The sequence below is a fragment of the Enterobacter cloacae complex sp. HYC042_NIDB genome (assembly GCF_056673315.1).
Genome location: NZ_CP109650.1, coordinates 572752 through 686604, shown reverse-complemented (window position 1 = coordinate 686604; position 113853 = coordinate 572752). Strand labels below are relative to the sequence as shown.

Here is a 113853-nt window from a genome sequence, read left to right as displayed (position 1 = left end):
GAAGAAGAAGATGAAATTGTTGTATTCGAAGGGTGTGAACACGCGAAATACGTCGTACTGATGGATCCGCTCGACGGCTCCTCCAACATCGACGTTAACGTTTCTGTCGGTACCATTTTCTCCATCTACCGCCGCGTCACGCCTGTTGGTACGCCGGTAACCGAAGAAGATTTTCTGCAGCCGGGCAGTAACCAGGTTGCGGCCGGTTACGTCGTTTATGGCTCGTCCACCATGCTGGTCTACACCACCGGATGCGGGGTTCACGCCTTTACCTACGATCCGTCGCTGGGCGTCTTCTGCCTGTGCCAGGAACGTATGCGCTTCCCGGAGAAAGGCAGCACTTACTCCATCAACGAAGGCAACTACATCAAGTTCCCGAACGGCGTGAAGAAGTACATCAAATTCTGCCAGGAAGAAGATAAAGCGACCCAGCGCCCTTACACGTCCCGCTACATTGGCTCTCTGGTCGCGGATTTCCACCGTAACCTGCTGAAGGGCGGTATCTACCTCTACCCAAGCACCGCCAGCCACCCGGACGGGAAGCTGCGCCTGCTGTACGAATGCAACCCGATGGCGTTCCTGGCCGAACAGGCGGGCGGCAAGGCGAGCGACGGTAAACAGCGTATTCTGGACATCGTGCCGGAAAGCCTTCACCAGCGTCGTTCGTTCTTCGTTGGCAACAACCATATGGTTGAAGACGTTGAACGTTTTATCCGTGAGTACCCGGACGCGTAATATCTCTCCCGGGGAGCCAGTCTGGCTCCCCAACACATTTATATATTTTACCGTATAAGTGTTTATAAAAATCACGCTTTAATCTTCACCCCTGCTCCTGCATTATTTCCATAACAGTTTGACATTTATTTCCTGGAGCAGAATTGCAATGAAAAATTATTCCCGGGCTAATACCGGCATTGATTTAAATCTTATCCCTGTATTTATTGAAGTCGTCCGCTGCGGCAGTATGGCAAAAGCCTCTTTGCGCCTGGAGATGTCACGTCCTGCGGTGAGCCTGGCGTTGAAGCGTTTTAATCAACTGTTTGATGAGCCGTTATTTTTCCGCAAAGGTTTATATCTCGAGCCGACTGAAAAAGCGTTAGCGTTAACCAGCTCGCTGGAATTATTAATGGGTGATATTCACGATAATATTGCGGCGGTAAATTCCGCGAGAAATAAAGCCCCGGCACAGAACGCACCGGGGCTGGGAAATATTATGCCGCAGTCTGAGCCGTCACTTTAAATGATGACATGGCTTCCATCAGCTGACGCGACTGCTCCTCAAGGAAGCGGGTCGCGGCGGAGGATTGCTGCACCAGCGCCGCATTCTGCTGCGCGGTTTCATCCATCTGGTTCACCGCAATATTCACCTGCTCGATGCCGCGGCTCTGCTCCTGAGACGCGGTGGCAATTTCACGCATCAGTTTGGTCATCCGCAGCACTTCAGTGGCAATCTCATCCATCGTTTCACCCGCCTGCTGGGCCAGCTCGCTGCCCTCGTTAACGTGGGCCTGCGAATCGCCGATCAGAGAGCGAATCTCTTTCGCCGCGTCGGCGCTGCGGCTGGCAAGGTTGCGGACTTCACCCGCGACCACGGCAAACCCGCGCCCCTGCTCGCCCGCGCGCGCCGCTTCCACGGAGGCGTTAAGCGCCAGAATGTTGGTCTGGAAGGCAATACCGTCAATCACGCTCAGGATGTCGGCGATGCGCGCCGAACTGCCGGAGATATCGCGCATTTTTTCAATCACGTAGCAGACCATTTCGCTGCCGTGATCGGCGGTGTCGGAAACAGACTTCGCCAGCTGGTGCGCCTGCTCGGCGTTGTCGGCGTTAAGCTTCACCGTGGCGGTGATCTGCTCCATGCTGGCGGCGGTCTGCTCCAGCGACGTGGCGGTGGATTCGGTGCGCTCGGCAAGATCCCGGTTCCCCGCCGTCAGCTCGCGGCTGCCGGTATCAATTTGCGAGCTGGCATCGCGAACCCGCAGAACCGAGCTCATCAGCGACTGACGCATCTCCTCTATCGCCGCGTTGAGGCGGTTAAACTCCTGGCTCGCCGGGGCATTCAGCGTGTGGGTTAAATCGCCCGCCGCCACGTTCTCCAGCTGAGCAATCGACGCCGAGAGCGGCTTGAGCAGCATATGGCGCAGCGCCAGCCAGGCGAGCGCGATAATGCCCGCCGTCAGCAGCGCAGCGACAATAATCAGGATCAGCACGCGGGTTTTACTCGCCTGCACGGCGCTCACTTCCGCCTGACCTCGCGCTTCGCTCCATTTCTGAAACGCCTGCACGTCGTTATCGAACTGCTTCGCCACCGGAATCAGCGTGTTCTCCAGCAGATCGTAATAGCTGTCTGCGCTCTGGTCATTCAGGGTTTTCAGCATCGGGCCGATCCCCTGCTGGTTATACGTCGCCAGGCTGGCCGCGACTTTGTCGAGGAGCTGCTGCCCCTGTTCGTCAGCCACGCCGCCGTCAATCACGCCTTTTAACGTTTTCCGGGCCAGGGCGACTTCCTGATTGATGTTTTTTACCGCTTTGGCCGCATCGTCCAGCATGCCGATTTCCATCATGCGGACGGCCTGACCCGCCTCATTGCGCGCGCGCAGGATCAGCGTATAGCCGGTGTTCAGCTGCACCATCTGCTCACCCTGAAGGTGATTAATGCGCTGCAGTGAGGAAGAACTCTGTGTGAGGGCATAAATGCCGATGCCGCTGACAATCAGCAGAAGAAGGGTCATAACGGCCAGTAAAGAGAGCAAGCCGGTACGAATCGATAGCGTTTTAAGCATGATATTATTTCCGGTAGCGAGATATTTCTGGGCATAAAAGAAGAGTATCGGCCGCTACCGGAAAATGTTTAGACTTTAAGCAAATTCAGCGTGTTATCGCTCTGTTACCGATGTGTTTACGCGGGTAACAGGCGAGCTTTGACGGTTCTCCCAGAGCACCGTCAGCCCCCGCTGCAGGGCAATAAAAATAAACAGCAGAATGCCAATGGCGATCTTCGTCCACCACGAGCTGAGCGTGCCGTCAAAGTTGATATAGGTTTGTATCAGCCCCTGAATCGCGACGCCGAACAGCGTCCCCAGCACCGTCCCTACCCCGCCGCTGAGCAGCGTGCCGCCGATAACCACAGAAGCAATCGCATCCAGTTCCACGCCGACGCCTGCCAGGGCATAGCCCGCCTGGGTATACACCGAGAAGACAATACCCGCCAGCGTTGCCAGGCCGGTCGAAAGCATATAGATGCGGATGGTGGTGCTGCGGGTTGAGATCCCCATCAGGTTGGCCGACGTGGCGTTGCCGCCAATGGCGTATACCTGATTGCCGAACCGGGTGCGGTGGGCAAGGAAAATGCCAATCACCACCACGCCCAGCATCAGCAGCCCCATCGCGCTCAGGCGACCGCCGCCGGGGATTTTCCACGCCAGGCTGGAGAGCGTGTCATACACCGGATGGTTAATCGGAATCGACTCCTCAGAAACCAGATAACTTACGCCGCGCAGGAAAAACATCCCGGCCAGCGTGATGATAAAGGCCGGAATTTTCAGCGCGTCGATCAGAAGCCCCATAAAGGCGCCAAACGCGCAGCCCATCGCCAGTACCAGCGGAAACGCCACCAGCGGCGAGATGCCCCAGAAGCCGATCGCCTTCGCGAGGAATACCCCCGTGAACGCGATCACCGACCCGACGGAGAGATCGATCCCGCCGGAGAGGATCACAAAGGTCATGCCGACGGCGATAATGCCTAAAAAGGCGTTGTCCGTCAGAATGTTGCAGATCACGCGCGTTGAGGCAAAACCGGGGAACTGCGTGAGGCAGTAGAGATACCCCAGCACAAACACGCCCAGCGTGATCATTAGCGGTAAATTACGTTTTATCATGGCCACGGATCCCCTTAATGATGCTGACAAAGCGCGGCGACTGGACGATCAGCACGCAGAGTACAACTACCGCTTTTACCACCTGGTTGAGTTCCGGCTGGAATCCCGAGAGCAGGATCCCGGTGTTCATACCCTGAATGATCAGCGCGCCGATCACCGAGAGCAGCAGGTTAAAGCGCCCGCCCATCAGCGACCCGCCGCCGATCACCACCGCGAGGATCGCATCCAGTTCCAGCCAGAGCCCGGCGTTATTGGCATCGGCCCCGCGAATATCGGCGGCGACGATGACACCAGCAATGGCGGCGCAGACGCCGCTCAGCACGTAGGTCAGCATCACCATCAGGCGGGTGTTGACCCCGGCGTTGCGCGCGGCGCGAATGTTGATCCCCACCGCCTCAATAAACATGCCGAGTGCCGTTTTGCGGGTGAAGAGCCAAAAGACAACAAGCGTGACCAGGGCAATAATCACTGGCGTCGGGAAGAACAGAAGGTTGCCGCTGCCAAGCCATGCCAGGCTCGGAGAGTTGAAGGTAACAATCTGCCCCGAGGTGATCAGCTGTGCGACCCCGCGCCCGGCCACCATCAGGATCAGCGTAGCGACAAAGGGCTGAATTTTCAGCACCGCCACCAGAATGCCGTTCCATAGTCCGGCCAGCACGCCGGTGCCTAAGGCCGCCAGCAGTACCACCGGCAGGCTGTGACCGGCCACGGTCATTGAGGCTGCCGTGGCCCCGGCGATAGCCATCACCGCGCCGACGGAGAGATCTATTCCGCCGGTGGCGATCACCAGCGTCATTCCAATCGCCAGCAGCGCCACGGGCGCGGCGCGGTTTAAAATATCGATCGGGCTGCCAAACAGGCGGCCATCCTGAACAATAATCTGGAAGAAATGCGGTGCGACAAGGCTATCTACCAACAGCACCACCAGCAGCGCTGCAATTTGCGGCGTGCCGGTTGGCCAGCTAAAGCGGCGCTTTGACTCACCGGTTTGCGAAAGCGAACGGGACATCACGATTCACTCCTTACGCCGCGATGGCATTCATGATTGCCGGAACGGACAGTTTATCCAGCGGGATCTCTGCCACCTGTTTGCGATCGCGCATGATGATGACGCGATCGGCATAGCCCACCAGCTCCTCCAGCTCGGATGAGATAACCAGCAGGGCCAGCCCGTCCGCACAGAGCGTTTCGATAAGCCGGATAATTTCGGCGTGCGCGCCCACGTCGATACCGCGCGTCGGCTCGTCAAGGATCAGGAACTGCGGTTTGGTCAGCAGCCAGCGGGAGAGCAGCACCTTCTGCTGGTTACCGCCGGAGAGAAATTCAATCGGCTGTTCCGCGCTCGGGGTGCGGATGCCGAGCTGGCGGATAAAGCGCTCGGCGATGGCGTTTTGCTCTTTACGAGGGATCGGGCGTAGCCAGCCGCGCTGGGCCTGCAGGGCCAGGATGATATTTTCCCGCACCGAGGCGGCGGCAATGATGCCGTCCGTTTTCCGGTCTTCCGGGCAGAAGCCAACGCCCAGACAGGAGGCCTGATGCGGCGATCGCAGGGTTTGCGGTTTGCCCTTGATCAGCGCGGTGCCGCTGTCGGCAGGCTTGATCCCGAAGATCACCTCGGCGGTTTCGGTTCGGCCCGAGCCTAGCAGGCCCGCCAGCCCGACAATTTCGCCGGGACGCACCTCAAGGTTAAACGGCGATATCACGCCTTTCTTGCCGTAATCGCTGAACGCGGCAACCGGTTTTTCACTCAGCAGCGTGCGGCCCGCGCGCTGGAGCGCGTTGGTTTCCAGCTCGCGGCCCAGCATCATTTTCACCAGCTCGATCTGCGGCAGCTCGCGGGTTTCGCGGCAGCCGACAAAGCTGCCGTTGCGCAGCACCGTAATGCGGTCGCTCACCTCATACACCTGATCGAGGAAGTGCGTGACGAAGATCAGGCTCACGCCCTGATCGCGCAGCTGGCGCATCAGGGTGAAGAGCATCTCCACTTCCTGGGTATCGAGGCTGGCGGTGGGTTCATCGAGGATCAGCACCTTCGCAGAGAGATCGATCGCGCGACAGATGGCGACGATCTGCTGCATCGCCACGGAAAAGCGGTTCAGCGGCTCGCGAACGTCGAGGGAGAAGCCGTAGGACTTCATCAGCTTCGTGGCGCGCGCCTCCATCTCTTTGCGGCGCAGCAGGCCAAAGCGGCGTGGCTCGCGGCCAATAAACAGGTTGTCCGCCACCGACATATTCGGCAGCAGGTTCACTTCCTGGTAAACCGTCCCGATCCCCAGCTGCTGGGCGTGGGCGGTATTTTTTGGCGAAATAGCGTTGCCTTCCAGCCAGATGGTGCCGCGATCGGCGTGATAAACGCCGGTCAGCGATTTAATCAGCGTCGATTTTCCCGCGCCGTTCTCGCCCAGCAGCGCCATGATTTCACCGCGCCGCAGGCTGAAATCAACGCTATCCAGCGCCTTTACGCCGGGGAAGAATTTACTCAAGCCCTCTGTGCGGAGGATTTCCTGGTGTTGTTCAGTTTTCATATTCACGTCCCCGGCACGTTCCCGTAGGCCGGGTAAGCGCAGCGCCACCCGGCAATTTCACTGGATCAGTAGCCCATATTTTTCTTCTTCTCTAACTCTTCTTTCGCTGTATCAGGCAGGTAGAGCGTGGACTTGGTGACGGTCACCTTCTCAGGCATCGTTCCGTCTTTCTTGAATTTCTCCAGCGCGTCGAATGCCGGGCCCGCCATGTTCGGCGTCAGCTCGACGCTGGCATTGGCTTCACCGTCGATCATCGCTTTGTAGATGTCCGGCACGCCGTCGATAGAGCCGGTGAGGATATCTTTGCCCGGCTTCAGGCCCGCTTCTTTAATCGCCTGAATCGCCCCGATCGCCATGTCATCGTTGTGGGCGTAAACCATGCAGATATTCTTGCCGTTGTTTTCAGCCTTGATAAAGCTCTCCATGACCTCTTTACCCTTACTGCGGGTAAAGTCGCCGGACTGGGAGCGGATAATCTTGATGTTTGGCGCTTTGGCAATGGCCTCAGCAAACCCTTTCTTACGGTCGATGGCCACGCTCGCGCCGACGGTGCCCTGCAGTTCAACGACGTTACACGGTTTGCCGTCGACCTGTTTAATCAGCCAGTCGCCAATTAACTGCCCTTCAAGCACGTTATTAGCGGTGACGGTGGTCATATAGAGAGATTTGTCTTTAACATCGATGGAACGGTCGAGCAGGAAGACCGGAATTTCAGCGTCTTTCGCTTCCTTCAGAACCGGTTCCCAGCCGGTCGCCACCACTGGCGCAATAAAGATGGCATCCACGCCCTGGGCGATAAACGAGCGCACGGCTTTGATCTGGTTTTCCTGCTTTTGCTGACCATCGGCGATTTTCAGAGTGATGCCGCGTTTCTGAGCCTCGCTTTTCGCAACGTTGGTTTCCGCCGCACGCCAGCCGGATTCAGAGCCAACTTGCGAAAAACCTACGGTTAAGGGAGCGGCCATCGCCATAGACGACATGGCTGCCGAAACTGCTGTGACAAGAAGTAAGCGCTTCCACATATGAGCGTCCTCGTAGGGGTGTTTATTGTTGGTTAAAAGATGTTCTGCGAAATGACTATAGCCAATGAAATATGTAACGAATTGCGTTACATCACACTTCAGTAAAGTGAATAAAATGTTAATCACAAGTTTGTAATCGCTTTCATTTCACCATTAAAAATGCGGCTGAGTTTATGGATTTTCCTGTCATGGAAACGGTCTGAAAAGTGGGGCTTGCGGGGATAGAAAGCGAAAAGAGGCGGAGACATTCAGCGTGAGTTGGCTATAATACCTGCCACTTGTTTACCATCCATTTTAAAGGACACCGACATGAGCTTACTCAACGTCCCAGCGGGTAAAGAACTGCCAGAAGACATCTACGTTGTTATTGAAATCCCGGCCAACGCAGATCCAATCAAATACGAAATCGACAAAGACACCGGTGCGCTGTTCGTTGACCGTTTCATGTCTACCGCCATGTTCTATCCGTGCAACTACGGCTACATCAACCACACCCTGTCTCTGGACGGTGACCCGGTTGACGTGCTGGTTCCAACGCCATACCCACTGCAGCCTGGCTCCGTCATTCGCTGCCGTCCTGTTGGCGTGCTGAAGATGACTGACGAAGCGGGTGAAGATGCGAAGCTGGTTGCGGTACCGCACACCAAGCTGAGCAAAGAGTACGATCACATTAAAGATGTGAATGACCTGCCAGAGCTGCTGAAAGCGCAGATCGCCCACTTCTTCGAGCACTACAAAGACCTCGAAAAAGGTAAATGGGTTAAGGTTGACGGCTGGGACAACGCAGAAGCGGCGAAAGCAGAAATCATCGCCTCCTTCGAACGCGCTGCTAAGAAGTAATTCTTACTGTCGATTGATGAAAGCCCCGCATACAGGGGCTTTTTTTATCTTTGTTAAAAGCAGCATACATTAGCTTTTAAGATAAATCCCGTTCCCTTTGGCTTTCATGTTAATACAACAAAGACACCCTCTCATTTATGGTGGGAGTGGTTGAATAGGCTGTCAATTAATCACATACTGTCATAATGAGCATTAATCCCCATTGATTACAGGATTCATATGTCATCCATTAACATTGATGTTGCCCGCCCAACTGGAATTTACTTTATTATTGAAAGGCTATATTCCCGCGATGGACTTATGCCTTCCGTTGGGGAAATCAGCCCCTCTTTGACACAGGTACACCGCACTGTCATTCAGCTAAAACGCAAGCAAGATATGTTTATGGATGGTGTTAAGGTTACCCCAAAAGATATTACACTTTGGCAACAGATAAAATATCTTACGGGCTCGAAAGTAACGACCAAAGATACAGATACGTTAGTGTATACGACTGATTTTATCGGCTCTCTTGTTGCCACTACACCTTTAGGCAATATTGAGCATGAAAATATTCCTCGCTTCCTCACGACAGAGTCTATTCACTCCCTTCCTCAGGCGGTGAGCTATGGGCGTGATCCCATCCCACAGGTCCTTCTTTATGGACAATGGTGGTAAAGGAACGCCAACCGCTATTGCAAAATATAATCACAACAATCGTGACCTTGCCATAATCAAAGATCAGCTGGAGGCCAGTAAAACGATGAAGGAACTGCTTTCTAAGGGAGCAAAATTATGAGTAAGAAAATCCATATCGTAAGTCTACTCGTCATTATTATTGCCTCCTTTATCTTTGGCAGAAGTACGTATACTCAATATCTGGCATGGTATTATGGAAGCGATAATTTAATATTCAGCGAAATAAACAGATCCTTACTATCCAGTTTATTTAACGGGCTTTACTTCGCTCTTTCAGCAAGTATTATTTATACGTTACTCACTCTATTAAAAAGAATTCCAGCGAATATTGTCACTTCTTGTCTGCTTCAGTTCTGTATTAACATCGGGCTATATACGCTTTTTGTTGCAGTAGATAGAGGATATAGTAAATTACATACTTTAAGCTCGGGTGCTACTGATATCACCCACAGCTATTTTTTAGGAGCGTTGCTGACGAGCACGCTTCTGACCGTCGCGATCGTGAGCGTTATACATGCTAAGTTTCTTTCTTCAAAGCATAAAGATGGGCTACATAAAGGCGTTTGACTGTTACGGCAAAGACAGCAAATGGCAGTATCTCTGCATCCTGACATTCCAACTTGCCTGGTTTTTGTTTTACTTATGGATCCCTTATCGAAGCGATTATGCGATTTTGCTGTTTTTATTGTTTTTCCTGCCCGTCATATCAAGCAATACGCGATGCATAAACTACTATGGCCGTTCACGCGCCTTGTGTTTTTTATGGCTTATTGCCCCATACATCATGCTGTTCGTTCCTCTTTTTTTAACCCGACGCAGGGATACAGAAGAGAATTGAAACTGAAAAAAACAACGCCACCTCACGGTGGCGTTGTCGTTTTTCAGTACTGGTCTCTGTCTAACCAGTTACCGCTTACAATCCGCGTTAACCCGTCGACCGGACGCTGGTAGACATACATCCACGCGCTTCCGTACGGTGTCTGGATCAACTGGCGAGCGTATTCACCGCCCCTGGTGCGCAAGGCATCAAGTTCGGCAAGTGTAGCATTATCAATACGATAAACTTCACCCTGTACTGTTCCTTCGCCGGGAACCGCGCCTGGATAGTGGCCCAGGCTGTACAACTGGTAGTTCTCGATATTGTAATTCCCCAGTAGCTGGGCATTGGTCATCCAGTGACTGTTGCCTTGCCTGGTTCGTAAACTGCCGTAGACAAATATTCGCATTGCTAAAACTCAAACTGATAGAGCAGATCAAGTGCCTGGTCTACGCCGGACACTGCTTCCAGATATAGCTTAGGCATCAGGCGATAGCGTAACGTGAGTGTTGCCAGTGAGTCAAAGATCCCCACACCATATTTTACCTGCAGACCCGGCAGTACATAGCCGCTGACCACCACCTGCGAGGAGTCACCCACGCCCTGGGTGTCCAGCGCCAGATTGCTTACGCCGAACGTCTCGCCGATTTTACCCACAACCTGCCCACTTTGTGCAACCCCCAGACCGACCAACATTGAGGTCATCGCCGCACTGTCGCTTTGTCCGCTGTCCAGACCTTGTCCGCGCAGCAGATAAGAGAGGGCTTCCTGCTGCGACATCGCCGGGTCGGAGAAGATCTCCGCCTTCGGTTCGTCGGCAGAGCCGGTGACGCGTACGCCAGCAATGACGTCGTTTTCCGTCGCTTCCGGGTTACGAATCGCTTCGATGTTCAACAGCGGTTGATCCGGTGGGCCGGAGAACAGCAGCTCGCCTTTACGGACAATCAGATCCTGACCATAGGCATGGAAACGCCCTTCAGGAATATTGATCTGCCCGTTGAGGCCAAGCCCTTGTTTATCCTGCGCCACTTTCAGGTCGCCCGTGAGCCTCGCCTTCAGCCCAAACGCATCCAACCGCACGTTATTTCCCACGTGCACGATAAGGTTACTATTAATCGGTATACCAGCGCTCTTCTCTTCGGCAGGTTTCAGATTTTCATTGAGCATAACTTCATCACTGGAGACGCCGACCGCGCTTTCCGGCACCTCGTGAACCACGATGCGCGCCCACGGCACGTCCACGCGACCATCCAGGGTGAAGAGGCTTGGCGTCGCCTCAAAGACCACGTCCGGCGAGACGTCCAGGCGCACCATTGGCGGTACGGTGATGCGCACCTTACTGCCTTTCGCGGCAATACGGGCGCGCCAGTTGTCGAGCTGGCTCCAGTCCGCGTCGCCGCTCAGGTTGATTTGCCCCTGCTGAGTTAATACCGAGCCGTTCAGCGTCGAGCTCATGCCGTTGAAGTTCATCGCAATCTGGCTGGGCTGCATATCGAATGGCATAAAGTTACCGTCGATATCCACACCGCTGAGCCGCAGCTGGCCGAACAGCTGAGGGCTTTGCGCGTTGCCCGCCAGGCGCAGGTTGGCATTCACCATGCCCTCGGCTTTTTCCCCGCGGGCGAAGATCGGGTTGACCATCGCCAGGTTGAAGTTACGAATATTGACGTTGCCGCCCAGATTGCGCCGCCCCTGCGGATCGGTAATCTGTATCTGCCCGTCCATCTGGCCGTTGTTGGTCAGACGGATAAGCCACCCCAGCTCTGCACGGTTGTTATGCAGGTCTGCACTCACATTCAGGGTGTCGAAGGCCACCGGCAGCGGCGCGTCGTTGACTTCCTGCGTTACCTTCACGTTGCGCCCGGAAAGCGTGACGCTGCCCTGTGGAAGCCCCTCTTTGGTGGTGTCCCAGGCGACATCGGCTTTCCCGCTGAAGACGCCGCTGGCCTGCGTGGTGTCCGGCATAAACGGTTTCAGCATCGCCAGATCGAAGCGGTTCAGGTTGATCTGCGCGCGCCCTTCCGCCCCCGCATCAATGGTCTGCGGCACGCACAGCTCCGCGTTCGGGTTGGTCCAGCAGTGAGGCCCGATGCTGATCTTCTGCTCGGCGTTGCGGTAGTCCAGCGCAATGGAGCGCGAGAGCGCCAGCGGCCCCACCGGGGTGTTGAAGCGGGTGTTGTCCAGCGTTCCTTTCCAGCGCGTTTCCTTCCGGTCGAAGCTGCCGGTCAGGTGAAGCTGGCCGGAGACGGGCTCGCCCTGCACGCGCAGCTGGAGGTCGTGCTGCTTCTCGTTCCCTTTGGCGTCCAGAGTCACCAGGCTAATGTTCACGTCCGGCTGGGAAATGCGCTCCACGCGCAGGTTCAGGTTGCCGCCGATCTGATCGGTGGATTTCACATCCCCTTCCACGCGGACGCGGGCAACGCTCAGCTCCTGCCAGCGCAGATTGTTGGCGGTGATATCTGCCAGCAGCTGCGGCGCGTCCACGGTGCCGCGCACTTTCACAAGTCCTTTCGCCGTACCGCCCAGACCCGGCAGGGCGTTATCCAGATTTGGCGCGTCGATAGTGGCGTCAAGATTGAGATCTTTTACCCCCAGCTCGCCTTTGATATCCGCCGTGTTGCGGCCCAGCGCCACGTGCAGTCCCGGGATAATCCACTGCAGGTAGCTGTTGCCCTTCACCGAGCCTTCTACGTTCACCTTGTTCTGCTTCACGTTCCCGGTGAGCTTGATTTCCGGCACGTCCATCTGCCACGTGCCGCCGTAGAGGCTGCCGCGGGTTTTGATCAGCCCGTCCAGCTTCGACGGCCAGTCCGGCACCTCTTTGGCGGTGTTAATTCCCGTCAGCTTCAGCTCGCCGCGCCAGCTGATCGCCTGCTGCCAGTCGAGCAGCGCGGTCAGTTCCGTTTTGCCTTCCAGCGCCGCGACGGTCAGCTTGTCGAGGTTAACCTGCTGTTCATTGCCTTTTGCATCCAGCGTGATGGTCGCGGGCGGCACGCCCTGCCCCTTCACCGCAGTGCGGAACGAGAGCGTGTAGTCGGTCATCTTGCCGCTCAGCTTCAGCTTCAGATCGTCGGCCTGATACTGTTTTTCGCCAGTAAACGGCCAGTTAAGCTGCTTGCTGACAACCTCCAGATTGAGCGGCAGCCCGGCTTCCGCCAGCTGGGTTTGCGCGCGCAGGGCCATGTCTACCGGGCCGGAGAGATTCACCCCGATATCCAGCTTCTCGCGCAGCGCCCCGCCCACTTTAACCTTCACTTTTTCGCCCTTCAGCGGGTCGATATTCAGGGCGCTATTGAGGGTGATATCCACCGGCCAGCTGTCGCGCAGCAGGGCGTTGCCTGACGCGTTCACCGAGCCCTGGTTGGTATCGATATCCAGCGCGTCGAGCTTCATGTTGCCGTCAATGCTGCTGACTTTCAGCAGCATGTTAAAGACCGTCAGATCGGTGTCGCCGGTCAGGCGCAGCTGTTCGCCTTTGAACTCCTCAATGTTGAGGTTCAGCGGCAGATGCACGTCGGTCATTTCAGGCAGGACAGGCTTCGAGAAGAGTTCTTTCAGCGTTTCGCCCAGCGGCTTCTCTTCCGGCTGCGGGTTCTGGATCTTCGGTTCGACGATCTCTTCCTGCGCCACGTCCGCCACTTTCGGCAGCGCGATCAGCAACCCTTGCAGCGAGGTTGGCGTCAGGGTGAGGTTTTTCTCCTGCCAGCGCAGGCCGGAGGTGAAGTCCATCACCGAAACGGTAGTGTCGTCGATTTTGATATTGACGTTATCGAGCGCCACCCGATAGAGGGCAATCGGGTATGGCGTGGAGAGATTCAGCGGGCCGCTGTCCTCTTCCTCAACCGGCGCAGACTTCGGCATTTTCTTTGAGTCTATCGCCACGTTGACGTCTTTTAGCGACAGATCGTTCACGCAGAGCTTGCTGTCCCGCAGGCAGCCCAGCTTCACCGCGAGATGGAATTCCCCGGCGTTGACCGCCACGCCCGGCTGCTCGTAGCGGATGTTCTTCAGACGCAGGTCTCGCCAGCCGCCCGTTACCTGACCAATTTCCAGCCCCGGCACCCAACGGTTAGCGGCGTTAAACAGCAGATGCAGCCCGGTCGTCGTTCCCACCAGAAACGCCACCGTACCGAGCAGCAGCACGATAAAAATCAGCACCCCGAGGCTTATTTTCTTCCATAAACTCATAATTCAGGCCCCAGACCGATGTAAAACTGTAATCCGTGTTCATCTTTGTCGCCCACCGGCACGGCGAAGTCGAGCTTGATGGGTCCGACGGGTGACTGCCAGCGTACGCCCACGCCTGCACCGGTTTTGAAATCGCTGCGGCGGATATCGTTCACCGCTTCACCACCGTCAACAAACATGGCACCCCACCACTTGCCGCTGACGTTGTACTGATACTCCAGCGATCCGGTCGCCAGTTTGGATGCCCCGGTCAGCTGGCCTTTTTCGTTTTCAGGTGAGATCGATTTGTACTTATACCCGCGAATGCTGCGGTCGCCCCCGGCGAAGAAGCGCAGGTCCGGCGGAACGCGCTCGAAATCACCCGTCTCAATCCAGCCGAGATTGCCGCGCATCACAAAGCGGTGTTTGTCATACAGCGTGCGGATCCAGACGTTTTGCGCCTGCACCACCGTGAAGTCGACGTCAGAGCCCCACATCGTATTGGAGTAGTCGATAGAGTACCGCTGTGAATCACCCCAGGTTGGCATCAGGCCGCCGCGCGAGCGGGTGCGGCTGATCATCACGCCCGGATAAAGCAGCATAGTGGTGTTGGTGACGTTTGCCTGGGTAAAGTGATCAAGGCTCCAGCGCAGGTTAATGGCGCGCTGCCAGCCGCTGGAGAGATCCCAGAAGCGTGAAACCGCAAGCGTTGTCGAGTCCTGCTCGGTATCGTTCAAATCGGTACGCTTAAAGCCGCCCTGCACCAGGTAATATTGCTCAAGCGGGTTTTTCAGCAGCGGTATTTTATAGCTGAAATCAAGCTGCTGTTCCGGTGCGGAAATGCTGGCGCTGGTGGTCAGGCTGTGGCCGTAGGAGTTCATCCACGGCTTTTTCCAGGAGGTCTTCACGCGCGGACCGACGTCTGTCGAGTAGCCAACACCGGTCTCAATGGTGTTCTCGGTGCGCGGCGAGACAACGCCATGCAGCGGCAACACCTTGGTTTTGCGAGACTTATCAAATTCCGGTGCGACAACCACGGAGTTAAACCAGCCGGTAGCGGAGAGGCGACGGTTCAGCTCCGCCAGATCGCTCGACTGGTAGTAATCGCCTTTTTTAAACGGCACGAGGTTTTGCAGATACTCTTCACGAATTTGCGAACCTTCAAACGTTACATCGCCAAAGCGGTAGCGCTCACCGCTGTCGTAGTCAATATCCCAGAAGGCCTGACGTCGCTCCAGCGCAATGCCCAGCTGGCTTTTATTGAACTGGCTGTCGAAGTAGCCCTTGCGCAGGGAGACGCTCGTCAGCTCTTTTTTGAAGTGGTCGTAGTCACCGTGGTTGAGCACGGTGCCGATTTTCGGCCGCGTGCTGAGCAGGTCCAGGTAGTCGCGGTCGGTACGCGCGCCGCCGCGCAGGATGACGTTCGTGCCGCCAATCAGCACCGGCTCGCCCGGCGAGACGCGGGCAATAAGCACCTGACGCCCCTTCTTTGGCGGCGGGCGGAGATCGAAATCAATGGTGGGTTCGTAATACCCCAGCGCTTTTAGCCCTTCACGGATCGCGTCATCCACGCGCGCGCGAAAACGCCGGTCCGGCGTCACCTCATCGCTCTGGATGGTCGACAGCTGCGCACGCACGTTTTTTTCCAGCGTCCCGGATAACCCCTCAACCTGCAAACGGACATTCGCCGCGCTGGCAACCCCGCTTGTCAGCAATACACTGACTAAACATAACTGGCGGATTTTTGTCACGTTTTCTCCTGAATATCCCTTTTCCACCCTGGAAGCAAATGAAGCGCCGCCGTGCGGCAAAATACGGCCTGGAAGCCAAAAACCCAAATCGTGGGTTGAAAACGGGTGTAACACCCAAATATTTCTTATGATTAAATCTAGTCTCATTCAGCGCATTTATTGTGTTCAATTAAACGCTTCGTGACAACCTTAACCGAAACATCGCACCCCGGGAGGCCCCATCGTGAGTTTATTCGACAAGAAGCATCTGGTTTCACAAGCTGATGCATTACCGGGACGCAACACCCCTATGCCTGTGGCGACCTTACACGCCGTCAATAACCATTCAATGACCAACGTTCCTGATGGAATGGAAATCGCCCTGTTCGCCATGGGCTGCTTCTGGGGCGTTGAGCGCCTCTTCTGGCAGTTGCCCGGCGTTTACAGTACCGCGGCCGGCTACACGGGCGGTTATACGCCGAATCCAACCTACCGCGAAGTCTGCTCCGGCGAAACCGGCCATGCGGAAGCGGTACGCGTGGTATATGACCCGACGGTCATCAGCTACGAACAGCTCCTGCAGGTCTTCTGGGAAAACCACGACCCGGCGCAGGGCATGCGTCAGGGCAACGACCACGGCACACAGTATCGCTCGGCCATTTATCCGCTCACGCCTGAGCAGGACGCCGCTGCGCGCGCCAGCCTTGAGCGGTTCCAGCAGGCCATGCGTGAAGCAGGCGATACGCGCGAGGTGACCACGGAAATCGCCACCGCGAAGCCGTTCTACTATGCCGAGGACGATCATCAGCAGTATCTGCACAAAAACCCGTACGGCTACTGCGGCATCGGGGGCATCGGCGTCTGCCTGCCGCCACAGCTGGCCTGATTATTAACCGTTAAAACGTCACCCGTACCGGACAGCGCACGCTGTCCGGTCTGTTTTATGCCAAAAATGTGACCTCTGGCAGATTTACATCTCTTTACGCTATACTACCGCTGAAATAATCGGCTCAACGCTACGAGCTGACGTTCTACGTGTTTTCACACAAATGGTATCAACTCCCCTTCTGAGGATCTGGCGAGAAGCCGGATAAACTATGTTAAACAGTATTTTAGTAATACTTTGTCTTATTGCCGTCAGTGCATTTTTCTCGATATCTGAGATCTCGCTGGCCGCGTCCCGTAAAATCAAACTGAAGCTGCTTGCCGACGAGGGCAACATCAATGCCACCCGCATCCTGAAAATGCAGGAAAACCCCGGCATGTTCTTCACCGTGGTGCAGATTGGCCTTAACGCGGTCGCCATTCTCGGCGGTATCGTGGGCGATGCGGCCTTTTCTCCAGCGTTTTATAGCCTCTTTGTCAAATACATGTCCGCTGAGCTTGCCGAACAGCTGAGCTTTATTCTCTCCTTCTCGCTGGTAACCGGCCTGTTCATCCTCTTTGCAGACCTGACCCCGAAACGCATCGGTATGATTGCGCCAGAAGCTGTAGCTTTGCGTATCATCAACCCGATGCGCTTCTGTCTGTATGTGTTTCGTCCGCTGGTGTGGTTCTTCAACGGCCTGGCGAACGTGATTTTCCGCATCTTTAAGCTGCCAATGGTGCGTAAAGACGACATCACCTCTGACGACATTTATGCGGTGGTGGAAGCCGGCGCGCTGGCCGGGGTGCTGCGTAAGCAGGAACACGAGCTGATTGAGAACGTATTTGAACTGGAATCCCGTACCGTGCCCTCTTCCATGACGGGCCGCGAAAACATTATCTGGTTCGATTTACATGAAGATGAGCAGAGCCTGAAGAACAAAGTGGCGCAGCATCCTCACTCCAAGTTCCTGGTCTGTAATGAAGATATCGACCACATCATCGGTTACGTCGACTCCAAAGACCTGCTGAACCGCGTGCTGGCAAACCAGAGCCTGGCGCTCAACAGCGGCGTGCAGATCCGCAATACCCTGATTGTGCCGGACACCCTGACGCTCTCCGAAGCGCTGGAAAGTTTCAAAACCGCCGGGGAAGACTTCGCGGTGATCATGAACGAATACGCGCTGGTGGTGGGTATCATCACGCTGAACGACGTGATGACCACGCTGATGGGAGACCTGGTTGGCCAGGGACTGGAAGAGCAGATTGTTCAGCGTGACGATAATTCATGGCTGATCGACGGCGGTACGCCGATTGAAGACGTCATGCGCGTGCTGGATATCGACGAGTTCCCGCAGTCCGGTAACTACGAAACCATCGGCGGCTTTATGATGTTTATGCTGCGTAAAATCCCGAAACGCACCGACTCGGTGAAGTTCTCCGGCTACAAGTTTGAGGTGGTGGATATTGATAACTACCGCATCGACCAGCTGCTGGTGACGCGTATTGACAACAAGCCGACCGTACTGGTGCCGAAGCTGCCGGACGCGGAAGAGAAGGTGTCGGCGTAACGTTCCTGCCCCCACAAACATCAACGGCTCCCATCGGGAGCCGTCTTTTTAACTACCTACTGCATAGCACGTTGGTTAAGCCATCTCAGTTTGCAGACGCATAACCTGACGGTTGACTTCGGACATCACAGACAGGTGCTGTTTGTCCTTCACTTTTGGGACAAGGATCTTGCCCTTATCAAACTCAAAAGCGCCAACATCCTTGATGTACAACCGTCCACGGAACAGGATCTTCACGTACTTCGCCACCTGAAGCGGGTTGTAGCGTTGGAAAATTTTCATTCTTGTATCTCCTGCGAATCATACGCTCTTGCGGTGCCACAATCGGCCCGACTGTCCTGAGCGCAAATTTTGATGCCCAATGACTATAGACCAGAACTACGGTGTTACCCAGTGTGCATAAGTTTATTTACCGTTTGATTACAATTATTCAGAATAATCTTTGCAAAGCGTGAGAGAGAGCAGTATAAGCCGTCGTTTTTTCATGGATATGTGCGTTCACCCGCAAACTGGCACTGGGATTGCGGGAAAACCACATTGATCGCACTTATGATTAAAAGCGTATGACCAAGTGGTCGGATCACCTGCAAACAATAAGGAAACGCCATGACCCTACGTAACATCCTTGCGGCAGCCTGCCTGCTGCTGCCCCTGTGTGCTTCCGCTCACAGCATTGAAAAAGGACAACGTGTACCGCCAGTCGGCATTGCTGACCGGGGAGAATTGATTCTCGACAATGATAAGTTTAGCTATAAAGCCTGGAATAGCGCGCAGCTCGCGGGCAAAGTGAGAGTTGTACAACATATTGCCGGTCGTACATCCGCAAAAGAGAAGAATGCCAACCTCGTGGAGGCGATCAAGGCCGCAAAATTCCCTCATGACCGCTACCAGACCACCACGATTGTGAACACCGATGATGCCATTCCGGGCTCCGGGATGTTTGTGCGCTCAAGCCTTGAGAGCAATAAAAAGCTCTACCCGTGGTCGCAGTTTATCGTTGACAGCAATGGCGTGACGCGTAAGGCCTGGCAGCTTGAGGAAGAGAGCTCCGCGATTGTCGTGCTGGATAAGGACGGTCGCGTGCAGTGGGTGAAAGACGGCGCGTTAACTCAGGAAGAGGTGCAGCAGGTTGTCGCCCTGCTGCACAAACTGCTGGCTCAGTAAAGAGAGACGCGGAAGCCGGGGTTGAGGAATGATTCGCGCGGGGTATAGTCCAGCGGCTTGCCCTGCCAGTCATGGACATGCGCCCCGGCGGCCGCGGCAACGGCATGGCCTGCCGCGGTATCCCAGACGTTGGTTGGCCCAAAGCGCGGATACAGCTGCGCCTGACCTTCCGCCACCAGGCAGAATTTCAGCGACGAGCCAATCGAGGTGGTCTGGTGTTCACCCAGCTGTTGCAGGTATTCCTCCAGCTCGCTGTCGCTGTGCGAGCGGCTAATCACCACCAGCGGTGGACGGGCATCGCGCACCTGGATCTGCTTGCGTACGCCGCACTCCTCCTTCCAGGCCTTCCCTTCTGCGGCGCTGTACATCACCTTCATTACCGGCGCGTAGACCACGCCGAGCACCGCTTTACCCTTCTCAATCAGGGCAATATTGACGGTGAACTCACCGTTGCGCTTGATGAACTCTTTTGTCCCGTCCAGCGGATCGACCAGCCAGTAGCGCTGCCAGTGCTGGCGCTCGTCCCAGCTTTGCGGCGCTTCTTCAGACAGGACGGGGATATCCGGCGTTAAGGTCTGCAGACCTTGCAGGATCACCTTATGCGCCGCGATATCGGCCGCCGTGACCGGGGAGTCGTCCGCCTTGCTGACGACCTCCATCGGTTTAACACCGTCATACACCTGCATGATGGCATCTCCCGCATCCCGTGCGAGCTGACAAATCTTATCTAGCATTTTCCACCTCTTTGTTAACGCAGTGAGGTTAACTCTTTGTTTTAGTTATATCGTAATGTGAATAATTCCGCTATCTGTGAAGCAATTCCGGTTTCAGGTCGCTTTTTTCTGTCAGGATTCACATTTCTGTAAGCAACAAACGATAGATACATACTCTTTTGTGGAACGGATCGAAAAAAGGACTCCTCTGATGATTAAGTTTAGTGCAACGCTTCTGGCGACGCTGATTGCAGCGAGCGTGCAGGCGGCGACGGTAGATCTGCGTATTCTGGAAACGACCGATCTGCACAGCAATATGATGGACTTCGATTACTACAAAGATACCCCTACGGAAAAATTCGGACTGGTACGTACAGCAAGTTTGATCAACGCCGCGCGGGGTGAAGTCAAAAATAGCGTGCTGGTGGACAACGGCGATCTCATTCAGGGCAGCCCGCTTGGCGATTACATGGCGGCGAAAGGTCTGAAGAAAGGCGAGATCCATCCGGTTTATAAAGCGATGAACACGCTGGACTATGCCGTCGGCAACCTGGGCAACCACGAATTCAACTACGGCCTGAAATACCTGCACGATGCGCTTGCCGGCGCGAAGTTCCCGTACGTTAACGCCAATATCATCGACGTTAAGACGCAAAAGCCGCTCTTTACCCCTTACCTGATTAAAGAGAGTGAAGTTGTCGATCGGGACGGTAAAAAGCAGACGCTGAAAATCGGCTATATCGGCTTCGTACCGCCGCAGATCATGACCTGGGATAAAGCCAACCTCGACGGCAAAGTGACCGTTAATGACATTACCGAAACCGCGCGCAAGTACGTGCCGGAAATGCGCGCGAAAGGCGCAGATCTGGTGGTGATTGTCGCCCACTCGGGTCTCTCCGCCGATCCGTATCAGGCCATGGCGGAGAACTCCGTTTATTATCTGAGCGAAGTCCCGGGCGTTGACGCGATCCTGTTCGGCCACGCTCACGCTGTTTTCCCGGGCAAAGATTTTGCCAGCATTAAAGGGGCGGATATCGAGAAAGGGACGCTCAACGGCGTGCCGTCTGTGATGCCGGGCATGTGGGGCGACCACCTTGGCGTGGTGGATCTGGTGCTAAATAACGACAGCGGCAGCTGGAAGGTGACGCAGTCAAAAGCCGAAGCGCGCCCAATTTACGACGCGGCGGCTAAAAAATCCCTGGCAGGTGAAGATAAAAAGCTGGTCGACGTGCTGAAGCACGACCACGACGCCACCCGCGAATTCGTCAGCAAGCCGATCGGCAAATCCGCCGACAACATGTACAGCTACCTGGCGCTGGTGCAGGACGATCCGACCGTTCAGGTGGTCAACATGGCCCAGAAAGCCTATGCCGAACACTTTGTTCAGGGCGATCCGGATCTGGCAAAACTGCCGGTGCTGTCTGCCGCTGCGCCATTCAAAGTGGGCGGACGCAAGAACGACCCGGCAAGCTATGTTGAGGTCGAAAAAGGCCAGCTGACCTTCCGTAACGCCGCCGATCTCTATCTCTACCCGAATACCCTGGTGGTGGTTAAAGCCACGGGGAAAGAGGTGAAGGAGTGGCTGGAGTGCTCCGCCGGGCAGTTTAACCAGATCGACCCGAAGAGCAGTAAACCACAGCCGCTGATTAACTGGGACGGCTTCCGCACGTACAACTTCGACGTGATCGACGGCGTAAATTACCAGATTGACGTCACCCAGCCGGCGAAATATGACGGCGAGTGCCAGGCGATTAACCCGCAGGCCGAACGCATCAAAAACCTGACGTTCAACGGCAAGGCGATCGACCCGAATGCCACCTTCCTGGTGGTAACCAATAACTACCGTGCCTACGGCGGCAAGTTTGCCGGTACGGGAGATAGCCACATCGCTTTTGCGTCACCGGACGAAAACCGCTCGGTGCTGGCGGCGTGGATCGGCGCGGAGTCGAAGAAGGCGGGCGAAATTCACCCGGCGGTGGATAACAACTGGCGTCTTGCGCCAATCCACAGCGATGCGAAACTGGATATCCGCTTTGAAACGTCACCGTCCGATAAGGCAGCCGCGTTTATTAAGGATAAGGCGCAGTATCCGATGAAGAAGGTTGCGACGGATGATATCGGGTTCGCGATTTATCAGGTGGATTTGAGCAGGTAGCGGTGATTGTGCCGGGTAAGGCGAAACCGCCACCCGGCTTTTACGCCGCACGCTCATCCCGATTCGCCATCACCTTCGGCGTATTGACTTCAATCCAGTCCGCCAGCGCGGCGACTTTCTCGCTCACCTCGTTGCCCATCGGTGTCAGGCTATACTCGACGTGCGGCGGCACGACCGGATACGACACGCGATCGACAAACCCGTCCTGCTCCAGCGCCTGAAGCGACAGGGACAGCATCTTTTCGCTCACCCCGCCCATTTTATGGCGCAGCTCGCTAAAACGGTGCGTTCCTCCGCGCAGAGCCAGCAGGATCAGCACGCCCCAGCGGCTGGTAACGTGTTTAAGCACCTCCCGTGAAGGGCACTGTTCCGCGAAGAGATTGCCATCGCGCATTTGCTCGCTGAGCGTTGGGATCGTTTTTTTCATACTTACCTTTTTGTACGTACTTACTAAAAGTTAGCTATGGTGATAGTGTGCCACAACACCAGACAAACACGAAGGAGATTTATCATGATCGCGATTACCGGCGCTACCGGCCAGCTTGGCCAGCACGTTATTGAAGAACTGCTGAAAACCGTTCCAGCAAACCAGATTGTTGCCATTGTTCGTAACCCGGCGAAAGCTGAAGCGTTAAGCAACCAGGGTATTGTGGTTCGTCAGGCGGATTACACCGATAAGGCCGCCTTTACTGCCGCGCTGAGCGGCGTGGAAAAGCTGCTGCTCATCTCCTCCAGCGAAGTGGGCCAGCGCGCGACCCAGCACCAGAACGTGATCAACGCCGCCAAAGCGGCAGGCGTGAAATTTATCGCCTACACCAGCCTGCTGCACGCGGATAAATCACCGTTGGGTCTGCACGTTGAACATGTCGCCACTGAAAAAGCGCTGGCGGCGTCCGGCATTCCTTATGCCCTCCTGCGCAACGGCTGGTACACCGAAAACTACCTGGCGAGCGCGCCGCCTGCGCTGGAACACGGCGTATTCATTGGTGTCGCAGGCGAAGGCAAAATTGCCTCTGCCACCCGCGCAGACTATGCCGCGGCGGCAGCCAAAGTGATCGCTGAAGAGGGTCATGCGGGCAAGGTATACGAACTGGCAGGCGACCACGGCTGGACATTGAGCGAGCTGGCGGCGGAACTGAGCAAGCAGAGCGGTAAACCTGTGGCGTATCAAAACCTGAGCGAAGCGGACTTTGCAGCCGCATTGAAGAGCGTGGGTTTACCCGCTGGGCTGGCGGATATGCTGGCGGACTCCGACGTGGGCGCGTCCAAAGGCGGCCTGTTTGACGACAGCCGTACCCTGAGCAAGCTGATTGGCCGCCCGACTACACCGCTGGCGGAGAGCGTCAAAGCCATTCTGTAATTGTTACGGATTGGTTATTTTTTGTGGCATCCCCTCGGGTCATCTCTGATAATGTAGTGATGACCCATGAGGAGGCTCATCGTGCAAGGCGTACCGGAACAGTTTACTGACGAGAGAGACAGCGCGCGCTTTCGCCATCTGGCGCAGCTGCCGGGCCTTGAACTCTATCACGCGCATATCTCTGACTACGCCTTTGAGCCCCACACCCATGAAGCCTTCGGCATCGGCACCATCGAAACCGGCGCCGAACGCTTTCGCTATCGCGGCACCCAGCATCTCGCACCTGAAAAATCCGTTGTTACCATGAACCCGGACGAGATCCATACCGGGGAGTCCGCGACCGAAGACGGCTGGCGCTACCGGATGGTCTACATCGAACCCGATCTTCTGGAAGAGGTAACCGGCCTGCGCCACTGGTGGTTCAGCGACGTAACCCGTTACGACCCGCAGCGCTCTCAGCAGATCGGCAGGCTAATTTACGGCCTGTGGCATACGGACGATCCGCTGGCGCAAAAAGGCTTATTGCTGGATCTGATCGAGACCTTTCAGCCGCTAGCCCATCACGCGCCGGTGGTTCAGGAAGGCGCACACCGTTTCGAGCGCGTGCGCGAGTATTTGCACGACAACTATATGCACGCCCTGACGCTGGACGAACTGGCGAACGTTGTCTCGCTCAGCCCGTACCATTTCCAGCGCCAGTTCAAAGCCCATTTTCACGTTACGCCGCACCAGATGTTAATGGCCATCCGCCTGTGGCGCGCCAAGGCGTTTCTCACCCACGGTATGCCCGCCGCCGAAGTCGCCGCCGCAACGGGGCTGACCGACCAGTCGCATTTAACCCGCGCGTTTACCCGCCGCTACGGCATTACGCCCGTGCGCTACCAGAAACAGGTCGCCCGGCGCTAATGCGCAATCTCATACAATACGCGCGCGTTTCCCCCTTCTAGACTGAGTGCAGAGTAAATCAATGTGGATGGAAAAATGATTAGCGGCGTGTTGTATGCCCTGCTTGCAGGTCTGATGTGGGGGCTGATCTTTGTCGGCCCTCTTATCGTGCCGGAATACCCGGCGATATTGCAGTCTACCGGACGTTATCTGGCGCTCGGGCTGATTGCCCTTCCTCTGGCATGGCTGGGGCGTACGCGCTTGCGACAGCTCAGCCGTCAGGACTGGGGCACCGCGCTGGCGCTGACCATGATGGGCAATCTCATCTATTACGTCTGCCTGGCAAGCGCCATTCAGCGAACCGGAGCGCCGGTGTCGACCATGATTATCGGCACGCTGCCGGTGGTCATCCCCATCTTCGCGAATCTGCTTTATAGCCATCGGGACGGCAAGCTGGCGTGGTCGAAAATGATACCCGCCCTGGCCTGCACCGCCGTGGGGCTGGTGTGCGTCAATATCGCCGAGCTGCGCCACGGCCTGGCAGACTTCAGCTTATGGCGTTACGGTTCGGGGATTGTTTTAGCGTTCATCTCGGTCGCGTGCTGGGCCTGGTACGCCCTGCGCAATGCGCGCTGGCTGCGGGAGAACCCGGACAAACACCCGATGATGTGGGCAACGGCGCAGGCGCTGGTCACGCTCCCCGTCTCGTTAGTGGGGTATGCCGGCGCATGCCTCTGGCTGGGTCATCAGCAGCCGGAGTTTGCCCAGCCCTTCGGGCCAAGACCCTGGGTCTTTATTGGCTTAATGGTTGCGATTGCGGTGCTGTGCTCCTGGGTGGGCGCGCTGTGCTGGAACATTGCCAGCCAGAAGCTACCGACGGTGATCTTAGGGCCGCTGATTGTGTTCGAAACCCTGGCCGGGCTGCTGTACACCTTCCTGATGCGCCAGAGCGTGCCGCCGCTGTTAACGGCCTGCGGGATCGCGCTGCTGGTGGTGGGGGTGGTGATGGCGGTAAGAGCGAAGCCGGAAAAACCGAGGGTCGTTCCGGCTTCGGAGATGTGAGTAATGCCCAGCGGCGCTACGCTTGCAGGGCCTACAAAACAGTAGGTCTGGTAAGGCGTAGCCGTCACCGGGCAAGCCCTTAAAACGTTTCCCAGTTCGCTTCAGACGCCGTCGCTGCTGGCTGCGCTTTTGGCACATAGGTTTTCACCGGTGCCGCTTTGACCGCCTGATTACGCGTTATTTTGAACACTGCTACCGCTTCGTTCAGGCGTGCGGCCTGATCTTCCAGCGCCGCCGCTGCCGCCGCAGACTCCTCCACCAGCGAGGCGTTCTGCTGGGTCACGCGGTCCATCTCGGCTACCGCCTGACCAACCTGGTCGATACCGCGGCTCTGCTCGTCAGAGGCAGAGGCAATTTCGCCCATGATGTCGGTCACGCGGGTAACCGCGTTAACGATTTCCGCCATCGTCGCGCCCGCTTCGTTCACCAGCTGAGAACCCGCGTTCACACGCTCGCCGGAATCATCGATCAGCGCCTTAATCTCTTTCGCCGCCTGGGCGCTGCGCTGGGCAAGCGTGCGTACTTCTCCTGCAACCACCGCAAAGCCACGGCCCTGCTCGCCCGCACGCGCCGCTTCCACCGCCGCGTTCAGCGCCAGAATGTTGGTCTGGAAGGCAATGCCGTCGATAACGTTAGTAATTTGCGCGATTTTGCTGGAGCTGGTGGCGATCTCGTCCATGGTGCGCACCACGCCTTCCACCACGTTACCGCCCTTCTTCGCGGTTGAGGAGGCATCCAGCGCCAGACGAGACGCCTGACGCGCGTTATCCGCGTTCTGCTTCACAGTGGCGGTCAGCTGTTCCATGCTGGCTGCCGTCTCTTCCAGAGACGCGGCCTGCTGCTCGGTACGGGAAGAGAGGTCGTTGCTGCCCGCCGAGATTTCACCCGCACCGGTATAGATGGTATCTGCGCCTTCACGCACCACGCCCACGGTGTTCGCCAGCGAGGTTTGCATCTCCTGCACGTTGCGCGCCAGGATAGCCATTTCGTTTTTGCCTTCAGCCTGAATCGGCTGGGTTAAATCCCCTGCCGCGATGGCGCGGATATGGTTGATCACCTCTTCCAGCGGCAGGAGCAGTACCCGGCGCATGGCGATCCAGCTGGAGATAATCACCGCAATGACGAGGATCATGACGGCAGAAAGGATCCACAGGATGCGCTTGTAGTCGCTTTCGTTATCCTGAATGCCTTTACTGGTGAGCGCAGCCTGCGCCTCGCGCCACTCGCGATAGACCTTTTGCATTGCCGTCTGCTTCTGTTCGGCATTCTGTTTGAACATATCTTCCAGGTTGCCCTGGCCCAGCAGAACGTTCATTTGCGTCAACGTGGCGGAGTAGATGCGGTACTGCTCTTCCAGCCGATCGGCCAGGTTCTCATCCAGACCCGGGGTATTCGGCAGAGCGTAGTATTTGTCGTAATGGACCTGCGCATTGGCCAGCAGATTTTTCGCGGTGTTAACCAGCTCGTTCAGCTGTCCACCGTTAATCTGAGAGGCCATGCTGCTTTGCAGACGCAGCATCCCGCGGTTTAGCGTGACGCGCGCCTGGTTCAGGCTGATCCAGGCGTCGGTAAATTCCGCCACGTTCTGGCTGGAAAGCTGCGACACGGTGAAGTTGTCTTTATCGTTATTCAGCGCGTTGATAAAGATACCCGCGGAAATCACTTGCATGATGCCGAGCACAAGCAGCACCGAAATAAGAAGAGTAATGACTTTTATACGTTTAAACATGCGTTGCCTTTGTTATATGCAGGTTTGTCTGACGTGTATCTATCGGCACGCGCGGCGGGTTGTTTACTGTTTCTCCACCTTTAAAAACTTTCTAAACCACTTTCCTAAATCCATTCAGAGAGTTAAACGGGACATTTTTTTGTGATCCGCATCGCACTTTACCCCTTCCCTCTAAAGGGTTATAGCGCCGCCTTAAAGATGCATTTAATATGCATCTTGTATTTTTAATGACGAGGTAACTGCTATGGCCTTTCGCGACCAACCCCTCGGCGAGCTGGCGCTCTCCATCCCTCGCGCTTCCGCGCTGTTCCGTAAATACGATATGGATTACTGCTGCGGCGGTAAGCAAACGCTGGCGCGAGCGGCCTCGCGCAAGGAACTGGACGTGGAGGCTATCGAAGCGGAGCTGGCGCTGCTGGCTGAACAGCCTGTTGAAAAAGACTGGCGCACCGCCCCGCTCACGGAAATCATCGACCATATCATCGTGCGTTACCACGACCGCCACCGTGAACAGCTGCCTGAGCTGATCCTGCTGGCAACGAAAGTTGAGCGCGTACATGCCGACAAGCCTTCCGTGCCGCGCGGTCTGGCAAAATACCTGACCATGCTGCATGAAGAGCTTTCCAGCCACATGATGAAAGAAGAGCAGATCCTCTTCCCGATGATTAAACAGGGAATGGGAAGCCAGGCGATGGGACCTATCAGCGTAATGGAAAGCGAGCACGATGACGCGGGCGAACTGCTGGACGTGATCAAACACACCACTAACAACGTCACGCCGCCGCCGGAAGCGTGCACCACCTGGAAAGCGATGTACAACGGCATTAACGAGATGATTGACGACCTGATGGAGCACATCAGCCTTGAGAATAACGTGCTGTTCCCGCGGGCATTGGCGGGGGAATAAAAAAGCCCGGTGGCGCTAGCGCTTACCGGGCCTACAACGTCCTCGAACATAGGCCGGGTAAGCGTCAGCGCCACCCGGCAACATGCTTAACGCATGCCTGCCATACGTTTCTTACCGATAAACAGCCAGCCCAGCCCCAGCGCGATAAACCACAGCGGCGTGACGATCAGCGCCTGACGGGTGTCATCTTCGAGCGTCAGTAGCACCAGCACGAACACGAAGAACGCCATGCACACCCAGCACATCAGCTTGCCCAGCGGCATCTTGTAGATCGACTTCTCATGCAGGTGCGGACGCTGTTTGCGGTACACGAGGTACGAGCACAGGATAATGGTCCAGACGAACATGAACAGGATCGCCGACACCGTGGTGATCATGGTAAACGCGCCAATTACGCTTGGGTTTACGTAGAGCATCACCACGCCACCCAGCAGGCACATGCAGGAGAAGGTCAGCCCTTTCGCCGGTACCGCACGTTTAGAGAGTTTCGCAAAGGCGCTCGGCGCCACGCCCTCCTGCGCCAGACCAAACAGCATACGGCTGGTTGAGAACACGCCGCTGTTCGCAGAAGATGCCGCAGAGGTCAGCACCACGAAGTTAATCAGGCTCGCCGCAGCAGGCAGCCCTACCAGCACGAACAGCTCAACGAACGGGCTCTTGCTGGGCACCACGGAGCTCCACGGCGTCACGGACATAATGATGATCAGCGCGAAGACGTAGAACATGATGATACGCACCGGTATGGAGTTGATGGCGCGCGGCAGGGACTTCTCCGGATCTTTGGTTTCCGCAGCGGTCGTTCCGACAAGCTCAATCCCCACAAACGCGAACACCGCAATCTGGAAGCCCGCAAAGAAGCCGCTGATGCCTTTCGGGAACCAGCCGCCGTCGTTCCACAGATGGGTGAAGGACGCCTGAACGCCCGTTGGCGACTGGAAGTGCGTCAGGACCATCACCAGGCCCACCACAATCAGCCCCACGATAGCGACAATCTTGATCATCGCGAACCAGAACTCCATCTCACCGAACATTTTCACGGTGGCGAGGTTGAGGCTCAGCAGCAGAATAATCACCGCCAGCGAGGCGACCCAGTCCGACAGCCCCGGGAACCAGAACTGCGCGTAAGCGGTAATCGCCACGACGTCCGCCATGCCGGTGACCACCCAGCAGAACCAGTAGGTCCAGCCGGTAAAGTAGCCCGCCCACGGGCCGAGCAGGTCCGACGCGAAGTCGCTGAAGGATTTGTATTCGAGGTTCGAGAGCAGCAATTCACCCATTGCGCGCATCACGAAGAAGAGCATAAAACCGATGATCATATAAACGAAGATGATCGACGGCCCGGCAAGACTGATGGTTTTGCCCGACCCCATAAACAGCCCGGTGCCGATGGCACCGCCGATGGCGATAAGCTGTATATGACGGTTTGTGAGATTGCGCCGTAGCGACTGTTCAGACGTCGCCTCTTCTGCAGCGGCGACTTTGACCTGATCTACCATGTATTTTTTCCTGTTTATGCCTGTCTGTGTTGTTAAGGCTCTTCTGGCCTTTAAAAACGTCAAATAAATGACGGTCCCTTCGTAAGGGTTTTTCGATATTAGGTAAGAATCGGCGGGATGAATACTATGATTTAGATATTATGTTAATAATATGTTGAAAGTGAGTGTCATATCACTCATACAGCGCGAAACAGCTCACAAAAATACACGCAACAGTTTCGTTTGCAAGATAAAATGTTGATTCCGTCGTAACTATGGGTTTTATCACTATTTTCCTCTCCCCGGGGGGAGAGAGGAAATAAGTAAAGTCGATTACAGAATTTCCAGCAGCTCGACTTCAAAGACCAGAGTGCTGAATGGCGGGATGGACGCGCCAGCGCCACGCTCGCCGTAAGCCAGGTTGTGCGGGATGGTCAGTTCCCATTTGGAACCCACTGGCATCAGGGTCAGGGCTTCGATCCAGCCCGCGATAACGCCGTTGACCGGGAACTCAGCCGGTTCGCCGCGCGCCACGGAGCTGTCGAACACGGTACCGTCGATCAGCTTACCGGTGTAGTGCACGCGAACGTGGTCGGTACGCGCCGGGATAGCGCCGTCGCCCTGGTTGATCACGCGGAACTGCAGGCCGGATTCAGTGCTGTTCACGCCTTCGCGCTCGCGGTTCTCTTCCAGATATTTCACGCCTTCGGCTGCCATCTCTTCGAAGCGCGCGCGACGCACGGCGTCAGCACGTTCGTGGATTTCACGCAGCGCACGATGCACAACGTCAACCGGAACGGCAGGCTGTTTGCCTTCCAGCGCATCAGCGATACCCGCCACCAGCGCTTCAGGTAACAGACCTTCCAGGCCGGATTCGCTCAGCTGCTGTCCTACCTGCAAGCCGATACCGTAACTTGCCTGCGCTTCGATAGTGTCAAAAGTCGGGGTGGTCATGGGTTTTCCTTCCATCACATTTAAAGTAGCGGGCAGCATATCAGCCATGCCCTTATGGGTAAAACTTTGTCTGAAGTTAAGGTGACAAACCGCGACGAAACAGAAACAATAGAGACAACCAGGATTAATCCCGAACTGATGTCACGGATGTCCGGTTTGCTACGTCGTTCAGGCAGTTAGCGAACTATACTTCGAAGCACAGGATATAAAAGACGCGGAGCAGGAGGAGAGCCATGCCCGGGCGATTTGAACTGAAACCTACCCTGGCGAAAATCTGGCAGGCGCCGGACAATTTTCGCATTATGGACCCGCTGCCTCCTCTGCACCGCAGGGGGATCATCATTGGTGCGCTGATGGTGATCGTGGGCTTCCTGCTTCCTTCCGGCGGTGATGATGTTGATACCGCGCCGGTCACCCGCAATGCGCAGCTGGATCTTCAGTCGCAAACGCGGCCGCAGCCTGACGCGCAGCCGATGCAGACGCAGCTGGTAACCCCGTCTAACGATCCGGGTCAGGTCGCGCCTGTTGAACCCGAACCCGTTCAGGATGAACAGGAGCAGGCCGCAGCGCCGTCTGAACCGCAAACCCAGCAGCCGACCGGCATTGAGCAGCAGTGGCGTTCCTATCGCGTGGAGCCGGGCAAAACCCTGGCACAGCTTTTCCGCGACCACAACCTGCCGCCGACCGACGTGTATGCCATGGCAAAAGTGGAAGGCGCAGGTAAACCGCTGAGCAACTTACAGAACGGCCAGATGGTGCAGATTCGCCAGAACGCCAGCGGAGTGGTCACCGGGCTGACCATTGATACCGGAAATGGTCAGCAGGTGCTGTTTACCCGCCAGCCGGACGGCAGTTTCATCAGAGCACGTTAATGGCGTATGCCGGGTAAGGCGAAGCCGCCACCCGGCACTTTTGTTCTCAGGCACTCCGTTTATTCACCCACCAGATCCCCGAGCAGACCAGCACCAGCGCAATCGCGTATTTGATATCCAGAATGTTTTCGCCGAGGAAAATGGCGGAAAGCACCGTCCCTGCAACAGGAATGACAAAGTTGAACGGAGCAATCATGCTTACCCGGTTCACTTTCAGCAGCGCGCTCCACAGGGCGAACGCCACCGATGAGAGCAGCGTCAGATACCCCAGCACCGCAACGGCCTTCATGCTGTGCACTTCCAGCGTTCCGCCCGTGGCATAACCTCCCGCAACCAGCGCAGCCCCGCCTATCGCCAGCTGCCAGCCGGTCATCACCGTTGGGTCGACGGTCTGGGAAATACGTTTCCCGTAAAGCGTGGCGGCAGAGAGAATAAAAGCCGCCAGCACCACAAAACCGTCGCCTTTCCAGATAAACTGGAAATCGCTTAACCCACTGTGAAAGTTCACCAGCATCACCCCAGCAAACCCAAGAATACAGCCCAGCGTTTTGTTATAGCTGAGTTTGTCATTGTGGTAGATAAAGTGCGCCAACAGTACGCTGAAGAAAGTCCCGGTGGCGTTCATGATTGAGCCGTTTACCCCCGTCGTGTAGGCCAGTCCTATATAGAAGAAAGTGTACTGAATGGTGGTCTGGGTCAGCCCGAGGATCGTGAGCTGGCCAAACTGCGCGGGCATGAGCCTGCCAATCGGTTTGCGCTGGGCCAGCGCAAAGAGCAGCAGCAAGGCACCGGCAAACAGAAAACGGTATCCGGCAAAAACGACTTTGGACGGAATATCATCGGTCGCGATCTGAAAGAGTTCGTAGCCATTTTTAATGGCCGGGTACGAGCTCCCCCAAAGCAGGCAGCAGAGCGTGGCGCAGGCGTAGGCCACATGTCGACGGGCAAAGACGGGCGTGGGCAGAGCGGTATCCATGACAAATCTCATAAATAAAATTGCGTTTCAATTTATTATCAGAGAATGCGTCAGGAATAGCTACCATACGAGATAAAAAGAGAATTTCCGGTAGCCTTAAAAAAGCAAAACGCCGGCACAAGGCCGGCGCTTCGACGCGAGCAGAGTAAAAAATTACTCAGCTACAACGTTAACAACCAGTTTAGCGAACACTTCGCTGTGAACCTGGAAGTCAACTTCGTGCTCACCAGTGGTACGCAGAACGCCGTTCGGCATGCGAACTTCGCTCTTAGCCACTTTAACGCCTGCTGCAGTAACTGCATCAGCGATATCGCGGGTACCGATGGAACCGAACAGTTTACCTTCGTCGCCAGCTTTGGAAGCGATGGTAACAGTGCCCAGTGCGTTGATTGCTTCAGCGCGAGCGTTAGCAGCCGCCAGAACGTCAGCCAGTTTGGCTTCCAGTTCAGCGCGACGTGCTTCGAAAAACTCTACGTTTTTCTTAGTAGCTGGAACAGCTTTACCCTGTGGAACCAGGAAGTTACGAGCGTAGCCCGCTTTAACGTTAACCTGATCACCCAGGCTGCCCAGGTTTGCTACTTTATCAAGCAGAATAACTTGCATTACCTTATCCTCTTAAAGTCGTATTAATGGACCGTGCCCGATTACTGATGACGATCAGTGTACGGCAGCAGGGACAGGTAGCGAGCGCGTTTGATAGCGCGAGCCAGCTGACGCTGATATTTTGCACGAGTACCGGTGATACGGCTTGGGACAATCTTACCGCTTTCGGTGATGTAGTTTTTCAGCGTTGCGATATCTTTATAGTCGATCTCTTGAACGCCTTCCGCGGTGAAACGGCAGAACTTGCGACGACGGAAATAACGTGCCATATGGCTAGTCTCCAGTATCTATCAAATCAATCTGCTCGGCATGCAGAACCATTTTGCTCAGGCCGTTCTTTGCCTTGTGGCAAGAGATGAACCCCTGAACGATTACTGCGCTACCGACCGTTAAACTGTGAGTAATGGCCTGGTTTTCGTGTCCGCTAATAATAACGGGCATTTGGCACCACGCCTGCCGGTGAAACCCGGCTTCCTCTTGCACAGAACGATGCTCAAGCACGAACTGGCAATGCGGAATTCCTGATGGACTGACCTTTCGAAGGGGAGCCCTGCATACGATGCCGGACAACGCCAGACGGTTGGTCATCAGAAATTACTCTTCAGAATCCCCAGCATCAGAATCATCTGCGGTTTCGTTTGCGAAATCATCGCGACGCTCACGGCGCTCGTCTTTCGCTTTAACCATCGGAGATGCTTCGGTAACTGCGTTTTTGGTACGCATAACCATGCTGCGGATAACGGCATCGTTGAAGCGGAAGGTAGTTTCCAGCTCATCGATCACTTCCTGCGGCGCTTCAACGTTCATCAGAACGTAGTGTGCTTTGTGCAGTTTGTTGATCGGGTAAGCCAGCTGACGGCGGCCCCAGTCTTCCAGACGGTGGATCGTACCTTCTGCACCAGTGATGGCAGCAGAGTAACGCTCGATCATACCCGGAACCTGTTCGCTCTGGTCAGGATGGACCATAAAAACGATTTCGTAATGACGCATCGAATTGCTCCTTACGGATTATTCAGCCTCCTGTCTGGGTCAGCCGAGGCCCGGGGAGGCAAGGAACGTGTTAAAGGTCGGCTGAAAAATTGACGCGTCATAATACTTGCCCCCCCCAGGAAACTCAAGCTGATTGCACAAATAATTCGCACAAAGCGTAAAGCTGGTCTAAGTGGGTGATTTAAAATTAATCGCATCAGGAAGCGTTGTTTTTTTGAACAACTGCATCAGAAATGGTCACGCATCCCCGCCGGAGGAATGATTACACTTTAATCAGAGATCAGCTGAATTAAAGAAGGAGTATTCCCCTCACACAGCACGCAGTCGTGGAGCGCATATCATGAAAAAAATCGCAGTAGCCATAATGGCGGCGCTTTTGCTCAGTGCAAACGCGATGGCAGCCATCAAAATAGACGGCCGGCAGGCCAGAAACATGGATGATGTGCATAGCTTAGGCGTAATCTATATCAATCATAATTTCGCCACTGAAAGCGAAGCAGATCGGGCACTAAATGAAGAGACCGATGCCCAGGGCGCAACCTATTACCACGTGATGTTAACCCGTGAGCCCGGCAGCAACGGCAACATGCACGCCAGTGCAGATATCTACCGGTAACCTTTAACGCTAGCACCAGGAAAGCCAACAACGAGAACATAGCCATAGTTGACGTTGCCCCCTGTCCGGGGGCTTTTTTTGTGAATGGCTCCGGAATACCACCGGTTACAACTGTTTTTCGGTATTCCAGAGCACTTATTCACTTCTGCCCGTAGTAGGCATTCGGGCCGTGCTTGCGCATGAAATGCTTGTTCATCAGGTAATCGTCAATGCCCTGAAGCTGTGGATTAATGTCGCGGGCAATCCACGCCATTTTAGCTACCTCCTCCATCACGACAGCATTATGTACCGCGTCGTGAGCATCTTTACCCCAGGAGAACGGACCGTGCTGATACACCACAATCCCCGGCGTATGCAGCGGTTCAGTTTCACCCAGCGTTTCAATAATCACCTTGCCGGTGTTGCGTTCGTACTCCCCTTCCACTTCAGCCTGCGATAATGCCCGCGTGCAGGGAATGTCGCCGAAGAAGTAGTCCGCATGCGTTGTTCCCAGCGCCGGAATCGCCAGCCCCGCCTGTGCCCAGGCGGTGGCGTGCGTGGAGTGGGTATGCACAACGCCACCCAGCGATGGATAACGCTGGTACAGCGCCAGATGGGTCGCCGTATCAGAAGAAGGACGCCATTTGCCCTCAACGACGTTTCCTTCGAGGTCGACCACCACCATATCGTCCGCTTTCATGATTTCATACGCCACGCCGCTCGGCTTGATCACCACCAGACCTTGTTCACGGTCGATGGCGCTCACGTTGCCCCAGGTGAACGTTACCAGGCCATAGCGCGGCAGATCCATATTGGCCTCAAAGACCTGCTGTTTCAGCTTAAGCATGTTCAGCCTCCAGTAACCCCGCGCGCGCCATACGCTCGCGCACCCAGTCCCGCGCTTTTGCCACTTCCGCAGCCGGATCGTCTGACGTTTCGCTCCACATCTCAATCAGATAAGGCCCGCAATACCCTGTCTGTTTGAGCGTCTCGAAGCACCGTTCGAAATCCACCACCCCGGTGCCGAACGGTACGTTTTTAAACACGCCAGGGCGGGTATCTTTGACGTGCACCGCCACGATATGCCCGATGCCCGCCTGCAGCTCCATCTGCACGTCGTTATCCCAGGCCGACAGATTGCCGATATCCGGATAAAGCTGGAACCAGGGGTTATTCAGATAGTGCGCATAGCCCAGCGCCTTGCTGATGGAGTTCATCAACGGGTAGTCCATGATCTCCATCGCCAGCGTGACCTGCGCGCGGCTTGCCATCTCAACGCTCTCTTTCAGGCCGTCACGGAAACGACGGCGCGTTTCGTCGTTGGCTTCCTGATAGTAAACGTCGTAACCCGCCAGTTGGATCACGCGGATGCCGACATCCTGCGCAAAACGAATGGCTTTGCGCATGATCTCCAGCCCTTCAGCGCGCACGGCATCGTCTTCACTGCCGAGCGGAAAACGGCGGTGGGCGCTCAGACACATGGACGGCACGCGCACGCCGGTTTCGGCAATGGCGCCCACCAGCGCCAGGCGCTGCTCGCGACTCCAGTCCAGGCGAGAAAGGCGCACATCCGTCTCATCCACGGACATTTCGACAAAATCGAAACCCAGCTGTTTTGCCAGCCGTAACCGCTCCAGCCAGCACTCCCCTGCAGGGAGTGCCTTTTCATAGATGCCAAGCGGGACCTGTTTTGACAACATACCCGCTCCTTAACCCCAAAGCTGAGCGATTGAGCGTTTGAACTGACGCGCCGCTTCCACCGGAGATGCCGCGTCGCGAATGCTGCGGCCAGCGATAAAGACGTGAATAGGGATGCCCTGGAACAGCGGCAGATCATCCAGCGCCAGGCCACCGGTGACGGTGACTTTGAAGCCCATATCCGCCAGACGCTTAATCGCGCTGATATCCGCTTCGCCCCACGCCACGCCTGCGGCTTGCGCATCGCGGCTGCGGTGATACACCACCTGCTGGATGCCCGCATCGCGCCACTCCTGCGCCTGCTCCCAGGTCCAGAAGCCGGTCAGTTCAATCTGCACGTCGCCGTTAAACTCTTTTGCCACGTCCAGCGCGCCTTTGGCGGTGTTGATATCCGCACAGCAGATCACGGTGACCCAGTCGGCGTTGGCTTCAAAGCACATGCGGGAAAGGATTTTGCCTGCGTCAGCAATCTTGGCATCCGCCAGCACGATTTTGTGCGGATAGAGCGCTTTCAGGTCACGAACGGCGCGCACGCCTTCGCCCACGCACAGAATGGTCCCTACTTCGATGATATCCACCTCTTCCGCAATCAGACGGGTGGTTTCGTAAGCGTGAGACAGCGTCTGGTTATCCAGCGCAACTTGCAACATTGGTAATGACATGTTCAATTCCTCTTAAACGGCCGCCGCAGTGGCGTTATCAATTAAATCCAGCACTTCCTGCGCGGTGCGGCAGGCGCGTAAACGGTCAAAATTGGCTTCGTCATCAAACAGGTTGACGATCTGCATGATGCCCACCTCCTGGTGGGTGTTGGCATCAACGGCCGCCATGGTGATGAGAATGTCGACCGGGTCGTTATCTTCGTGGTTGAACACCAGCGGCGTTTTCAGGGTCACCAGCGCAAAACCGGTTTTCTTGACGCCCTCTTCCGGGCGGCCGTGCGGCATGGCCAGGCCCGGCGCAATGACGAAATAGGGGCCGTGCTGCGCCACGCCATCCAGAATGGCCTGGTAATAGCGCGGCTCGACAACGTCCGCTTTAACCAGCAGATCCACACTCAGCTTCACCGCTTCCTGCCAGGTGCTGGCGTCGGCCTGTAAAAGGATGGCGTTATTCTCTGCCAGCGAATCACGTAGTTTCATGTGGTGTCCTTACTTCACGTCTTGTGGGAAGTATTCTTTGATCACTTCCAGCAGTTTTGGCCCGAAATCCGCAGGCGACAACATGTTGCGCACGCCTACCACATATTTGTTGCCCGACACGCTAATCTCACCGGCAATATGAGTTGAAGCGATGATGATGTCCGCGCCGTTCAGTTCACTTTTGTATTCACCCACTGCGCAGCTGTTCACCGTGTGGTCGATGTTTGACTGGGTCAAAAATTGGTCCACTTTCATCTTCATGATCATGGAGCTACCTTGCCCATTGCCACACACAGCCAGGATACGTACGGTCATAATCGAAACTCCTTAATGAGCAGACACTTCTGCTGTTTGTTTTTCCGCATCTTCTTCAGCTCGCAGCGAACGGCCAGCGAAGAACATATAAGCCAGAGCAATCAGGATGATGACGGCCATAAAGGCCAGACCGACGGAGGCAAAGCCCTGCATCATCGGCGGTGCCAGAATTGACCAGTCCGCCATGCCCATCCAGGCGCTCATACCGGTGAGCTTGACCGCCCACACGCAACCGAAGATTTCCACCATGCCCATCACCAGGCAGATCTTGAGCGCCGCGCGCCAGCCGCCGAAGTGGTTCGCAAACACGCCAATGGTGGCGTTGGAGAAGAACATCGGGATAAAGCCAGGAATGATCAGGATTGAGGAGCCGCAGCCCACCAGGATGCCCACCGCAATCAGCTGGCCGATGGTGCCCCACATAAAGCCCCAGACGACGGCGTTTGGCGCAAAGCTATAGATAGCCGCGCAGTCAATCGCCAGTACCGCACCAGGGATCAGGCGCTGAGAGATGCCGTTAAAGGCCTCCGACAGCTCGGCGACGAACATACGCACGCCCTGAGTGATGATGAAAATCGCTACCGCGAAGGAGAAACCGGTCTGCAGGATATAGACCGTCCAGTGGGTTTTACCCGCCATCGCCTGCACGACGTCAATGCCGAAAGAGAGCAGAATGGCGCCGAAAAAGAGGGTCATCACAATCGCGGTGGAGACGATGTTGTCGTGGAAGATATTCAACCAGCCAGGCAGTTTGAGGTCTTCGACACTCTCCTCTTTTTTGCCCAGGTACGGCGCAACTTTATAGGCAATCCAGGCGGCAAACTGCTGCTGGTGACCGATGGAGAAACCACAGCCGTCGGTCACGATCTGCGTTGGCTTGTACATCATGTTGGAGGTGATACCCCAGTAGAGCGAGACCAGCACCGCGGTGCAGATAATCGTGGTCCACATTGGGTAACCGAAGATATAGAGAGAAACCGCGATCAGCCCCGCCTGCTGGAACATGATGTGCCCGGTGAGCATGATGGTGCGAATGCCGGTAATGCGGCGCAGGAGCACGTAAATGATGTTCAGCGCCAGCGCGAGTAGCACCGCATATCCCACCCAGCTATAGGCATCACCCATGCGATCGATGGTCGCCATCATTGAGGCGTAGGTATCAGAGATAGCGCCGTTGATGCCATACACTTCCGACATTTTGGCGACGACCGGCTTAAACGTGCTGGTCAGAATGCCTGACCCCGCCTGCAACAGCATGAAACCGATAATGGTTTTGATGGTGCCTTTAATAATCACGCTGACGCTTTTGCGCAGCAGGATGTACCCCAGGCACGTCACGATACCCAGCAACAGCGGGGCGTTGGTCATTACCTGATTAAAGAAAACGGTAAAGACGTTGTAGAGGATCTCCATAACTCTCTCCAGAAATGAGAACACAAGGGGCAATCCCTGTGCGGTTGGTGCCATCACTCTATTAATCACAAATAATCATCACAAGATTGCATTTGATTATTTGTGACGCATCACGCAATTTATTTCCATGCTGTTAGTAATGATTTTCACTACCGCACCACAAAAATAAATTAATCCTTATAATTCATAAAATTAATGTTTAATGCAGGATAATCTAACAAGTAAAGAGTGGAGAGTCCGTGAAGTCGCGCAGATAAAATTCCGCACTTTTACCATTGCAAAGCACGTCAAATAGTGCCAGCATTAATCATAACGAATCATTATGTGATTATTTTTGATTAAACCAGGAGTCAAAACGATGAGTAAAGTGAAAACCATTACCCGTGAATCATGGATTCTGAGCACCTTTCCGGAGTGGGGTAGCTGGCTGAACGAAGAGATCGAGCAGGAACAGGTTGCTCCTGGCACGTTTGCAATGTGGTGGCTGGGCTGCACCGGTATCTGGCTGAAATCTGAAGGCGGCGCCAATATCTGCGTCGATTTCTGGTGCGGCACCGGCAAACAGAGCCACGGTAACCCGCTGATGAAAAAAGGCCACCAGATGCAGCGTATGGCCGGCGTGGAAAAGCTCCAGCCGAACCTGCGCACCACGCCGTTTGTGCTTGATCCTTTTGCCATTCGCCAGATCGATGCCGTGCTTTCTACTCACGATCACAACGACCATATCGACGTGAACGTGGCGGCAGCGGTGATGCAAAACTGCGCGGACGACGTACCGTTTATCGGGCCGCAAACCTGCGTAGATCTCTGGATTGGCTGGGGCGTGCCTAAAGAGCGCTGCATCGTGATGAAGCCTGGCGACGTGGTGAAAATTAAAGACATTGAAATCCACGCGCTGGATGCCTTTGACCGTACCGCGCTGATTACCCTGCCAGCCGACCAGAAGGCTGCTGGGGTACTGCCAGACGGCATGGACGAGCGTGCGGTGAATTACCTGTTCAAGACGCCGGGCGGCTCCCTGTATCACAGCGGTGATTCCCACTACTCTAACTATTACGCGAAGCACGGCAACGAACATCAGATTGACGTGGCGCTGGGCTCGTACGGGGAAAACCCGCGCGGTATTACGGACAAAATGACCAGCGCCGATATGCTGCGCATGGCGGAAGCGCTCAACACCAAAGTAGTGATCCCGTTCCACCACGATATCTGGTCAAACTTCCAGGCCGATCCGCAAGAGATCCGCGTGCTGTGGGAGATGAAAAAAGACCGCCTGAAGTACGGCTTCAAGCCCTTTATCTGGCAGGTAGGCGGCAAGTTCACCTGGCCGCTGGACAAAGACAATCTTGAGTATCACTACCCGCGCGGCTTCGATGATTGCTTCACCATTGAGCCAGATCTCCCGTTCAAATCCTTCCTCTGATTGTGAGGCCACATCGCCAGACCCTGTGTCTGGCGATTTCATATTTATTTTAGTAATTTCACGCTATTTCAAATATCATCTTTTCAAATCAATTCTTATCGGAATAGCTCATGACGGAAGCGCAACGGCATCAAATTTTACTGGAACTCCTGGCGCAAACAGGGTTTATCACCGTCGAGAAAGTGATCGAACGTTTAGGGATCTCCCCCGCCACCGCGCGGCGAGACATCAACAAGCTGGATGTGAGCGGCAAGCTGAAAAAAGTCCGCAACGGCGCAGAAGCCATCAGCCAGCAGCGTCCACGCTGGTCGCCAATGAATATTCATCAGGCGCAGAATCACGATGAAAAAGTACGGATTGCCAGAGCGGCGTCGCAGCTGGTGAACCCCGGTGAGAGCGTCGTCATCAACTGCGGCTCCACGGCGTTTTTGCTGGGCCGTGAAATGTGCGGCAAGCCGGTGCAAATCATTACCAACTATTTACCGCTGGCTAACTACCTGATCGATCAGGAACATGAGAGCGTGGTGATCATGGGCGGCCAGTACAACAAAAGCCAGTCCATCACGCTCAGCCCGCAGGACAGCGAAAACAGTCTCTACGCCGGGCACTGGATGTTTACCAGCGGCAAAGGCCTGACCGCTGACGGCCTGTATAAAACCGATATGCTGACCGCGATGGCGGAACAAAACATGCTCAACGTGGTGGGCAAGCTCGTTGTGCTGGTCGACAGCAGCAAAGTCGGTGAACGCGCAGGCATGCTGTTCAGCCGCGCAGAACAGATCGACATGGTGATCACCGGCAAAGGGGCGAACCCCGAGATCCTCCAGAAGCTGGAAGATCAAGGGGTGAAAGTCCTGCGCGTTTAAAGATGCTTGCGGAAAAACGCCACCGTGGCGTCCAGCGCCGCTGGCGTGATGCGGTGGCGGACGCCTGATTCCCACAAACAGGTCAGATTAGCGTCCAGTCCTTCATTCTTTAACGCCTGCTGCAGGCGGAAGGTTCCATCGGGCGGGACAACATCGTCCGCATCACCGTGCCATAGCAGCAACGGGCGATCGGCCAGGCGCGGCAATGCCTGGGTCACTTCCCACTCTGCCAGCATCGGCGTAATTTCCGTTAAATCCTGAGGGGGGAAAAGCGTCTTCGCCAGCGAGGTAAAATAGCCCGAGCCCATCAGACAGGCAACAGACCGCACGTCAGGATGATGCGTCATAATCCCCAGCGCCGTCATGCCGCCCATCGACGCCCCGGCCACCGCCAGCCGATTATCGGCCACCAGCCCTGCCTCATAGAGCGCATCGCGCAACCCGGCAAACTCGGTCAGGCTGCCGTGCAGAATGTGCCAGAACTGCCCCAGTCGCGCCCGCTCATTGCCCGTAAAGCGCGCGCCGTGGTCAGGCGCATCCGGCATTACCACGCGAAAACCCGCCTGAGCCAGCGCCACTGCAAAATAACTGTAAACCAGTTTCGATGAGGTAAACCCATGATAAAAAACCACAACAGGCAGCGATTTATCACGTTTCCCTGCCGGCACAGCGTGTAAAATTTCATGGTCGCCGAGATGGCGTATTTCAATTTCAATCATTGTCGACCCTGTACGAATGAATGATTCATAATGTTGAGAACTGGATTACGGTTTGACGCTATTTTCATTCGAAAATTACGTCCCAGATAACACTTCGGGAACATTCCCCCAAAACTAAATTCGCAGACAACTACACTATGGCTAACAGGAAACGAGATATGGTTATGCACAGGTTTGCTGCTTTATTGCTGGTGTTTCTGCTCAGCGGCTGTAGCGCACTGCAGGGTACACCGCAACCCGCTCCCCCGGTTGCCGATCATCCGCAGGAGATTCGTCGTAATCAGACGGAAGGATTACAGCGAATGGGCACCGTCTCCGCGCTCGTTCGCGGTTCGCCGGATGACGCAGAAGACGCAATAAAGGCACAAGCCGTCGCTGCCAAAGCAGATTATTACGTCATTATTATGATCGACGAAACCATCATAACGGGACAGTGGTATTCACAAGCCATTTTGTACCGGAAATAATGGTTTACCTTTGAACGACATTTACACTGCTTTGCGTCCATAGACATTTTCCTGTCCACAATAAACTCCATGCCAGCGACAAGGAATGGGAGTTTATTCGCGAAGGATTGCCCGGCGGATACCGGAAATATGTGAAATGGAGCTGACGATGAAACGAACTCTTGCTTTGACCTCTCTGTTGCTCTCTGCAGGCCTGGTGAGCACCACCGCGCAGTCAGCAGAATTCGCCAGTGCGGATTGCGTAACAGGTCTGAATGAAATAGGCCAGATCTCCGTCAATAACATTCCGGGGAGCCCGCAAGACGTTGAACGTATCGTGGCATTAAAGGCCGATGAACAGGGCGCGTCATGGTATCGCATCATCCAGATGCAGGAAGATAACCATATCGACCAGTGGCGGGTACAGGCCATTCTCTACGTATAAATCCTTCCTGATAAAAGCCACTTATTTTTAGTGGCTTTTCGTTTTTGCAAATTTTTTATCTAATTTAAAACCACTCTAAAACAATAAAATAACATTTTGTTACATTAATTCAGTAAACGTAATCTCCGCTCTGCCGTTGAAGAACCATACCTTTTCAATGATGAGCAATTTATGATCAATGTTTTCCGCCGTGCGGGCCTTGGAACAAAGCTGTCGCTGCTGACAGGCGTCAGTGTCGCCACGCTGTTTCTGCTTTTCACTTTCCTGCTCAGCCAAAAAGCCAGCCAGCAGCTTGAAGCCCTCGCGGTAGAAGATCTGCATAATCAGTCCACCGGTATGGTCGACATGGTGCAGATGTTTAATACCAGCCTGAGCGAAGAAGTCGAAAGCTACACCAGACTGTTTACGACATTTCTGCCCCAGCCGTTTAGCGTCGATACTCAGCAGACCCGGACCATAAACGGGCTCGCCGTTCCCCTGCTGAAAGGTGGCGACGCTGAACTCCATGAAAATACAACGTTTTCTGATGATTTTCTGAGCCGTACGGGAGCGATCTCAACGCTGTTTGTTCGCAGCGGTAACGACTTCATTCGCGTTGCCACCTCCCTGCGCAAAGAGAATGGCGATCGCGCTATGGGGACGGTTCTGGACACGAGCAGCCCGGCGTTTGCCTCCGTCACGAAAGGCGAGGTGTACCGCGGCCTGGCGCTCCTGTTTGGCAAGCGCTACATAACCCAGTACCAGCCCGTGAAGAACAGTGAAGGTCAGGTTATCGGGATCATCTTCGTTGGGGTGGATATCACTCACTCCTGGAATGTCATGCGCGAGAAAATCCTCAACCGCCGCCTGGGCGAGAGCGGGCACTTTTTCGTGCTGGACCGCAGCAACGGCAAAACGCGCGGTCAGTATCTGTTCCACGCCAGCGAAGAGGGAAAACTGCCGAAGTGGGATAGCGCCACCCAACAGCAGCTGTTGAGCGATTCCTCAGGCTCGCTGGAACGCGTAAGCGACGACGGTCGCACGCTGAAAATGGCCTATACGCCGCTGCCCGGCTGGAACTGGACCATCGTCGGTGAAGTGGATAAATCAGTCCTGCTCTCAAGCGTTAACGCTATGCGCGACCGTTTCCTGCTGGCCGGCGTAGCGTTGTCTGTCCTCTTCGCGGGCCTGTTTGTGATACTTATTCGCCGGATGCTGACCCGTCCGCTGCGTAACGTGATTGACCTTGCCCGCCAGTATGCCGCGGGCGATCTACGCTCCAGCCTGCCCGTGACCCGCCAGGACGAGGTTGGCCAGCTGGTTGAAGCCATTAACGGTATCGGCGATGGGCTACAAAAAATTGTCCTGCAGGTCCGCGAGGCCGCGGGCGAGATCCATCTGGGCACCAATGCGCTGGCCTCCGATACCGGAGACATCTCCGAGCAGATCAACAAGCAGGCCAGCAGCGTTGAGGAGACCTCCGCCAGCATGGAGCAACTGGCCGCGACCGTGCAGCAAAATGCCGCCAACATGGAGCAAACGCAGCAACTGGTAGGTGAAACCTCGCGCGCGGTTCATCAGGGTGGTGAAACGGTGACCCATGCGGTTGCCACCATGGACGACATTCGCGAAGCGTCAAAACGTATCGAAGACATCACCCGCGTGATCGAGTCCATCGCGTTCCAGACTAATATTCTGGCGCTGAATGCGGCGGTAGAAGCGGCACGCGCAGGCGAGCATGGAAAAGGTTTTGCCGTGGTCGCGCAAGAAGTTCGCGCCCTGGCAGGTCGAAGCGCCAACGCGGTGAAGGAGATTGAACATCTGATTGGCGATACCCTGCGAAAAGTGGGCGAAGGCCACGCGCTGTCTGAACAGACGCGTCTGGCGATGGATTCCATCATCGTTCATATCGACAACATCAGCCAGCTGGTCACGGAGATTAACCACGCGTCACGCGAGCAGTCCGCGGGGATCGGCCAGGTCAATCTTGCCATGACCCACATTGGCGAAGCGTCGCATATCAATGCCGATCGCATCTCACGCAGCGAGCAAACCGCACGCACGCTGCGCGAGAAAGGGTCACACCTTACCCAACTGGTCAGCCTGTTCCAGCTTAAACGCTAGCCAACCCTGCCCGTGGCGCGCAGCAGCAGATCGCTTTGCACCTGCTCATTCATGAGCGTACCGCCACGGGTATCCAGCATCATGCGGCACCACGCCTGCGCCACGGGCGGCGATGCGTGCCGCAGCATCTGGCTGCCGGCCCCCAGCAAAAAGAGCTGCTGAGCGATCTCCCTCCCCTGCGCCTCCTGCGGTTTACGCAGCTTTTGCTGAAGCTGCCGCCAGCTGCGGTCAAAGTGTCTGTCCTGTCCTTTGACCTGGGCAAACTCGTCGGCAAGCAGGTCGTGGATACCTGACTGCTTCGCCAGCACCCGCAGCACGTCCAGGCACATGATATTGCCCGATCCTTCCCAGATGCTATTCACCGGCATCTCGCGATACAGGCGTGGAAGTTCATTCTCCTCGCAGTACCCGACCCCGCCGAGTGCCTCCATCGCCTCCGCCACGAACGGAATGCCCGCTTTGCACACACTGAATTTTGCGGCCGGGGTAAAAAGCCGCGCCCAGGCGGCCTCCTGCGGGTCGGTGCGGTTATCCCACGCTCGTGCCAGACGGAACAACAGCGCCGTGTGTCCCTCCAGCACAAGCGCCATACGGCTTAGCACTTCACGCATTAGCGGCTGATCGATAAGATTTTTGCCGAAGGTCTGACGCTGATGGGCGTGGTACAGCGCCACGGAAAGCGCCCGGCGCATTAGCCCGTGGCTGCCCAGCGCACAGTCGAAGCGCGTCAGCCCGCCCATCTTCAGGATTTGCCGCACGCCTTCTCCCTCTTCACCCAGCAGCCAGCCGGAGGCATCGAGGAACTCCGCCTCGCTGCTGGCGTTCGAGCGGTTGCCGAGCTTGTCTTTCAGACGTTCCAGCCGTACGGCGTTGCGCTGTCCGTCGGGTAAGAAACGCGGGACAAAGAAGCAGGACAAACCGCCTTTCGCCTGCGCCAGCACCAGATGCGCATCGCTCTGCGGCACGGAGAAAAACCACTTGTGGCCCACCAGTCGGTAGCTGCCGTCGCTGCATTTTTCCGCTCTGGTGGTGTTGCTGAGCACGTCCGAGCCGCCCTGCTTTTCCGTCATTCCCATGCCGATCAGCAGGCCGCGCTTTTGCCCACCCGGCGCGAGATGGGGATCGTAACGGTCGCTCATCAGCGGCGTTAACCATTCATGAAACGGTTTGGGCAGCGACTGCTGCAACAGCGGCGTGGCGGCGAAGGTCATGGTCACCGGGCATAACGTCCCCGCTTCTACCTGAGCATGGAGCACGAAGCGCGCGGCCCTGGCGACGAAAGACCCTTTTCGTGCCTCTTCTTCCCATGCCAGATTATGTACCCGGTTAGCGCAGAGCCCCTGCATCAGCAGGTGCCATGCCGGATGAAAGCGAACGTCATCCAGCCGCTCACCCGTGGGGTCGTAGCGTAATAGCTCCGGCGGATTCACGTTCGCCAGCCTGCCCAGCTCCAGCGACTCCGCCGTGCCTAACTGCTGTCCGATGCTGGCAAGAAGATCCATATCCCACTCGGCACCCTCGCGCGCAACCGCGTCGCGCAGGGCGCAGTCAGAGAGGAAAAGGTTGCTGTTAGAGAGTGGGGCTGGTTGATTAAAAACGGTATGGGTCTGCCAGTGCATGCTGTCTCCCTCCTTCAGTGGCAATGAAGGTAAGTATGGACAGACCGTATGAACGCTGCATGGGAGTGAGGTCACACGATGGCGATCCCGCTGATATCATTCGTGAAATAGCTCACAGAACATAAGAATAAACTATTTCATTACTTCGCTTATGTTGAATAATTTATTCTTAACCCGTCTTTGTGAGGATCGTTATGCAACAGGATGCGCACAAGCGAGCATTAATTGCAGGCTCCATTGGTAACTTTATCGAATGGTATGAGTTTGCGGTCTACGGTTTTCTGGCGACCGTGATTGCGAAGAACTTCTTCCAGCTTGAGGGAGAGGCGGGACTGACCAGTCTGATCCTCACCTGGGCCTCGTTTGCCATTGCCTTCTTCTTCCGTCCGCTGGGTGCGGTGGTATTTGGCCGCATTGGTGACAGGATAGGCCGAAAACCGACGCTGATTATTGTGCTGGTGCTAATGACGCTCGCCACCACGGCCATCGGCATCGTGCCCGTCTACGCCAGCATCGGCATTGCTGCGCCGCTGATCGTTACGCTGCTGCGCATCCTGCAGGGCCTGTTCGCGGGCGGCGAGTACGGCGGTGCGGTCTCACTGATGACGGAATTCGCCCCGCGCGGCAGGCGCGGTCTGTACGGCGCGTGGCAGTCCTTTACCGTGGCGCTCGGGCTGTTAGCGGGCGCAGGTATTGTCGCGCTGCTCTCTACCCTCCTCACGCCTGAAGCCCTGCACGACTGGGGCTGGCGCATTCCGTTCTTCCTTGCTCTGCCGATGGGCGTGGTCGCGCTGTGGCTGCGGGTGAGCATGGAAGAGACGCCGAGCTTTGTGCAGCAGAAGGAAAAAGCGGTCATTGCTCAGGCCAGTACTTCCGCCACGCTCAAAACCATCCTGATGGGCATTGGCCGCGTGATGGTCTGGTCCGCGGCGGGGTATACCTACCTCGTGATCATGCCGACCTATCTGCAGTCTGCGCTGCACACCGGGTTTAATCAGGCGCTGCTGATAGCGGTGATTTCTAACATTGGGTTTGCGCTCACCATCATTCCGTCGGGAATGCTGAGCGACAGGATCGGGCGGCGAACGGTGATGATTATGGCCACCGTGCTCCTGCTGATCCTCGCCCTGCCGCTGCTGAAAATTTTGCAGGCGGAGTCCAGTACGATGGCGGTCAAAGCGATTGTGGTGCTGATTGCGGGCGGTCTGGTGGGCATGCTGGCGGGGCCGGGCCCGGCGATGCTGTCTGAGATGTTCCCAACGCGCGTGCGCTATACGGGACTTGGGCTGGCCTATTCGTTATCAAATGCGATTTTTTCGGGCTGTGCGGGGTTAATCATTACCGGGCTGATTAAGCAGACGGGCAACCTGGACATTCCGGCCTATTACGTGATGGCAACGGCGGTGGTGAGTATTTTCGCGCTGATGACGCTCAGGAAGGATGACCATTTACGGTCGTTAGAGGAGTGAGATTGTCACCGTCTGGTGCCCTCACCCCGGCCCTCTCCCACGGGGAGAGGGAGAAAACACTAAAGGCCGTCCTTTGGACGGCCTTGCTGTTTATTCTCCGCGCTGGCGCACCGCTTCAAACAGGCAGATACCCGTTGCAACGGAAACGTTCAGAGACGACACGCTGCCCGCCATCGGGATGCTGATCAGCTCATCGCAGTGCTCGCGGGTCAGGCGACGCATGCCTTCGCCTTCCGCCCCCATCACCAGCGCCAGACGGCCGGTCATTTTGCTCTGATACAGAGTATGATCCGCTTCGCCCGCGGTACCGACGATCCAGATATTCTCTTCCTGCAGCAGACGCATGGTGCGCGCCAGGTTGGTCACGCGGATCAGCGGAACGTTTTCCGCCGCGCCGCAGGCCACTTTCTTCGCCGTCGCGTTCAGTTGGGCAGAGCGATCTTTCGGTACGATCACCGCGTGCACGCCCGCCGCATCCGCGCTGCGCAGGCACGCGCCGAGGTTATGTGGATCGGTGACGCCATCGAGGATCAGGAAGAACGGATTCTCCAGCTCAGCAATCAGATCCGGCAGATCGTTTTCCTGATACTGACGGCCCGGCTTCACGCGGGCAATGATCCCCTGGTGCACCGCGCCTTCGCTTTTCTCATCCAGGAACTGGCGGTTCGCCAGCTGAATCACCACGCCCTGCGCTTCCAGCGCGTGGATCAGCGGCATCAGACGTTTGTCTTCACGACCTTTCAGAATAAACACTTCCTGAAAACGCTCCGGTGCGCGCTCGAGAAGGGCCTGCACCGCATGGATGCCGTAAATCATTTCACTCATTGATGGTTCTCGTAATAAGTATTTCCCCTCTCCCGGTTGGGAGAGGGTCAGGGTGAGGGGAGAATTATTCCGCCTGCTTTTTCTTGGCTGCGCGCTTCGCTTTTGTCGCGGCAGCGATTTTCTGCGTCTTCGCGGAAGGCTTTTTCGCTGAGCGAGCCTCTTTCTTCGCCGCCTTTGGCTTCTGTTTCTTCTCGCCGCGGAACGCGCTGTCCGGCTCGAAGTTTACCTTTTTGCCCGCCTGGCGACGTTTACCGCTCGCTTTGCCGTTTCCGCCTTTTTTCGCCCTTTCACGCTCGGTTTTACCGACGTTACGCGGCGCGCGCTCGCTGGAGATCAGGCTGAAGTCGATTTTACGGTCGTCCATATTCACGGCTTCGACCTTCACTTCCACGCGATCGCCCAGACGGTAGGTCTGGCCGCCTGATTCGCCAATCAGACGCTGGCCGACCTGGTCGAAGCGGTAGTAGTCGTTATCCAGGCTGGAGACGTGCACCAGACCGTCGATAAACAGCTCATCCAGACGAACGAAGAACCCAAAGCCGGTCACGCTGGCAATCACGCCCTTAAAGACGTTGCCCACCTGATCCAGCATAAAGTCACACTTCAGCCAGTCCGCCACGTCGCGCGTCGCTTCATCCGCACGGCGCTCGGTCATGGAACAGTGCTGACCCAGTTGCAGCACTTCGTCCATGGAGTAGTGATAGCCGCCGGTTTCGGTCGTGTTGCCTTTGTGGCCCTGCTCCTGCGCCAGCAGATACTTGATCGCGCGGTGCAGTGACAGATCCGGATAGCGACGGATCGGCGAGGTAAAGTGCGCGTAAGACTGCAGCGCCAGGCCGAAGTGCCCCCGGTTTTCCGGATCGTAAATCGCCTGCTTCATGGAGCGCAGCAGCATCGTCTGCAGCATTTCTGCGTCAGGACGGTCGCTAATGGATTCCAGCAGTTCAGCGTAATCGCGTGGCTCAGGCTTATTACCGCCAGGCAGCTCCAGGCCGAGCTCAGCCAGCACGGAGCGGAACGACGTAATGGCTTCCGTGGTCGGCTTATCGTGAATACGGAACAGCGCAGGCTCTTTGGCTTTCTCAACGAAGCGTGCCGCCGAGATATTCGCCAGAATCATACACTCTTCGATCAGCTTGTGCGCATCGTTACGCTGGGTCTGTTCGATACGCTCAATGCGGCGCTCGGCGTTGAAGATAAACTTCGCTTCTTCGCTCTCAAAGGAGATCCCGCCGCGCTCTTCGCGCGCCTGCTCCAGCGTTTTGTAGAGGTTATGCAGCTCTTCAATGTGTTTAACCAGCGGTGCGTACTGCTCGCGAAGGTCCTGGTCGCCCTGCAGCATATGCCAGACCTTGGTATAGGTCAGACGCGCGTGCGAGCTCATTACCGCTTCGTAGAATTTGTAGCCCGTTAAGCGCCCTTTGGTGGAGATAGTCATCTCACATACCATACAGAGACGGTCAACCTGCGGGTTCAGGGAGCACAGGCCGTTGGAGAGCACTTCCGGCAGCATCGGTACCACCTGCGACGGGAAGTAGACCGAGGTACCGCGGCTGCGCGCTTCGTTATCCAGCGGCGTGTGCGGACGCACGTAATAGCTTACGTCAGCAATGGCCACCCACAGACGCCATCCGCCGCCGCGTTTTTTCTCGCAGTACACGGCATCATCGAAGTCGCGGGCGTCTTCACCATCAATGGTGACCAGCGGCAGGGAGCGGAGATCCACACGGCCCGCTTTGGACTCTTCCGGTACTTCTTCGCGCAGGTTTTCGATCTGCTCTTCGACCGCTTTCGGCCAGACGTACGGAATTTCATGGGTACGCAGCGCCATATCGACGGCCATGCCGGTGCCCATGTTATCGCCCAGCACTTCGACGATTTTACCGACCGCTTTGGTGCGACGGGTCGGACGCTGGGTGAGTTCAACCACCACCACAAAGCCCATACGCGCGCCCATCACCTCTTCAGGTGGGATCAGAATATCGAAGCTCAGACGGCTGTCGTCAGGCACCACGAAGCCTACGCCCGCATCGGTAAAGTAGCGGCCCACAATCTGGCTGGTTTTTGGCACCAGCACGCGAACCACGCGCGCTTCGCGGCGGCCTTTACGGTCTGCACCCAGCGGCTGCGCCAGGATCTGGTCGCCGTGAATGCACATTTTCATCTGTTCGGATGAGAGGTAAAGGTCGTCCTTACGGCCTTCCACGCGCAGGAAGCCAAAGCCATCGCGGTGACCAATGACGGTCCCTTTCAGCAGATCGAGGCGTTCCGGCAGCGCGTAGCACTGGCGGCGGGTAAAGACCAGTTGCCCGTCACGCTCCATCGCGCGCAGGCGGCGGCGAAGGGCTTCAATTTGCTCTTCACCTTCAATATTTAATTCAACGGCAAGTTCTTCACGATTGGCGGGTTTTTCGCGTTTTGTTAAGTGTTCAATGATGAACTCGCGGCTGGGGATAGGATTCGCGTATTTTTCGGCTTCGCGTTCCTGGAAAGGATCTTGTGACATGTCGGTTCCTCCGTTGTCAGCTCCGGTGGAAATTTTCTTCATTCCACCAGCAATAATTTATAAAGCGGTTGATTCTCTTCAACCAAATCGGCCAGCGTGTAGTTATCCAGTTCCTTGAGAAAACTTTGCACGGCCTTAGAAAGCGCCTGTTTCAGGCGGCAAGCGGGCGTAATGTGGCAGAACGCGCTGCTGCAGTTCACCAGAGACAAGGGCTCCAGCTCGCGTACCACATCCCCGATACGAATACTCTGTGCCGGTTTACCAAGACGGATCCCTCCATTCTTCCCGCGGACGGCAGCAACGTATCCGGCACGGCTAAGTTGATTGATTATTTTGACCATATGATTACGGGATACACCGTATACCTCTGTCACTTCAGAGATACTGGTCATCTTCCCTTCGGGTAACGACGCCATGTAAATCAGCGCGCGTAAGCCGTAATCGGTGAAACTTGTTAACTGCACATCAACCTCAGGAAAAAGGGAAAACGCGGTTAAACCGCAGAGATATTCTTTAATGATGATAAACCAGCCAGATAGTTAGCGGCTAATTTATTTGACAGACGGGGCGAAAAAGCGGAGATCCAGGAGCGGTCGCCGGTTGGCGCTACGCTTATCCGGCCTACGGGTCTCCCCGCAGGCCAGCAGTCACGAAGATTATGCGTCGAACGGGTCGCGCAGGATCATCGTTTCAGTACGATCCGGGCCGGTAGAAATAATATCGATCGGCACTTCGGTCAGTTCTTCAATGCGCTTGATGTAATCCAGCGCCGCCTGCGGCAGGCCGCTACGCTCTTTCACACCGAAGGTGGTCTCAGACCAGCCCGGCATAGTTTCGTAGATTGGCTCAATGCCTTCCCAGTCGTCAGCAGCCAGCGGCGTGGTGGTCACTTCGCGGCCATCTGGCATACGGTAGCCTACGCAGATTTTCACTTCTTTCAGGCCGTCCAGCACGTCCAGCTTGGTCAGGCAGAAGCCAGACAGGGAGTTGATCTGCACTGCGCGACGCACGGCAACCGCATCGAGCCAGCCGGTACGACGACGACGACCGGTGGTCGCGCCAAACTCGTTACCCTGCTTGCACAGGAACTCGCCGGTTTCATCAAACAGTTCGGTAGGGAATGGACCCGCACCTACGCGAGTAGAGTACGCTTTGATGATGCCCAGAACGTAATCCACATAACGTGGACCCAGGCCAGAGCCGGTCGCCACGCCACCCGCGGTGGTGTTCGAGGAGGTGACGTACGGATAGGTACCGTGGTCGATGTCCAGCAGCGTACCCTGCGCACCTTCGAACATGACGAAATCGCCACGCTTGCGCGCCTGGTCCAGCAGATCGGACACATCAACAACCATACCGGTCAGAATGTCTGCAATCGCCATGACGTCATCCAGCACTTTCTGGTAGTCAACAGCGTCAGCTTTGTAGAAGTTCACCAGCTGGAAGTTGTGATATTCCATCACTTCTTTCAGTTTTTCAGCGAAGGTCGCTTTGTCGAAGAGGTCACCGACGCGCAGACCGCGACGTGCAACTTTATCTTCGTAAGCCGGGCCGATACCACGACCGGTGGTGCCAATCGCTTTCGCGCCACGCGCTTTTTCACGCGCCACGTCCAGCGCCACGTGATAGTCCAGGATCAGCGGGCAGGCTTCGGAGAGCAGCAGACGCTCACGAACAGGGATACCACGGTCTTCCAGACCTTTCATCTCTTTCATCAGCGCAGCAGGAGACAGCACAACGCCGTTACCGATGATGCTGGTGACGTTTTCGCGAAGAATGCCTGATGGAATAAGATGGAGGACGGTTTTTTCACCGTTGATTACGAGAGTATGGCCTGCGTTGTGACCGCCCTGGTAGCGTACAACATATTTAGCCCGTTCAGTCAGAAGATCGACAATCTTCCCTTTACCTTCGTCACCCCATTGGGTGCCCAGTACGACGACGTTGTTACCCATTTTTTTCAAAATCACCGTTTGCTTAAAAATGGATTCTACCATCGCTTTTTCAGATATACAGCACTTTTTGACCTTAAAATACGCCAATTGCGGCTAGTTTTTGATCAGCCAATCGTTTTCCTCAACATGTAGTAGATAACGATACCGGCAACCACAAGACCACCGCCGAAACGACGCAAAATATTATCCGGTAGCTGGCTCATGGTCGCGATCATACGACGCCATGCGCGCGGATAGAGCATCGGGCCGAGACCTTCCAGCACCAGAACCAGGGCCAGCGCGAGCCAGATCGTTGAATTCATTTTTCATCCTTATAAAAGAAAACCACCGCTCCGTTGGGAGCGGTGGTTTGAATACTCAAACGAGCCTGAGTTTATCGCGTTGCGTTGGTCGGCGTCTTCATATAACGGAAGAAATCGCTGTCCGGGCTGAGCACCATTACATCCTGGTTGCTCTTAAAGCTATTCTCGTAAGCGCGCAGGCTACGGATAAAGGCGTAGAAGTCTGGATCCTGGCTGAATGCATCGGCAAACAGCTTCGCCGCTTCCGCATCGCCTTCACCGCGCAGGATACGGCCCTGACGCTCTGATTCCGCCAGCGTCTTGGTCACTTCATAGTCCGCTGCCGCACGCAGTTTTTCAGCCTCTTCCTGACCCTGGGAGCGATGACGACGGGCAACCGCTTCACGCTCGGCGCGCATACGGTTGTAGATCGCCTCGGACACTTCCGCTGGCAGGTTGATCTGCTTGATACGCACGTCAACCACTTCGATACCCAGCGCCGCCATACTGTTCGGGTTGATCACCGGCACTTTACCGTTGGTTTCAGCCTGAACGCGTTCGGCCGCTTTAGCAATCGCGTCATCCGCTGCTGGCGTTGCCACTTCGTCTTCGGTGCCCGCTGTACCGGAGTTCAGCGCATCGCGCACTTCCAGGGTCAGACGACCGCGGGAGTCGGTCACGATGTCTTTCACATCAAGACGACCAATTTCAGAACGCAGACGGTCAGAGAACTTACGTTTCAGCAGCACTTCTGCCTGAGACACGTCACCGCCGCCCGTTGCCAGGAAGTAACGGCTGAAATCGCTGATGCGCCATTTGATGTAAGAATCAACGATCAGGTCTTTCTTCTCTTTAGTCACGAAACGGTCAGCCTGGTTATCCATGGTCTGGATACGTGCATCGAGCGTTTTCACAGACTGAATGAACGGCACCTTGAAGTGCAGACCCGGCTCGTAAATCACCGGACGTTTGTCGCCATCACGCACGACGCTGCTGAACTGGAACTTGATCCCACGCTCACCCTCTTTCACCACAAAGATCGAGGTATACAGCACGACCAGTACGATGACGATGATCGCAATAACTGACTTACGCATCCTTATTCCCCCTGACGCTGGTAGTCGTTACGCTGCGCGTTAGCACGGCGTTGGTCCATAATGTCACCATCGTTCGAAGAAGGCGTTGTGTTCGCGCTGGAGCTGCCTGATGAGGCTGGCGGCAGACGCAGCAGGTTGTTCGCTCCGCTGGTGTCTTTCGCTGCCGGTGCAGAACCGCCTTTCAGCATCTGATCCAGCGGCAGAACCATCAGGTTTCCGCCTTTGCTGTCGTTAACCAGCACTTTGCGGGTGTGGCTCAGCACTTTTTCCATAGTCTCGATATACAGACGCTCGCGGGTAATTTCCGGGGCGGCTTTGTATTCCGGCAGGATGCGCGCGAAGCGAGCCACTTCACCCTGAGCTTCCAGGATGGTCTGGGTCTTATACGCACGCGCCTCTTCCAGAATACGCTGCGCCTGACCGTTAGCACGCGGCTGAACTTCGTTGGTGTACGCTTCTGCTTCACGGATGTACTGCTGTTCGTTTTCACGGGCAGCAATCGCATCGTCAAACGCGGCCTTCACCTCTTCCGGCGGACGTGCAGCCTGGAAGTTGACGTCCAGCAGGGTGATACCCATGTTGTACGGACGAATCGTCTCTTCCAGCTCGCGCTGGGTATCGCTACGAATAACGGTACGACCTTCGGTCAGGATGCGGTCCATGGTGTATTTGCCGATCACACCACGCAGGGCGCTGTCGGTCGCCTGACGCAGGCTGTCATCGGCACTGGTCACGCTAAACAGATAACGCTCAGGGTCGGTCACGCGGTACTGCACGTTCATCTCGACGCGCACCACGTTCTCGTCAGACGTCAGCATCACGCCGGAGGCGGCCAGTTCACGGACGGACTCCACGTTAACTGCGGTCACGTCATCAATGAAGGTCGGCTTCCAGTTCAGGCCCGGCTCAACCAGATGGCTGAACTTACCGAAACGGGTGACCACGCCGCGTTCTGCTTCTTTAATGGTGTAGAACCCGCTGGCTGCCCAGACGATCACCAGCCCGGCAGCAACGATGCCCACCAGGCGGCCACCTAATTGCGGGCGCGGCCCCTGGCTGGAACTGCCACCCGAGCCAGAACCTTTTCCTCCGCCAAGGCCACCAAGCTTTTTGCTCAGCTTGCGGAAGATATCATCCAGATCCGGCGGCCCCTGCTCGCGACCACCTTTGTTGCCATTTCCCCCAGAGTTGCCGCCTTGATTATTGCTGCTTCCCCACGGGTCGCGGTCTTGTCCGTTATTACCGGGCTGATTCCACGCCATGTATATGCTCCATATTTGTTATGCAAGGGCGAATTTTTCAGGCTTCCCCTTTCTGATCAGACGATATAGTCCGCCAGCGCAGGTTCTTGTTTACAGAGGCGACGCCAGTCAACGATCGGCATACGCACCTGCATCCCCACGCTGCCGTCATCCTCCATCCACTCTTTTTCTATCGCCTGAAGCTGATAAAACCGGCTGCGCAGCCTGCCTTCCTGTGGCGGCAGTCGCAGCGTGTGCTGAGCTACCTCACCGGAAAGACGTTCTGTCAAAGCCTGGAAAAGCAGTGGCACACCGATTCCGGCCTGAGCAGAAAGCCAGACCCGAATCGGTTTGTTCTCTTCATCACGGTCGATACGCGGTTCGAAATCCTCCAGCATATCGATCTTATTCATCACCAACAGGGTGGGAATTTCGTGGGCGTCAATTTCTTCCAGCACCACGTTCACCGCGTCGATGTTCTCCTGCACGCGTACGTCAGCCGCATCAATCACGTGCAGCAGCAGGGTCGCCTGACGCGTCTCCTGCAACGTCGCCTTAAACGCCGCCACCAGATCGTGCGGCAGATGGCGGATAAACCCTACGGTATCCGCCAGCACTGTTTCACCCACGTCTGCAACGTCAATGCGGCGCAGCGTCGGGTCCAGGGTCGCAAACAGCTGGTCTGCGGCATACACCTGGGCCTCGGTTATCTGGTTAAACAGGGTGGATTTACCGGCGTTGGTATAGCCCACCAGCGACACCGTGGGGATGTCGGCTTTGGTTCGCGCCCGACGCCCCTGTTCACGCTGTTTCTCGACACGTTCCAGACGTGAGAGGATCTGGGTAATACGGCCACGCAGCAAACGGCGGTCGGTTTCGAGCTGGGTTTCACCCGGACCGCGCAAACCAATCCCGCCTTTTTGTCTTTCAAGGTGGGTCCAGCCACGCACCAGACGCGTCGCCAGATGGCGCAACTGCGCCAGCTCAACCTGCAGTTTCCCCTCGTGGGTACGGGCACGCTGAGCAAAAATGTCTAAAATCAATCCCGTGCGATCGATAACACGGCATTCGCAGAGAGCTTCCAGGTTGCGCTCCTGGGCTGGAGACAGCGCATGATCAAACAACACGACTGACGCGCCGGTTGCTTTTACGGCATCCGCAATTTCTACTGCTTTACCTTCACCAACAAAATACTTTGGGTGCGGCGCTTTACGGCTACCGGTAATCACCTGCATTGCTTCGACACCGGCGGAAGAGACCAGAGATTCAAACTCCTGGAGGTCTTCCATATCTTTGTCTTGCGAAAAATAGATGTGTACCAGCACCGCCTGCTCACCGGCATCATAACGGTCAAACAAGCGTAAACCTCTCTAAAAAGATCAGCGGGGAACGCAGGATCCCTGGCTCCCCGTGTGGATAACAGCTAAAACCTTATTCGGTCTCGTCGCTGTCCTGCGCAGGAGCAGAAGAACCCTGCGCGTTGCTGCCATGATGGTAGTTACTGCCTGTGCCGCCGCCAGCGTTATTGCTGTGATGAGAGACCGGACGGGACGGAACAACAGTAGAGATAGCGTGCTTGTAGACCATCTGGCTGACCGTGTTTTTCAACAGGATCACGAACTGATCGAAAGACTCAATCTGACCTTGCAGCTTAATACCATTCACCAAATAAATAGAAACTGGAACACGTTCCCGACGCAATGCGTTCAGGAACGGATCTTGTAAAGATTGCCCCTTAGCCATTCTATCTTTTCCTTATATGCTTGTTTTGTACTTAGAACCTTGCGATTCTGAAAAATTGCGCACGATACGTCTCAATTGTACACATTCAGTGGGCGATATCACCAACAACCTCAATCACATCGTTTAACGCCTGTTGCGGTTTTTCACTGTCTAACCAGTGAACCCCCTCCCAACCGCGCAACCAGGTGATCTGGCGCTTCGCTAACTGTCTCGTGGCGCAAACACCTCGATAAACCATTTCATCGTATGAAATCTCACCTTCAAGATACGACCACATCTGGCGGTATCCCACACAACGAACGGAAGGCATATCCGTATGCAAATCTCCACGGGCAAATAGCGCCCGCACTTCTGCTTCAAAATCTGAAGCCAACATCTGATGAAAACGCTGCTCAATTCGTTGATGGAGCAGTTCACGGCTCGCCGGGGCGATGGCGAACTGATGCACCTGATACGGCAGAGCGTCTCCTGACGTTTGCGTCAGTTCCGTTAAAGTTTTACCCGAAATGAAAAAAACTTCCAGTGCCCGGGAAAGCCTTTGCGGATCGTTTGGATGGATTCGCGCCGCCGCAACCGGGTCAATCTCTGCCAGTTGCTTATGCAATGCGTCCCACCCCTGCTCTGCCGCCTGCTGCTCAATCTTTGCTCTGATTTCAGGATCTGCAGAAGGTAAGGGTGACAAACCTTCGAGCAGCGCCTTGAAGTAGAGCATGGTTCCGCCAACCAACAGCGGTATACGCCCCGCCGCCGTTATCTCGGCCATCTCAGCTAAGGCATCCCGGCGGAAATCCGCTGCGGAGTAAGCCTCTGCCGGGTCGAGAATATCCAGCAAACGGTGCGGTGCCGCACGCAGTTCGTCTGCGCCGGGCTTCGCCGTGCCGATGTCCATCCCTCGATAGATGAGGGCGGAATCAACGCTAATCAACTCTACAGGCAAAACTTTACGTAACTCAATGGCTAACGCTGTTTTGCCAGAGGCCGTTGGGCCCATTAAAAAAATTGCCTTTGGCAGGCTCGCCTTGCTTACGTCAGTCATGTTTCAGGGCGGTCATCGCCGTTTTTAAATCAACAGGTTGTAATAACCCACCCGGCGGCGCTTTCACCAGCTGTGGGCAGAGGCGTTCCACCTCCGCCAGCACGGTAATCGCCTGCGCCATACTCCACGGTGAATGTTCGCTGGCCAGATGGCGGGCGATCCACTGCGCGGTGTTGGCAGCCTCCAACGATGTTTGCTGCGCCAGGTAGCCTATCAGTTCAGGAATCAAGTTTTGTAAATTTTGTTGGCGTAAGGGTAAAGGCACTGCGCGAATTGTCACATGTTGTGGTTCGAGCACAATTTCAATGCCCATTTGCGCCAGCTGGGCCTCTGCACGCTGCAATACCCTTGTTTCTTCAGCGGATATTTTCAGGCGAACCGGGATCAATAACGGCTGCGTACAGGCCGCATTTTCCCCTGGCGTCAGTTGCGCCTGCTTGAGCCAGCGTTCGGCAACCGGCAGCGCCAGAAGCAGCAGTTTGCCGTCGCGCTCAAGCAGGGCCATATCCGGTGCGATAATCGTCAGCACCCGGCCAAAACTCTGGCTATGGCCTTCAAGGGAAGGTGTCGCCACCGAAACGTGCTCTTTGCGCTCGACTGCGGGCGTTTCCAGCAGTTTACGGTACAGCGCCCCCTGCTGCTTCTGATAGCCGGGCTGAGCGTTCGGGTAGTTCACGCCCGTCGGACGCGGCGCGGCTCCTGCAGAGGAAAAACGCGGGGCGTCTGGTCCACGCGCGACGGCAGGCTCCGCAAAATGGTTGCGGCCCGCAGCAACACGGTTTTCCGGAATGGGGCGCGGTGCGGAGTCTTCTTTTTCCAGCGGCAGCGTGGGTTCAAGCTGCTGTTGCAGCACGCTCAGCACGCCCTGGTAGATAAAATCATGCACCAGACGCGACTGATGGAAACGTACTTCATGCTTGGCAGGATGGACGTTGACATCCACCTGATGCGGGTCGATCTCCAGATAAAGCACAAAGGCCGGTTGCTGATCGGCCCCGAGCTTGTCTTCGCAGGCCTGGCGAATGGCGTGGTTAATGAGGCGGTCGCGCATCATGCGGCCGTTCACGTAGCAATACTGAATTTCAGAATACGCCGCGCTACTGGCGTTCGGATCGGCCACCCAGCCGCGTAAAGCCAGATCGCCGTGCTGCCACTCGATAGCCAACGCCTGCTCCAGGAACGGCGTCCCGCAGATAGCGCCTAACCGCCGCTCTTTCTGACCACCTTCAGCCACCGCGCGGTACTGGCGCATTACCTTGCCGTTATGGCTGAGGTTGATGGTGACGTCGAAACGGGCGAGCGCAATTCGGCGGATGATCTCGTCGATATGGCCGAACTCGGTTTTTTCGGTACGCATAAACTTGCGGCGGGCGGGAGTATTGTAGAACAGGTCCAGAACTTCCAGCGTAGTACCGACAGGGTGCGCCGCGGGTTTGACCGTGACGTCCATATCCCGCCCTTCAGCGTAGGCCTGCCAGGCTTCCTGCTGTTCAGCGGTGCGGGAGGTCAGCGTTAAACGAGAAACCGAGCTGATACTGGCCAGCGCTTCGCCGCGAAAACCGAGGCTGATAATCGCTTCCAGGTCATCCAGAGAGGCAATTTTACTGGTGGCATGACGCGCCAGCGCCAGCGCCAGCTCCTCTTTTTTGATGCCGCAGCCGTTGTCGCGAATGCGGATAAGCTTTGCGCCGCCGCGTTCGATATCAATATCAATGCGGGTGGCGCCCGCATCGAGGCTATTTTCAACCAGCTCCTTCACCACCGACGCAGGGCGTTCCACCACCTCACCGGCGGCGATTTGGTTCGCGAGCTGCGGCGGCAGAACCTGAATCGGCATGAAATCTCCTTAATTTGTGGCGGTCAACCCACCCGGCTGCGCGGCGCTGGCCGTCTGGGCTGCTCCGCCCTGCGGCGCGGACTGCAGAGGATGCGCCTCAAAATATTTACGTAAACCGTTATAAATCGCTTCGGCAATTTGCTGCTGATAGCTGTCGCTGCCCAGCAGGCGCTCTTCACTGTTATTGCTGATAAAGCCCGTCTCTACCAGAATTGACGGAATATCCGGCGAGCGCAGAACGCCCAGGCTCGCATGTTCAGGGCGGCGCTTATGCAATGCCCCGATGCCCTGCAACTGGTTCAATACGTTAGTGGCGACATCATACCCGACGCGCTGAGAATGACCGAACTGTAAATCCAGCACCGCCTGGCTGAGGTATGGGTCAGACTGGCTGTTTGCCAGCACATCACCCGCACCGCCTAACAGTTCAGACTGTTTCTCATGCTCTTCCAGCCAGTTGGCCATTTCGCTGTTTGCCCGGCGGTTCGACAGGACCCATACCGAGGCGCCCGTCGCGTTACGGTTCGGTGCGGCATCCGCGTGAATGGAGACCAGGAAATTGGCGTTTTGCTTACGCGCCACGTCTGAGCGGCCCATCACAGAGATAAAATAGTCGCCGTCGCGGGTTAGTACGCCTTTAAACATCGGATCATCGTTTAACAGCGTCCGCAGCTTGCGGGCCACCGCAATAGTAACATTTTTCTCTCGCGTGCCGCCTGGGCCAATCGCTCCAGGATCCTGTCCACCGTGCCCGGCATCAATGGCGATAATCACTTTGTCACCGCTGACCGTACGCTGTGCGCTGACCGCCGGACGCGTTACCGTGTTACTGCTGGTTGCCGCGGTGATGCGATCGTTCTGCGATTTAAACGGATTACGCGCAGGTTCCGATGGGCGAGGCGTATACACCGGCTCTTCCACGCGTTTCGCGACAACCGGTGGCGGCGGAGGCGGCGGAACATCGGCATTGATGGTGAAGACCACCGTATAGTTCGCCCCGTTTTGCTGCTTCACCGCCTTCGTTTTGCCCTTTTCGGTCAGATCGACCACCAGGCGCAGCGACTGGCTGTCCTGAGGGGTACCCGAGCGGATACTTTTCACCAGGTTGTTACCGCTGAACCGCAGCGGTAATCCCTGGATCACGCCTGTCTGTTTGATATCCAGCGCCACGCTGTGGCTGTCTGGCTGTGAAAACGCGTATTCAGGGTCGCCCATAAAGCTGAACGTAATCCGCGCCTGGCTTTCGCCGTTTGACACCTGAATATCCGAAAGGCTTGCCGCCCCGGCCTGCGCGCACAGCAGCACCGTCGCAGCCAACACCCAACCTTTAACGCGACTAATCATCCCGTCATCCCTACTCTTAACCGGCGAGACGCGCCAGTAAGGAACACCCTGATGAGGAAACCGCACTGATGCGAGCCTCACGCCCTTGAGCCTGGTAATCTAAGTGAATTTCGACATCCGGGTCAGGCAGCACACCCGCACCTTGTTGCGGCCACTCCACCAGGCAGATGGCGTCGTTGGCAAAATAATCACGGATCCCCATAAATTCCAGCTCCTCAGGATCCGCAAGGCGGTATAAATCAAAGTGGTACACCATAAGATTGTCGAGGGTGTACGGCTCGACCAGCGTGTAGGTAGGGCTTTTCACGTTCCCGTTATGCCCTAACGCCTGCAAAAAACCCCGGCTGAAGGTGGTTTTACCCGCACCTAAATCGCCATACAGATAAATGACGGTTGCCCCCTGACAGGCCTGCGCCACGCGCTTGCCGAGATCTAAAGTGGCTTGTTCATCAGGTAAAGGAATCGCTCGATTAGTCATTTTCTACGTCAATCACATCCGGGTTAACAACACGCCGCAGCGTGCAAAAGAGATCGGTGGCCAGCATACCGCGTGTCCCCTCCCGCGCAGCAAGCCTGTCAGCTGCCGCGCCGTGGGCCACGCAGCCCGCACAGGCTGCATCATAAAGGGGAAGTTTCTGTCCAAGCAATGCGCCGATGATGCCTGAAAGCACATCGCCCATACCGCCGCTCGCCATGCCCGCATTTCCGGCATCAATAATGCCCTGCGTCTCGTCACTGGCGACAACGGTGCCTGCCCCTTTCAAAACGGCAACACCTCCGTAACGTTTTACCAGACGCTGAGCAGAAAGTAAGCGATCGCTTTCAATTTCTGCCACGCTGCAGTTAAGCAGGCGCGCGGCTTCGCCGGGGTGTGGCGTCAGAATGCGATTGTGACGCTTATCCGGATTTATTGCCAGAAGGTTAAGCGCGTCGGCATCCCACAGCATCGGTTTACGAAAATTCTCGACCTTTTGCAGGGCCTGTTTACCCCATGTCTGTTGCCCAAGCCCGGGACCAATAACCACCACATCCGCCCATTCGAGGCTTTCTTCCAGCGTCTGGGGCGTAAGCTCATGGACCATCAGTTCCGGTCGGGCTGTGATGATTGGCGCAATATTTTCAATGCGAGTGAGTACTCGCACTAACCCGGCACCGCTGCGAAGTGCCGCCTCACCGGTCATGCGAACCGCTCCTGCCGTACCGCGATCGCCACCAATAATCACCAGCCTGCCGTTGTCGCCCTTGTGAGACGTTGCGCGGCGCGGCGGAAGCCACTCTTTTAGCTGCGAGGAATCAAAGCGCGACAGGAGCGTTTCCTGTCCAACGAGCCAGCTCTCCAGCCCCAGCGCGTTATGGTGCAATACGCCGACCACATCCCGCGCTTTTCCGGTTAACAGGCCCGGCTTCAGGGCGATAAAGGTCACGGTGTGCGCAGCCTGAATAACGGCGCCAGGCGTCGCACCGGTCTGCGCGATCAGGCCCGACGGAATATCCAGCGCGACTACCGGCGCAGAGTACCCGTTAGCGTGTTCAATAAGCGCGGCAATGTTTTCGCGAGGCGCGCTGCGTAGCCCGGTCCCCAGCAGACCATCAACAATCAGATCAACATCTTCCGGCCAGACGATATCAGGAGCATGAATCACGCCGCCTGCGTTCAGCCATGCCTCCCGCGCCGCGCAGGCCTCTTCCGGCAGGGGCTTATCACTCTCCAGCGCCAGCAGGGTAACGCGGAGACCGGCAGCAACGGCAAGACGCGCAACGACGTAACCGTCGCCGCCGTTATTGCCGTGCCCGCACAAAATCAGCCAGTGAGTGGACTGCGGGTACGCGCTGCGGGCAACGTTAAACGCCGCCTCTCCCGCGCGCTGCATCAGTTCATAAAGGGTAATGCCGAGACTGTCTGCGGCCTCTTTTTCGGCGCGCCGGAGGTCATCCGCATGCCAGATGGAATGTGGTATACTTGCGGGGTTTTTCTTCACCGTATGGTCCGTCATGTCACAGCCCCTCGATCTCAATGAATTAGCGCAAAAAATAAAACAGTGGGGTGCTGAGCTTGGCTTCCAGAAGGTAGGCATTACCGATACCGACCTCTCTGCCAGCGAGCCAAAACTGCAGGCCTGGCTGGACAAACAATACCACGGCGAAATGGAGTGGATGGCGCGTCACGGCATGATGCGCGCCCGTCCACATGAACTTTTACCGGGTACACTACGCGTCATCAGCGTGCGCATGAACTACCTGCCTGCCAACGCGGCCTTTGCGCGCACGCTAAAAAATCCCTCCCTGGGTTACGTCAGCCGGTACGCTCTGGGGCGTGATTACCATAAGCTTCTGCGTAACCGCTTAAAAAAACTCGGGGAAACCATTCAGCAGCACTGTGATTCGCTGAATTTTAGACCCTTTGTCGATTCCGCGCCTGTTCTTGAGCGCCCGATCGCCGAAAAAGCCGGACTTGGCTGGACAGGTAAGCACTCACTTATCCTGAGCCGCGACGCCGGATCGTTCTTCTTCCTCGGTGAGCTGCTGATAGATTTACCCCTGCCGGTAGACGGCCCGGTGGAGGAAGGCTGTGGCCGCTGCGTGGCCTGCATGACCATCTGCCCGACGGGCGCCATCGTTGAGCCTTACACCGTTGATGCCCGCCGCTGCATCTCCTATCTCACGATAGAGCTTGAAGGGGCGATCCCGGAAGAATTCCGACCGCTTATCGGCAACCGGATCTACGGCTGCGACGACTGCCAGCTGATTTGCCCGTGGAACCGCTATTCACAGCTGACGGACGAAGAGGACTTCAGCCCGCGTAAAGCGCTGCATGCGCCACAGCTTATTGAGCTGTTCGCCTGGACCGAAGCCTGGTTCCTGAAGGTGACGGAAGGTTCCGCTATTCGGCGTATCGGCCACCTGCGCTGGCTGCGAAACGTGGCCGTCGCGCTGGGCAATGCCCCGTGGGATGAAGCGAATATTCAGGCGCTCGAAAGCCGTAGAGGTGAGCACCCACTTCTTGATGAACACATAGAATGGGCGATTGCGCAGCAAATCGAGAAGCGAAATGCCTGCGTGGTCGAGGTGCAGCTTCCTAAGAAACAGCGGCTGGTTAGGGTGATTGAAAAAGGGCTTACGCGGGATGCGTGATATATTCACAGCCTGTGTATAAAAATAAAAACTCAAGCGCCATCTGGACTTGAGAAGAGGTCAAGTGATCTCAATAACATTTTGAAATGAAATTTTATCCAATTAATACAGTGCCTTGGAAAGATATTATTCACCCTGCTAACTTTCTGTACGGTTTGGGTAAAGCGAGAATTCTGTGGATAACTCTGTTTACAAGAGTATTTCAGATGCAATAGAAAACGTCCCCAGCGCGTCTTTTCGCTGTGGATATTTTAGAGATGAAGAAGAATTTGGAGCGGGAAACGAGACTCGAACTCGCGACCCCGACCTTGGCAAGGTCGTGCTCTACCAACTGAGCTATTCCCGCTTGGGTGGTCCGTGCTTTAGAAGCACTTTCAAATTTTGGAGCGGGAAACGAGACTCGAACTCGCGACCCCGACCTTGGCAAGGTCGTGCTCTACCAACTGAGCTATTCCCGCTTGGGCAGTCTGTGCTGTGGAAGCACCTTCAAATTTTGGAGCGGGAAACGAGACTCGAACTCGCGACCCCGACCTTGGCAAGGTCGTGCTCTACCAACTGAGCTATTCCCGCAAATCTGTACTGCTTTTGTTGCTGTCGTAACGTGTAATTCTCTGTCGTTACGGGAGGCGCATTATACGAGAAATCCTTTTAGCTGCAACCCCCCTTAAAGTGATTTTTTCGAAATTCAGTTCAAGTGCTTATTTAATCGGCAAGCTGAACAATTTAACGACAAAAACCCGGCCACGCAAGGTGCCGGATCTCAAAATCACAGCTTAATAAAGTTTTCGCGGTAGTACGCGAGTTCCGCCACAGACTCGCGGATATCGTCCATCGCCTGGTGCGTACCCTGTTTTTTAAAGCCGTCCAAAATTTCAGGTTTCCAGCGGCGCGCCAGTTCTTTCAGGGTGCTCACGTCCAGATAGCGGTAATGGAAGTAAGACTCCAGCTCCGGCATGTACTTGAAGAGGAAACGGCGATCCTGACCGATGCTGTTCCCGCAGATCGGCGATTTACCCGCTGGTACCCACTGCTTCAGAAATTCGAGCGTCGCCAGTTCCGCCTCGCGATCGCCCAGCGTGCTCGCCTTCACGCGCTCGACAAGACCGCTGCCGGTGTGGGTACGCACGTTCCACTCATCCATCAGCGCAAGCTGGTCGTCGGACTGATGCACCGCAATCGTTGGCCCTTCGGCAAGGATATTCAGGTTGGCATCGGTCACCAGAGTTGCAATCTCAATAATGCGATCGCGCTCGGGATCCAGCCCGGTCATTTCGAGATCGATCCAAATCAGGTTGTTTTCATCCGCGCTCATGTTATTTTCCACCCTTCTCGCATAACCGGCAGTAGCAGGTTAACTAGTATTAATTAGAGTGTATCATAGAGGTTTTGCCCCTTACGGGCGACCAGGAGCCAGTGCGATTGAGTAAAAATAAACTCTCCAAAGGGCAGCAGCGCCGCGTGAATGCCAATCATCAGCGCCGTCTTAAAACCACTTCGGAGAAGGTCGATTACGACGACAACCTGTTTGGCGAACCAACGGAAGGCGTAGTTATCAGCCGTTTCGGTATGCACGCCGACGTGGAATCCGCCGATGGCGAAATCCACCGCTGTAACATTCGCCGGACCATTCGTTCTCTGGTGACCGGCGACCGCGTCGTCTGGCGACCGGGTAAAGAGGCGGCAGAGGGCGTTACGGTAAAAGGTATCGTTGAAGCGGTCCATGAGCGTACGTCCGTGTTAACCCGTCCCGATTTTTACGACGGGGTGAAGCCGATTGCCGCCAACATTAACCAGATTGTCATCGTATCGGCGATTTTGCCCGAACTTTCGCTCAATATTATCGACCGATACCTTGTCGCCTGTGAAACGCTGCAGGTTGAACCGATTATCGTGCTGAACAAAATCGATCTGCTGGATGACGAAGGGATGGCTTTCGTTAATGAGCAGATGGATATCTACCGCAAGATTGGCTACCGCGTTCTGATGGTGTCCAGCTACACCAAAGACGGACTGAAACCGCTGGAAGAGGCGCTTACCGATCGCATCAGCATCTTTGCGGGTCAGTCCGGCGTGGGGAAATCGAGCCTGCTAAACAACCTTCTCGGCCTCCAGCAGGAAATCCTCACTAACGATGTGTCTGACGTCTCGGGTCTGGGCCAACACACCACCACCGCATCACGCCTGTATCACTTCCCGCACGGCGGCGATGTGATCGACTCACCGGGCGTGCGTGAATTCGGTTTATGGCATCTTGAGCCGGAACAAATCTTTAATGGATTTGTCGAATTCCATGATTATTTAGGCGCTTGCAAATACCGCGACTGCAAACACGATAACGATCCAGGCTGCGCTATCCGCGAAGCGGTTGAGAAAGGTGAAATCGCGGAGACCCGCTTCGAGAATTACCACCGCATTCTTGAGAGCATGGATCAGGTAAAAACGCGTAAAAACTTTTCTGATTCTGATAACTGACAACTAAGCTAAGCATCGCTAAAATCGTCCCCTTTTTTCAGGTTCCGGCGGCTTACTGCCGGATCAGGAACGACAAAACAATGGCCTGGAGGCTACCTTGTTAAACGCATTTAAACTTTCGCTTCAATACATTCTGCCAAAACTGTGGCTCACTCGCCTGGCGGGCTGGGGCGCAAGCAAACGCGCGGGCTGGCTGACCAAACTGGTCATCGACCTTTTCGTTAAGTATTACAAGGTCGACATGAAAGAAGCGCAGAAGCCGGACACCGCCAGCTACCGCACGTTCAACGAGTTTTTCGTGCGCCCGCTGCGCGACGAAGTGCGCCCGCTGAACACCGACCCTAACGTCCTGGTGATGCCAGCAGACGGCGTGATCAGCCAGTTGGGTAACATCGAAGACGACAAAATCCTGCAGGCGAAAGGCCATAACTACAGCCTGGAAGCGCTGCTGGCGGGCAATTACCTGATGGCGGACCTGTTCCGCAACGGCACCTTTGCCACCACCTATCTGTCACCGCGCGACTACCACCGCGTACACATGCCGTGTAACGGTATCCTGCGTGAGATGATCTACGTGCCGGGCGATCTGTTCTCCGTGAACCACCTGACCGCGCAAAACGTACCGAACCTGTTTGCCCGTAACGAACGCGTCATCTGCCTGTTCGATACTGAGTTCGGCCCTATGGCGCAGATTCTGGTGGGCGCGACCATTGTCGGCAGCATCGAAACCGTCTGGGCTGGCACCATTACCCCGCCGCGTGAAGGCGTGATCAAGCGCTGGACGTGGCCTGCCGGTGAAGAAGAAGGTTCTGTCGCCCTGCTGAAAGGCCAGGAAATGGGTCGCTTCAAGCTGGGCTCTACCGTCATCAACCTGTTTGCGCCGGGCAAAGTGAAGCTGGCTGAGCAGCTCGAAAGCCTGTCGGTCACCAAACTGGGTCAGCCGCTGGCGGTCTCTACCGAAACCTTCGTGACGCCGGATGCAGAACCTGCTCCGCTGCCGCAAGAAGAGATCGACGCCGAGCACGACGCCAGCCCGCTGGTTGACGACAAAAAAGACGAAGGCTAACAAAAGAAGGATCGCTGACGTGCGCCCGATTATCGTTCTACTGATGGCCTGGTGCCTCAGCATGGGGGCGTACGCAGCGACAGCCCCCGACGCCAAACAGATAACCCAGGAGCTGGAGCAGGCGAAAGCGGCTAAACCCGCTCAGCCAGAGACCGTTGAGTCACTCCAGTCCGCACTGAACGCGCTTGAAGAGCGGAAAGGCTCGCTTGAGCGCGCTCAGCAGTATCAGCAGGTTATCGACAACTTCCCTAAACTCTCGCAAACGCTGCGCGCGCAACTCGCTAATCTGCGCGATGAGCCGCGCGAAGTGCCGGAAGGCATGACCACCGACGCCCTGAACCAGGAAATCCTGCAGGTCAGCAGCCAGCTCCTGGAAAAGAGCCGCCAGGCTCAGCAGGAGCAGGAGCGAGCGCGTGAAATTGCCGACTCCCTCAGCCAGCTTCCGCAGCAGCAAACCGACGCCCGCCGCCAGCTTAACGACGTTGAGCGCCGCGTGGGTACGCAAAGCGGCAACACGCCGCAGGCTCAGGCGCAAAATCTGGGTCTGCAGGCGGAATCTGCCCGTCTGAAGGCCCTTGTGGATGAGCTGGAGCTGGCGCAGCTTTCCGCCAACAACCGCCAGGAGCTGGCGCGGATGCGCTCTGAACTCGCTCAGAAGCAGAGCGAGCAGCTGGATGCGTACCTTCAGGCCCTGCGTAATTTGCTTAACAGCCAGCGCCAGCGCGAAGCCGAGCGAGCGCTTGAAAGCACCGAGCTGCTGGCGGAAAACAGCGCCAATCTGCCGGAAGGTATCGTCGATCAGTTTAAGGTCAACCGCGAGCTTTCTGCCGCCCTGAATCAGCAGGCGCAGCGTATGGATCTGGTTGCCTCCCAGCAGCGTCAGGCGACGAATCAAACCCTGCAGGTGCGCCAGGCGCTCAACACCCTGCGCGAGCAGTCCCAGTGGCTCGGGTCATCAAACCTGCTGGGCGAAGCGTTACGCGCCCAGGTCGCGCGCCTGCCGGAAATGCCGAAACCGCAGCAGCTGGATACCGAGATGGCCCAGCTGCGCGTGCAGCGACTGCACTTTGAAGATCTTCTCAATAAGCAGCCGCAAATACGCCAGATCCGTCAGTCTGACGGACAACCTCTGACCAGCGAGCAAAACCGTATTCTGGAAGCCCAGCTGCGCACCCAGCGCGAACTGCTGAACTCCCTGCTGCAGGGCGGGGATACGCTGATTCTGGAACTGACTAAGCTCAAGGTCTCTAACAGCCAGCTGGAAGACGCGCTGAAAGAGGTGAACGAGGCTACGCACCGTTATCTCTTCTGGACATCCGACGTACGTCCAATGACCTTCTCGTGGCCAATTGAGATTGTTCAGGATCTGCGCCGCCTGATTTCCCTCGACACCTTCAGCCAGCTCGGACAGGCCAGCGTGATGATGCTGACCAGTAAAGAGACGATTTTCCCGCTGCTTGGCGCGTTGGTTCTGGTGGGCTTCAGCATTTATTCGCGCAGACATTTCACCCGCTTCCTGGAGCGTTCCAGCGCGCGGGTGGGGAAAGTCACTCAGGATCACTTCTGGCTGACGCTGCGCACCGTGTTCTGGTCGATTCTCGTCGCCTCTCCGCTACCGGTGCTGTGGATGACGCTTGGCTATGGCCTGCGGGAAGCCTGGCCCTATCCGCTCGCGGTCGCCATTGGCGATGGCGTCACCGCCACGGTACCGTTGCTGTGGGTGGTGATGATTTGCGCGACGTTCGCGCGGCCTAACGGCCTGTTCATCGCCCACTTTGGCTGGCCTCGTAACCGCGTGGCGCGCGCCATGCGCTATTACCTGATGAGCATCGGGCTGATTGTGCCGCTGATTATGGCGCTGATCATGTTTGATAATCTCAACGACCGGGAATTCTCAGGCTCGCTGGGCCGCCTCTGCTTTATGCTGATCTGCGGCGCGCTGGCCATCGTCACGCTCAGCCTGAAACGCGCGGGGATACCGCTCTATCTGGATAAATCCGGCAGCGGCGACAACATGTTCAACCGGCTGCTCTGGAACCTGCTGCTGAGCGCTCCTCTGATTGCGATGCTGGCAGCGGCGGTAGGTTACCTGGCAACCTCGCAGGCGCTGCTGGCGCGACTGGAAACGTCGGTGGCGATCTGGTTCCTGCTGCTGGTGGTGTATCACGTGATCCGGCGCGGGATGCTGATCCAGCGCCGCCGTCTGGCCTTTGACCGCGCCAAGCATCGCAGGGCAGAGATCCTCGCTCAGCGTGCCCGTGGCGAGGAAGAGCCAACCCATGTCAACAGCACGGAAGGCACGATGGATGCGGACGAGGTCGAACTGGATCTGGATGCCATCAGTACCCAGTCTCTGCGCCTGGTGCGCTCCCTCCTGATGCTGATTGCCCTTCTGTCGGTGATCTTCCTGTGGTCGGAAATTCACTCCGCGTTTGGCTTCCTGGAGAACATCTCTCTGTGGGACGTGACGTCCACGGTGCAGGGCGTTGAAAGCCTGGAGCCGATCACCTTAGGCGCGGTGCTGATTGCCATCCTGGTGCTGATCATCACCACCCAACTGGTGCGTAACTTCCCGGCTCTGCTGGAGCTGGCGCTGCTGCAGCATCTGGATTTAACCCCCGGCACGGGATACGCCATTACGACCATTACGAAATACCTGATACTGCTGTTTGGCGGAATGGTCGGGTTCTCAATGATTGGTATTGAGTGGTCTAAACTGCAGTGGCTGGTGGCCGCGCTGACGTTTGGCCTTGGCTTTGGCATGCAGGAGATTTTCGCTAACTTTGTATCCGGCCTGATCATCCTGTTTGAAAAGCCGATTCGCATTGGCGATACGGTGACGATCCGCGATCTGACCGGGAGCGTAACGAAGATCAACACCCGCGCCACCACGATCAGCGACTGGGACCGTAAAGAGATCATCGTGCCGAACAAGGCATTTATTACCGAGCAGTTTATCAACTGGTCCCTGTCGGACTCCGTTACGCGCGTGGTGCTGACGGTACCGGCGCCGTCGGATGCCAACAGTGAAGAGGTCACGCAGATCCTCTACACCGCCGCTGAACGCTGTACGCTGGTGCTCGATAACCCTGCGCCGGAAGTATTCCTGGTTGATTTACAGCAGGGGATCCAGATTTTCGAGTTGCGTATCTACGCCGCCGAAATGGGGCACCGCATGCCGCTGCGCCATGAGATCCACCAGTTGATTCTGGCGGGCTTCCGCGAGCATGGTATTGATATGCCGTTCCCACCGTTCCAGATGCGTCTGGAAAGCATGGACGGACGCAAGATGGGTAAAACGCTCACGTCGGCGGCAAGATCGCGCCCGGCGGGAAGTCTGTAATCGTTCTCCCCTCCCTTTCGGGAGGGGCATTTTACCGCTACGCCACTTCCGTGACGTACGCCATTGAGCGCCGGCGGTAATTCTCATAAATCCCCATCGCCAGCAGCGAGAAGAAGACTGGCCCACCAACCATCCACAGCGCGCTGTTCCAGTCGTTCGCCTCAACTATGGGCTGAATAACGGTAAAGATGTTGGCAAACGCCACGACCAGCACCACCACCGTGGTCGCCAGCAGCGTTGCCGCGCGGGTTTTGAAGATCACAAACGGACGCTCAAGATCCCGCTTCGCCTTAAAGAACGGGAACGCCAGCGTCAGGAACAGGTACGGCAACGTCATCGACACGTTCGCCATCAGGGTCAGCTTGTTATAGAACGCAGACGCGGTATCACCGCCAAATGACACCAGCAGAATGAACACGCACACCAGCAGACACTGCATCCACATGGCGTTGGCAGGCATGCCTGCGGTATTGAGCTGCGTCATGCGTGCCGGCCACAGCGCTTTTGGCGTACCCTGGATGATTGCTTTCAGCGGCGAATAGATTAGCGTGAAGAACGCGCCGGTATAGGCAAGGAACATCGACAGGCCGGTAATGCGCGCAAACCAGATCCCCATGGTGGCCGATGCTTCCGGCGTCAGGTGCATGGCGTTACCCAGCGTCATTCCCAGGCTTTTCATCAGCACGTAGGTGATGTTCCCGAGGTTAGTGGTATTGTTACTCAACACCTGCTGCCAGTTAGTGCTAACGCCCCAGAGGAAAATCGCCAGCGAATAGCCGATGGAAATCACGATGGCGGCAAAAATAATCCCTTTGGCAAAGTTTTTTCCGGGTTCTCGGTCTTATCGACCAGCCCACCTACCGCTTCAATACCGCCGTAGGCAAAAATGGCAAATACCACGAAGGAGAGCATGGCCAGCCCGGACTGATAGCCCGGATTAGGCGATGAAACGAAGTTCACCTCCTGCGCGAAGTGTCCGCCGTTCAGGCACAGAATGGCGATACTCACCAGCAGCAGCACCAGATTCAGGCACATCACGGAAATACCGCCAACGGCGGTGATACGGGCAATTTTGTTGATGCCTTTTGACGCCACCAGCGTCACCACCACCATCCAGCACACCGCCAGAATCCCGACCACCTGCGTGGAGCTCAGCCCGGCTAAAGACCAGACCTGCGTTTTATCCGCACCGAAAAGAAACGTGGAGAAGGGCACCCAGACTTTGGCCGCCGTGCTGACCATCCAGACGACGTAGGAGGAGAACCACATAAACGTGCCGATAAACGCGTAGCGCGGGCCGATGCTATTGTTCATCCATGAATAGATACCGCCCTCTTCTTTCCGGTAAGCCGAGCCCATCTCCGCCATCATCAGCGCAAACGGGATAAAGAAGAACAGAGCAGAAACGATATAAAACGGCGTCGCGCTGTAGCCCATCAGATAGAAAGCCGACGGGCTGTTGGCAAAGCCAAAAACTGACGTAAAAATCATCAGAATGAGCCCGGTGAGGGTCATCTTTTTGAGTGACTGGGACATATAACCATCCGAAGAGGAATTAAACTGCGCGGATGGTAGCAGATGACCAGACTAATATTGTGGCTATACGAGGCAATTTAAGAAAAAGACCCGTGTACAGAGAAAATGGTAGTTTTTAATGTTGCGGAGAAGAAATGGAAAGGAATATTGCCACAGATACTATATGCCGGGTAAGCGACAGCGCCACCCGGCCATGCTTTAGGCGCGATCGACCGTAAAGGCAATCACATCGCCCAGCTGCTCGGCGCCCAGCGCCAGCATGACCAGACGATCCACGCCCAGCGCCACGCCGGAGCAATCCGGCAGACCGGCTTTTAATGCTTCCAGCAAGTTAACATCAATCGGCTGCTGCGGCAGACCGCGTGCGGCGCGCTTACGGTTGTCCTGCTCGAAACGCTGCTGCTGTTCGCGCGCGTCGGTCAGTTCGTGGAAGCCGTTCGCCAGCTCAATACCTTTGTAATAGACCTCAAAACGTTCCGCCACGCGGTGGTCTTCGGTGCTAATCTGCGCCAGTGACGCCTGGCTTGCCGGGAAGTGATAGACAAACGTCGGGCGATCTTTGCCAATCTGCGGTTCCACGCCGAAGGTGAACAGTAGCTGCAGCAGCGTGTCGCGATCCTCTTCGGTATCCGCCACGTTGCTCAGATCCAGTTTTGCCGCCACTTCACGCAGCTGAGCTTTGTCCGCCGACAGCGGATCGATTTCCAGATGGCGCTGGAAGGCCTGTTGATAGGAGAGCGTTTCGGCTTCTGAGCAGTCCAGTACCTGCTGCAGCAGATCGTCCACCTCATTCATCAGGCGGTACATATCATAGTGCGGGCGGTACCACTCCAGCATGGTGAATTCCGGGTTGTGGTGACGCCCCATCTCTTCATTACGGAAGCTGCGGCACAGCTGATACACCGGACCACACCCCGCCGCCAGCAGGCGCTTCATGTGATATTCCGGGCTGGTCATCAGATACAGATTCATGCCCTGGGAGTGGCCTGGGCCAACAAAACGGGTTTCAAACGGGACCAGATGAATATCCGTTACCGTTGCCTGACTCATGCACGGGGTTTCCACCTCCAGGACGCCGCGGTCGGCAAAGAAACGGCGGATCTCCGTCATAATTGCGGCGCGTTTTAACAGATTTGGGATGGATGCGCTCGGCTGCCAGGTGGCCGTTTCGCTCATGAGTTTTTCTCCGATTTCAGACAAGGGCACGAAGTCTACTCGTTAGCAGTGGCAGAGACAAATTTTGCGCAGTAAAAACGCGTATTTCATTTATGTGGATTATTCTGTGATGCATTTCATCAATCACGATGATAAATCACCGCACAGAACAGCAAAAAAATCGAACACGTCAAATTTCCCTCACATCTACGCGGTTATACTGTTATACCCATAAAGGAGCAGTGGAATCGCTTCCGCAATCGCCCGTTCGGGCAGGTGAACTTCCTTTAGTGCATCGCATTGCGGGAAAACAAAAATCTGGAGGAATGTCGTGCAAACTTTTCAAGCCGATCTTGCCGTAATAGGCGCTGGCGGGGCTGGATTACGCGCTGCAATTGCTGCGGCACAAGCCAACCCGAACGCTAAAATCGCATTGATTTCAAAAGTCTATCCGATGCGCAGCCACACGGTGGCAGCAGAAGGAGGATCCGCCGCCGTCGCGCAGGATCATGACAGCTTCGAATACCATTTCCACGACACGGTTGCAGGGGGCGACTGGCTTTGCGAGCAGGATGTCGTTGACTACTTCGTGCACCATTGCCCAACGGAGATGACCCAACTGGAACAATGGGGATGCCCGTGGAGCCGCCGTCCGGACGGCAGCGTCAACGTCCGCCGCTTCGGTGGCATGAAGATCGAACGTACCTGGTTCGCCGCCGATAAGACCGGCTTCCACATGCTGCACACCCTCTTCCAGACCTCCCTTCAGTTCCCACAAATTCAGCGCTTCGATGAACATTTTGTCCTCGACATTCTGGTCGACGACGGTCATGCACGTGGCCTGGTGGCGATGAATATGATGGAAGGCACGCTCGTCCAGATCCGCGCCAATGCGGTGGTGATGGCAACGGGCGGTGCGGGTCGCGTCTATCGCTACAACACCAACGGCGGCATCGTCACCGGCGACGGGATGGGCATGGCGCTGAGCCACGGCGTGCCGCTGCGCGATATGGAGTTTGTGCAGTATCACCCAACCGGCCTGCCGGGCTCCGGCATTTTGATGACGGAAGGCTGCCGCGGTGAAGGCGGTATTCTGGTCAACAAAAACGGCTACCGTTATCTGCAGGATTACGGCATGGGCCCGGAAACCCCGCTCGGCGAGCCGAAGAACAAATACATGGAGCTCGGCCCGCGCGACAAAGTTTCTCAGGCCTTCTGGCACGAGTGGCGCAAGGGCAACACCATCTCAACGCCGCGCGGCGACGTGGTCTATCTCGACCTGCGTCACCTGGGCGAGAAGAAACTGCTGGAGCGTCTGCCGTTTATCTGCGAACTGGCAAAAGCCTACGTGGGCGTCGACCCGGTGAAAGAGCCGATACCGGTACGCCCAACCGCGCACTACACCATGGGCGGGATTGAAACCGACCAGCAGTGTGAAACCCGCATTAAAGGGCTTTTCGCGGTGGGCGAGTGTTCCTCCGTCGGCCTGCACGGCGCCAACCGTCTGGGCTCTAACTCGCTGGCAGAGCTGGTCGTCTTTGGCCGCATGGCGGGCGAGCGCGCCATGGAGCGTGCGGCGACCGCAGGCGAAGCAAACGGTGCGGCGCTGGATGCGCAGGTCACAGACGTTGAAAAACGCCTGAAGGATCTGGTGAACCAGGAAGGTAACGAGAACTGGTCGAAGATCCGCGACGAGATGGGCCTGTCGATGGAAGAAGGCTGCGGTATCTACCGTACGCCGGAACTGATGCAGAAAACCGTCGACAAGCTGGCGGAGCTTCAGGAGCGCTTCAAGCGCGTGCGCATCACTGATACCTCCAGCGTCTTCAACACCGACCTGCTCTATACCATTGAGCTTGGCCACGGCCTGAACGTCGCGGAATGTATGGCGCACTCTGCGCTGGCGCGTAAAGAGTCTCGCGGCGCCCACCAGCGTCTGGACGAAGGCTGCACCGAACGTGACGACGTCAATTTCCTGAAACACACTCTCGCCTGGCGCGATGCGGATGGCACCACGCGTCTGGACTACAGCGACGTGAAAATCACCACGCTGCCACCGGCTAAACGCGTGTATGGCGCAGAAGCAGAAGCCGCCGAGAAGAAGGAGAAGGCGAATGGCTGAGATGCAAAAATTGAAAGTTGAAGTGGTGCGCTACAACCCGGAAGTGGATACCGCCCCCCACAGCGCTTTCTACGAAGTGCCTTATGACGAGCAAACCTCCCTCCTGGATGCGCTCGGCTATATCAAAGACAACCTGGCGCCGGACCTGAGCTACCGCTGGTCCTGCCGCATGGCGATCTGCGGCTCCTGCGGCATGATGGTCAACAAGGTGCCGAAGCTGGCCTGTAAAACCTTCCTGCGTGACTACACCAAAGGCATTAAGGTTGAAGCACTGGGCAACTTCCCGATTGAGCGCGATCTGGTGGTCGATATGACCCACTTTATCGAAAGCCTGGAAGCGATTAAGCCGTACATCATCGGCAACCCGCGCACGCCGGACCAGGGTCCGAACACCCAGACGCCGGCGCAGATGGCGAAATACCATCAGTTCTCCGGCTGCATCAACTGCGGCCTGTGTTACGCCGCCTGTCCTCAGTTTGGCCTGAACCCGGAGTTCATCGGCCCGGCCGCCATTACCCTGGCGCACCGCTATAACGAAGACAGCCGCGACCACGGCAAAAAAGAACGTATGGCGCAGCTAAACGGCCAGAACGGCGTCTGGACCTGTACGTTTGTGGGCTACTGCTCCGAAGTCTGTCCGAAGCACGTCGACCCGGCCGCCGCAATTCAGCAGGGTAAAGTGGAAAGCTCGAAAGACTTTCTTATCGCTACCCTGAAACCACGCTAAGGAGTGCATGATGACGACTAAACGCAAAGCCTACGTGCGGCCTGTGCCGTCCACCTGGTGGAAAAACCTGCCGTTTTATCGCTTCTATATGCTGCGTGAAGGCACGGCGGTACCGGCGGTCTGGTTCAGCCTTGAGTTAATGTATGGCGTTTTTGCCCTTAAACACGGGCCGGAAACCTGGGCGAACTTTGTCGGTTTCCTGCAAAACCCAATCATCGTGGTTCTGAACCTGATCGCGCTCGCGGCGGCGCTACTTCATACCAAAACCTGGTTTGAACTGGCGCCAAAAGCGGCAAACATCATCATTAAAGACGAAAAAATGGGGCCGGAGCCAGTCATTAAAGGGCTATGGGCAGTGACGATCCTGGTCACTGTTGTCATTCTGTTTGTCGCACTGTTCTGGTAAGGAGACTACTGTGATCAATCCAAATCCAAAACGTTCAGACGAGCCGGTCTTCTGGGGCCTGTTTGGCGCAGGCGGCATGTGGAGTGCCATCATCGCCCCGGTGATCATCCTGCTGGTCGGCATTATGCTGCCGCTGGGGCTGTTTCCGGGCGATGCGCTGAGCTACGAGCGCGTGCTGGCGTTTGCGAGCAGCTTTATTGGCCGCGTGTTCATCTTCCTGATGATCGTCCTGCCGCTGTGGTGCGGCCTGCACCGCATTCACCATGCGATGCATGACCTGAAAATCCATGTGCCGAGCGGTAAATGGGTGTTCTACGGGCTGGCAACCATCCTGACCGTGGTGACGCTGATTGCCGTGGTCACTATCTGACGCTTCTGGCCCGCCATCCGGCGGGCCTTTTATTTCTGCATCTTTCCCACCAGCCACAGGGCAAATTCACGCATTGCGGACGTTTCAGCCCGCGACTGCAGTCTCGTTAACCAGTAACTGCCCAGATCAATTTGCGTTGTAAACGGCTGCACGATGCGCTCGCTGTTCAGCAAATGGGTAAACATATCGACAGGCGCAATGGCAATGCCCATACCTGCCTGTGCGGCTTCCAGCATGGTGACAGACGAATCAAACACCATCACCCGGTGCGTTGGCGACGGAGGATGCTCGCCTGCCGCCTGCATCCACGCCGACCATTCGTCGCGTCGGTAAGAGCGCAGCAGGGTAAACTTCAGGATGTCGGCCGGAGACTGGAGCACGGCGGCGATTTCGGGCGAGCAAAGCGGCGCCAGCGGCGCAGGGCACAGGAATTGCGCCTCGGTGCCGTGCCACGCCCCACCGCCGTAGCGGATCGTATAATCAAGCCCTTCAGCAGCCGGATCGACGCGGTTGTTATGGGTGGAAAGGTGAAGATCGATATGCGGATAACAGCGGCGAAAGTCCGCGAGATGAGAGAACAGGATACCCGTGGCGAAAGTCCCTACTACCCCAATTTTTAGCTTCTCCTGAGCGCGCTGGCTGGCAAAGCGATCCAGCATTCCGGCGATACGATCGAATGAATCATTCAGCACCGGCAGCAGATTTTCACCCTCGGTTGTCAGCATCAGGCCGCGCGAGACGCGGACAAACAGCTGGCAATTCAGATGCTGCTCCAGCGCCTTAACGTGCTGGCTGATGGCGGAATGGGTGACGTTCAGCTCTATCGCGGCATGCGTAAAACTGAGGTGCCGGGCGGCCGCTTCGAAGGCGCGAAGCGAATTAAGCGGAAGATAGCTGCGGGTCATTGTTCCATCCGTTAGAAAAATTAACAGCTCATGCTAAATTTAACCGTTTGTCAGCCATAGTCAAATCCAACAGACTACAGCGGTCTGCCGGGCCCGGACACTCCCTTGACCTGCTATTATGGAAGATAATTGATGATGAAAAAATTCCTTTGCTGCGCCCTGCTGCTCAGCACATCCTGCTCTGTACTCGCCGCGCCGATGTCGGAAAAACAGCTGGCTGACGTGGTAGAACGTAACGTTACGCCCCTGATGAAAGCGCAGGGTATTCCAGGCATGGCGGTGGCCGTGATTTATCAGGGCCAGCCACACTACTTTACCTTTGGAAAGGCCGATATCGCGGCGAACAAACCCGTCACCCCGCAAACCCTGTTCGAGCTGGGCTCTATAAGTAAAACCTTCACCGGCGTGCTGGGGGGCGATGCTATTGCCCGCGGCGAAATTTCGCTGGGCGATCCGGTAACCAAATATTGGCCTGATCTGACCGGCAAGCAGTGGCAAGGGATTCGCATGCTGGATCTGGCAACCTACACCGCCGGTGGCCTGCCTTTACAGGTGCCCGATGAGGTTACAGATAACGCTTCCCTGCTGCGCTTCTATCAAAACTGGCAGCCTCAGTGGAAGCCGGGCACAACGCGTCTTTACGCCAACTCCAGCATCGGTCTTTTTGGCGCGCTGGCGGTCAAACCTTCCGGCATGAGCTATGAGCAGGCCATGACGACGCGGGTCTTTAAGCCGCTCAAGCTGGATCATACCTGGATTAACGTTCCGAAAGCGGAGGAGACGCATTACGCCTGGGGATATCGTGACGGTAAAGCGGTCCACGTTTCACCGGGCATGCTGGATGCAGAGGCATATGGCGTGAAAACCAACGTGCAGGATATGGCGAGCTGGGTGATGGCCAATATGGCCCCTGACGCACTGCAGGATACGTCCCTGAAGCAAGGCATTACGCTGGCGCAGTCTCGCTACTGGCGCGTGGGTGCCATGTATCAGGGGTTAGGTTGGGAGATGCTTAACTGGCCGGTCGATGCCAAAACCGTCGTCGGAGGCAGTGATAACAAGGTGGCGCTGGCACCGTTGCCTGCGAGAGAAGTGAATCCACCCGTTCCCCCGGTTAAGGCCTCATGGGTGCACAAAACGGGCTCCACCGGCGGGTTTGGCAGCTACGTGGCCTTTATTCCTGAAAAGCAGCTCGGCATTGTGATGCTGGCGAATAAAAGCTATCCGAACCCGGCGCGAGTTGAGGCGGCATACCGTATCCTCGACGCGCTGCAGTAAAACATTGCCGGGTAGCGCTGCGCTTACCCGGCGAAACACACCGCACAAAAAGCACATTTTCCTTGCCGTCATCTACACTTAACAAAAAACAGTAAGGAAACTCCTATGCGCATTTTGCCTGTTATCGCCGCGGTGACAGCCGCGTTTTTAGTGGTGGCCTGCAGTTCCCCTACCCCACCTCCTGGCGTTACCGTCGTCACGCCTTTTGATGCACAACGCTTCCTTGGAACATGGTATGAAATCGCGCGCCTCGACCATCGGTTTGAGCAGGGCTTAGAGAAGGTTACTGCTAATTACAGCCCAATGGATGATGGCGGTATTCAGGTGATCAACCGGGGCTATAATCCCGATCGGGAGATGTGGCAGCAGTCGGTCGGGAAAGCCTACTTCACTGGCGACCCGCGACGGGCCGCGCTCAAAGTCTCTTTCTTCGGCCCGTTTTATGGCGGCTATAACGTAATAGCACTCGACAGAGAGTACCGTCACGCGCTGGTCTGCGGGCCGGATCGCGACTATCTGTGGATACTTTCCCGCACGCCAACTATTTCGTCAGAAATGAAACAGCAGATGCTGGACGTCGCGACCCGACAGGGGTTTGATGTGTCGAAACTTATTTGGGTAAAACAGCCCCGTTAATGGGTACTGAGCTTCAGCCCAATGATACCGGCAACAATCAGAGCGAGGCTGGCAATGCGCGCCAGGCTCGCTGACTCACCCAGCAGCAGAATGCCGGTAATGGCCGCGCCTACGGCACCGATCCCCGTCCAGACGGCATAGGCAGTTCCCACGGGCAGAGAACGCATTGCCCACGATAGCAGAACAATGCTCACGATCATCGCCGTAACGGTAATAACGCTGGGCGTCAGGCGGGTAAATCCGTGGGTGTACTTGAGACCAATCGCCCATACCACTTCGAGCAGACCAGCAATAAAGAGAATAATCCAGGACATCTCGGGCTCCTTAACTTAAAAACAGTTGGGGCCGTCCCCGATGAAGGAAGCGCTTACGGGTCGTCCCGCAAGGCAGATAACACCCCATATTTTGGTTAGCGTGTGATTTTTTTTCAATCATTTTCTGATGAACGCGTTAAGCCCAGAAATAGCCGCAGTATGGCACGGAGTTCAGGCATTTATAGCTCATCGGACTTCTCTATGATGATGTGCTTTCTGATGGCAGGAAGCCAAACCACTAGCCGACTGCGAATAAAATATGTTCAAGATTCTTTTGATTGACCGTTGTCACTTCACCCGCACCGGGTTTGAAGCATGGCTCAATCATTCCGGTTTGTTCCCAGGGCACTACGTTGTGACCGGGCTGAACAATCTATTCCTCGCCAGGGAGCACATTCTGCAATGGAAACCTGAGCTGGTCATCGCTGACCTGTATGGTTTCAGGCAGGATATTCACCATTTCCAGCAACTCTCTTCTTTGCTGAATGCCAGCGAAAAATTACCTTTTATTATGCTGCAATCGGAAGAGGACAAGGACCTGGCGACCTGGCTCGGGAACTTCCCGGTCTGGTCTTCGCTAATAAAAAATGCCCCTCTTGAGGAAATCGCGACGGTTATCAATGACGCGTTAATTTCGCGCGCAAGCACGTACCGCCCGACGGTGGCCGCCCCCTTGCTGACACGACAGGAGGAGAAAGTGTTGACGTTATGGATGGACGGCGCGAGCAACCAAAAGATAGCCGCTCACCTGAGCATTAACGGAAAAACGGTTTATACCTATAAACGCAATATCCGCATGAAGCTGCATATGGATACACGCTTTTCACCGTTTTTATCCCTGCAGGAAGCAGAGAATTGACGGTACGGTGAAACTCACGTGCCGTACCGTCCATGCTTCATTAGTTCTGAGCTTTAGTTGCTGCACCAGAAATCGCGTTACCACCGTCGGAGATATCTTCCCCTACGCCGCGGGTGGTATTACATGCAGTCAACACGGAGGAAAGCACGAGGACAGAAAAGATCGCTGCAATTGTTTTCTTAACCATAATATCTTCCTTTTATAGCCAAAGTTGTTTTGTGTATAGCAACTTAAGAATAGACAAGATCCCGCCGATTGACGGAAAAGGAAGCAATTTTAGGAAAATTAGACGGACTTAGCTGGCTGCGTGAGAAATGATATGACCGAGGTCCTGGATATCTTCCCCCATGCCACGGGCAGTGTTACAGCCGGAAAGCAGTACGCTGGAGAGCGCTAACAGAAGCAGAATTTTAACGGTACGTTTCATCATCCCTGCCTGCAAAAATCAGGCGCAGCGGGCGCTGCGCCTTGAATCATGACGTAAATTACTTCACGCGGGATACGTATTCGCCGGAGCGAGTATCCACTTTGATCACTTCACCGATCTGTACGAACAGCGGTACTTTCACCACAGCGCCGGTGGAGAGCGTTGCTGGCTTGCCGCCAGTACCCGCGGTGTCACCTTTCAGACCTGGATCGGTTTCAACGATTTCCAGCTCAACAAAGTTTGGTGGGGTAACGGCGATAGGCTGGCCGTTCCACAGGGTCACGATGCACTCAGCCTGATCCAGCAGCCACTTCGCGTTATCGCCAATAGCTTTCGCGTCAGCAGACAGCTGCTCGAAGGTTTCGTTGTTCATGAAGTGCCAGAACTCACCGTCGTTGTACAGGTAAGTCAGGTTCATATCGACAACATCTGCGCCTTCAGCGGAGTCAGTAGATTTGAAGGTTTTCTCAACACGGGTGCCGGTCAGCAGGCGGCGCAGCTTAACGCGTGCGAATGCCTGACCTTTACCTGGTTTAACGAATTCGCTGGCTTCAACCGCGTACGGTTCGCCGTCCATCATGATTTTAAGACCAGCACGAAAATCGTTGCTATAGTACGTTGCCATAAGGCCCTCTAAATTTGTTAACTGGTAGCTAAGCCACAAAATGGCGCATATTGTAACCCTAAACACCCCATCCAGAGAAGATTGGTTATCGCAACTTGCCGATGTAATCACCAGTCCTGATGAATTGCTGCGTCTTTTAGACCTCGATCAGCATCCGGAGTTGCTTGCTGGCCGTGAGGCAAAGCGACTTTTCGCCCTGCGTGTTCCCCGCGCGTTTGTTGCGCGCATGGAAAAAGGCAACCCTGACGATCCTTTATTAAAACAAACTCTTACGTCGCAGGATGAGTTTATTACAGCGCCGGGCTACAGCACCGATCCGCTGGAAGAGCAAAACAGCGTGGTGCCGGGTTTACTGCACAAATATCTCAATCGCGCCCTGCTGCTGGTAAAAGGCGGCTGTGCGGTAAATTGTCGTTACTGCTTCCGTCGGCACTTCCCGTATGCCGAAAACCAGGGAAATAAGCGCAACTGGCAGGTTGCGCTGGACTATATCGCCGCCCATCCAGAGCTGGATGAGATTATTTTTTCCGGCGGTGACCCGCTGATGGCAAAAGATCATGAACTGGACTGGCTTTTGACGCAGCTTGAAGCCATCCCGCACATCAAACGTCTGCGCATTCACAGCCGTTTACCGATTGTCATTCCGGCACGTATCACTGACGGCCTGGTTGCACGCCTGGAGCAGTCACGTCTACAGGTGCTGCTGGTAAACCATATCAACCACGCAAACGAGATCGACGATGAATTTCGCGCGGCGATGGCGCGTCTGCGTAAGGCGGGCGTGACGCTGCTCAACCAGAGCGTATTGTTGCACGGCGTGAACGACAGCGCCCGGGTGCTGGCCGATCTCAGCAATGCCTTGTTTGACGCAGGCGTGATGCCCTATTACCTGCACGTGCTGGATCGCGTGCAGGGCGCGGCGCATTTCATGGTGACGGATGAGGAAGCCCGACAGATTATGCGCGAGCTGTTAACGCTGGTTTCAGGTTATATGGTGCCGAAGCTGGCACGCGAGATTGGCGGAGAGCCGAGTAAGACGCCGCTGGATTTGCAACTGCGGCAGCGCTAAAAGGCAGGTGGCGCTACGCTTACCTGCCCTACGAGGTGGGGCGCAGCGCCATCAGCAAGTAAACTCAGTTCGGGCACTTATAGACCTGGCCGCTCATCTGGCTGGCCGTTGGCACGAAGCTGGAGAGCATTCCTTGCGTCGGGCTGCTCACGCCGTAAATCACGTTCCCCCCCATTGCAGCAGCCTGGTTACGCAGTGCATTCGCCGCGCCGCGCATAGAGCCACCTTCTTCACCGTGCTGACCCGACATCCAGTTACTTTGTTCACCGGTGGCCGTGCCTAACAGCTGGCATTCGCTGCCTGGCTTATCTTCCACAAAGCGAACGCCCTGGCCCGCTGCCGACAGTTCATTGCTGGAGCTACAACCCGCCAGCAGCAACGCTGCTCCTACGATCCCTGCACAGACTTTTACGCGCATGTTATTCCTCGTTTTCAATAAGCTGGACAGTAATTGTCCGTGTGTAAATCTTATACCTAAAAGATGACTAAAAGAAAAATCCCCGCGCATTTCTGCGAGCCGGATTCCGTACATCACTCCTCCGACATCTTAAATGAATTCTGATAATGCCCTTTGGGATATCGTGTTTTAGCCCTCGATCGTTTTTAGTGTTGCGACGTACAACTTTTGTACGCGATTAAAACAGGGGGTTTCATGAGTGCATCATCCTCAGGAGAGGAAAAGGTAACATGGGTGGGCTATCTGGCGTTTGTGCTCACCATCGTATTTTTCTCAGGCTTTTTCGCCAAAAGTACCGAATGGTGGCGCGTGCTGGATTTTACCGTCCTAAACGGCAGCTTCGGTCCGGTGAACGGCGCGCTCACGTTTCGCGGTGAGGGCGGCACGGGGGCGAAAGACGGTTTCTTATTTGCCCTTGAACTGGCGCCTTCGGTCATTTTATCGCTCGGGATCATTGCCGTCACCGAGGGGCTGGGCGGGCTGCGTGCCGCGCAACAGCTGATGACGCCCATTTTGCGCCCACTGCTTGGCGTACCGGGCGTCTGCTCTCTGGCCCTCATCGCCAACCTGCAAAATACCGATGCCGCAGCAGGGATGACCAAAGAGTTGACCGACGAAGGGGCTATTACCGATCGCGAGCGCGCCATTTTCGCCACCTTCCAGACCAGCGGTAGCGCCATCATTACCAACTATTTTTCTTCCGGCGCCGCACTCTTCACGTTTATTACCGTCCCGGTAATCACGCCGCTGGCCGTCATACTGATGTTTAAATTTGTTGGCGCGAACCTCCTGCGTCTGTGGATCGCTCACATGGAAGATCGTCGTATTCAGGAGGAAAAAAATGATCGCCCAGCCGCGTAAAAATATCATGGACATGTTTATCGATGGCGCCCGCCGAGGCTTTACCATCGCCACCACCAGCCTGCTGCCGAACGTGGTTATGGCGTTTGTCATCATTCAGGCGCTCAAGGTGACCGGCCTGCTGGATATTGTTGGCAATATTTGCGAGCCGATTATGGCACTGTGGGGGCTTCCGGGCGCGGCGGCAACGGTCCTGCTGGCCTCGGTGATGAGTATGGGCGGCGGCGTGGGGGTTTGCGCCAGCCTGGTGGCTGCCGGCACGCTCAACGGCCACGATGCCACCGTTCTGCTGCCCGCCATCTATCTGATGGGCAATCCGGTGCAAAACACCGGCCGCTGCCTGGGCACCGCAGGCGTTAACCCGAAGTATTATCCACACATCATTACCGTCTGCGTCATTAACGCCCTGCTCTCAATGTGGGTAATGCAGCTACTCTTCTGAGGAGATAAAAATGGATTTTTCAGTGCTGGAACCCCATCTTTTCCGCAATGTGCACCTTTACGCGCCGGAGGATCGGGGACGTTGCGATCTGCTGATCGCCGGGGGAAAAATCGTCGCGATTGAAAAAACGGATCGCGCAGCAATGCGGCTTAACTGTCCTGAAACCGATCTCGCCGGGGCGGTGGTTTGCCCGGGCTTTATCGATCAGCACGTACACCTGATCGGCGGCGGCGGTGAAGCCGGTCCGCACACCCGGACGCCGGAGGTACGGTTGTCCGCGCTGGTGGCGGCGGGCATCACCTCCGTTGTTGGCCTGCTGGGTACCGACGGCGTGACCCGCCATCCCGAATCTCTGCTGGCAAAAACGCGGGCGCTTGAGCATGAAGGGATCAGCGCGTGGATGCTGACAGGCGCATACGGGCTGCCTTCTCCGACGATTACCGGCAGCATCGAAAAGGATGTGGCGCTGATTGATAAAATCATCGGCGTGAAATGCGCGATTTCCGACCATCGCTCTTCCGCACCAGCGGATGACCAGCTCGCGAATATGGCCGCCCAGTCGCGCGTCGGCGGGCTGCTGGGCGCCAAAGCGGGCATATCCGTGTTTCACCTCGGCAACAGCCCGAAGCTGCTGGAGCCCCTGCTTAACATCCTGAAAAACGCCGACGTGCCACGCACGAAGCTGCTGCCAACCCACGTTAACCGCGACCAGGCGCTGTTCCTCGCCGCGCTGGATTATGCACGTGATGGGGGCTATATCGACATCACCACCAGCATCAGTGAGCCCATTGATGCCGCCACCGCCATCGCGACGGCCCGTGAAGCGCAGGTGCCGTTTAACCGGCTTACGCTCAGCTCGGACGGTAACGGCAGCCAACCGAATTTTGACGCGAACGGTAATCTGGTGGGCATTGGCGTAGCCGGGTTCGAATCTCTGCCTCAGACGCTGCAGCAACTGGTCAGCCGGTATCACCTGCCGCTGGAGGAGGCGCTTCTGCCGTTTACGCGTAACGTAGCGGAGTTTCTCGGGCTGGAGCATAAGGGGCGGCTCGCGCCCGGATGCGATGCCGATTTCCTGGTGCTGACGGATGACCTGAAGATCCGCGAGGTCTGGGCGAAAGGCCGCCAGATGGTGCGCGAAGGCGCAGCATGCGTGAAGGGAACATTTGAGTAGCGGCAATAAAAAACCCCGGACATTTCTGCCCGGGGTTCGTTCTGAGAGGTTCAGAACAACATGATTACATCATGCCGCCCATTCCACCCATGCCGCCCATACCAGCAGCACCTAAGTCAGGCGCGTCACCTTTTGGCAGGTCGGTTACCATGCACTCGGTCGTGATCATCAGGCCAGCTACAGATGCCGCGTACTGCAGAGCAGAACGGGTCACTTTAGTTGGGTCCAGGATACCGAAGTCGATCATGTTGCCGTATTCTTCAGTTGCCGCGTTGTAACCGTAGTTACCTTCACCCGCTTTCACGTTGTTCGCAACCACAGATGGCTCTTCACCGGCGTTGGAAACGATCTGACGCAGAGGAGCTTCCATTGCGCGCAGCGCAACTTTGATACCCACGTTCTGGTCTTCGTTCTGAGCGGTCAGGCCAGCCAGCTTAGCGGCTACACGTACCAGCGCGACACCACCACCAGCAACTACGCCTTCTTCTACCGCAGCACGGGTCGCGTGCAGGGCATCGTCAACGCGTGCTTTCTTCTCTTTCATTTCAACTTCGGTCGCCGCACCAACTTTGATTACCGCAACGCCGCCAGCCAGTTTCGCTACGCGCTCCTGCAGTTTTTCACGGTCGTAATCAGAAGTGGCTTCTTCGATCTGCTTACGGATCTGACCAACACGGCCCTGAATAGCGGCTTCTTCACCCACACCGTCGATGATGGTGGTGGTGTCTTTGTTGATCACAACGCGTTTCGCCTGACCCAGGTCTTCCAGGGTCGCTTTTTCCAGCTCCATACCGATCTCTTCGGAGATCACGGTACCACCGGTCAGGGTTGCGATATCCTGCAGCATTGCTTTACGGCGATCGCCGAAGCCAGGTGCTTTAACCGCAGCCACTTTCACGATGCCGCGCATGGTGTTAACCACCAGGGTCGCCAGCGCTTCGCCTTCAACATCTTCAGCGATGATAACCAGCGGCTTGCCTGCTTTCGCAACGGCTTCCAGCACTGGCAGCATTTCGCGGATGTTGGAGATCTTTTTGTCAGCCAGAAGGATGAACGGGCTTTCCAGCTCAACAGCGCCAGTTTCTGGCTTGTTGATGAAGTATGGGGACAGGTAACCGCGGTCGAACTGCATACCTTCAACCACGTCCAGTTCGTCTTCCAGACCGGTACCGTCTTCAACGGTGATCACGCCTTCTTTACCGACTTTATCCATCGCTTCAGCGATCAGTTTACCTACGGTTTCGTCGGAGTTAGCGGAGATAGTACCAACCTGAGCAATGGCTTTAGAGTCAGAGCACGGTACGGACAGCGCTTTCAGTTCTTCAACAGCGGATGCGACAGCTTTGTCGATACCACGTTTCAGATCCATTGGGTTCATGCCCGCAGCAACGGCTTTCAGGCCTTCAGTGATGATAGCCTGCGCCAGTACGGTCGCGGTGGTGGTACCGTCGCCTGCAGCGTCGTTCGCTTTAGAGGCAACTTCTTTCACCATCTGCGCGCCCATGTTTTCGAACTTGTCTTCCAGCTCGATTTCACGTGCAACGGAAACACCATCTTTGGTGATGGTTGGCGCGCCGAAGGATTTATCCAGCACTACGTTACGGCCTTTCGGGCCCAGGGTCACTTTAACTGCATCTGCCAGTACGTTTACGCCGCGGAGCATTTTTACACGAGCGTCGTTACCGAATTTTACGTCTTTAGCTGCCATGTTCTTATTTCCTCAAATTCTCGTGCGTAAATTACGCTTCAACAATTGCCAGAATGTCGCTCTCGGACATGATCAACACTTCTTCATTGTCGATCTTCTCGGATTTCACGCCGTAGCCATCGTTGAAAATTACGATGTCACCAACTTTAACGTCCAGCGGCTGCACAGTTCCGTTTTCCAGGATGCGGCCCTTACCGACAGCGATGATTTCGCCACGCGTTGATTTGGCTGCTGCAGAACCGGTCAGAACGATGCCGCCAGCAGACTTGGTTTCAACTTCTTTACGTTTGACGATCACACGATCATGTAACGGACGAATACTCATTGATAGCTCTCCTTTGAGAAAGTCATTATCAGTTATGGATGACGCCGGCCCGCATGCGGTTTTCCGACTAGTGCCCTGAGAGATGGGGATAGCTTTTTCCCCCTTCAAGGGGGAATCGAAAAAAAATTTGCGAAAGTGTTACCATCCACTCTCTTTTGATGGTGGCAGGGCAAGGTAAATGAGTGGACTCAGGCAGGAGCTGGGGCTGGCGCAGGGCGTTGGCCTGCTTTCAACCTCCTTGTTAGGTACCGGCGTGTTTGCCGTACCGGCACTGGCGGCGCTGGTCGCCGGAAATAACAGTCTTTGGGCATGGCCGGTGCTGATCCTGCTGGTGTTCCCGGTGGCGATTGTGTTTGCCATACTCGGGCGGCACTTCCCCAGCGCGGGCGGCGTGGCGCATTTTGTCGGCATGGCGTTTGGTCCGCGCATGGAGCGCGTAACCGGCTGGCTGTTTTTGTCGGTAATACCCGTTGGCCTTCCGGCAGCCCTGCATATCGCCACCGGCTTTGGACAGGCGCTGTTTGGCTGGCACGACGAGCAACTGCTGCTGGCTGAGTTGGGTACGCTGGCGATCGTCTGGTGGGTGGGCTCGCGCGGAGCCAATTCAAGCGCGAATCTGCAAACGCTGGTTGCAGCGTTGATCGTCGTGCTGATCGTCGCCATCTGGTTTGCGGGTAACATTACCGTAGCAGATATCCCCTTCCCTGCGATAAACGATATCGACCATTCACAGCTTTTCGCTGCGTTATCCGTCATGTTCTGGTGTTTTGTTGGCCTTGAAGCGTTCGCTCACCTGGCATCCGAGTTTAAACAGCCCGAGCGTGATTTTCCCCGCGCTCTAATGATTGGTTTACTGCTGGCGGGCACCGTATATTGGGCCTGTACCGTGCTGGTGCTGCACTTCAAAGCGTTCGGCGAAGATAAAGCCGCCGCCGCATCGCTACCGGGTATCGTGGTTAAACTTTTCGGCGTGAAGGCGCTATGGGTGGCCTGTGTGATTGGCTATCTCGCCTGCTTTGCCAGCCTCAACATTTATATCCAGAGCTTCGCCCGTCTGGTGTGGTCACAGGCGCGCTACAAACCTGAGAGCCGCCTCGCGCGGTTGTCTAAACGTCAACTCCCGATGAATGCGCTGAATGCGGTGCTGGGCTGCTGCGTCCTGAGCTCGCTGGGTATTTATCTTCTCGACATCAACCTCGATGCTCTAATTATCTACGCCAACGGTATTTTCATCATGATCTACCTGCTGTGCATGCTGGCGGGCTGTCGTCTGCTGAAAGGTCGCTATAAAGCACTGGCGGTCGTCGGGGGCGTGCTGTGCCTGCTGTTATTGGCGATGGTGGGATGGAAGAGTGCGTACGCCATCGTCATGCTGGCGGGGCTGTGGGCGTTTTTACCGAAGCGGAAAAATCCGTAGGCCCGGTAAGCGAAGCCACCGGGCAAAAAAATTATCGATCGTCTTTATGGTCTAAACGGTCGCGCTGTTCATCCTTGCGCTGATACTCCCCTTCGAAGGTATCGCCTGGCCCTGTGCTGAACCCGCCGCCCGGCATGCGGCTGAAGCGCAGGTGCGGCAGCAGCTTCATGGTCAGGTGCTTCTGCACCGGCGGCAACAGCAACAGCAGGCCGAGGAAGTCGGTGAAGAACCCCGGCAGGATCAGCAGCAGGCCAGCAATAATCAGCGACACGCTTTTGATCATCTCTTCAGCCGGGCTTTCGCCTGCGGCCATCTTCTGCTGCATTATCAGGAAATTTTTGAAACCCTGATTACGCACCAGCGACATGCCGATGACGGAGGTGAAGATCACCAGAATCAGCGTCAGCAGGACGCCCAGCACGTGAGCTACCTGAATGAAAATAGAAATCTCAATGTAAACATAGAGAAAGAAAGCAATAAACGGTATCCAGCGCACTGGCATCTCCTGTGTGGCAGGTGCCATCTGGCCCCTGTCTGAATGTGTTCGCGTCACGCGTCTGTAAGAGATGGAGACGGTTAGCCAAAATTCAATCGGTTTGCACGGATATTTTTTTCGGAAATATTAAAGCGGTGACACATTTCACAGATTAATAATTATCATGGAATCGGGTCGATAATAAGTGATCCAGCTTACGGCAATTCGCTATCATCAGCATATGATCTCGAACATCTGGCCGATTGAGGGAATAATCGTCGGTCAGAAAATATTCAAAACCACATATATGTTGTGTGTTTAGTACAATCCATCGGCAGCTTGAAAAGAAGGTTCACATGTTAAACAACATTCGTATCGAAGAAGACTTGTTGGGTACCAGGGAAGTTCCAGCGGATGCCTACTATGGTGTTCACACTCTGAGAGCGATTGAAAACTTCTACATCAGCAACAGCAAAATCAGCGATATCCCTGAGTTTGTCCGTGGCATGGTGATGGTGAAGAAAGCCGCAGCGCTGGCGAACAAAGAGCTGCAAACCATTCCTAAAAGCGCGGCAAATGCGATTATCGCTGCCTGCGATGAAGTGCTGAACAACGGCAAATGCATGGACCAGTTCCCGGTTGACGTCTATCAGGGCGGCGCGGGTACCTCCGTCAACATGAATACCAACGAAGTACTGGCAAACATCGGCCTTGAGCTGATGGGCCACCAGAAAGGTGAATACCAGTACCTCAACCCGAACGACCACGTTAACAAATGCCAGTCCACCAACGACGCCTACCCAACCGGCTTCCGTATCGCGGTGTATGCCTCCGTGGTCAAACTGGTCGACGCGATCAACCAACTGGGCGATGGCTTCCAGCGTAAGGCCGTTGAGTTCCAGGACATTCTGAAAATGGGCCGTACCCAGCTGCAGGACGCGGTGCCAATGACCCTCGGTCAGGAATTCCACGCGTTTAACGTGCTGCTTAACGAAGAGACCAAAAACCTGCTGCGCACCTCCGAGCTGCTGCTGGAAGTGAACCTGGGCGCCACCGCCATCGGTACGCGTCTGAACACCCCGGATGGCTATCAGCAGCTGGCAGTTCAGAAGCTGGCGGAAGTGTCTAACCTGCCTGTGGTGCCTGCGGAAGACCTGATTGAAGCCACATCCGACTGCGGCGCGTACGTAATGGTACACAGCGCCCTGAAACGTCTGGCGGTGAAACTGTCCAAAATCTGTAATGACCTGCGCCTGCTCTCCTCCGGCCCGCGCGCTGGCCTGAACGAAATCAACCTGCCAGAGTTGCAGGCGGGTTCTTCCATTATGCCAGCCAAAGTTAACCCGGTAGTGCCAGAAGTGGTGAACCAGGTTTGCTTCAAGGTGATTGGTAACGACACCACCGTGACCATGGCCTCCGAAGCCGGTCAGCTGCAGCTGAACGTGATGGAGCCGGTGATTGGCCAGGCGATGTTTGAATCCATTCACATCCTGACTAATGCCTGCTACAACCTGCTGGAAAAATGCATTAACGGCATCACCGCGAATAAAGAAGTCTGTGAAGGCTATGTTTATAACTCCATCGGGATCGTTACTTACCTCAACCCGTTCATCGGCCACCACAACGGTGACATCGTTGGTAAGATTTGCGCCGAAACCGGTAAGAGCGTGCGTGAAGTCGTGCTGGAGCGTGGACTGTTGACCGAAGCCGAGCTGGACGATATCTTCTCGGCCCAGAACCTGATGCATCCGGCATATAAAGCGAAACGATATACCGATGAAAGCGAACAGTAACAGTTCAGGCTAGGCTTCCGAAAGGCACGTCACTTGTGACGTGCCTTTTTTCTTTTTAGGCGTTACCTAAATACAACAATTCAATATCAACTTGTTAATAAGCAAGGCAGGTCTTTATGTTTGGAGCAGAACTCGTCATCGTCCTGTTGGCGATTTATTTGGGCGCGCGGCTCGGGGGTATCGGCATTGGTTTTGCCGGCGGTCTCGGGGTGCTCGTGCTTACCCTTATCTTTCAGATTAAACCCGGCGCAATCCCTTTTGACGTTATCGAAATCATCATGGCGGTTATTGCCGCTATTGCGGCCATGCAGGTGGCGGGCGGTATGGACTACCTGGTGAGCCTGGCGGAGCGCATGCTGCGCCGCCATCCGAAATACATCACCTTCCTTGCCCCGCTGGTGACCTGGTTTATGACCATTCTCGCGGGAACCGGCCACACGGCGTTCTCCACGCTGCCGGTGATCACCGAGGTGGCAAAAGAACAGGGGATCCGCCCGTCTCGTCCGCTTTCTATTGCCGTGGTGGCGTCGCAGATTGCGATCACCGCGTCGCCAATCTCAGCCGCCGTAGTCTTCTTCGCGGGTATCCTTGAGCCGATGGGCGTGAGCTACCTGACGCTGCTGGCGATCTGTATTCCAGTCACGCTGATTGCGGTGATGATTACCGCAGTGCTGTGTAACTTCCTGGGTGCCGAGCTGAAAGACGATCCGGTTTACCAGGAGCGTCTGGCAAAAGGTGAAGTGAGCCTGCGCGGTAGCCAGGTATTCGAGCTGAAGCCGCACGCGAAACGCTCCGTGCTGCTGTTCCTGATCGGTATCGTCGCCGTGATGTTCTACGCGACCGCCATCAGCGACACCGTGGGGCTGATCCAGAACCCGGTGCTGCCACGTAACGAAGCGATTGTGGTATTCATGCTGACCATCGCCACGCTGATTAGCATCACCTGTAAAATTGACACCAGCGAAGTGCTGAACGCCAGCACCTTCAAATCCGGTATGAGCGCCTGCGTGTGCGTACTGGGCGTGGCGTGGCTCGGTGACACCTTCGTGAAAGCGCACATCAGCGACATCCAGACCGTTGCCGGCGACCTGCTGCACAACTACCCGTGGCTGCTGGCGGTGGTACTGTTCTTTGCCGCGACGCTGCTTTACTCTCAGGCTGCCACCACCAAAGCGCTGATGCCTGCGGCACTGATGCTGGGCGTGACGCCGCTGACGGCGATTGCCTCTTTTGCGGCGGTTTCTGCGCTGTTCGTTCTGCCCACCTACCCAACCCTGCTGGCCGCGGTTGAGATGGACGATACCGGCTCAACCCGCATCGGTAAGTACGTGTTTAACCACGCGTTCCTGATCCCGGGCGTGGTGGCGATTACGCTTTGCGTCGTCCTCGGCTTTATCATTGGCGGCATTGTGCTGTAAACGGTTAGCCGTTGTAAAAATAGTTAAAATCGGGCCGCTCTGCGGCCCGTTTCATTAATGACCAATCGCATGGCGTGATATAGTGAAGACTTTCGTGATGAGGAGGTCGACTTGTGAACACGCCTGATGCTGTTGTCGTACTGTGTACCGCCCCTGATGAAGCCTCTGCCCAGGATCTCGCCGCCAAAGCGCTGGCCGAAAAACTGGCAGCCTGCGTCACGCTGCTCCCCGGCGCGACCTCCCTTTATTACTGGGAAGGCAAGCTGGAGCAGGAGTATGAAGTCCAGATGTTGCTCAAAACCAATCTGGCGAATCAGCAGGCGCTCCTTGACTGCCTCAAGTCTCATCATCCTTATCAAACCCCGGAGCTGCTGGCGCTGCCAGTGGTCCACGGCGATAACGACTATCTCTCATGGCTCAACGCTTCTTTACGCTGATCCTGCTGCTGTGCAGCACGTCAGTATTTGCCGGTTTGTTTGACGCGCCCGGCCGTTCGAACTTTATTCCCGCCGACCAGGCGTTCATTTTCGACTTTCAGCAAAACCAGCACGATCTCAATCTGACCTGGCAGGTGAAAGAGGGTTACTACCTCTACCGCAAGCAGGTCAGCATCACGCCAGCAAAGGCTAACGTTGGCGCATTGCAGATGCCCGCTGGCGAATGGCATGAGGACGAGTTCTACGGTAAAAGTGAAATTTATCGCCAGCGCTTAAGCGTGCCCGTCACGGTGAATCAGGCGGATAAAGATGCCACGCTGACGGTTACGTATCAGGGCTGTGCCGACGCGGGCTTCTGCTACCCTCCTGAAACGAAGGTCGTTCCGCTTACTGAAGTTAAAGCGGCTGCCTCCCCTCTCACCTCAGGCGAGAGGGACAGGGTGAGGGATGAAGGCGAAGCCAAAGCTGCTTCCGATCTGCCGTTCTCAGCACTTTGGGCCTTACTGATTGGTATCGGCATTGCCTTTACCCCTTGTGTCCTGCCGATGTACCCGCTTATCTCCGGGATTGTACTGGGCGGCAAACAGCGCCTTTCTACCGCCCGGGCGCTGCTCCTGGCCTTTATTTATGTGCAGGGCATGGCGCTCACCTATACCGCGCTCGGCCTCGTGGTCGCCGCGGCCGGACTGCAGTTCCAGGCAGCGCTTCAGCACCCTTACGTGCTAATCGGCCTGTCAGCCGTATTTATTCTGCTGGCGCTGTCGATGTTTGGCCTGTTCACGCTTCAGCTGCCCTCTTCGCTGCAAACCCGCTTAACGCTGATGAGCAATCGCCAGCAGGGTGGCTCTGCGGGCGGCGTGTTCGCAATGGGCGCCATCGCCGGGTTGATTTGTTCCCCCTGCACTACAGCACCGCTGAGCGCTATCCTGCTGTACATTGCCCAGAGCGGTAATATGTGGCTCGGCGGGGGTACGCTGTATCTTTACGCGCTGGGGATGGGGCTGCCGCTGATTCTGGTGACGGTGTTTGGCAACCGCCTGCTGCCAAAGAGCGGCCCGTGGATGGAGACGGTGAAAACCGCGTTCGGCTTTGTCATCCTGGCGCTCCCGGTGTTCCTGCTGGAGCGCATCATGGGTGACGCGTGGGGTTTGCGCCTGTGGGCCATGCTCGGCGTGGCGTTCTTCTCCTGGGCGTTTATCGTCAGCCTGGGGGCAAAAAAAGCGTGGATGCGTCTGGTGCAAATTCTCCTGCTCGCCGCCGCGTTGGTGAGCGTGCGCCCGCTTCAGGATTGGGCGTTCGGCTCGCCTGTGGGCCAGACGCAGGCACATTTAAACTTTATACACGTTAAGAACGTCGATGAGCTCAACAGCGCGCTGGCGCAGGCAAAAGGCAAACCGGTGATGCTCGACCTCTATGCCGACTGGTGTGTTGCCTGCAAAGAGTTTGAAAAATACACCTTTAGCGATCCTCAGGTGCAAAATGCCCTGAAAGAGACGGTACTCCTTCAGGCAAACGTCACAGCCAACAATGCGCAGGATAAGGCCCTGCTTAAACACCTTACCGTACTCGGGCTGCCAACCATTCTGTTCTTCAATGAGCAGGGCGAAGAGCTGCCAGAACAGCGTGTAACCGGGTTTATGGACGCAACGGCATTCAGCGCGCATTTGCGCAATCGCCAACCGTAAACAACACTTTAGACGGGACATACCGTTGGGAATAGCGGAGGAGATAACCGTGCAACGCGAAGACGTACTGGGACAAGCCCTGCAACTACTTGAGATTCAAGGGATCGCCAGCACCACGCTTGAGATGGTAGCCGACCGTATCGATTACCCTCTGGATGAGCTTAAGCGCTTCTGGCCGGATAAAGAGGCGCTGCTTTATGATGCCCTACGCTATCTTAGCCAGCAGGTGGATATCTGGCGCAGGCAGCTAATGTTGAATGAAGAGCTGACCGCTGAGCAAAAACTGTTAGCGCGCTACACCGCCCTGACAGAGTGCGTCAGCAACAATCGTTATCCAGGCTGCCTGTTTATTGCTGCCTGTACGTTTTATCCCGATCCTGGCCATCCAATACACCAGCTGGCGGATCAGCAAAAACGTGCGGCGCATGACTTCACCCACGAACTGCTGACAACGCTTGAAGTGGATGACCCGGCAATGGTCGCTAAGCAGATGGAGCTCGTACTGGAGGGTTGTCTGAGCCGCATGCTGGTGAACCGTAGCCAGGCCGATGTGGATACGGCGCACCGCCTTGCGGAAGACATTCTGCGCTTTGCCCAGTGTCGTATGGGCGGGGCGTTAACCTAGACCAGCATGCCCGCCCAGGCGGAGACGAGCAGACATAGCGCCATCAGGCGCTGAAACCGCACCATCGCCACGGTGGTGCGAAACACCCGGTTTACCGCCTTCCCCAGCCACGCCCAGCACATCAGGCACATCACAGAAATCAATAAGAACCATAGCGCCATCAGCGCAATATCTCTTAACGGATGAATGCTCGCGGGAGCAAAAAGACTCACTACTGCCAGCGCCATCATCCACGTTTTCGGATTCACCATCTGCAGCAGCGCTGCGGCTTGCGCGGTGAAGCGATGAGGCGTCTTCTCAGAGAGATTCGCCGCAGGCGCCCGATACAGTTGCCAGCTCATCCAGGTTAGCCACAGCACGCCCGCCCAACTCATTGCCTGGCGTATCAGAGGAAACTGACGCAGCACCTCCCCGGCGCCGGCACCCGATATCAGCACAATCAGACTCGCCGTAATACATCCCCCCAAAATGGCGGGAATGGTATTTTTCACACCAAAGTGCTGGCTGTTAGTGAGAACGAGGATATTCGTCGGGCCGGGCGTTATCGACGCGACAAAGGCAAACAGCAGATAAGGCATCAGACTCACAGATGGCTCCTTTTTTATTAGAGCCATTACTGTGCCGCTATTTTCTGGAAACGTCTGGAAGGTTTGTGCACAACCGGCGGTAGTGGGCAGGGGAAATGCGGTATGCACGCTGGAACCAGCGTCCCAGATGGCTTTGGTCGGCAAAACCGAGCGCTGTAGCCACATTAACAGGCTGTTCGCCGTGCGCCAGCAGCTGTCGCGCCTTTGCCAGACGCAGCTGAATAAGCCAGGCGTGCGGTGCCAGGTTGAACTCGCGCTTAAAGCAGCGCGTCAGCGTAAAGCGATCCGTGCCCGTCTCGCGCGCAAGGTCTGACAACCCCACGTTCTCGCCGATATGCGCATAAAGATAGTCGCGTGCGCGGTGCGCCACGGCAGCGCTCTGTAGCTGCGACGGGAGTTTCTTACGCCAGTGGCAATGGGAGGTGATCTGAGAGAGCAGCTTATCCATTGTACTCTGCTGAACAATTTTCATCTCATCGCTATGCAACGCGTTAAATGTCTCGCCGATAGAACGGACCAGCTGAGGTTCTCGCGTTAGCGTTTGAGCAAAGTGAAGCGAGTAGCGATCCGGCGTGGCCTCATATAATCCACGGAGGGTACGCGTCAGCCACTGCTCGTCAAGATAGAAGGTGAGATAGGTAAAGCCTCCTTCCACAGGCGCGTCGCCGTCGTGAATTTCGCCCGGCTCCAGTAAGAACGCATCACCAGGATGGCTGCGGTGGCGTTCGCGACGACAGTGGAACTGCTGGGTGCCTGAAAGGGTAATCCCGACCAGATAACTATCGTGCCAGTGGGGATCGAAGGCATGGCCTTCGAAGTGCGCTTTAATCGTTTCAATGCCGGTATCCGCATGCTGACGGAGCTCAAGCCAGTCGTTTGCCATACTGCCCTCCTGTTGTCATCAGCATTGCCGCACGGCCCGGTATTGTCTGGAAGATTTGTGCATTTTCACGGTGAAAACGTACAGATTGCCGCAAACTTAAGCAGTTGAACAGCTTTTCCTGAAATAATGTTGACGATAAGGCGCGATTGCGGTTTAATGCGCTCCGTTGCCCGGATAGCTCAGTCGGTAGAGCAGGGGATTGAAAATCCCCGTGTCCTTGGTTCGATTCCGAGTCCGGGCACCACTATTTAAAGAACCCAGCCTATGGCTGGGTTTTTGCTTTTCTGCGTTTATCAAAACCTTACCTTATTTATACCCCTCTATTTCTTCCCGGGAAGATCGTGCGGTTAGCATTTCCCGGTGGCGCTGCGCTTACCGGGCCTGCAAAACCTATAGCCGGATAAGGCGAAGCCGCCACCCGGTATTTTCCGGTGCACAAAGCAAAAAACCCCGCACCTTACGGTACGGGGTTCTTCTTAATTGATGCCTGGCAGTTCCCTACTCTCACATGGGGAGACCCCACACTACCATCGGCGCTACGGCGTTTCACTTCTGAGTTCGGCATGGGGTCAGGTGGGACCACCGCGCTAAAGCCGCCAGGCAAATTCTGTTAATCTGTATCAGGCTGAAAATCTGTCTCTCACCGCCAAAACAGCTTCGGCGTTGTAAGGTTAAGCCTCACGGTTCATTAGTACCGGTTAGCTCAACGCATCGCTGCGCTTACACACCCGGCCTATCAACGTCGTCGTCTTCAACGTTCCTTCAGGAGACTTATAGTCTCAGGGAGAACTCATCTCGGGGCAAGTTTCGTGCTTAGATGCTTTCAGCACTTATCTCTTCCGCATTTAGCTACCGGGCAGTGCCATTGGCATGACAACCCGAACACCAGTGATGCGTCCACTCCGGTCCTCTCGTACTAGGAGCAGCCCCCCTCAATTCTCCAGCGCCCACGGCAGATAGGGACCGAACTGTCTCACGACGTTCTAAACCCAGCTCGCGTACCACTTTAAATGGCGAACAGCCATACCCTTGGGACCTACTTCAGCCCCAGGATGTGATGAGCCGACATCGAGGTGCCAAACACCGCCGTCGATATGAACTCTTGGGCGGTATCAGCCTGTTATCCCCGGAGTACCTTTTATCCGTTGAGCGATGGCCCTTCCATTCAGAACCACCGGATCACTATGACCTGCTTTCGCACCTGCTCGAGCCGTCACTCTCGCAGTCAAGCTAGCTTATGCCATTGCACTAACCTCCTGATGTCCGACCAGGATTAGCTAACCTTCGTGCTCCTCCGTTACTCTTTGGGAGGAGACCGCCCCAGTCAAACTACCCACCAGACACTGTCCGCAACCCGGATTACGGGTCCACGTTAGAACACCAGCCATTAAAGGGTGGTATTTCAAGGACGGCTCCACGCAGACTGGCGTCCACGCTTCAAAGCCTCCCACCTATCCTACACATCAAGGACCAGTGTTCAGTGTCAAGCTATAGTAAAGGTTCACGGGGTCTTTCCGTCTTGCCGCGGGTACACTGCATCTTCACAGCGAGTTCAATTTCACTGAGTCTCGGGTGGAGACAGCCTGGCCATCATTACGCCATTCGTGCAGGTCGGAACTTACCCGACAAGGAATTTCGCTACCTTAGGACCGTTATAGTTACGGCCGCCGTTTACCGGGGCTTCGATCAAGAGCTTCGCGTTGCCGCTAACCCCATCAATTAACCTTCCGGCACCGGGCAGGCGTCACACCGTATACGTCCACTTTCGTGTTTGCACAGTGCTGTGTTTTTAATAAACAGTTGCAGCCAGCTGCTATCTTCGACTGATTTCAGCTCCGTCCGCAGGGACTTCACCTACATATCAGCGTGCCTTCTCCCGAAGTTACGGCACCATTTTGCCTAGTTCCTTCACCCGAGTTCTCTCAAGCGCCTTGGTATTCTCTACCTGACCACCTGTGTCGGTTTGGGGTACGATTTCGTGTTACCTGATGCTTAGAGGCTTTTCCTGGAAGCAGGGCATTTATCACTTCAGCACCGTAGTGCCTCGTCATCACGCCTCAGTGTTAAAGTGAACCGGATTTGCCTGGAACACACACCTACACGCTTAAACCGGGACAACCGTCGCCCGGCTGACATAGCCTTCTCCGTCCCCCCTTCGCAGTAACACCAAGTACAGGAATATTAACCTGTTTCCCATCGACTACGCCTTTCGGCCTCGCCTTAGGGGTCGACTCACCCTGCCCCGATTAACGTTGGACAGGAACCCTTGGTCTTCCGGCGAGCGGGCTTTTCACCCGCTTTATCGTTACTTATGTCAGCATTCGCACTTCTGATACCTCCAGCATGCCTCACAGCACACCTTCGACGGCTTACAGAACGCTCCCCTACCCAACAACACATAGTGTCGCTGCCGCAGCTTCGGTGCATGGTTTAGCCCCGTTACATCTTCCGCGCAGGCCGACTCGACCAGTGAGCTATTACGCTTTCTTTAAATGATGGCTGCTTCTAAGCCAACATCCTGGCTGTCTGTGCCTTCCCACATCGTTTCCCACTTAACCATGACTTTGGGACCTTAGCTGGCGGTCTGGGTTGTTTCCCTCTTCACGACGGACGTTAGCACCCGCCGTGTGTCTCCCGTGATAACATTCTTCGGTATTCGTAGTTTGCATCGGGTTGGTAAGCCGGGATGGCCCCCTAGCCGAAACAGTGCTCTACCCCCGAAGATGAATTCACGAGGCGCTACCTAAATAGCTTTCGGGGAGAACCAGCTATCTCCCGGTTTGATTGGCCTTTCACCCCCAGCCACAGGTCATCCGCTAATTTTTCAACATTAGTCGGTTCGGTCCTCCAGTTAGTGTTACCCAACCTTCAACCTGCCCATGGCTAGATCACCGGGTTTCGGGTCTATACCCTGCAACTTAACGCCCAGTTAAGACTCGGTTTCCCTGCGGCTCCCCTATACGGTTAACCTTGCTACAGAATATAAGTCGCTGACCCATTATACAAAAGGTACGCAGTCACACCACGAAGGTGCTCCCACTGCTTGTACGTACACGGTTTCAGGTTCTTTTTCACTCCCCTCGCCGGGGTTCTTTTCGCCTTTCCCTCACGGTACTGGTTCACTATCGGTCAGTCAGGAGTATTTAGCCTTGGAGGATGGTCCCCCCATATTCAGACAGGATACCACGTGTCCCGCCCTACTCTTCGAGTTCACAACCTGTGTGCTTTCGTGTACGGGACTGTCACCCTGTACCGTGCGACTTTCCAGACGCTTCCACTAACACACAAGCTGATTCAGACTCCGGGCTGCTCCCCGTTCGCTCGCCGCTACTGGGGGAATCTCGGTTGATTTCTTTTCCTCGGGGTACTTAGATGTTTCAGTTCCCCCGGTTCGCCTCGTTAACCTATGTATTCAGTTAACGATAGTGTGTCGAAACACACTGGGTTTCCCCATTCGGACATCGACGGGTCAAAGGTTCATATCACCTCGCCGTCGCTTTTCGCAGATTAGCACGTCCTTCATCGCCTCTGACTGCCAGGGCATCCACCGTGTACGCTTAGTCGCTTAACCTCACAACCCGAAGATGTTTCACTTCTGATTGCGAAAATTTGAGAGACTCGAACACACCTTAAAGATGTGTCGTTTCAATTTTCAGCTTGATCCAGATTTTTAAAGAGCAAATATCTCAAACATGACTCGCAAGTCAGTTTTGAGATATGACGGCAGGTGACTTTCACTCACGAACCAGCAAGTGGCGTCCCCTAGGGGATTCGAACCCCTGTTACCGCCGTGAAAGGGCGGTGTCCTGGGCCTCTAGACGAAGGGGACACTGAAGTCTCAATCGCAAGACGCCTTGCTTTTTACTTTTCATCAGACAATCTGTGTGAGCACTACAAAGGCAGGTTCTTTAAGGTAAGGAGGTGATCCAACCGCAGGTTCCCCTACGGTTACCTTGTTACGACTTCACCCCAGTCATGAATCACAAAGTGGTAAGCGCCCTCCCGAAGGTTAAGCTACCTACTTCTTTTGCAACCCACTCCCATGGTGTGACGGGCGGTGTGTACAAGGCCCGGGAACGTATTCACCGTGGCATTCTGATCCACGATTACTAGCGATTCCGACTTCATGGAGTCGAGTTGCAGACTCCAATCCGGACTACGACGCACTTTATGAGGTCCGCTTGCTCTCGCGAGGTCGCTTCTCTTTGTATGCGCCATTGTAGCACGTGTGTAGCCCTACTCGTAAGGGCCATGATGACTTGACGTCATCCCCACCTTCCTCCAGTTTATCACTGGCAGTCTCCTTTGAGTTCCCGGCCTAACCGCTGGCAACAAAGGATAAGGGTTGCGCTCGTTGCGGGACTTAACCCAACATTTCACAACACGAGCTGACGACAGCCATGCAGCACCTGTCTCAGAGTTCCCGAAGGCACCAAAGCATCTCTGCTAAGTTCTCTGGATGTCAAGAGTAGGTAAGGTTCTTCGCGTTGCATCGAATTAAACCACATGCTCCACCGCTTGTGCGGGCCCCCGTCAATTCATTTGAGTTTTAACCTTGCGGCCGTACTCCCCAGGCGGTCGACTTAACGCGTTAGCTCCGGAAGCCACGCCTCAAGGGCACAACCTCCAAGTCGACATCGTTTACGGCGTGGACTACCAGGGTATCTAATCCTGTTTGCTCCCCACGCTTTCGCACCTGAGCGTCAGTCTTTGTCCAGGGGGCCGCCTTCGCCACCGGTATTCCTCCAGATCTCTACGCATTTCACCGCTACACCTGGAATTCTACCCCCCTCTACAAGACTCTAGCCTGCCAGTTTCGAATGCAGTTCCCAGGTTGAGCCCGGGGATTTCACATCCGACTTGACAGACCGCCTGCGTGCGCTTTACGCCCAGTAATTCCGATTAACGCTTGCACCCTCCGTATTACCGCGGCTGCTGGCACGGAGTTAGCCGGTGCTTCTTCTGCGGGTAACGTCAATTGCTGAGGTTATTAACCTCAGCACCTTCCTCCCCGCTGAAAGTACTTTACAACCCGAAGGCCTTCTTCATACACGCGGCATGGCTGCATCAGGCTTGCGCCCATTGTGCAATATTCCCCACTGCTGCCTCCCGTAGGAGTCTGGACCGTGTCTCAGTTCCAGTGTGGCTGGTCATCCTCTCAGACCAGCTAGGGATCGTCGCCTAGGTGAGCCGTTACCCCACCTACTAGCTAATCCCATCTGGGCACATCTGATGGCAAGAGGCCCGAAGGTCCCCCTCTTTGGTCTTGCGACGTTATGCGGTATTAGCTACCGTTTCCAGTAGTTATCCCCCTCCATCAGGCAGTTTCCCAGACATTACTCACCCGTCCGCCACTCGTCACCCGAGAGCAAGCTCTCTGTGCTACCGTTCGACTTGCATGTGTTAGGCCTGCCGCCAGCGTTCAATCTGAGCCATGATCAAACTCTTCAATTTAAGTTTGATGCTCGTGAATTAAACTTCGTAATGAATTACGTATGTTCACTCAGAGACTTGGTATTCATTTATTGTCCGAAGACATTAAGAATCCATGTCACTTTGAGTGCCCACACAGATTGTCTGATAAATTGTTAAAGAGCAGTTGCAACGCGGCTTTCAGCTCACCGTTGCGAGGTGGCGTATATTACGCTTTCCTCTTTCAGAGTCAACCCGTTATTTCAGGATTTTTTCTCTTCAACCGACCGGGTTAACTGTGAAGTGATTCACATCCGCCGTGTCGATGGAGGCGCATTATAGGGAGTTCTCCGCAGCCCGCAACAGAAAAGTTGCAAAAAAATGACTGACTGCTGCATTCCCCAGCAAAACCCCGCTTTATACCCTTTTACGCACAGACTTATCCACAATTACAGCAAGATCCTGATGCGATCCTGCGAACTGAAAGAGAAGATCAACTATACTAGCGGCAAATATTCTTCTCCGCAGAGCTCCCCCTGATGAATACACAACGCCTGCCTCGCGACTGGCGCCTCCCTACGGCCGGATTGATGCTGCTGACCATCCTCTTCGCCGCTTTTACGCTGCATACGCACTGGAACGCCTTTATCCAGTGGTGCCTTGCCACGCAGATTACGCTGCACCGTTATCTGGTGATGTATCTCCTGCAGCTTAATAACAACCAGTACAGCGGTGGATTATGGCTCTTAACAGGCGCTTTCTTTTATGGCGTCCTTCACGCCATCGGGCCGGGGCACGGGAAGTTCATCGTGACAACCTACCTGAGCACAAATAAGGAGAGCGAACTGGCCGCACGCACCGTTCCCTTTCTTGGCAGCCTGATGCAGGGCGTCAGCGCCATTCTGTTTGTCTTTATTCTGGCAGTAGGATTTAACCTCGCGTCAGGGGATATCAGCACCAGCCGCTGGTATGTCGAGAAGATAAGCGCCGTGCTGATTGGCGCGTTTGGTGCTTTCATCATTTACCAGGCGCTGAAAAGCCTGCGGCCTCAAAGAATGAGGATCTCAGCCATCACTCCCCTTCATCAGCACGATGAACACTGTGGCTGTGGTCATCACGGCGTGGGCGCAGATCTGACACAAGGTGACTGGAAAACGCGTCTGGGCGTCATTCTGGCGATTGGCGCACGTCCGTGCAGCGGTGCGATCATGATTCTGATGTTTTCGAACGCGCTGGGCATTGTCACCTGGGGAATGGCGGCCGTTATGACCATGTCTTTAGGAACGGCACTCTCTATTATGGGGCTATCACTGGCGGTTCGTTATGCCCGTGAACGCACGGTGGCATGGTTCGGGGGAGATAGCGCGTTCAGATGGCTGGTGCCGGCAGTTAAAATTGCCGGAGGTATCATCCTGATCCTGTTCGCGACCGTCCTGTTCCTGACCGTCATCCCCATTAGCGCCAACGGCGACTACATCGCCGCCGGATGCTAATAAAAGAAAACCCGCCGTTGGCGGGTTTCTTTATTACTCGTTAATGCGTGGATGTTGATCAACAAGACGGGAGCGTTTCTTCTGCAGCTCTTCAATCTCTGCGTCGATATCCTCAATTTTTTGCTCAACGTTATCGTAGTGCTCGCGCAGGATTTCTTTCGCTTCCTGAATATCAGATGCCGCAGGCGTCGCCCCTTTCAGAGGACGGTTCGCCGTCTCCTTCATGTTCAGGCCGGTCGCCAGGCCGACTACCGCAATAACCATCAGGTAGTAGGCTGGCATCATCAGGTTCTGCGTGCTTTCCACCAGAGAGGCGGCAAGCGTAGGCGTCAGGCCGGCAATCAGAACGGAGATGTTGAACGCCGCCGCCAGCGCACTATAACGAATGTGCGTCGGGAACATCGCAGGTAATGTGGATGCCATCACCCCGATAAAGCAGTTCAGGATCACCGCCAGCATCAGCAGACCCGCGAAAATCAGACCCAGCACGTTACTGTTGATCAGAATAAACGCCGGGATCGCCAGCGCGAACAGCGCTACGCTACCCAGGATGATAAACGGTCGACGGCCAAAGCGGTCGCTCAGCAGACCCATAATCGGCTGTACAAACAGCATACCCACCATGATGGCGATAATAATCAGCACGCCGTGATCTTCCGAGTAGTGCAGGTTATGCGACAGATAGCTCGGCATGTAGGTCAGCAGCATGTAGTAAGTGACGTTGGTGGAAATCACCAGACCAATACAGGTCAGCAGGCTGCGCCAGTGCTTTGTCGCGATCTCTTTAAAGGACACTTTCGGGCCGTCCTGCAGCCCTTCGCGGTCGCCCTGCTCCAGTTTCTCAACGTGCTGCTGGAACGCAGGTGTCTCTTCCAGCGCATGTCGCAGGTAAAGACCGATAATACCCAGCGGGAGCGCGATAAAGAACGGGATACGCCAGCCCCAGTCGAGGAAGTTCTCCTCACCGACCACGGTTGAAATCAGAACCACGACGCCCGCGCCCATCACGAACCCGGCAATCGAACCGAAGTCCAGCCAGCTGCCCATAAAGCCGCGCTTACGGTCAGGAGAATACTCCGCGACGAAGATCGACGCCCCGGTATACTCGCCCCCGACGGAGAAGCCCTGCGCCATCTTACAGAGCAACAGCAGAATAGGTGCCCAGATGCCGATCGTGGCATAGGAGGGTATTAGGCCGATACAGAACGTACTGATCGACATAATGACAATGGTGATAGCGAGTATTTTCTGGCGACCGTATTTGTCACCGAGCATACCGAAGAACAGACCACCCAGCGGGCGGATCAGGAAAGGAACGGAGAATGTACCCAGCGCGGCAATCATCTGCAGGCTAGGGTCAGCACCGGGGAAGAACACTTTACCTAATGCATAGGCAACAAAGCCGTAGACACCGAAATCGAACCATTCCATCGCATTACCGAGCGAGGCGGCGGTGATCGCTTTACGCAGTTTAGCGTCATCAATAATGGTGACGTCGCGAAGCGTAATGGGTTTAACCTTTTTCCTTCTTAGCATAGCTTTCCTCGTAGACTTAGCCCTGTCCGTTCCACAGCCAACTCGCAATCTGTGAACCCGAGATCCGCTCCGTGCGAACCTCCATCTTCAAGCGTAGCAGGTTTACTTACATTGACGTTTACCGTCGATACAACCGAACCTGTTGACGCCTGTCTGGGCAGTTAATGACCTTTTTACCCTACCAGCGTTTATATTTGTGATCAACTTCACACATATATTTATACTGCGTCAGGTGAAGACAGTTTTTGTCAACTACCGCAAATAAGTACTTTCTCAACCTTCCAGAGCCCTCATTTTCGCCCTCATCCTTTTTCTTTTCCCAACAGAATAAAAAGCCATATTTTTTACAAGAGATTTACATAAATTTTCAGCTCTCACAACGCGCCGTAAAGTTTACATTCAATATGTGATGAAGATAACTAAAACACCGTTTTATTTTCATTGAATCAATATTCCATCGATCGCATGATAATTCCTGAAACATAGCGACGCATGTTTTCTGACGAGAGGAAACGAGAGCGCTAACTGAATTTCGGTGCAGGGTTATCACAAACCAATCATCAAGAGCACCCTTCATCAAATTGAATTTATTGATTTTTTTATTCGCACCTGCCGCTCACCATGAGAGGCGAAATTGTGAGGGTTAGAGATGAAGATTAAAGCCACGATAGAACGCATACCGGGTGGTATGATGCTGGTGCCGCTGGTACTCGGTGCTATTCTGAATACATTAGCACCTGAAACCGGGGCTTATTTTGGTGGTTTCACAAAGGGGATGATTACGGGTACCGTTCCCATCCTGGCGGTCTGGTTCTTTTGTATCGGCGCATCCATTAATTTGCGGGCAACCGGTACCGTATTACGCAAATCCGGAACGCTGGTGATAACCAAAATAGCGGTTGCCTGGGTGGTCGCAATGATATGCGCGATGTTCATTCCTGAAAATGGAATTCAGACCGGTTTCTTCGCCGGGTTATCCGTCCTGGCGATTGTCTCGGCGATGGACATGACCAACGGCGGGCTGTATGCCAGCCTGATGAACCAGTACGGAACGAAAGAGGAGTCCGGCGCGTTTGTTTTGATGTCTCTGGAGTCCGGCCCGCTCATGACGATGCTGATCCTGGGGTCCGCTGGCCTGGCTTCTTTTGAGCCCCATCATTTTGTCGGCGCGATCCTGCCATTCCTGATCGGCTTCGCGCTGGGCAATCTGGATCACGATCTGCGTGATTTCTTCAGCAAAGCCACGCCGGTGCTGATCCCATTCTTTGGCTTTGCGCTGGGTAATACCATCAACCTGAACGTGATTCTGGATACGGGACTGCTGGGGATTGTGCTGGGTGTCGCGGTTATCATCATCACCGGTATTCCGCTGATCATTGCTGACCGCGTAATCGGGGGAGGAAACGGCACGGCGGGCGTCGCCGCCTCTTCAGCCGCAGGCGCTGCCGTTGCAAACCCGGTGATTATCGCCCAGATTAACCCGGCCTTCGAACCGGTGGCCGCGTCCGCAACGGCACTGGTTGCCGCCAGCGTGATTGTCACCGCAATCCTGGTGCCCATCATCACGGCGCTATACGCGAAACGCTACGGAAATGTGCAAGAGATCCCGCCTGAACCGAAACCGATAGAAATGAATCACTAACACACCGCGCCAGCCATCCTCTCTCCCCTGGGGGGAGAGGGTCAGGATGAGGGGTTCAACCAAAAATCTCTTCCACCATCGCATCCACCAGCCGTTTTGCCGAACACAGCCTCGGCATACCCAGCGCGACGGTCTGCCAGTTTTGCGTCACTGACCAACTCACCGGGTGTATATCCGCCTGACACCAGTCGCCCAGCCAGCCCAGCATGTCTTTGTGATCGATTAAACCCGCCGAAGCGGGTGTGGTCAGCCATTGATGATAGAAATGGCGCGTTGTGGGAGACGCATTAATGCCCTGCGCGAGGTAGTTGGCGGCCATGCTGCGTAAATTATCCTTGAGCATGGCCGACACATCGTTGTTCGCCAGACGGCAGGCATCGCCAAATGCTCCCCAACGCAGCTCTTCCAGAACAATGAAGCAGCGCCCGGCCAAAGACCAGCCATCATAGTGACCGGCTCGCCAGCGGGTGAAAATTTGTTCACTGTGCTCGCCCGCCTGTACCGTCAGTCCACGCTGGGTCAGCGCCTTTTCTTTATAGGCGGCACGTTGGGTAAAATGAGAGGAGAGCTCCGCATACTGTTCAAGCAGGCCGGGAGATGGCTGAGCGCGCAGGTGAGCCTGCTGGCACAGTGCAGTCAGTTTATCGGCCATCAGCGTCAGCGCAAGATGGCCTGGATCCAACATGCCGGCGAGTTTTTCCGCCAGCCCCAGGCGCAGGGCCGCGTTCTCGTTAAGCATTCCCGCCATCGCCCAGGGCCGTAGCCGGGTATGCGTCATGATCTCCTGAGTCAAACGTTCGCGAAACTGCAGCTGCTGCGGCCCCAGATGGGGATGGCGCGCCGCGTCCACGCCCTGCACAAGATCGACCATAAACCTGGGATGAATACACTCCAGCGTCCGCCCGGGACCGTCCAGTAGCTGTGTTGTCATGGTTGCTCTGCTGCGAATAGAGTTTGAATGTCATCGCGTAACAGTCGGGTATCTTCCTGAATCCACGTCGCAGTTGTAATGCTTTGCTTCAACAGCTGGCTGAGCGCTCGGGTTGAATGCTCATTTTGTTGACGCACTGCGAGGCTATCACGCAAGCTTTCCTGTAACCCGGTCAGGCATAACGAAAATTCTGCAAAGAACGTCGCCATTCCGGCCGTAACAGAGACATCGACCTGCGCGGACAAAGCTTTACGTATTTGTTCACAAAACTGATCAATATGTTGCTTAAATTTGTCATGCAGTTGCGCAATGTCGATAACATAGTGCGTGCGCGTGACCACGTACTCATCCCAGCCCCAGCCCGGATTATTGAGCCAACGCGAAACGGTTTCACGCATACTGCTCCCGGCGGAAAGTTGACCTGCCGGGCGGTTATCCTGTGCAATGGCATCGTTAAACAGTGCCCGCGTATTGAAGTCAAGCTGGTTTGCCTGAAAAGCGGGGAAGCTGATCCGCGCCCGGAAGCCGGCATGGCTCAGATGCTCTTTTATACGCGTTTCAATGGGGCGGATAGCGTCATTCAGCGAGCGCGCCAGCGTAGATTCCAGCTGATCGAAGCGTAACGCCAGCTCCCGGGCGATTTTTGTCTGCGCATCCAGCATGATGAGTTCACAGGAGGAGCGAATTTTACTCAGGACGATCTGCGCCTGACCTTCATCATCCAGAACCAGCGGTTCCCGCTCTTGCAGTTTGTCACTGCGGCGATTCAGCCGCTCAACGCCTGCCAAATCAAGAATATTTTGAGGGCTGAAAACATGGCCCACTGCCTGGTGAAGCGCCGATTTTTCGGCCTCCATAAAGTCCGCGGTCGCGTTCAGCGCCTGGTCAACTTCATGTTTCACCTCATCGCTCACCGCGCTCTGGCGCGTCTGCAGCAGCGCCATATCCTCTTCAAGACGCGCGATGTTCAGTTCCAGCCCCTCAAAGGCCACCGTCAGCCCCTGATAGCGGAAGTCGAGATACTCCCGGGCATTTTGCGCGTAGTTGAGCAGCTTATGCGAGGCCGAGCGCAGCGCGAATAGCGAGGCATTGGCATAGGCGGCGTAAATCAGTTTGCGTATCGGCTGTTCAAACAGCGAATCTTCCCAGAGCAAATCGGCTGCGTGACGGATATGGTTTATATCGTCCAGGTCCGCCGAACGCCAGCGGCGTCCGAGTGCGGCTTCGGCAAAATCCTGCACCCAGGGCTGCTCCTGATGATCCGGCAGGCGTCCACGGGCATTCATCTCGTTGCGGGCGCGGTTTGCCAGATACGCCCACATAGAGGAAACAGGGTAGATCTGGCCAGGCGAAATAGTGCCTTTCATTAAGGTACCGGAGATCATCGCCCTGACCTGCTCTTCATCGTCGCTATTGCGATCCTTCTGGTCGAATTTATTCACCAGCGCATACAGAGGCACTGATTTCCCCGCAACCGAAATAGCCTGACGAACCTCTTCATCAGAAATAGATTTAAGCTGGGTATAATCCATCACCGCCAGCACCGCCGACGCGCGGGCTAGCTGTTCGCTAAGCATTTTTTGCAGATGCGGTTGTCCGGCCTCATTGGGGCCGGGGGTATCGAGCAGTGTCAGTTGCCCGAGGTGCGCATCCAGACCCGCAAGATGCACGAACTCCACTTCAATCACCGGAATATGTTCGATGGCCGCGTATTCAGAGAACGGAAACGCCACGCCCAGCGCCTGGGAGAGCCTCACCAGGTCATTGAGACTTTTCAGGCAATGAAATATTGGCTGCGCCCCGAGATGATGCTTTTCAAAGGCCTCGCCTTTCTCAATACGCTCCAGCAGCGTATTCATGTCCTTATCAATTTCCAGTTGCAGAGCCAGCTTGCCGCGATCGTAATCGCCAAGCTTTTTCTGCAGCAGGTGAATCAAATCATCAATAGGAGAGACATGTGAGAAGTGGAGCACCGGCTCTTTCTGACCTGGCGTATGACGGATCAGCGTAGGCAGCGCCGTCATTGGGCGGTTGCGGTTCGGCAACACTTCGGTACCCACAATGGCATTAATGGTGGTCGATTTCCCCGCTTTCATCGTGCCAACGATAGCCAGAACCATTTCCAGACGTGTTATTTTGCGTAATTCATTATTCAGCGTTGCCAGCTGCGCTTCGACGCCTCGCGCACTAAAATGCAAAGGCAGCACGTTGTTCTTTTCACCTGTAATAGCAGCCGTCGTGCTCTCCAGCTTCGCTGTCGGCATTGATTTCAGGGTATCGAGATTTTGCAGGGCAAGCTGTAACAAACGCTCAGCTTCCTGACTTAATTCAAAAATGGTCTGTGTGTGCATGATAAAAGCCTTTCCTTAACGCAAATTTATTACTTTTATTAAGCCACTTGTATTAATTATGATGTTCAGGCTTATATGATCACGTGTGGAAAACATGTTCACCAAAATATAACTAATTGAAGATAATCAGAAATAAATGGCTATCCCTGCATGGCGTGTAAAGCTCTCCTCAAGGCCTGAAAGCCAAAAGATAAAAAGCCTGGCCCATTTTAAGAAGCTTCAGGATATATCATCATTATTTACCCACCTAAAAAGAGAGGGATAGGCCGCCAACATAAGAAATGCATGGCAGTAAAGTTCGAAGATAAATAACAATGCGTTGCTTCACCTTATCCGAAATGAAGGTGCGTAGCAATTTGCCGCAATAAAATATTCGATATATTTAGCGACTTCTCTTTCCACCGTGTTAATGACGTTAGCATCGCTTAGCTGACTGACAGTAAGTGTCACTCGCAACACATTTTCTGCGTTTTTTAAATTCACAATAGCACCGACAAAAGTGTGGATTTGCGTTATACTTGCCGCCTTTTTCGGCACTCTGCCGTCATTTAGCTGGCACTTTCCAGCGCGTTAACACTTTTGAGGATACCGACATGCAACTCCCACACTGCCCAAAATGCAATTCTGAATACACATACGAAGATAATGGCATGTTCATCTGCCCGGAATGTGCACACGAATGGAATGATGCCGAGCCAGCGCAGGACGCTGATGCGCTGATCGTCAAAGATGCCAACGGTAATCTGCTGGCGGATGGCGACAGCGTCACCGTGGTGAAAGATCTTAAGGTGAAAGGCAGCTCTTCCATGCTTAAGATCGGCACCAAAGTGAAGAATATCCGTCTGGTGGAAGGCGATCATAATATCGATTGCAAAATTGACGGCTTCGGTCCGATGAAACTGAAATCTGAGTTCGTGAAAAAGAACTGATTTAACCCGCCCGGTAGCGCTTCGCTTACCGGGCTTTCGGGAACTACACTTAACGGGCTTTTCTTACGTGAGGTACAGATTATGCCGTTAAGTCCCTACATCTCTTTTGCCGGCAACTGTGCAGAGGCTACCGCCTTCTATCAGCAGGCCGTCGGCGCAGAACTCCTCTATAAAATCACCTTCGGCGAAATGCCAAAAAGCGATAACAGCGAAGAAGGCTGTCCGTCCGGCATGCAGTTTCCGGATTCGGCTATCGCTCACTCCAACGTTCGCATTGCGGGCAGCGATATCATGATGAGCGACGGGCTGCCGCCGGGCAGCAGCGCACAGTACGCGGGCTTCACGCTGGTGCTCGACACGCAGGATGTGTCAGAAGGCAAGCGCTGGTTCGACAACCTTGCCGATGGCGGGAATATCGACATGGCCTGGCAGGAAACCTTCTGGGCGCACGGCTTCGGTAAGGTCACCGACAAGTACGGCGTGCCGTGGATGATTAACGTCGTTAAGCAGCAGCACTAATTTTCGGGCGGTAGGCGGTCTGCCTCCGCCTGTCATCAAACTCCCCTCAACTCTTCAAACTCCCGCAACCTGCACTTAACCCAAATGTCATATTGATGCGCCAGCATGAGGCCACATTTATCGTGAGGCCCAGCACATGCACACTGTCATCCGCGTCGAGAAACTGAGCAAGACCTTCAATCACAACAAGGCGCTGCATGCCGTTGATCTGACCGTCCAGCAGGGCGAAATGGTGGCGCTGCTGGGGCCGTCCGGT

At 55.6% G+C, this 113853-nt stretch carries 105 protein-coding genes, 5 tRNA genes, 3 rRNA genes and 1 pseudogene (2 of these 114 cut by a window edge); 49 read left to right on the top strand and 65 right to left on the bottom strand.

Translation table 11 applies throughout. The features are described from left to right. Positions 1–735, top strand: partial view of a class 1 fructose-bisphosphatase gene (gene fbp / locus OKF39_RS03300; protein ID WP_028015293.1) — the 3' portion only. Its footprint begins 264 nt before the window's first position; the window shows 735 of its 999 coding nt (coding positions 265–999); its start codon lies beyond the left edge, outside the window; its stop codon occupies positions 733–735. 148 nt (positions 736–883) lie between these two features. Then, entirely contained in the window at positions 884–1240 is a 357-nt protein-coding gene (locus tag OKF39_RS03295; protein ID WP_048958953.1) for a helix-turn-helix domain-containing protein, read from the top strand. Here OKF39_RS03295 and OKF39_RS03290 read toward each other — a convergent pair. The 5 genes from OKF39_RS03290 to ytfQ all read right to left on the bottom strand — a co-directional run bounded on the left by OKF39_RS03290 (position 1212) and on the right by ytfQ (position 7425). Beyond that, positions 1212–2783, bottom strand: coding sequence for a methyl-accepting chemotaxis protein (locus OKF39_RS03290; RefSeq protein ID WP_479983467.1), 1572 nt, complete (start codon positions 2781–2783; stop codon positions 1212–1214). The two genes, OKF39_RS03295 and OKF39_RS03290, sit on opposite strands and share 29 nt — an antisense overlap. A 93-nt stretch (positions 2784–2876) precedes the next feature. Further along, entirely contained in the window at positions 2877–3878 is a 1002-nt protein-coding gene (yjfF, locus tag OKF39_RS03285) for a galactofuranose ABC transporter, permease protein YjfF (protein WP_023293434.1), read from the bottom strand. Next, entirely contained in the window at positions 3865–4890 is a 1026-nt protein-coding gene (gene ytfT / locus OKF39_RS03280; protein ID WP_162196517.1) for a galactofuranose ABC transporter, ATP-binding protein YtfT, read from the bottom strand. The genes yjfF and ytfT overlap by 14 nt, the downstream gene beginning before the upstream one ends. Positions 4891–4900: 10 nt before the next feature. Further along, positions 4901–6403: a galactofuranose ABC transporter, ATP-binding protein YtfR gene (ytfR, locus tag OKF39_RS03275; RefSeq protein ID WP_028015289.1), complete on the bottom strand. Its 1503-nt coding sequence runs from the start codon at positions 6401–6403 to the stop codon at positions 4901–4903. A 65-nt stretch (positions 6404–6468) separates the two neighbouring features. Beyond that, the gene (ytfQ, locus tag OKF39_RS03270) at positions 6469–7425 is read right to left on the bottom strand and encodes a galactofuranose ABC transporter substrate-binding protein YtfQ (RefSeq protein WP_021240696.1); all 957 of its coding nucleotides are present in this window, start codon (positions 7423–7425) and stop codon (positions 6469–6471) included. A 309-nt stretch (positions 7426–7734) separates the two neighbouring features. Between ytfQ and ppa the strand changes: the two genes are divergently transcribed. The 4 genes from ppa (at position 7735) to OKF39_RS03250 (ending at position 9510) form a co-directional block, all read left to right on the top strand. After that, entirely contained in the window at positions 7735–8265 is a 531-nt protein-coding gene (gene ppa, locus OKF39_RS03265; RefSeq protein ID WP_041911466.1) for an inorganic diphosphatase, read from the top strand. 219 nt (positions 8266–8484) lie between these two features. Next, positions 8485–8922, top strand: coding sequence for a hypothetical protein (locus tag OKF39_RS03260; RefSeq protein WP_479983466.1), 438 nt, complete (start codon positions 8485–8487; stop codon positions 8920–8922). Continuing rightward, entirely contained in the window at positions 8906–9043 is a 138-nt protein-coding gene (locus tag OKF39_RS03255) for a hypothetical protein (protein ID WP_479983465.1), read from the top strand. Before OKF39_RS03260 ends, OKF39_RS03255 begins: the two co-directional genes overlap by 17 nt. After that, entirely contained in the window at positions 9040–9510 is a 471-nt protein-coding gene (locus OKF39_RS03250; RefSeq protein WP_248218951.1) for a hypothetical protein, read from the top strand. Before OKF39_RS03255 ends, OKF39_RS03250 begins: the two co-directional genes overlap by 4 nt. Before the next feature lie 314 nt (positions 9511–9824). Here the strand turns inward: OKF39_RS03250 and OKF39_RS03245 are convergent, their stop codons facing one another. Genes OKF39_RS03245 through tamA form a run of 3 tightly spaced genes read right to left on the bottom strand, consistent with a single transcriptional unit; the run spans position 9825 to position 15678 of the window. Further along, complete coding sequence (locus OKF39_RS03245; RefSeq protein ID WP_008501424.1) at positions 9825–10169, bottom strand: gamma-glutamylcyclotransferase family protein; 345 nt, start codon at positions 10167–10169, stop codon at positions 9825–9827. Positions 10170–10171: 2 nt separating this feature from the next. Beyond that, positions 10172–13948, bottom strand: coding sequence for an autotransporter assembly complex protein TamB (gene tamB, locus OKF39_RS03240; protein ID WP_479983464.1), 3777 nt, complete (start codon positions 13946–13948; stop codon positions 10172–10174). After that, positions 13945–15678, bottom strand: a complete 1734-nt coding sequence (gene tamA, locus OKF39_RS03235) for an autotransporter assembly complex protein TamA (protein ID WP_045259622.1) — start codon at positions 15676–15678, stop codon at positions 13945–13947. The genes tamB and tamA overlap by 4 nt, the downstream gene beginning before the upstream one ends. A gap of 223 nt (positions 15679–15901) precedes the next feature. Here tamA and msrA point away from each other — a divergent pair, with 223 nt between their 5' ends. Both msrA and paeA read left to right on the top strand, forming a co-directional pair. After that, positions 15902–16543 (top strand): peptide-methionine (S)-S-oxide reductase MsrA, encoded by a 642-nt coding sequence (msrA, locus tag OKF39_RS03230; RefSeq protein ID WP_028015284.1) that lies wholly within the window; start codon positions 15902–15904, stop codon positions 16541–16543. 211 nt (positions 16544–16754) lie between these two features. Next, positions 16755–18092 (top strand): polyamine export protein PaeA, encoded by a 1338-nt coding sequence (paeA, locus tag OKF39_RS03225; protein WP_028015283.1) that lies wholly within the window; start codon positions 16755–16757, stop codon positions 18090–18092. A 75-nt stretch (positions 18093–18167) separates the two neighbouring features. Here the strand turns inward: paeA and OKF39_RS03220 are convergent, their stop codons facing one another. After that, positions 18168–18374 (bottom strand): DUF1107 domain-containing protein, encoded by a 207-nt coding sequence (locus tag OKF39_RS03220; protein ID WP_008501430.1) that lies wholly within the window; start codon positions 18372–18374, stop codon positions 18168–18170. A 324-nt stretch (positions 18375–18698) separates the two neighbouring features. On the opposite strand from OKF39_RS03220, the gene OKF39_RS03215 reads away from it, so the two are divergent. Continuing rightward, positions 18699–19256 (top strand): YtfJ family protein, encoded by a 558-nt coding sequence (locus tag OKF39_RS03215; protein WP_479983463.1) that lies wholly within the window; start codon positions 18699–18701, stop codon positions 19254–19256. On the opposite strand, the gene cysQ is transcribed toward OKF39_RS03215, so the two are convergent. Continuing rightward, the gene (cysQ, locus tag OKF39_RS03210; protein WP_126345995.1) at positions 19250–19990 is read right to left on the bottom strand and encodes a 3'(2'),5'-bisphosphate nucleotidase CysQ; all 741 of its coding nucleotides are present in this window, start codon (positions 19988–19990) and stop codon (positions 19250–19252) included. The genes OKF39_RS03215 and cysQ overlap by 7 nt on opposite strands. Positions 19991–20180: 190 nt before the next feature. On the opposite strand from cysQ, the gene OKF39_RS03205 reads away from it, so the two are divergent. Next, positions 20181–22124, top strand: a complete 1944-nt coding sequence (locus OKF39_RS03205) for a bifunctional 2',3'-cyclic-nucleotide 2'-phosphodiesterase/3'-nucleotidase (RefSeq protein WP_136486784.1) — start codon at positions 20181–20183, stop codon at positions 22122–22124. 40 nt (positions 22125–22164) lie between these two features. Here OKF39_RS03205 and OKF39_RS03200 read toward each other — a convergent pair whose 3' ends face one another. Continuing rightward, complete coding sequence (locus OKF39_RS03200) at positions 22165–22551, bottom strand: winged helix-turn-helix transcriptional regulator (RefSeq protein WP_479983462.1); 387 nt, start codon at positions 22549–22551, stop codon at positions 22165–22167. A gap of 84 nt (positions 22552–22635) precedes the next feature. Between OKF39_RS03200 and OKF39_RS03195 the strand changes: the two genes are divergently transcribed. The 3 genes from OKF39_RS03195 (at position 22636) to OKF39_RS03185 (ending at position 25431) form a co-directional block, all read left to right on the top strand. Continuing rightward, positions 22636–23484: an SDR family oxidoreductase gene (locus tag OKF39_RS03195; protein ID WP_479983461.1), complete on the top strand. Its 849-nt coding sequence runs from the start codon at positions 22636–22638 to the stop codon at positions 23482–23484. A gap of 81 nt (positions 23485–23565) precedes the next feature. Continuing rightward, positions 23566–24390: an AraC family transcriptional regulator gene (locus OKF39_RS03190; RefSeq protein WP_028015277.1), complete on the top strand. Its 825-nt coding sequence runs from the start codon at positions 23566–23568 to the stop codon at positions 24388–24390. A 75-nt stretch (positions 24391–24465) separates the two neighbouring features. Beyond that, on the top strand, positions 24466–25431 hold the full coding sequence (locus tag OKF39_RS03185; protein ID WP_041911471.1) for a DMT family transporter: 966 nt from the start codon (positions 24466–24468) through the stop codon (positions 25429–25431). Between the two features lie 79 nt (positions 25432–25510). On the opposite strand, the gene OKF39_RS03180 is transcribed toward OKF39_RS03185, so the two are convergent. Then, entirely contained in the window at positions 25511–27160 is a 1650-nt protein-coding gene (locus OKF39_RS03180) for a methyl-accepting chemotaxis protein (protein WP_045259627.1), read from the bottom strand. 244 nt (positions 27161–27404) lie between these two features. Between OKF39_RS03180 and ytfE the strand changes: the two genes are divergently transcribed. Then, positions 27405–28067 (top strand): iron-sulfur cluster repair protein YtfE, encoded by a 663-nt coding sequence (gene ytfE / locus OKF39_RS03175; protein ID WP_479983460.1) that lies wholly within the window; start codon positions 27405–27407, stop codon positions 28065–28067. A gap of 86 nt (positions 28068–28153) precedes the next feature. Here ytfE and cycA read toward each other — a convergent pair whose 3' ends face one another. Both cycA and bamJ read right to left on the bottom strand, forming a co-directional pair. Then, entirely contained in the window at positions 28154–29563 is a 1410-nt protein-coding gene (cycA, locus tag OKF39_RS03170) for a D-serine/D-alanine/glycine transporter (protein ID WP_041911474.1), read from the bottom strand. A gap of 312 nt (positions 29564–29875) precedes the next feature. Beyond that, positions 29876–30496, bottom strand: coding sequence for a BamJ family beta-barrel-assembly machinery protein (gene bamJ / locus OKF39_RS03165; protein ID WP_008502892.1), 621 nt, complete (start codon positions 30494–30496; stop codon positions 29876–29878). Between the two features lie 233 nt (positions 30497–30729). Between bamJ and OKF39_RS03160 the strand changes: the two genes are divergently transcribed. Next, positions 30730–31368, top strand: a complete 639-nt coding sequence (locus OKF39_RS03160; RefSeq protein ID WP_028015272.1) for an OapA family protein — start codon at positions 30730–30732, stop codon at positions 31366–31368. Positions 31369–31414: 46 nt separating this feature from the next. On the opposite strand, the gene OKF39_RS03155 is transcribed toward OKF39_RS03160, so the two are convergent. From OKF39_RS03155 to rpsF, 5 genes are all read right to left on the bottom strand, one after another. Then, positions 31415–32344, bottom strand: coding sequence for a DMT family transporter (locus OKF39_RS03155; RefSeq protein WP_479983459.1), 930 nt, complete (start codon positions 32342–32344; stop codon positions 31415–31417). A gap of 153 nt (positions 32345–32497) precedes the next feature. Next, positions 32498–32947, bottom strand: a complete 450-nt coding sequence (rplI, locus tag OKF39_RS03150) for a 50S ribosomal protein L9 (protein ID WP_006810372.1) — start codon at positions 32945–32947, stop codon at positions 32498–32500. 41 nt (positions 32948–32988) lie between these two features. Beyond that, positions 32989–33216 carry a 30S ribosomal protein S18 gene (gene rpsR / locus OKF39_RS03145; RefSeq protein ID WP_000135199.1) on the bottom strand — a complete coding sequence of 76 codons (228 nt, stop codon included), beginning with the start codon at positions 33214–33216 and terminating at the stop codon, positions 32989–32991. Positions 33217–33220: 4 nt separating this feature from the next. After that, complete coding sequence (gene priB / locus OKF39_RS03140; RefSeq protein WP_028015270.1) at positions 33221–33535, bottom strand: primosomal replication protein N; 315 nt, start codon at positions 33533–33535, stop codon at positions 33221–33223. A gap of 6 nt (positions 33536–33541) precedes the next feature. Beyond that, the gene (gene rpsF / locus OKF39_RS03135; RefSeq protein WP_014068637.1) at positions 33542–33937 is read right to left on the bottom strand and encodes a 30S ribosomal protein S6; all 396 of its coding nucleotides are present in this window, start codon (positions 33935–33937) and stop codon (positions 33542–33544) included. A gap of 340 nt (positions 33938–34277) precedes the next feature. Here rpsF and yjfY point away from each other — a divergent pair, with 340 nt between their 5' ends. Continuing rightward, the gene (gene yjfY, locus OKF39_RS03130) at positions 34278–34553 is read left to right on the top strand and encodes a DUF1471 family protein YjfY (RefSeq protein ID WP_041911476.1); all 276 of its coding nucleotides are present in this window, start codon (positions 34278–34280) and stop codon (positions 34551–34553) included. A 139-nt stretch (positions 34554–34692) separates the two neighbouring features. Here the strand turns inward: yjfY and OKF39_RS03125 are convergent, their stop codons facing one another. From OKF39_RS03125 to ulaA, 6 genes are read right to left on the bottom strand one after another with little or no spacing between them, the layout of a single operon-like run. Then, on the bottom strand, positions 34693–35379 hold the full coding sequence (locus OKF39_RS03125; protein ID WP_232948697.1) for an L-ribulose-5-phosphate 4-epimerase: 687 nt from the start codon (positions 35377–35379) through the stop codon (positions 34693–34695). After that, positions 35372–36232, bottom strand: a complete 861-nt coding sequence (locus OKF39_RS03120; protein WP_063154916.1) for an L-ribulose-5-phosphate 3-epimerase — start codon at positions 36230–36232, stop codon at positions 35372–35374. The genes OKF39_RS03125 and OKF39_RS03120 overlap by 8 nt, the downstream gene beginning before the upstream one ends. A gap of 9 nt (positions 36233–36241) precedes the next feature. Next, complete coding sequence (gene ulaD, locus OKF39_RS03115) at positions 36242–36892, bottom strand: 3-keto-L-gulonate-6-phosphate decarboxylase UlaD (RefSeq protein WP_479983458.1); 651 nt, start codon at positions 36890–36892, stop codon at positions 36242–36244. 12 nt (positions 36893–36904) lie between these two features. After that, the gene (gene ulaC, locus OKF39_RS03110; RefSeq protein ID WP_045259633.1) at positions 36905–37372 is read right to left on the bottom strand and encodes a PTS ascorbate transporter subunit IIA; all 468 of its coding nucleotides are present in this window, start codon (positions 37370–37372) and stop codon (positions 36905–36907) included. Positions 37373–37381: 9 nt separating this feature from the next. Continuing rightward, complete coding sequence (ulaB, locus tag OKF39_RS03105; RefSeq protein WP_045141837.1) at positions 37382–37687, bottom strand: PTS ascorbate transporter subunit IIB; 306 nt, start codon at positions 37685–37687, stop codon at positions 37382–37384. Positions 37688–37699: 12 nt separating this feature from the next. After that, positions 37700–39100: a PTS ascorbate transporter subunit IIC gene (gene ulaA, locus OKF39_RS03100; protein WP_028015265.1), complete on the bottom strand. Its 1401-nt coding sequence runs from the start codon at positions 39098–39100 to the stop codon at positions 37700–37702. Positions 39101–39458: 358 nt separating this feature from the next. Between ulaA and ulaG the strand changes: the two genes are divergently transcribed. Both ulaG and ulaR read left to right on the top strand, forming a co-directional pair. Continuing rightward, positions 39459–40523, top strand: a complete 1065-nt coding sequence (gene ulaG, locus OKF39_RS03095) for an L-ascorbate 6-phosphate lactonase (RefSeq protein ID WP_006810379.1) — start codon at positions 39459–39461, stop codon at positions 40521–40523. A gap of 110 nt (positions 40524–40633) precedes the next feature. Next, complete coding sequence (gene ulaR / locus OKF39_RS03090; protein WP_479983457.1) at positions 40634–41389, top strand: HTH-type transcriptional regulator UlaR; 756 nt, start codon at positions 40634–40636, stop codon at positions 41387–41389. Here ulaR and yjfP read toward each other — a convergent pair. After that, positions 41386–42108, bottom strand: coding sequence for an esterase (gene yjfP, locus OKF39_RS03085; protein ID WP_333022411.1), 723 nt, complete (start codon positions 42106–42108; stop codon positions 41386–41388). The genes ulaR and yjfP overlap by 4 nt on opposite strands. A gap of 137 nt (positions 42109–42245) precedes the next feature. On the opposite strand from yjfP, the gene bsmA reads away from it, so the two are divergent. The 3 genes from bsmA to OKF39_RS03070 all read left to right on the top strand — a co-directional run bounded on the left by bsmA (position 42246) and on the right by OKF39_RS03070 (position 45102). Then, a complete protein-coding gene (gene bsmA, locus OKF39_RS03080) occupies positions 42246–42575 on the top strand; it encodes a biofilm peroxide resistance protein BsmA (protein ID WP_028015263.1) in 330 nt (109 codons plus the stop codon). A 136-nt stretch (positions 42576–42711) separates the two neighbouring features. Beyond that, positions 42712–42999, top strand: coding sequence for a DUF1471 family protease activator YjfN (gene yjfN / locus OKF39_RS03075; RefSeq protein WP_032644956.1), 288 nt, complete (start codon positions 42712–42714; stop codon positions 42997–42999). A 171-nt stretch (positions 43000–43170) separates the two neighbouring features. After that, a complete protein-coding gene (locus tag OKF39_RS03070) occupies positions 43171–45102 on the top strand; it encodes a methyl-accepting chemotaxis protein (RefSeq protein ID WP_047366979.1) in 1932 nt (643 codons plus the stop codon). On the opposite strand, the gene OKF39_RS03065 is transcribed toward OKF39_RS03070, so the two are convergent. After that, positions 45099–46721 (bottom strand): isovaleryl-CoA dehydrogenase, encoded by a 1623-nt coding sequence (locus OKF39_RS03065; protein WP_041911485.1) that lies wholly within the window; start codon positions 46719–46721, stop codon positions 45099–45101. The genes OKF39_RS03070 and OKF39_RS03065 overlap by 4 nt on opposite strands. Before the next feature lie 194 nt (positions 46722–46915). Here OKF39_RS03065 and OKF39_RS03060 point away from each other — a divergent pair, with 194 nt between their 5' ends. Further along, positions 46916–48190, top strand: coding sequence for an MFS transporter (locus OKF39_RS03060; RefSeq protein WP_479983456.1), 1275 nt, complete (start codon positions 46916–46918; stop codon positions 48188–48190). 90 nt (positions 48191–48280) lie between these two features. Here OKF39_RS03060 and rlmB read toward each other — a convergent pair whose 3' ends face one another. The 14 genes from rlmB to nnr all read right to left on the bottom strand — a co-directional run bounded on the left by rlmB (position 48281) and on the right by nnr (position 64049). Next, positions 48281–49015, bottom strand: coding sequence for a 23S rRNA (guanosine(2251)-2'-O)-methyltransferase RlmB (gene rlmB, locus OKF39_RS03055; protein WP_028015258.1), 735 nt, complete (start codon positions 49013–49015; stop codon positions 48281–48283). A gap of 64 nt (positions 49016–49079) precedes the next feature. Beyond that, a complete protein-coding gene (gene rnr / locus OKF39_RS03050) occupies positions 49080–51521 on the bottom strand; it encodes a ribonuclease R (protein WP_047364108.1) in 2442 nt (813 codons plus the stop codon). 38 nt (positions 51522–51559) lie between these two features. Then, positions 51560–51985 (bottom strand): nitric oxide-sensing transcriptional repressor NsrR, encoded by a 426-nt coding sequence (nsrR, locus tag OKF39_RS03045; protein WP_028015256.1) that lies wholly within the window; start codon positions 51983–51985, stop codon positions 51560–51562. A 192-nt stretch (positions 51986–52177) separates the two neighbouring features. After that, positions 52178–53476 carry an adenylosuccinate synthase gene (locus OKF39_RS03040; RefSeq protein WP_006178975.1) on the bottom strand — a complete coding sequence of 433 codons (1299 nt, stop codon included), beginning with the start codon at positions 53474–53476 and terminating at the stop codon, positions 52178–52180. A 104-nt stretch (positions 53477–53580) separates the two neighbouring features. Continuing rightward, a complete protein-coding gene (locus OKF39_RS03035; protein ID WP_003855996.1) occupies positions 53581–53778 on the bottom strand; it encodes a DUF2065 domain-containing protein in 198 nt (65 codons plus the stop codon). A 71-nt stretch (positions 53779–53849) separates the two neighbouring features. Beyond that, positions 53850–54854 (bottom strand): protease modulator HflC, encoded by a 1005-nt coding sequence (hflC, locus tag OKF39_RS03030; protein ID WP_028015255.1) that lies wholly within the window; start codon positions 54852–54854, stop codon positions 53850–53852. A gap of 2 nt (positions 54855–54856) precedes the next feature. After that, a complete protein-coding gene (gene hflK / locus OKF39_RS03025; protein WP_028015254.1) occupies positions 54857–56116 on the bottom strand; it encodes an FtsH protease activity modulator HflK in 1260 nt (419 codons plus the stop codon). 56 nt (positions 56117–56172) lie between these two features. After that, entirely contained in the window at positions 56173–57453 is a 1281-nt protein-coding gene (gene hflX / locus OKF39_RS03020; protein ID WP_023331851.1) for a ribosome rescue GTPase HflX, read from the bottom strand. Between the two features lie 73 nt (positions 57454–57526). After that, complete coding sequence (hfq, locus tag OKF39_RS03015) at positions 57527–57838, bottom strand: RNA chaperone Hfq (protein ID WP_013095287.1); 312 nt, start codon at positions 57836–57838, stop codon at positions 57527–57529. Between the two features lie 85 nt (positions 57839–57923). Continuing rightward, the gene (gene miaA / locus OKF39_RS03010) at positions 57924–58874 is read right to left on the bottom strand and encodes a tRNA (adenosine(37)-N6)-dimethylallyltransferase MiaA (RefSeq protein ID WP_028015253.1); all 951 of its coding nucleotides are present in this window, start codon (positions 58872–58874) and stop codon (positions 57924–57926) included. Then, positions 58867–60711 carry a DNA mismatch repair endonuclease MutL gene (gene mutL / locus OKF39_RS03005; RefSeq protein WP_479983455.1) on the bottom strand — a complete coding sequence of 615 codons (1845 nt, stop codon included), beginning with the start codon at positions 60709–60711 and terminating at the stop codon, positions 58867–58869. The genes miaA and mutL overlap by 8 nt, the downstream gene beginning before the upstream one ends. Before the next feature lie 9 nt (positions 60712–60720). Next, entirely contained in the window at positions 60721–62055 is a 1335-nt protein-coding gene (gene amiB, locus OKF39_RS03000) for an N-acetylmuramoyl-L-alanine amidase AmiB (protein WP_479983454.1), read from the bottom strand. A gap of 16 nt (positions 62056–62071) precedes the next feature. Next, the gene (tsaE, locus tag OKF39_RS02995; RefSeq protein WP_028015250.1) at positions 62072–62533 is read right to left on the bottom strand and encodes a tRNA (adenosine(37)-N6)-threonylcarbamoyltransferase complex ATPase subunit type 1 TsaE; all 462 of its coding nucleotides are present in this window, start codon (positions 62531–62533) and stop codon (positions 62072–62074) included. After that, complete coding sequence (gene nnr / locus OKF39_RS02990) at positions 62526–64049, bottom strand: bifunctional ADP-dependent NAD(P)H-hydrate dehydratase/NAD(P)H-hydrate epimerase (RefSeq protein WP_248038562.1); 1524 nt, start codon at positions 64047–64049, stop codon at positions 62526–62528. Before nnr ends, tsaE begins: the two co-directional genes overlap by 8 nt. On the opposite strand from nnr, the gene queG reads away from it, so the two are divergent. Then, complete coding sequence (queG, locus tag OKF39_RS02985; RefSeq protein WP_028015248.1) at positions 64048–65187, top strand: tRNA epoxyqueuosine(34) reductase QueG; 1140 nt, start codon at positions 64048–64050, stop codon at positions 65185–65187. The two genes, nnr and queG, sit on opposite strands and share 2 nt — an antisense overlap. A 270-nt stretch (positions 65188–65457) precedes the next feature. Here queG and OKF39_RS02980 read toward each other — a convergent pair. The 4 genes from OKF39_RS02980 to orn all read right to left on the bottom strand — a co-directional run bounded on the left by OKF39_RS02980 (position 65458) and on the right by orn (position 66499). Then, a tRNA-Gly gene (locus tag OKF39_RS02980) sits at positions 65458–65533 on the bottom strand. Between the two features lie 36 nt (positions 65534–65569). Then, a tRNA-Gly gene (locus tag OKF39_RS02975) sits at positions 65570–65645 on the bottom strand. A 36-nt stretch (positions 65646–65681) separates the two neighbouring features. Then, a tRNA-Gly gene (locus OKF39_RS02970) sits at positions 65682–65757 on the bottom strand. A 196-nt stretch (positions 65758–65953) separates the two neighbouring features. Next, a complete protein-coding gene (orn, locus tag OKF39_RS02965; RefSeq protein WP_028015247.1) occupies positions 65954–66499 on the bottom strand; it encodes an oligoribonuclease in 546 nt (181 codons plus the stop codon). A gap of 107 nt (positions 66500–66606) precedes the next feature. Between orn and rsgA the strand changes: the two genes are divergently transcribed. The 3 genes from rsgA to mscM all read left to right on the top strand — a co-directional run bounded on the left by rsgA (position 66607) and on the right by mscM (position 72068). After that, a complete protein-coding gene (rsgA, locus tag OKF39_RS02960; protein WP_032644955.1) occupies positions 66607–67659 on the top strand; it encodes a small ribosomal subunit biogenesis GTPase RsgA in 1053 nt (350 codons plus the stop codon). A 97-nt stretch (positions 67660–67756) separates the two neighbouring features. Then, entirely contained in the window at positions 67757–68725 is a 969-nt protein-coding gene (gene asd / locus OKF39_RS02955; RefSeq protein WP_028015245.1) for an archaetidylserine decarboxylase, read from the top strand. A gap of 19 nt (positions 68726–68744) precedes the next feature. Further along, entirely contained in the window at positions 68745–72068 is a 3324-nt protein-coding gene (gene mscM / locus OKF39_RS02950) for a miniconductance mechanosensitive channel MscM (RefSeq protein ID WP_193360245.1), read from the top strand. A 37-nt stretch (positions 72069–72105) separates the two neighbouring features. Here mscM and yjeM read toward each other — a convergent pair. Together yjeM and epmA are read right to left on the bottom strand one after the other, a co-directional pair. Continuing rightward, a pseudogene (gene yjeM, locus OKF39_RS02945) lies at positions 72106–73604 on the bottom strand (glutamate/gamma-aminobutyrate family transporter YjeM). Positions 73605–73802: 198 nt separating this feature from the next. Beyond that, positions 73803–74780: an elongation factor P--(R)-beta-lysine ligase gene (gene epmA / locus OKF39_RS02940; protein ID WP_041911493.1), complete on the bottom strand. Its 978-nt coding sequence runs from the start codon at positions 74778–74780 to the stop codon at positions 73803–73805. Between the two features lie 310 nt (positions 74781–75090). Between epmA and frdA the strand changes: the two genes are divergently transcribed. From frdA to frdD, 4 genes are read left to right on the top strand one after another with little or no spacing between them, the layout of a single operon-like run. After that, complete coding sequence (gene frdA, locus OKF39_RS02935; protein WP_028015241.1) at positions 75091–76881, top strand: fumarate reductase (quinol) flavoprotein subunit; 1791 nt, start codon at positions 75091–75093, stop codon at positions 76879–76881. Continuing rightward, positions 76874–77608: a succinate dehydrogenase/fumarate reductase iron-sulfur subunit gene (locus OKF39_RS02930; protein WP_041911494.1), complete on the top strand. Its 735-nt coding sequence runs from the start codon at positions 76874–76876 to the stop codon at positions 77606–77608. The genes frdA and OKF39_RS02930 overlap by 8 nt, the downstream gene beginning before the upstream one ends. 10 nt (positions 77609–77618) lie before the next feature. Then, complete coding sequence (gene frdC / locus OKF39_RS02925) at positions 77619–78014, top strand: fumarate reductase subunit FrdC (RefSeq protein ID WP_028015239.1); 396 nt, start codon at positions 77619–77621, stop codon at positions 78012–78014. A 10-nt stretch (positions 78015–78024) separates the two neighbouring features. Continuing rightward, positions 78025–78384 (top strand): fumarate reductase subunit FrdD, encoded by a 360-nt coding sequence (frdD, locus tag OKF39_RS02920; protein WP_000609653.1) that lies wholly within the window; start codon positions 78025–78027, stop codon positions 78382–78384. A 29-nt stretch (positions 78385–78413) separates the two neighbouring features. On the opposite strand, the gene ampR is transcribed toward frdD, so the two are convergent. Continuing rightward, positions 78414–79289 (bottom strand): LysR family transcriptional regulator AmpR, encoded by an 876-nt coding sequence (ampR, locus tag OKF39_RS02915; protein ID WP_153656813.1) that lies wholly within the window; start codon positions 79287–79289, stop codon positions 78414–78416. A gap of 132 nt (positions 79290–79421) precedes the next feature. Between ampR and blaACT the strand changes: the two genes are divergently transcribed. Together blaACT and OKF39_RS02905 are read left to right on the top strand one after the other, a co-directional pair. Then, positions 79422–80567 (top strand): ACT family cephalosporin-hydrolyzing class C beta-lactamase, encoded by a 1146-nt coding sequence (gene blaACT / locus OKF39_RS02910; protein WP_224066186.1) that lies wholly within the window; start codon positions 79422–79424, stop codon positions 80565–80567. A gap of 105 nt (positions 80568–80672) precedes the next feature. Next, on the top strand, positions 80673–81203 hold the full coding sequence (locus OKF39_RS02905; RefSeq protein WP_028015236.1) for a lipocalin family protein: 531 nt from the start codon (positions 80673–80675) through the stop codon (positions 81201–81203). On the opposite strand, the gene sugE is transcribed toward OKF39_RS02905, so the two are convergent. Continuing rightward, positions 81200–81517 (bottom strand): quaternary ammonium compound efflux SMR transporter SugE, encoded by a 318-nt coding sequence (sugE, locus tag OKF39_RS02900; protein ID WP_006178944.1) that lies wholly within the window; start codon positions 81515–81517, stop codon positions 81200–81202. The two genes, OKF39_RS02905 and sugE, sit on opposite strands and share 4 nt — an antisense overlap. 259 nt (positions 81518–81776) lie before the next feature. Here sugE and OKF39_RS02895 point away from each other — a divergent pair, with 259 nt between their 5' ends. Next, positions 81777–82376: a helix-turn-helix transcriptional regulator gene (locus OKF39_RS02895; RefSeq protein WP_479983453.1), complete on the top strand. Its 600-nt coding sequence runs from the start codon at positions 81777–81779 to the stop codon at positions 82374–82376. Between the two features lie 40 nt (positions 82377–82416). Here the strand turns inward: OKF39_RS02895 and ecnB are convergent, their stop codons facing one another. From ecnB to efp, 3 genes are all read right to left on the bottom strand, one after another. Continuing rightward, on the bottom strand, positions 82417–82563 hold the full coding sequence (ecnB, locus tag OKF39_RS02890; RefSeq protein ID WP_003855942.1) for a lipoprotein toxin entericidin B: 147 nt from the start codon (positions 82561–82563) through the stop codon (positions 82417–82419). A gap of 108 nt (positions 82564–82671) precedes the next feature. Further along, complete coding sequence (locus OKF39_RS02885; protein ID WP_028015234.1) at positions 82672–82803, bottom strand: entericidin A/B family lipoprotein; 132 nt, start codon at positions 82801–82803, stop codon at positions 82672–82674. A 58-nt stretch (positions 82804–82861) separates the two neighbouring features. Further along, on the bottom strand, positions 82862–83428 hold the full coding sequence (gene efp, locus OKF39_RS02880; protein WP_003855940.1) for an elongation factor P: 567 nt from the start codon (positions 83426–83428) through the stop codon (positions 82862–82864). 40 nt (positions 83429–83468) lie between these two features. Here efp and epmB point away from each other — a divergent pair, with 40 nt between their 5' ends. Beyond that, on the top strand, positions 83469–84497 hold the full coding sequence (epmB, locus tag OKF39_RS02875; protein WP_479983452.1) for an EF-P beta-lysylation protein EpmB: 1029 nt from the start codon (positions 83469–83471) through the stop codon (positions 84495–84497). Between the two features lie 64 nt (positions 84498–84561). Here the strand turns inward: epmB and OKF39_RS02870 are convergent, their stop codons facing one another. After that, positions 84562–84915 carry a DUF4156 domain-containing protein gene (locus OKF39_RS02870; protein WP_014882205.1) on the bottom strand — a complete coding sequence of 118 codons (354 nt, stop codon included), beginning with the start codon at positions 84913–84915 and terminating at the stop codon, positions 84562–84564. 234 nt (positions 84916–85149) lie between these two features. Here OKF39_RS02870 and OKF39_RS02865 point away from each other — a divergent pair, with 234 nt between their 5' ends. From OKF39_RS02865 to iadA, 3 genes are read left to right on the top strand one after another with little or no spacing between them, the layout of a single operon-like run. Beyond that, complete coding sequence (locus OKF39_RS02865) at positions 85150–85815, top strand: nucleoside recognition domain-containing protein (protein ID WP_045261285.1); 666 nt, start codon at positions 85150–85152, stop codon at positions 85813–85815. Beyond that, entirely contained in the window at positions 85796–86257 is a 462-nt protein-coding gene (locus tag OKF39_RS02860; RefSeq protein ID WP_028015231.1) for a YjiG family protein, read from the top strand. The genes OKF39_RS02865 and OKF39_RS02860 overlap by 20 nt, the downstream gene beginning before the upstream one ends. A 10-nt stretch (positions 86258–86267) precedes the next feature. Continuing rightward, on the top strand, positions 86268–87431 hold the full coding sequence (iadA, locus tag OKF39_RS02855) for a beta-aspartyl-peptidase (RefSeq protein ID WP_045261286.1): 1164 nt from the start codon (positions 86268–86270) through the stop codon (positions 87429–87431). 64 nt (positions 87432–87495) lie between these two features. Here iadA and groL read toward each other — a convergent pair whose 3' ends face one another. Together groL and OKF39_RS02845 are read right to left on the bottom strand one after the other, a co-directional pair. Beyond that, complete coding sequence (groL, locus tag OKF39_RS02850; protein ID WP_023310114.1) at positions 87496–89139, bottom strand: chaperonin GroEL; 1644 nt, start codon at positions 89137–89139, stop codon at positions 87496–87498. Positions 89140–89170: 31 nt separating this feature from the next. Then, entirely contained in the window at positions 89171–89464 is a 294-nt protein-coding gene (locus tag OKF39_RS02845) for a co-chaperone GroES (RefSeq protein WP_003855929.1), read from the bottom strand. A gap of 178 nt (positions 89465–89642) precedes the next feature. On the opposite strand from OKF39_RS02845, the gene yjeH reads away from it, so the two are divergent. Then, the gene (gene yjeH, locus OKF39_RS02840; protein ID WP_479983451.1) at positions 89643–90881 is read left to right on the top strand and encodes an L-methionine/branched-chain amino acid transporter; all 1239 of its coding nucleotides are present in this window, start codon (positions 89643–89645) and stop codon (positions 90879–90881) included. Positions 90882–90912: 31 nt separating this feature from the next. Here yjeH and OKF39_RS02835 read toward each other — a convergent pair whose 3' ends face one another. Beyond that, positions 90913–91377, bottom strand: coding sequence for an FxsA family protein (locus tag OKF39_RS02835; RefSeq protein WP_028015228.1), 465 nt, complete (start codon positions 91375–91377; stop codon positions 90913–90915). Positions 91378–91712: 335 nt separating this feature from the next. On the opposite strand from OKF39_RS02835, the gene aspA reads away from it, so the two are divergent. From aspA to OKF39_RS02810, 5 genes are all read left to right on the top strand, one after another. Next, the gene (aspA, locus tag OKF39_RS02830) at positions 91713–93149 is read left to right on the top strand and encodes an aspartate ammonia-lyase (protein ID WP_003855923.1); all 1437 of its coding nucleotides are present in this window, start codon (positions 91713–91715) and stop codon (positions 93147–93149) included. A 116-nt stretch (positions 93150–93265) separates the two neighbouring features. Next, positions 93266–94567, top strand: coding sequence for an anaerobic C4-dicarboxylate transporter (locus OKF39_RS02825; protein WP_008502949.1), 1302 nt, complete (start codon positions 93266–93268; stop codon positions 94565–94567). Between the two features lie 113 nt (positions 94568–94680). Beyond that, positions 94681–95004, top strand: coding sequence for a divalent cation tolerance protein CutA (gene cutA, locus OKF39_RS02820; RefSeq protein ID WP_479983450.1), 324 nt, complete (start codon positions 94681–94683; stop codon positions 95002–95004). Beyond that, positions 94980–96689, top strand: a complete 1710-nt coding sequence (locus OKF39_RS02815; protein WP_479983449.1) for a protein-disulfide reductase DsbD — start codon at positions 94980–94982, stop codon at positions 96687–96689. The genes cutA and OKF39_RS02815 overlap by 25 nt, the downstream gene beginning before the upstream one ends. Before the next feature lie 49 nt (positions 96690–96738). Further along, positions 96739–97314 carry a transcriptional regulator gene (locus OKF39_RS02810; RefSeq protein ID WP_028015225.1) on the top strand — a complete coding sequence of 192 codons (576 nt, stop codon included), beginning with the start codon at positions 96739–96741 and terminating at the stop codon, positions 97312–97314. On the opposite strand, the gene OKF39_RS02805 is transcribed toward OKF39_RS02810, so the two are convergent. Then, positions 97311–97901: a LysE family translocator gene (locus OKF39_RS02805; protein ID WP_045261289.1), complete on the bottom strand. Its 591-nt coding sequence runs from the start codon at positions 97899–97901 to the stop codon at positions 97311–97313. The genes OKF39_RS02810 and OKF39_RS02805 overlap by 4 nt on opposite strands. Positions 97902–97938: 37 nt before the next feature. Further along, entirely contained in the window at positions 97939–98784 is an 846-nt protein-coding gene (locus OKF39_RS02800) for an AraC family transcriptional regulator (protein WP_041911503.1), read from the bottom strand. Positions 98785–98952: 168 nt separating this feature from the next. On the opposite strand from OKF39_RS02800, the gene OKF39_RS02795 reads away from it, so the two are divergent. Further along, positions 98953–99028, top strand: a tRNA-Phe gene (locus OKF39_RS02795). A gap of 241 nt (positions 99029–99269) precedes the next feature. On the opposite strand, the gene rrf is transcribed toward OKF39_RS02795, so the two are convergent. The 4 genes from rrf to OKF39_RS02775 all read right to left on the bottom strand — a co-directional run bounded on the left by rrf (position 99270) and on the right by OKF39_RS02775 (position 104238). Continuing rightward, positions 99270–99385, bottom strand: a 5S ribosomal RNA gene (gene rrf, locus OKF39_RS02790). A 66-nt stretch (positions 99386–99451) separates the two neighbouring features. Then, a 23S ribosomal RNA gene (locus tag OKF39_RS02785) occupies positions 99452–102355 on the bottom strand. A gap of 182 nt (positions 102356–102537) precedes the next feature. Then, positions 102538–102613 (bottom strand) — tRNA-Glu (locus OKF39_RS02780). 85 nt (positions 102614–102698) lie between these two features. Continuing rightward, positions 102699–104238 (bottom strand): 16S ribosomal RNA (locus OKF39_RS02775). Together the 16S, 23S and 5S rRNA genes with 1 tRNA gene alongside form the textbook arrangement of a ribosomal RNA operon. A 497-nt stretch (positions 104239–104735) precedes the next feature. Here OKF39_RS02775 and OKF39_RS02770 point away from each other — a divergent pair. Further along, on the top strand, positions 104736–105689 hold the full coding sequence (locus OKF39_RS02770) for a nickel/cobalt transporter (RefSeq protein ID WP_048958890.1): 954 nt from the start codon (positions 104736–104738) through the stop codon (positions 105687–105689). A 33-nt stretch (positions 105690–105722) separates the two neighbouring features. Here OKF39_RS02770 and proP read toward each other — a convergent pair whose 3' ends face one another. Beyond that, positions 105723–107225 carry a glycine betaine/L-proline transporter ProP gene (gene proP, locus OKF39_RS02765; protein ID WP_479983448.1) on the bottom strand — a complete coding sequence of 501 codons (1503 nt, stop codon included), beginning with the start codon at positions 107223–107225 and terminating at the stop codon, positions 105723–105725. Between the two features lie 649 nt (positions 107226–107874). On the opposite strand from proP, the gene kdgT reads away from it, so the two are divergent. Beyond that, positions 107875–108867, top strand: a complete 993-nt coding sequence (kdgT, locus tag OKF39_RS02760) for a 2-keto-3-deoxygluconate transporter (RefSeq protein WP_028015220.1) — start codon at positions 107875–107877, stop codon at positions 108865–108867. Between the two features lie 55 nt (positions 108868–108922). Here the strand turns inward: kdgT and OKF39_RS02755 are convergent, their stop codons facing one another. After that, positions 108923–109798 carry a diguanylate cyclase regulator RdcB family protein gene (locus OKF39_RS02755; protein ID WP_028015219.1) on the bottom strand — a complete coding sequence of 292 codons (876 nt, stop codon included), beginning with the start codon at positions 109796–109798 and terminating at the stop codon, positions 108923–108925. Continuing rightward, positions 109795–112149 (bottom strand): clamp-binding protein CrfC, encoded by a 2355-nt coding sequence (gene crfC / locus OKF39_RS02750; RefSeq protein ID WP_479983447.1) that lies wholly within the window; start codon positions 112147–112149, stop codon positions 109795–109797. The genes OKF39_RS02755 and crfC overlap by 4 nt, the downstream gene beginning before the upstream one ends. A gap of 593 nt (positions 112150–112742) precedes the next feature. Between crfC and OKF39_RS02745 the strand changes: the two genes are divergently transcribed. The 3 genes from OKF39_RS02745 to phnC form a co-directional block, all read left to right on the top strand. Further along, positions 112743–113078: a zinc ribbon domain-containing protein YjdM gene (locus tag OKF39_RS02745; protein WP_047366881.1), complete on the top strand. Its 336-nt coding sequence runs from the start codon at positions 112743–112745 to the stop codon at positions 113076–113078. A gap of 81 nt (positions 113079–113159) precedes the next feature. After that, a complete protein-coding gene (gene yjdN, locus OKF39_RS02740) occupies positions 113160–113597 on the top strand; it encodes a VOC family metalloprotein YjdN (RefSeq protein WP_028015216.1) in 438 nt (145 codons plus the stop codon). 136 nt (positions 113598–113733) lie between these two features. After that, positions 113734–113853, top strand: the beginning of a protein-coding gene (phnC, locus tag OKF39_RS02735; protein ID WP_479983446.1) for a phosphonate ABC transporter ATP-binding protein. Its footprint extends 669 nt past the window's final position; the window shows 120 of its 789 coding nt (coding positions 1–120); the start codon lies at positions 113734–113736; its stop codon lies beyond the right edge, outside the window.

What these genes read in the sequence shown, in the direction of transcription:
- hfq (WP_013095287.1), bottom strand. Translation starts at nt 57,838, where the DNA reads ATGGCTAAGGGGCAATCTTTACAAGATCCGTTCCTGAACGCATTGCGT.
- OKF39_RS03195 (WP_479983461.1), top strand. Translation starts at nt 22,636, where the DNA reads ATGATCGCGATTACCGGCGCTACCGGCCAGCTTGGCCAGCACGTTATT.
- OKF39_RS03185 (WP_041911471.1), top strand. Translation starts at nt 24,466, where the DNA reads ATGATTAGCGGCGTGTTGTATGCCCTGCTTGCAGGTCTGATGTGGGGG.
- rlmB (WP_028015258.1), bottom strand. Translation starts at nt 49,015, where the DNA reads ATGAGTGAAATGATTTACGGCATCCATGCGGTGCAGGCCCTTCTCGAG.
- OKF39_RS03120 (WP_063154916.1), bottom strand. Translation starts at nt 36,232, where the DNA reads ATGTTGTCAAAACAGGTCCCGCTTGGCATCTATGAAAAGGCACTCCCT.
- OKF39_RS03125 (WP_232948697.1), bottom strand. Translation starts at nt 35,379, where the DNA reads ATGCTTAAGCTGAAACAGCAGGTCTTTGAGGCCAATATGGATCTGCCG.
- ulaB (WP_045141837.1), bottom strand. Translation starts at nt 37,687, where the DNA reads ATGACCGTACGTATCCTGGCTGTGTGTGGCAATGGGCAAGGTAGCTCC.
- OKF39_RS03160 (WP_028015272.1), top strand. Translation starts at nt 30,730, where the DNA reads ATGCCCGGGCGATTTGAACTGAAACCTACCCTGGCGAAAATCTGGCAG.
- ytfE (WP_479983460.1), top strand. Translation starts at nt 27,405, where the DNA reads ATGGCCTTTCGCGACCAACCCCTCGGCGAGCTGGCGCTCTCCATCCCT.
- OKF39_RS03070 (WP_047366979.1), top strand. Translation starts at nt 43,171, where the DNA reads ATGATCAATGTTTTCCGCCGTGCGGGCCTTGGAACAAAGCTGTCGCTG.
- yjfP (WP_333022411.1), bottom strand. Translation starts at nt 42,108, where the DNA reads ATGATTGAAATTGAAATACGCCATCTCGGCGACCATGAAATTTTACAC.
- OKF39_RS02800 (WP_041911503.1), bottom strand. Translation starts at nt 98,784, where the DNA reads ATGGCAAACGACTGGCTTGAGCTCCGTCAGCATGCGGATACCGGCATT.
- ampR (WP_153656813.1), bottom strand. Translation starts at nt 79,289, where the DNA reads ATGACCCGCAGCTATCTTCCGCTTAATTCGCTTCGCGCCTTCGAAGCG.
- OKF39_RS02825 (WP_008502949.1), top strand. Translation starts at nt 93,266, where the DNA reads ATGTTTGGAGCAGAACTCGTCATCGTCCTGTTGGCGATTTATTTGGGC.
- miaA (WP_028015253.1), bottom strand. Translation starts at nt 58,874, where the DNA reads ATGACTGACGTAAGCAAGGCGAGCCTGCCAAAGGCAATTTTTTTAATG.
- mutL (WP_479983455.1), bottom strand. Translation starts at nt 60,711, where the DNA reads ATGCCGATTCAGGTTCTGCCGCCGCAGCTCGCGAACCAAATCGCCGCC.
- ytfQ (WP_021240696.1), bottom strand. Translation starts at nt 7,425, where the DNA reads ATGTGGAAGCGCTTACTTCTTGTCACAGCAGTTTCGGCAGCCATGTCG.
- sugE (WP_006178944.1), bottom strand. Translation starts at nt 81,517, where the DNA reads ATGTCCTGGATTATTCTCTTTATTGCTGGTCTGCTCGAAGTGGTATGG.
- aspA (WP_003855923.1), top strand. Translation starts at nt 91,713, where the DNA reads ATGTTAAACAACATTCGTATCGAAGAAGACTTGTTGGGTACCAGGGAA.
- OKF39_RS03200 (WP_479983462.1), bottom strand. Translation starts at nt 22,551, where the DNA reads ATGAAAAAAACGATCCCAACGCTCAGCGAGCAAATGCGCGATGGCAAT.
- OKF39_RS03205 (WP_136486784.1), top strand. Translation starts at nt 20,181, where the DNA reads ATGATTAAGTTTAGTGCAACGCTTCTGGCGACGCTGATTGCAGCGAGC.
- iadA (WP_045261286.1), top strand. Translation starts at nt 86,268, where the DNA reads ATGGATTTTTCAGTGCTGGAACCCCATCTTTTCCGCAATGTGCACCTT.
- OKF39_RS03060 (WP_479983456.1), top strand. Translation starts at nt 46,916, where the DNA reads ATGCAACAGGATGCGCACAAGCGAGCATTAATTGCAGGCTCCATTGGT.
- frdC (WP_028015239.1), top strand. Translation starts at nt 77,619, where the DNA reads ATGACGACTAAACGCAAAGCCTACGTGCGGCCTGTGCCGTCCACCTGG.
- tamB (WP_479983464.1), bottom strand. Translation starts at nt 13,948, where the DNA reads ATGAGTTTATGGAAGAAAATAAGCCTCGGGGTGCTGATTTTTATCGTG.
- OKF39_RS02870 (WP_014882205.1), bottom strand. Translation starts at nt 84,915, where the DNA reads ATGCGCGTAAAAGTCTGTGCAGGGATCGTAGGAGCAGCGTTGCTGCTG.
- yjfF (WP_023293434.1), bottom strand. Translation starts at nt 3,878, where the DNA reads ATGATAAAACGTAATTTACCGCTAATGATCACGCTGGGCGTGTTTGTG.
- paeA (WP_028015283.1), top strand. Translation starts at nt 16,755, where the DNA reads ATGTTAAACAGTATTTTAGTAATACTTTGTCTTATTGCCGTCAGTGCA.
- OKF39_RS03215 (WP_479983463.1), top strand. Translation starts at nt 18,699, where the DNA reads ATGACCCTACGTAACATCCTTGCGGCAGCCTGCCTGCTGCTGCCCCTG.
- epmB (WP_479983452.1), top strand. Translation starts at nt 83,469, where the DNA reads ATGGCGCATATTGTAACCCTAAACACCCCATCCAGAGAAGATTGGTTA.
- tsaE (WP_028015250.1), bottom strand. Translation starts at nt 62,533, where the DNA reads ATGACTAATCGAGCGATTCCTTTACCTGATGAACAAGCCACTTTAGAT.
- ulaD (WP_479983458.1), bottom strand. Translation starts at nt 36,892, where the DNA reads ATGTCATTACCAATGTTGCAAGTTGCGCTGGATAACCAGACGCTGTCT.
- hflK (WP_028015254.1), bottom strand. Translation starts at nt 56,116, where the DNA reads ATGGCGTGGAATCAGCCCGGTAATAACGGACAAGACCGCGACCCGTGG.
- bsmA (WP_028015263.1), top strand. Translation starts at nt 42,246, where the DNA reads ATGGCTAACAGGAAACGAGATATGGTTATGCACAGGTTTGCTGCTTTA.
- crfC (WP_479983447.1), bottom strand. Translation starts at nt 112,149, where the DNA reads ATGCACACACAGACCATTTTTGAATTAAGTCAGGAAGCTGAGCGTTTG.
- rnr (WP_047364108.1), bottom strand. Translation starts at nt 51,521, where the DNA reads ATGTCACAAGATCCTTTCCAGGAACGCGAAGCCGAAAAATACGCGAAT.
- proP (WP_479983448.1), bottom strand. Translation starts at nt 107,225, where the DNA reads ATGCTAAGAAGGAAAAAGGTTAAACCCATTACGCTTCGCGACGTCACC.
- kdgT (WP_028015220.1), top strand. Translation starts at nt 107,875, where the DNA reads ATGAAGATTAAAGCCACGATAGAACGCATACCGGGTGGTATGATGCTG.
- blaACT (WP_224066186.1), top strand. Translation starts at nt 79,422, where the DNA reads ATGATGAAAAAATTCCTTTGCTGCGCCCTGCTGCTCAGCACATCCTGC.
- ytfR (WP_028015289.1), bottom strand. Translation starts at nt 6,403, where the DNA reads ATGAAAACTGAACAACACCAGGAAATCCTCCGCACAGAGGGCTTGAGT.
- epmA (WP_041911493.1), bottom strand. Translation starts at nt 74,780, where the DNA reads ATGAGCGAAACGGCCACCTGGCAGCCGAGCGCATCCATCCCAAATCTG.
- OKF39_RS02755 (WP_028015219.1), bottom strand. Translation starts at nt 109,798, where the DNA reads ATGACAACACAGCTACTGGACGGTCCCGGGCGGACGCTGGAGTGTATT.
- hflC (WP_028015255.1), bottom strand. Translation starts at nt 54,854, where the DNA reads ATGCGTAAGTCAGTTATTGCGATCATCGTCATCGTACTGGTCGTGCTG.
- OKF39_RS02845 (WP_003855929.1), bottom strand. Translation starts at nt 89,464, where the DNA reads ATGAGTATTCGTCCGTTACATGATCGTGTGATCGTCAAACGTAAAGAA.
- nnr (WP_248038562.1), bottom strand. Translation starts at nt 64,049, where the DNA reads ATGACGGACCATACGGTGAAGAAAAACCCCGCAAGTATACCACATTCC.
- efp (WP_003855940.1), bottom strand. Translation starts at nt 83,428, where the DNA reads ATGGCAACGTACTATAGCAACGATTTTCGTGCTGGTCTTAAAATCATG.
- ulaA (WP_028015265.1), bottom strand. Translation starts at nt 39,100, where the DNA reads ATGGAGATCCTCTACAACGTCTTTACCGTTTTCTTTAATCAGGTAATG.
- OKF39_RS03260 (WP_479983466.1), top strand. Translation starts at nt 8,485, where the DNA reads ATGTCATCCATTAACATTGATGTTGCCCGCCCAACTGGAATTTACTTT.
- yjdN (WP_028015216.1), top strand. Translation starts at nt 113,160, where the DNA reads ATGCCGTTAAGTCCCTACATCTCTTTTGCCGGCAACTGTGCAGAGGCT.
- OKF39_RS02930 (WP_041911494.1), top strand. Translation starts at nt 76,874, where the DNA reads ATGGCTGAGATGCAAAAATTGAAAGTTGAAGTGGTGCGCTACAACCCG.
- OKF39_RS03255 (WP_479983465.1), top strand. Translation starts at nt 8,906, where the DNA reads ATGGACAATGGTGGTAAAGGAACGCCAACCGCTATTGCAAAATATAAT.
- rpsR (WP_000135199.1), bottom strand. Translation starts at nt 33,216, where the DNA reads ATGGCACGTTATTTCCGTCGTCGCAAGTTCTGCCGTTTCACCGCGGAA.
- ulaC (WP_045259633.1), bottom strand. Translation starts at nt 37,372, where the DNA reads ATGAAACTACGTGATTCGCTGGCAGAGAATAACGCCATCCTTTTACAG.
- ecnB (WP_003855942.1), bottom strand. Translation starts at nt 82,563, where the DNA reads ATGGTTAAGAAAACAATTGCAGCGATCTTTTCTGTCCTCGTGCTTTCC.
- yjfY (WP_041911476.1), top strand. Translation starts at nt 34,278, where the DNA reads ATGAAAAAAATCGCAGTAGCCATAATGGCGGCGCTTTTGCTCAGTGCA.
- yjfN (WP_032644956.1), top strand. Translation starts at nt 42,712, where the DNA reads ATGGAGCTGACGATGAAACGAACTCTTGCTTTGACCTCTCTGTTGCTC.
- ppa (WP_041911466.1), top strand. Translation starts at nt 7,735, where the DNA reads ATGAGCTTACTCAACGTCCCAGCGGGTAAAGAACTGCCAGAAGACATC.
- OKF39_RS02905 (WP_028015236.1), top strand. Translation starts at nt 80,673, where the DNA reads ATGCGCATTTTGCCTGTTATCGCCGCGGTGACAGCCGCGTTTTTAGTG.
- cysQ (WP_126345995.1), bottom strand. Translation starts at nt 19,990, where the DNA reads ATGCTAGATAAGATTTGTCAGCTCGCACGGGATGCGGGAGATGCCATC.
- amiB (WP_479983454.1), bottom strand. Translation starts at nt 62,055, where the DNA reads ATGATTAGTCGCGTTAAAGGTTGGGTGTTGGCTGCGACGGTGCTGCTG.
- OKF39_RS03290 (WP_479983467.1), bottom strand. Translation starts at nt 2,783, where the DNA reads ATGCTTAAAACGCTATCGATTCGTACCGGCTTGCTCTCTTTACTGGCC.
- rpsF (WP_014068637.1), bottom strand. Translation starts at nt 33,937, where the DNA reads ATGCGTCATTACGAAATCGTTTTTATGGTCCATCCTGACCAGAGCGAA.
- OKF39_RS03180 (WP_045259627.1), bottom strand. Translation starts at nt 27,160, where the DNA reads ATGTTTAAACGTATAAAAGTCATTACTCTTCTTATTTCGGTGCTGCTT.
- OKF39_RS03155 (WP_479983459.1), bottom strand. Translation starts at nt 32,344, where the DNA reads ATGGATACCGCTCTGCCCACGCCCGTCTTTGCCCGTCGACATGTGGCC.
- groL (WP_023310114.1), bottom strand. Translation starts at nt 89,139, where the DNA reads ATGGCAGCTAAAGACGTAAAATTCGGTAACGACGCTCGTGTAAAAATG.
- OKF39_RS02815 (WP_479983449.1), top strand. Translation starts at nt 94,980, where the DNA reads ATGGCTCAACGCTTCTTTACGCTGATCCTGCTGCTGTGCAGCACGTCA.
- OKF39_RS03245 (WP_008501424.1), bottom strand. Translation starts at nt 10,169, where the DNA reads ATGCGAATATTTGTCTACGGCAGTTTACGAACCAGGCAAGGCAACAGT.
- OKF39_RS02885 (WP_028015234.1), bottom strand. Translation starts at nt 82,803, where the DNA reads ATGAAACGTACCGTTAAAATTCTGCTTCTGTTAGCGCTCTCCAGCGTA.
- cycA (WP_041911474.1), bottom strand. Translation starts at nt 29,563, where the DNA reads ATGGTAGATCAGGTCAAAGTCGCCGCTGCAGAAGAGGCGACGTCTGAA.
- OKF39_RS03065 (WP_041911485.1), bottom strand. Translation starts at nt 46,721, where the DNA reads ATGCACTGGCAGACCCATACCGTTTTTAATCAACCAGCCCCACTCTCT.
- OKF39_RS03250 (WP_248218951.1), top strand. Translation starts at nt 9,040, where the DNA reads ATGAGTAAGAAAATCCATATCGTAAGTCTACTCGTCATTATTATTGCC.
- OKF39_RS02745 (WP_047366881.1), top strand. Translation starts at nt 112,743, where the DNA reads ATGCAACTCCCACACTGCCCAAAATGCAATTCTGAATACACATACGAA.
- OKF39_RS03295 (WP_048958953.1), top strand. Translation starts at nt 884, where the DNA reads ATGAAAAATTATTCCCGGGCTAATACCGGCATTGATTTAAATCTTATC.
- OKF39_RS02895 (WP_479983453.1), top strand. Translation starts at nt 81,777, where the DNA reads ATGTTCAAGATTCTTTTGATTGACCGTTGTCACTTCACCCGCACCGGG.
- rplI (WP_006810372.1), bottom strand. Translation starts at nt 32,947, where the DNA reads ATGCAAGTTATTCTGCTTGATAAAGTAGCAAACCTGGGCAGCCTGGGT.
- OKF39_RS03040 (WP_006178975.1), bottom strand. Translation starts at nt 53,476, where the DNA reads ATGGGTAACAACGTCGTCGTACTGGGCACCCAATGGGGTGACGAAGGT.
- orn (WP_028015247.1), bottom strand. Translation starts at nt 66,499, where the DNA reads ATGAGCGCGGATGAAAACAACCTGATTTGGATCGATCTCGAAATGACC.
- ulaR (WP_479983457.1), top strand. Translation starts at nt 40,634, where the DNA reads ATGACGGAAGCGCAACGGCATCAAATTTTACTGGAACTCCTGGCGCAA.
- ulaG (WP_006810379.1), top strand. Translation starts at nt 39,459, where the DNA reads ATGAGTAAAGTGAAAACCATTACCCGTGAATCATGGATTCTGAGCACC.
- bamJ (WP_008502892.1), bottom strand. Translation starts at nt 30,496, where the DNA reads ATGACCACCCCGACTTTTGACACTATCGAAGCGCAGGCAAGTTACGGT.
- yjeH (WP_479983451.1), top strand. Translation starts at nt 89,643, where the DNA reads ATGAGTGGACTCAGGCAGGAGCTGGGGCTGGCGCAGGGCGTTGGCCTG.
- OKF39_RS03220 (WP_008501430.1), bottom strand. Translation starts at nt 18,374, where the DNA reads ATGAAAATTTTCCAACGCTACAACCCGCTTCAGGTGGCGAAGTACGTG.
- OKF39_RS02770 (WP_048958890.1), top strand. Translation starts at nt 104,736, where the DNA reads ATGAATACACAACGCCTGCCTCGCGACTGGCGCCTCCCTACGGCCGGA.
- OKF39_RS03035 (WP_003855996.1), bottom strand. Translation starts at nt 53,778, where the DNA reads ATGAATTCAACGATCTGGCTCGCGCTGGCCCTGGTTCTGGTGCTGGAA.
- priB (WP_028015270.1), bottom strand. Translation starts at nt 33,535, where the DNA reads ATGACCAACCGTCTGGCGTTGTCCGGCATCGTATGCAGGGCTCCCCTT.
- OKF39_RS02860 (WP_028015231.1), top strand. Translation starts at nt 85,796, where the DNA reads ATGATCGCCCAGCCGCGTAAAAATATCATGGACATGTTTATCGATGGC.
- queG (WP_028015248.1), top strand. Translation starts at nt 64,048, where the DNA reads ATGTCACAGCCCCTCGATCTCAATGAATTAGCGCAAAAAATAAAACAG.
- OKF39_RS02865 (WP_045261285.1), top strand. Translation starts at nt 85,150, where the DNA reads ATGAGTGCATCATCCTCAGGAGAGGAAAAGGTAACATGGGTGGGCTAT.